The sequence below is a fragment of the Arthrobacter sp. SO3 genome (assembly GCF_020532825.1).
Lineage (GTDB): Bacteria > Actinomycetota > Actinomycetes > Actinomycetales > Micrococcaceae > Arthrobacter.
In genome coordinates, this window is the sequence record NZ_MQTS01000015.1 from 1 (window position 1) to 84,118 (window position 84,118).

74 protein-coding genes are annotated in these 84,118 nt (G+C 67.1%); 16 read left to right on the forward strand and 58 right to left on the reverse strand.

Going from position 1 to position 84,118, the window contains the following annotated elements; translation table 11 throughout:
* Positions 1 to 95: 95 nt before the first annotated feature.
* Both BJQ90_RS01410 and BJQ90_RS01415 read left to right on the forward strand, forming a co-directional pair.
* Positions 96 to 1,121 (forward strand): alpha/beta hydrolase, encoded by a 1,026-nt coding sequence (locus BJQ90_RS01410; RefSeq protein ID WP_226758529.1) that lies wholly within the window; start codon positions 96 to 98, stop codon positions 1,119 to 1,121.
* Positions 1,122 to 1,341: 220 nt separating this feature from the next.
* Positions 1,342 to 1,623, forward strand: a complete 282-nt coding sequence (locus tag BJQ90_RS01415; RefSeq protein WP_226758530.1) for a VOC family protein — start codon at positions 1,342 to 1,344, stop codon at positions 1,621 to 1,623.
* Between the two features lie 131 nt (positions 1,624 to 1,754).
* On the opposite strand, the gene BJQ90_RS01420 is transcribed toward BJQ90_RS01415, so the two are convergent.
* The 5 genes from BJQ90_RS01420 to BJQ90_RS01435 form a co-directional block, all read right to left on the reverse strand.
* Entirely contained in the window at positions 1,755 to 3,545 is a 1,791-nt protein-coding gene (locus BJQ90_RS01420) for a gamma-glutamyltransferase (protein WP_264196834.1), read from the reverse strand.
* Positions 3,546 to 3,651: 106 nt separating this feature from the next.
* The gene (locus BJQ90_RS22390) at positions 3,652 to 3,780 is read right to left on the reverse strand and encodes an MFS transporter small subunit (protein WP_264196830.1); all 129 of its coding nucleotides are present in this window, start codon (positions 3,778 to 3,780) and stop codon (positions 3,652 to 3,654) included.
* 1 nt (position 3,781) lies between these two features.
* Positions 3,782 to 5,176 carry an OFA family MFS transporter gene (locus tag BJQ90_RS01425; protein ID WP_226758531.1) on the reverse strand — a complete coding sequence of 465 codons (1,395 nt, stop codon included), beginning with the start codon at positions 5,174 to 5,176 and terminating at the stop codon, positions 3,782 to 3,784.
* A gap of 158 nt (positions 5,177 to 5,334) precedes the next feature.
* Complete coding sequence (locus tag BJQ90_RS01430) at positions 5,335 to 7,692, reverse strand: Tex family protein (protein ID WP_226758591.1); 2,358 nt, start codon at positions 7,690 to 7,692, stop codon at positions 5,335 to 5,337.
* Between the two features lie 137 nt (positions 7,693 to 7,829).
* On the reverse strand, positions 7,830 to 8,435 hold the full coding sequence (locus tag BJQ90_RS01435; RefSeq protein WP_226758532.1) for an SOUL family heme-binding protein: 606 nt from the start codon (positions 8,433 to 8,435) through the stop codon (positions 7,830 to 7,832).
* A gap of 291 nt (positions 8,436 to 8,726) precedes the next feature.
* Between BJQ90_RS01435 and BJQ90_RS01440 the strand changes: the two genes are divergently transcribed.
* Complete coding sequence (locus BJQ90_RS01440; RefSeq protein ID WP_226758533.1) at positions 8,727 to 12,383, forward strand: TM0106 family RecB-like putative nuclease; 3,657 nt, start codon at positions 8,727 to 8,729, stop codon at positions 12,381 to 12,383.
* 200 nt (positions 12,384 to 12,583) lie between these two features.
* On the opposite strand, the gene BJQ90_RS01445 is transcribed toward BJQ90_RS01440, so the two are convergent.
* From BJQ90_RS01445 to BJQ90_RS01495, 12 genes are all read right to left on the reverse strand, one after another.
* Entirely contained in the window at positions 12,584 to 13,465 is an 882-nt protein-coding gene (locus BJQ90_RS01445; protein WP_226758534.1) for a triose-phosphate isomerase family protein, read from the reverse strand.
* Positions 13,466 to 13,513: 48 nt separating this feature from the next.
* Positions 13,514 to 14,863, reverse strand: coding sequence for an MFS transporter (locus BJQ90_RS01450; protein ID WP_226758535.1), 1,350 nt, complete (start codon positions 14,861 to 14,863; stop codon positions 13,514 to 13,516).
* 66 nt (positions 14,864 to 14,929) lie between these two features.
* Positions 14,930 to 15,055: a hypothetical protein gene (locus tag BJQ90_RS22395; protein ID WP_264196831.1), complete on the reverse strand. Its 126-nt coding sequence runs from the start codon at positions 15,053 to 15,055 to the stop codon at positions 14,930 to 14,932.
* Between the two features lie 12 nt (positions 15,056 to 15,067).
* Positions 15,068 to 15,835: an SDR family NAD(P)-dependent oxidoreductase gene (locus tag BJQ90_RS01455; protein WP_226758536.1), complete on the reverse strand. Its 768-nt coding sequence runs from the start codon at positions 15,833 to 15,835 to the stop codon at positions 15,068 to 15,070.
* 34 nt (positions 15,836 to 15,869) lie between these two features.
* A complete protein-coding gene (locus tag BJQ90_RS01460) occupies positions 15,870 to 16,856 on the reverse strand; it encodes a 3-hydroxyacyl-CoA dehydrogenase family protein (RefSeq protein WP_226758537.1) in 987 nt (328 codons plus the stop codon).
* A 2-nt stretch (positions 16,857 to 16,858) separates the two neighbouring features.
* Positions 16,859 to 17,341 (reverse strand): ribose-5-phosphate isomerase, encoded by a 483-nt coding sequence (locus BJQ90_RS01465; protein ID WP_226758538.1) that lies wholly within the window; start codon positions 17,339 to 17,341, stop codon positions 16,859 to 16,861.
* On the reverse strand, positions 17,338 to 19,095 hold the full coding sequence (locus BJQ90_RS01470) for a dihydroxyacetone kinase family protein (protein WP_226758539.1): 1,758 nt from the start codon (positions 19,093 to 19,095) through the stop codon (positions 17,338 to 17,340). The genes BJQ90_RS01465 and BJQ90_RS01470 overlap by 4 nt, the downstream gene beginning before the upstream one ends.
* A 126-nt stretch (positions 19,096 to 19,221) precedes the next feature.
* Positions 19,222 to 20,226, reverse strand: coding sequence for a sugar phosphate isomerase/epimerase family protein (locus BJQ90_RS01475; RefSeq protein ID WP_226758540.1), 1,005 nt, complete (start codon positions 20,224 to 20,226; stop codon positions 19,222 to 19,224).
* A 243-nt stretch (positions 20,227 to 20,469) separates the two neighbouring features.
* A complete protein-coding gene (locus tag BJQ90_RS01480) occupies positions 20,470 to 21,180 on the reverse strand; it encodes a GntR family transcriptional regulator (protein WP_226758541.1) in 711 nt (236 codons plus the stop codon).
* Between the two features lie 305 nt (positions 21,181 to 21,485).
* The gene (locus tag BJQ90_RS01485) at positions 21,486 to 22,559 is read right to left on the reverse strand and encodes an alkene reductase (RefSeq protein WP_226758542.1); all 1,074 of its coding nucleotides are present in this window, start codon (positions 22,557 to 22,559) and stop codon (positions 21,486 to 21,488) included.
* A gap of 82 nt (positions 22,560 to 22,641) precedes the next feature.
* The gene (locus BJQ90_RS01490) at positions 22,642 to 23,697 is read right to left on the reverse strand and encodes a 2,3-butanediol dehydrogenase (protein ID WP_226758543.1); all 1,056 of its coding nucleotides are present in this window, start codon (positions 23,695 to 23,697) and stop codon (positions 22,642 to 22,644) included.
* 135 nt (positions 23,698 to 23,832) lie between these two features.
* A complete protein-coding gene (locus BJQ90_RS01495; protein ID WP_226758544.1) occupies positions 23,833 to 25,623 on the reverse strand; it encodes an NAD(P)/FAD-dependent oxidoreductase in 1,791 nt (596 codons plus the stop codon).
* 205 nt (positions 25,624 to 25,828) lie between these two features.
* Between BJQ90_RS01495 and BJQ90_RS01500 the strand changes: the two genes are divergently transcribed.
* Positions 25,829 to 27,163, forward strand: coding sequence for a GAF domain-containing protein (locus tag BJQ90_RS01500; RefSeq protein ID WP_226758592.1), 1,335 nt, complete (start codon positions 25,829 to 25,831; stop codon positions 27,161 to 27,163).
* Positions 27,164 to 27,204: 41 nt separating this feature from the next.
* On the opposite strand, the gene BJQ90_RS01505 is transcribed toward BJQ90_RS01500, so the two are convergent.
* Positions 27,205 to 27,705 carry a PKD domain-containing protein gene (locus tag BJQ90_RS01505; protein ID WP_226758545.1) on the reverse strand — a complete coding sequence of 167 codons (501 nt, stop codon included), beginning with the start codon at positions 27,703 to 27,705 and terminating at the stop codon, positions 27,205 to 27,207.
* Between the two features lie 443 nt (positions 27,706 to 28,148).
* The gene (locus BJQ90_RS01510) at positions 28,149 to 28,754 is read right to left on the reverse strand and encodes a DUF6318 family protein (RefSeq protein ID WP_264196832.1); all 606 of its coding nucleotides are present in this window, start codon (positions 28,752 to 28,754) and stop codon (positions 28,149 to 28,151) included.
* A 423-nt stretch (positions 28,755 to 29,177) separates the two neighbouring features.
* Between BJQ90_RS01510 and BJQ90_RS01515 the strand changes: the two genes are divergently transcribed.
* The 3 genes from BJQ90_RS01515 to BJQ90_RS01525 all read left to right on the forward strand — a co-directional run bounded on the left by BJQ90_RS01515 (position 29,178) and on the right by BJQ90_RS01525 (position 30,634).
* A complete protein-coding gene (locus BJQ90_RS01515; protein WP_226758546.1) occupies positions 29,178 to 29,612 on the forward strand; it encodes a pyridoxamine 5'-phosphate oxidase family protein in 435 nt (144 codons plus the stop codon).
* Between the two features lie 138 nt (positions 29,613 to 29,750).
* Positions 29,751 to 30,182, forward strand: coding sequence for a very short patch repair endonuclease (locus BJQ90_RS01520; protein ID WP_226758547.1), 432 nt, complete (start codon positions 29,751 to 29,753; stop codon positions 30,180 to 30,182).
* Positions 30,183 to 30,343: 161 nt separating this feature from the next.
* Positions 30,344 to 30,634 (forward strand): hypothetical protein, encoded by a 291-nt coding sequence (locus BJQ90_RS01525; RefSeq protein WP_226758548.1) that lies wholly within the window; start codon positions 30,344 to 30,346, stop codon positions 30,632 to 30,634.
* A 20-nt stretch (positions 30,635 to 30,654) separates the two neighbouring features.
* Here the strand turns inward: BJQ90_RS01525 and BJQ90_RS01530 are convergent, their stop codons facing one another.
* From BJQ90_RS01530 to BJQ90_RS01590, 13 genes are all read right to left on the reverse strand, one after another.
* On the reverse strand, positions 30,655 to 31,923 hold the full coding sequence (locus BJQ90_RS01530) for a 5-methylcytosine restriction system specificity protein McrC (protein WP_413463624.1): 1,269 nt from the start codon (positions 31,921 to 31,923) through the stop codon (positions 30,655 to 30,657).
* A complete protein-coding gene (locus BJQ90_RS01535) occupies positions 31,910 to 34,141 on the reverse strand; it encodes an McrB family protein (protein ID WP_226758549.1) in 2,232 nt (743 codons plus the stop codon). The genes BJQ90_RS01530 and BJQ90_RS01535 overlap by 14 nt, the downstream gene beginning before the upstream one ends.
* 92 nt (positions 34,142 to 34,233) lie before the next feature.
* Entirely contained in the window at positions 34,234 to 34,512 is a 279-nt protein-coding gene (locus BJQ90_RS01540) for a hypothetical protein (RefSeq protein ID WP_226758550.1), read from the reverse strand.
* 78 nt (positions 34,513 to 34,590) lie between these two features.
* Positions 34,591 to 35,064 (reverse strand): acyl-CoA thioesterase, encoded by a 474-nt coding sequence (locus BJQ90_RS01545; protein ID WP_226758594.1) that lies wholly within the window; start codon positions 35,062 to 35,064, stop codon positions 34,591 to 34,593.
* Between the two features lie 50 nt (positions 35,065 to 35,114).
* Complete coding sequence (locus BJQ90_RS01550; protein ID WP_413463621.1) at positions 35,115 to 37,199, reverse strand: ABC transporter ATP-binding protein; 2,085 nt, start codon at positions 37,197 to 37,199, stop codon at positions 35,115 to 35,117.
* Positions 37,196 to 38,929 carry an ABC transporter ATP-binding protein gene (locus tag BJQ90_RS01555; protein WP_226758551.1) on the reverse strand — a complete coding sequence of 578 codons (1,734 nt, stop codon included), beginning with the start codon at positions 38,927 to 38,929 and terminating at the stop codon, positions 37,196 to 37,198. The genes BJQ90_RS01550 and BJQ90_RS01555 overlap by 4 nt, the downstream gene beginning before the upstream one ends.
* A 289-nt stretch (positions 38,930 to 39,218) precedes the next feature.
* A complete protein-coding gene (locus tag BJQ90_RS01560; protein ID WP_226758552.1) occupies positions 39,219 to 40,949 on the reverse strand; it encodes an MFS transporter in 1,731 nt (576 codons plus the stop codon).
* Positions 40,950 to 40,959: 10 nt separating this feature from the next.
* Entirely contained in the window at positions 40,960 to 41,439 is a 480-nt protein-coding gene (locus BJQ90_RS01565) for a MarR family winged helix-turn-helix transcriptional regulator (RefSeq protein WP_226758553.1), read from the reverse strand.
* A 158-nt stretch (positions 41,440 to 41,597) separates the two neighbouring features.
* Entirely contained in the window at positions 41,598 to 43,286 is a 1,689-nt protein-coding gene (locus BJQ90_RS01570; RefSeq protein WP_226758554.1) for a thiamine pyrophosphate-binding protein, read from the reverse strand.
* Entirely contained in the window at positions 43,283 to 44,389 is a 1,107-nt protein-coding gene (gene speB, locus BJQ90_RS01575) for an agmatinase (protein ID WP_226758555.1), read from the reverse strand. Before speB ends, BJQ90_RS01570 begins: the two co-directional genes overlap by 4 nt.
* 117 nt (positions 44,390 to 44,506) lie before the next feature.
* Positions 44,507 to 44,848, reverse strand: a complete 342-nt coding sequence (locus tag BJQ90_RS01580; RefSeq protein ID WP_226758556.1) for a P-II family nitrogen regulator — start codon at positions 44,846 to 44,848, stop codon at positions 44,507 to 44,509.
* Positions 44,845 to 46,242, reverse strand: a complete 1,398-nt coding sequence (locus BJQ90_RS01585) for an ammonium transporter (protein WP_413463622.1) — start codon at positions 46,240 to 46,242, stop codon at positions 44,845 to 44,847. The genes BJQ90_RS01580 and BJQ90_RS01585 overlap by 4 nt, the downstream gene beginning before the upstream one ends.
* Positions 46,243 to 46,489: 247 nt before the next feature.
* Positions 46,490 to 47,065 carry a helix-turn-helix domain-containing protein gene (locus tag BJQ90_RS01590; RefSeq protein WP_226758558.1) on the reverse strand — a complete coding sequence of 192 codons (576 nt, stop codon included), beginning with the start codon at positions 47,063 to 47,065 and terminating at the stop codon, positions 46,490 to 46,492.
* A gap of 310 nt (positions 47,066 to 47,375) precedes the next feature.
* Between BJQ90_RS01590 and BJQ90_RS01595 the strand changes: the two genes are divergently transcribed.
* The gene (locus BJQ90_RS01595; protein WP_226758559.1) at positions 47,376 to 48,899 is read left to right on the forward strand and encodes a sodium:solute symporter; all 1,524 of its coding nucleotides are present in this window, start codon (positions 47,376 to 47,378) and stop codon (positions 48,897 to 48,899) included.
* A 160-nt stretch (positions 48,900 to 49,059) separates the two neighbouring features.
* On the opposite strand, the gene BJQ90_RS01600 is transcribed toward BJQ90_RS01595, so the two are convergent.
* Entirely contained in the window at positions 49,060 to 49,296 is a 237-nt protein-coding gene (locus tag BJQ90_RS01600; RefSeq protein WP_226758560.1) for a hypothetical protein, read from the reverse strand.
* A 263-nt stretch (positions 49,297 to 49,559) separates the two neighbouring features.
* Between BJQ90_RS01600 and BJQ90_RS01605 the strand changes: the two genes are divergently transcribed.
* Both BJQ90_RS01605 and BJQ90_RS01610 read left to right on the forward strand, forming a co-directional pair.
* Positions 49,560 to 50,780 (forward strand): VIT1/CCC1 transporter family protein, encoded by a 1,221-nt coding sequence (locus tag BJQ90_RS01605; protein WP_226758561.1) that lies wholly within the window; start codon positions 49,560 to 49,562, stop codon positions 50,778 to 50,780.
* Positions 50,780 to 51,706: a matrixin family metalloprotease gene (locus tag BJQ90_RS01610; RefSeq protein ID WP_226758562.1), complete on the forward strand. Its 927-nt coding sequence runs from the start codon at positions 50,780 to 50,782 to the stop codon at positions 51,704 to 51,706. The genes BJQ90_RS01605 and BJQ90_RS01610 overlap by 1 nt, the downstream gene beginning before the upstream one ends.
* A gap of 4 nt (positions 51,707 to 51,710) precedes the next feature.
* Here the strand turns inward: BJQ90_RS01610 and BJQ90_RS01615 are convergent, their stop codons facing one another.
* The 5 genes from BJQ90_RS01615 to BJQ90_RS01635 form a co-directional block, all read right to left on the reverse strand.
* Complete coding sequence (locus BJQ90_RS01615) at positions 51,711 to 52,844, reverse strand: LOG family protein (RefSeq protein WP_226758563.1); 1,134 nt, start codon at positions 52,842 to 52,844, stop codon at positions 51,711 to 51,713.
* A gap of 149 nt (positions 52,845 to 52,993) precedes the next feature.
* Entirely contained in the window at positions 52,994 to 53,767 is a 774-nt protein-coding gene (locus BJQ90_RS01620; RefSeq protein WP_226758564.1) for an SDR family NAD(P)-dependent oxidoreductase, read from the reverse strand.
* Between the two features lie 27 nt (positions 53,768 to 53,794).
* Positions 53,795 to 55,183: an MFS transporter gene (locus BJQ90_RS01625; protein WP_413463623.1), complete on the reverse strand. Its 1,389-nt coding sequence runs from the start codon at positions 55,181 to 55,183 to the stop codon at positions 53,795 to 53,797.
* Positions 55,184 to 55,377: 194 nt separating this feature from the next.
* The gene (locus BJQ90_RS01630) at positions 55,378 to 56,085 is read right to left on the reverse strand and encodes a FadR/GntR family transcriptional regulator (RefSeq protein WP_226758565.1); all 708 of its coding nucleotides are present in this window, start codon (positions 56,083 to 56,085) and stop codon (positions 55,378 to 55,380) included.
* Between the two features lie 118 nt (positions 56,086 to 56,203).
* On the reverse strand, positions 56,204 to 56,692 hold the full coding sequence (locus tag BJQ90_RS01635; protein ID WP_226758566.1) for a polyketide cyclase / dehydrase and lipid transport: 489 nt from the start codon (positions 56,690 to 56,692) through the stop codon (positions 56,204 to 56,206).
* A gap of 53 nt (positions 56,693 to 56,745) precedes the next feature.
* On the opposite strand from BJQ90_RS01635, the gene BJQ90_RS01640 reads away from it, so the two are divergent.
* From BJQ90_RS01640 to iolB, 3 genes are all read left to right on the forward strand, one after another.
* Positions 56,746 to 57,555 (forward strand): gamma-glutamyl-gamma-aminobutyrate hydrolase family protein, encoded by an 810-nt coding sequence (locus tag BJQ90_RS01640; protein ID WP_226758567.1) that lies wholly within the window; start codon positions 56,746 to 56,748, stop codon positions 57,553 to 57,555.
* A gap of 131 nt (positions 57,556 to 57,686) precedes the next feature.
* Positions 57,687 to 58,427 carry a GntR family transcriptional regulator gene (locus tag BJQ90_RS01645; RefSeq protein ID WP_226758597.1) on the forward strand — a complete coding sequence of 247 codons (741 nt, stop codon included), beginning with the start codon at positions 57,687 to 57,689 and terminating at the stop codon, positions 58,425 to 58,427.
* Positions 58,428 to 58,552: 125 nt separating this feature from the next.
* Complete coding sequence (gene iolB, locus BJQ90_RS01650) at positions 58,553 to 59,449, forward strand: 5-deoxy-glucuronate isomerase (protein ID WP_226758568.1); 897 nt, start codon at positions 58,553 to 58,555, stop codon at positions 59,447 to 59,449.
* A gap of 98 nt (positions 59,450 to 59,547) precedes the next feature.
* On the opposite strand, the gene BJQ90_RS01655 is transcribed toward iolB, so the two are convergent.
* The 7 genes from BJQ90_RS01655 to BJQ90_RS01685 form a co-directional block, all read right to left on the reverse strand.
* Entirely contained in the window at positions 59,548 to 60,582 is a 1,035-nt protein-coding gene (locus BJQ90_RS01655) for a Gfo/Idh/MocA family oxidoreductase (protein WP_226758569.1), read from the reverse strand.
* On the reverse strand, positions 60,579 to 61,373 hold the full coding sequence (locus BJQ90_RS01660) for a TIM barrel protein (protein WP_226758570.1): 795 nt from the start codon (positions 61,371 to 61,373) through the stop codon (positions 60,579 to 60,581). The genes BJQ90_RS01655 and BJQ90_RS01660 overlap by 4 nt, the downstream gene beginning before the upstream one ends.
* The gene (locus BJQ90_RS01665; RefSeq protein ID WP_226758571.1) at positions 61,373 to 62,506 is read right to left on the reverse strand and encodes a Gfo/Idh/MocA family oxidoreductase; all 1,134 of its coding nucleotides are present in this window, start codon (positions 62,504 to 62,506) and stop codon (positions 61,373 to 61,375) included. The genes BJQ90_RS01660 and BJQ90_RS01665 overlap by 1 nt, the downstream gene beginning before the upstream one ends.
* Positions 62,507 to 62,539: 33 nt before the next feature.
* Positions 62,540 to 63,454: an ATP-binding cassette domain-containing protein gene (locus tag BJQ90_RS01670; protein ID WP_226758572.1), complete on the reverse strand. Its 915-nt coding sequence runs from the start codon at positions 63,452 to 63,454 to the stop codon at positions 62,540 to 62,542.
* Positions 63,455 to 63,470: 16 nt separating this feature from the next.
* A complete protein-coding gene (locus BJQ90_RS01675; protein WP_226758573.1) occupies positions 63,471 to 64,520 on the reverse strand; it encodes an ABC transporter permease in 1,050 nt (349 codons plus the stop codon).
* 52 nt (positions 64,521 to 64,572) lie between these two features.
* Positions 64,573 to 65,568: a substrate-binding domain-containing protein gene (locus tag BJQ90_RS01680; protein WP_226758574.1), complete on the reverse strand. Its 996-nt coding sequence runs from the start codon at positions 65,566 to 65,568 to the stop codon at positions 64,573 to 64,575.
* Positions 65,569 to 65,867: 299 nt separating this feature from the next.
* Positions 65,868 to 67,112, reverse strand: a complete 1,245-nt coding sequence (locus tag BJQ90_RS01685; RefSeq protein WP_226758575.1) for an MFS transporter — start codon at positions 67,110 to 67,112, stop codon at positions 65,868 to 65,870.
* A gap of 172 nt (positions 67,113 to 67,284) precedes the next feature.
* Here BJQ90_RS01685 and BJQ90_RS01690 point away from each other — a divergent pair, with 172 nt between their 5' ends.
* Positions 67,285 to 67,734 carry a MarR family winged helix-turn-helix transcriptional regulator gene (locus BJQ90_RS01690; RefSeq protein ID WP_226758576.1) on the forward strand — a complete coding sequence of 150 codons (450 nt, stop codon included), beginning with the start codon at positions 67,285 to 67,287 and terminating at the stop codon, positions 67,732 to 67,734.
* A 78-nt stretch (positions 67,735 to 67,812) separates the two neighbouring features.
* Here BJQ90_RS01690 and BJQ90_RS01695 read toward each other — a convergent pair whose 3' ends face one another.
* The 9 genes from BJQ90_RS01695 to BJQ90_RS01735 all read right to left on the reverse strand — a co-directional run bounded on the left by BJQ90_RS01695 (position 67,813) and on the right by BJQ90_RS01735 (position 78,358).
* Positions 67,813 to 69,264, reverse strand: a complete 1,452-nt coding sequence (locus tag BJQ90_RS01695) for a sugar porter family MFS transporter (protein ID WP_319004586.1) — start codon at positions 69,262 to 69,264, stop codon at positions 67,813 to 67,815.
* Positions 69,265 to 69,274: 10 nt separating this feature from the next.
* Positions 69,275 to 70,147, reverse strand: a complete 873-nt coding sequence (locus tag BJQ90_RS01700) for a sugar phosphate isomerase/epimerase family protein (RefSeq protein ID WP_226758577.1) — start codon at positions 70,145 to 70,147, stop codon at positions 69,275 to 69,277.
* An 85-nt stretch (positions 70,148 to 70,232) separates the two neighbouring features.
* Positions 70,233 to 71,246: a Gfo/Idh/MocA family protein gene (locus BJQ90_RS01705; protein WP_226758578.1), complete on the reverse strand. Its 1,014-nt coding sequence runs from the start codon at positions 71,244 to 71,246 to the stop codon at positions 70,233 to 70,235.
* A gap of 27 nt (positions 71,247 to 71,273) precedes the next feature.
* A complete protein-coding gene (locus BJQ90_RS01710; protein ID WP_226758579.1) occupies positions 71,274 to 72,185 on the reverse strand; it encodes a sugar phosphate isomerase/epimerase family protein in 912 nt (303 codons plus the stop codon).
* Positions 72,186 to 72,216: 31 nt separating this feature from the next.
* Positions 72,217 to 73,728: a CoA-acylating methylmalonate-semialdehyde dehydrogenase gene (locus BJQ90_RS01715; protein ID WP_226758580.1), complete on the reverse strand. Its 1,512-nt coding sequence runs from the start codon at positions 73,726 to 73,728 to the stop codon at positions 72,217 to 72,219.
* Between the two features lie 48 nt (positions 73,729 to 73,776).
* The gene (gene iolD / locus BJQ90_RS01720; protein ID WP_226758581.1) at positions 73,777 to 75,705 is read right to left on the reverse strand and encodes a 3D-(3,5/4)-trihydroxycyclohexane-1,2-dione acylhydrolase (decyclizing); all 1,929 of its coding nucleotides are present in this window, start codon (positions 75,703 to 75,705) and stop codon (positions 73,777 to 73,779) included.
* Positions 75,706 to 75,744: 39 nt separating this feature from the next.
* Entirely contained in the window at positions 75,745 to 76,695 is a 951-nt protein-coding gene (locus tag BJQ90_RS01725; protein ID WP_226758582.1) for a deoxyribose-phosphate aldolase, read from the reverse strand.
* On the reverse strand, positions 76,692 to 77,693 hold the full coding sequence (gene iolC, locus BJQ90_RS01730) for a 5-dehydro-2-deoxygluconokinase (RefSeq protein ID WP_226758583.1): 1,002 nt from the start codon (positions 77,691 to 77,693) through the stop codon (positions 76,692 to 76,694). Before iolC ends, BJQ90_RS01725 begins: the two co-directional genes overlap by 4 nt.
* Positions 77,694 to 77,953: 260 nt before the next feature.
* Complete coding sequence (locus BJQ90_RS01735; RefSeq protein WP_226758584.1) at positions 77,954 to 78,358, reverse strand: tautomerase family protein; 405 nt, start codon at positions 78,356 to 78,358, stop codon at positions 77,954 to 77,956.
* A gap of 287 nt (positions 78,359 to 78,645) precedes the next feature.
* Between BJQ90_RS01735 and BJQ90_RS01740 the strand changes: the two genes are divergently transcribed.
* Positions 78,646 to 78,987: an ArsR/SmtB family transcription factor gene (locus BJQ90_RS01740; protein WP_226758599.1), complete on the forward strand. Its 342-nt coding sequence runs from the start codon at positions 78,646 to 78,648 to the stop codon at positions 78,985 to 78,987.
* Positions 78,984 to 79,466 (forward strand): SRPBCC family protein, encoded by a 483-nt coding sequence (locus BJQ90_RS01745; protein WP_226758585.1) that lies wholly within the window; start codon positions 78,984 to 78,986, stop codon positions 79,464 to 79,466. Before BJQ90_RS01740 ends, BJQ90_RS01745 begins: the two co-directional genes overlap by 4 nt.
* A 183-nt stretch (positions 79,467 to 79,649) precedes the next feature.
* Here the strand turns inward: BJQ90_RS01745 and sucD are convergent, their stop codons facing one another.
* The 4 genes from sucD to BJQ90_RS01765 all read right to left on the reverse strand — a co-directional run bounded on the left by sucD (position 79,650) and on the right by BJQ90_RS01765 (position 84,028).
* On the reverse strand, positions 79,650 to 80,552 hold the full coding sequence (gene sucD, locus BJQ90_RS01750; protein ID WP_226758586.1) for a succinate--CoA ligase subunit alpha: 903 nt from the start codon (positions 80,550 to 80,552) through the stop codon (positions 79,650 to 79,652).
* A gap of 12 nt (positions 80,553 to 80,564) precedes the next feature.
* A complete protein-coding gene (gene sucC / locus BJQ90_RS01755) occupies positions 80,565 to 81,734 on the reverse strand; it encodes an ADP-forming succinate--CoA ligase subunit beta (RefSeq protein ID WP_226758587.1) in 1,170 nt (389 codons plus the stop codon).
* 224 nt (positions 81,735 to 81,958) lie between these two features.
* Positions 81,959 to 82,666 (reverse strand): hypothetical protein, encoded by a 708-nt coding sequence (locus BJQ90_RS01760; protein ID WP_226758588.1) that lies wholly within the window; start codon positions 82,664 to 82,666, stop codon positions 81,959 to 81,961.
* Between the two features lie 60 nt (positions 82,667 to 82,726).
* A complete protein-coding gene (locus BJQ90_RS01765; protein WP_226758589.1) occupies positions 82,727 to 84,028 on the reverse strand; it encodes a glycosyltransferase in 1,302 nt (433 codons plus the stop codon).
* Between the last annotated feature and the right edge of the window lie 90 nt (positions 84,029 to 84,118).

Sequence of the window (84,118 nt, forward strand, 5' to 3'; positions counted from 1 at the left end):
CAACAACGGCGCACCTCCGCGCGACATATGATCACGAGTGCCGTCCTGCACGGAGCAGAATCCAGTTATCTCGATTATGGAGATATCATCGAGCTGTGAGAAGCGCGATGCCGGAGGAGCCTGGCAACCATGAACCCGGAAGCCTTGGGCCGGCAGTCCTGAGATGGAGTGGCGTCCTCACTGCGGCGGCGCTGATCGTGGTCCCGCTCTGGATGTTGTTGGGCAACAGCGCAGTCCTCGGCGGCCACCCGGCGTTGCCGGCCCTGTTGTTGACCGCCGGCGCACTGGCGCTTGTCTGGTTGTTCATCCTGGCCAAGCACTCGACCCTGCTCAGGCGCTGGAGCCTCAACCTCCACCGGAGTTCGAACAATAACCGGAGGCCGCAGCGCAGTGTGACGCGCTGGCAACTGGTCCGCGGCCTTGCGGGCCGGATTGTTGTGCTCGGTCTCGTCGCTGGCCTGGCATGGCTCAACCCCTTCCCCTACCAGCCCGGCGGCGCCGACGGCCAGACCACCGGGACCGCCACCGAGGACGCCACCTCGATCACGCTCGCCCCGGAAGGGAAAGCCACGGCGGGTCTCGTCTTCTACCCCGGGGCGCGGGTAGACGCGCGCGCCTACCGGGACATCCTGGGACCGCTCGTGAACGCGGGCCATCTGGTCGTCATCCTGAAAGCACCACTTGGCATACCGCTGCTGGACACCAGCCAGGCCCGCGGAGCCATGGACGGCCACCCCGATGTCACGGCATGGGCTGTCGGGGGCCACTCACTGGGAGGAGTGAGCGCATCTTCCTTCGCGAAGTCGAACCCCGACGTCACCGGGCTTCTGCTCTTTGCTTCTTACCCCGCGGACAGCCTGGCGGATAGCGGTAATCTCTCGGTGCTGTCCATCTCAGGCTCGAATGATGGCCTCACCACCCCGGACAAGATCGCTGCGTCGAAGTTGCTGCTCCCTCCGACCGCCAGCTTCGCAACTGTGCAAGGCGGGGTGCACGCGTTCTTCGGAGACTATGGTGAGCAACCCGGGGACGGCAACCCGGACGTCCCCCGCGACCAGGCCCAGCAGCAGATCGCTGCGGAATCAGTCCGCTTCATGGACCGGCTCCGCAGCGCCGGCTGACGGGCAGGCCGTCGCCCAAGGACACCCTCAGGGCGCCCGGATTCTGCCACGCTGGAAGCATCCAAAATCGCTCTGCGAACGAGGCGGCACAGCATGCTCAGCCGCTTCTACGTCAATCCCATCCTGCCTGCCCAGGACGCGACGGCGACGGCGACCGCGCCCGAGGTTCTATCCTGACGTTCTCGGCCTCGATCTGCTCACCGGCCCGACGGACGACCCTATGGTATTCGGCGCGGCCGACGGCTCAAGGATTGCCCTGAGTGAAATGCCGGACCGCATCCCACCGCCCTATCCCGTGATCAGCTTCATGGTCACCGGCATCGAGGAAGTCGTGGAAGCGCTCAAATCCCGGGACGCCACGTTCCAGCCGCCGGCGCCGGCCAGCTTCGCCGGAGCGCAGGGGACGGCCGTCGGGGACGTCATGGACTTCGGCCAGGCCAAATCCGCGTTCCTGAAAGACACGGAAGGCAATCTGATCGCGCTCAACAAATTCGTCGGCTGAGTGGCCCAGACCAACGCGGCGGCGTCCCAGCTGCACCGCCGGACCGACGCCCGGCCGACGCCGGGCCGACGCCTCCGCCGGCAGTGTGGAGGGCAGACGGAGGGCAGGGTGGATCTCCGCAACCTCCCCCGCTAACGCCCCGCGGCGTATCCCTGCGCACCGCGGGGATTTGCCGCCGCCTGCAGGACTCCCGTCGCCGGATCCCGCACCACCGCAGACAAGCGTCCCAGCGTCCAACCGCCTGCCCTGGTGACGACGTGACCGCGGCGCTCGAGGCCCGCAATGACGTCCTCCCCCAGCCGGTCCTCCACTACCGCCCCGCCGGGCTCCCAGGTGCGCGGCCAGAACGAACCTGGCATCGACGTCGTATGGAACGTGGGGGCGTCGACGGCCTGCTGCGGCGTGTAGCCGCCGACGATCGTGCGCAGAAGGTACGGCAGCTGCCATTGATCCTGTTGGTCGCCGCCCGGCGAACCCAACGCGGTCACGGCCTTGCCGTCCCGCAGCACGAGGGTGGGTGTCAGGGTGGTGCGGGGCCGCTTCCCTGGGGTCAGGGTGGACGGTGTCCCCGGTTCTAGCCAGGTCATCTGCAGCCGGGTGCCGAGACAGAAGCCAAGCTCCAGGATAGCGGGCGAGGACTGCAGCCAGCCGCCCGACGGCGTGGCCGAAACCATGTTGCCCCAGCGGTCCACGACGTCGATGTGGCAGGTGTCGCCGCGGGTTTCCCCACTCGGCGCCACGGTGGGCTCCCCCACCCCGAGGCCGCCGGCTCCCGCTCCCGCTCCGGCTCCCGGGCCCGCAAGAGCCGGCGGCGTGTAGTGGGTGCGCAGCGGCGGCACGTACGGCTCACGGCCGGGAACCGTACCGGGACGGAAGTCGTGCGAGGCCCGCTCGCCGATCAGCGCTCGGCGGCCGGCGCAGTAGTCGGCGGAGAGCAGATACTCCAGCGGCACATCGGTGTCTCCGTAGTACCCCTCCCGGTCCGCGAGCGCCAGCTTCTGGGCCTCCAGGATGGTGTGCGCCCCGAGCTCGGTGGACGGGTCGAGGTACCGGTCATCGAACCCCTCGAGAATGGCGAGCGTCTGAAGCAGCGCCGGGCCCTGACCCCATGGCCCCGTCTTGGCGATCGTGTGTCCCCGGAACTCCACCGTGGCTGCCGGCTCGTACCCGGCCTGGAATCCCGCGAGGTCCTCCAGTGCCAGGACCCCGCGGTGGTCCGTGCCGGAGGAATGCCGGTGCGGGGTCTGGACGGACTCCACCATGGCCTTGGCCACGAAACCCTCGCGCCATTCCCGGCGCGCGGCATCAATCCGGGTAACGCGGGTGCCGTTCCCCGCCTGCTCAACCGGACCGGCTGTCCCGGCGTCGACCAGGCGTTGCAGCGTCCGGGCATATGCAGGGTTCCGGACCAGCTCCCCTTCGGCCGGAACCCGGCCGCCGGGCATCCAGAGGTCGGCCGAGGTCGGCCAGTGCGTCTGGAACAGTTCAGCCACGGCGGCAATTGTCGTCCCGACCCTGCCCAGCATCGGGTGCCCGTCCCGGGCGTAGCCGATCGCGAATTCCAGCACCTCGCGCAGTTCCCACGTCCCGTGGTCGCGCAACAGCAGGAGCCAGGCGTCGACGGCGGCGGGCACCGCGGCGGCCAGGGCACCCGAGCCCGGCACCAGTTCGAGGCCTTCGGCGAGATAGTGCTCCGGAGTGGCTCCGGCCGGGGCCGGGCCCTGGCCCATCAGCACGACGGGTTTGCCGGGTTCCTCCGCGGTGGCGAAGACGCCGGTCATGTCCCCGCCCGGACCGTTCAGGTGCGGCTCCACTAAATGCAGCACGAAAGCTCCGGCCGTTGCGGCGTCGAACGCGTTACCGCAGCGTTCCAGCACCGCCTGGGCAGCCGCCGTCGCGAGCCAGTGCGTGGAGGCGCTCATCCCAAAGGTGCCCTGCAGCGTGGGGCGGGTGGTGAACGCGTCCGGGCGGGTGAACGCCACCGGGCCGGCCTGCGCGGAAACCACGATCTTTTCAGCGGTCACGGGCTCAGCCAAACAGGGCCGCCACCCGGGTGAGGGTTTCGTATACGCCGTATCCCAGCGGAACCCCGACGAGCGCCCAGGCGATCACCAGTTTCCCGGTCGACGGATTGACCGATGTCTGTGCAGTGCTCATTTTAGGCCTCCAGGGCGGATTCTTCGGACCGAACACGGTCCGGGCGGGGTTCGTGGAACCTAGCATCGACCGGGTTGACCAGCAGGTTGGCCACAAAGCCGATCACCAGCAGCCCCACCATGGTCAGCAGGGCCGGCTGGTAGGACGCAGCGGTCAGCTGGCCCGGCTTGCCCTGGGCATCCAGGAATGCGTTGACGATCAGCGGCCCGGCGATGCCAGCAGCGGACCAGGCCGTCAGGAGCCGGCCGTGGATGGCTCCGACCTGGAAGGTGCCGAAGAGGTCGCGCAGGTAGGCGGGGGCGGTCGAGAAGCCGCCGCCGTAGAAGGAGATGATGATGAACGCGAGCGCCACGTAGAGGAACGTGCTGGTGGAGCCGGCCAGTGCCAGCACGGCGTAGAGCACGGCGCCGACGCCGAGGTACATCATGTAGATGCGCTTGCGGCCGGTGACATCCGAGGTGGCAGACCAGGCGAAGCGGCCGGACATGTTGCCGATCGAGAGCAGACCGACGAAGCCGGCGGCGACGGCGGCGCTGACCAGGGACACGCCGTCGGACTGGCGGAAGAAGTCCTGGATCATCGGCGCGGCCTGTTCGAGGATGCCGATGCCAGCGGTGACGTTGCAGAACAGGGCGACCCAGACAAGCCAGAACTGCCTGGTCTTGACGGCGTTCTTGGCGGAGACGTTGTCGGTAGTGACGAGGGTGGCGGCCTTGACCTTGGAGGGGTCGAAGCCCGCCGGCTTCCAGCCATCGGCCGGGACCTTGATGGTGAACGCGCCAAACATCATGTAGGCGAGGTACAAGACTGCGAGGGTCAGGAAGAGCTTGCCGACGGAGTCGCCGCTGGCGATCCAGCCCTTGGCGCCGGAGTTGGGGTCGTACATTTTCAGCAGCGCGGTGGAGACCGGGCTGGCGATCAGGGCGCCGCCGCCGAAGCCCATGATGGCCATACCGGTCGCGAGGCCCGGGCGGTCGGGGAACCATTTGATCAGGGTGGAGACCGGCGAGATGTAGCCGATGCCCAGGCCAATGCCGCCGATGAAGCCGTACCCCAGGTAGACGAGCCAGAGTTGGCTGCTGAAGATGCCGAGCGAACCGATCAAGAAGCCGCTGGCCCAGAACACCGCCGAGGTGAACATCGCCTTGCGCGGGCCGTTCTTGTCCACCCATGTGCCCATGATGGCGGCCGAGAGGCCCAGCATCACGATGGCGATCGAGAAGATCACGCCGATCTCAGTCAGGCTGGCGCCGAAGTGCTTCACCAGCGCCGTCTTGTAGACACTCGTCGCATACGCCTGGCCGATGCACAGGTGCACGGCGAGCGCTGCGGGCGGCACCAGCCACCGGTTGAATCCCGGTGGGGCGATCGTTCGTTCGCGGTCCAGCCAGCCCATAGTTGCTCCCCTTGCTTGTCAAAGACGTCGGTGTCCCGGCGGCATAGAGGCGAACGGCCCCCAATACGGGCCGTTGCCTTCGGCAATCATGGTGCAGATCATCAGCAAACGTACTACTCGTGCGCCGAGTGGTAGGTATTCCGCGATGAGCGGTCGGGCTACTTTCCGAGTCCGGCTTTCCGCAGGGCCTCGGCCATCGCGGTGTTGGACGGCGGCGGGACTGGCGTGGACTTCTGCGGCTGCCTGGCCGGAGCCTGCCGCGCGGGGGCGGGAGCCCGCCGCCCGGGAGCCGGGGTCTGCCGCTCGGGGGCCGCACGTCCGCCGGCGGCGGCCGGTTCGTCGTCGAGCCGCAGCGTCAGCGAGATCCGCTTCCGTTCCGGATCGGCCTCCAGCACCTTGACCCGCACCACCTGGCCGGATTTGACCACTTCACGCGGATCGGACACGAAGCGGTTGGCCAGTGCGGAGACGTGCACCAGACCATCCTGGTGCACGCCGACATCGACAAACGCGCCGAACGCCGCGACGTTGGTGACGGTCCCTTCCAGCACCATCCCGGGCCTGAGCTCCGAGATCTTCTCGATGCCCTCCGAGAACGTCGCCGCCGTGAAGGCCGGACGCGGGTCCCGGCCGGGCTTCTCCAGCTCGGCGATGATGTCCAGCACCGTGGGCAGGCCGAAGGAGCCGTCGACGAAGTCCTGCGGGTTCAAGGTCGCGTAGCTCCCCGCGGCCGGCCCCTTCCCCCCGGCTGCGGCTTTGATTTTCCGCGCCACCGGGTACGCCTCCGGGTGCACGCTGGAGGCATCCAGCGGCTCCGCTCCCCCGGTGATCCGCAGGAAGCCGGCGCACTGTTCGAACGCCTTGGCACCGAGCCGCGGCACCTTCTTCAGCTCGCTGCGTTTGCGGAACGGGCCGTGCTCGTTCCGGTAGGCGACGATGTTCTCGCTCAGCAGCGGCCCGACGCCGGCGACCCGGCTCAGCAGCGCCGGGGAGGCGGTGTTGACGTCCACGCCGACAGCGTTCACGCAGTCCTCGACGACGGCATCGAGGCTGCGGTCCAGCTTGGCGGCGGTGACGTCGTGCTGGTACTGCCCGACGCCGATCGACTTCGGCTCGATTTTCACCAGCTCCGCGAGCGGGTCCTGCAGCCGCCGTGCGATGGACACCGCCCCGCGCAGGGACACGTCCATGCCGGGCAGCTCCGCAGCGGCCAGCGCCGAAGCCGAATAAACCGAGGCGCCGGCCTCCGACACCACGATCTTCTGCGGTTTGGCATTCTGGCTTGCCGGGTCCGCGCCCGCGAGCTGCTTGAGCAACTCCGCGGCGAGCTTGTCCGTCTCCCTCGAGGCGGTGCCGTTGCCGATGGCCACGAGTTCGACGGCGTGCTTCCGGGCCAGGCTCACGAGCGTCCGCAGCGCGTCGTCCCATTTCCGGGCCGGGGCGTGCGGGTAGATCGTGTCGGTCGCAACGACCTTGCCGGTGCCGTCCACGACCGCGATCTTCACCCCGGTGCGCAGCCCGGGGTCCAGGCCCAGGGTGGCGCGGTTCCCGGCCGGCGCTGCCAGCAGCACGTCGCGCAGGTTGGCGGCGAAGACCCGCACGGCTTCGTCCTCGGCGGCGGCGAACATTCGGCTTCGCAGGTCGGCCGTGAGCCGGGCGAGCACCCGGGAGCGCCAGGCGAGCTGGGCGGTCTGCACCAGCCAGGCGTCGGCGGGCCGGCCGCGGTCGGCAACGCCGAGGAACCGGGCCACGGCGGCTTCGTAGCGGCCGCGCGCGGCGGTGAGGGCGGCGTCGTCGGTCGGTTCGGCCTCGGCGAGGTCGAGCTCCAGGACCCCGTCCTTTTCGCCGCGCAACAGCGCCAGGACGCGGTGCGAGGGCATCGCCGACGGTTGCTGGGAGAACTCGAAATAGTCCTTGAATTTCTGTCCCTCGGCGTCCTTGCCCTTCTTCACGCGGGACACCATCCGGCCCTGTGTCCAGAGCCGCTCCCGCAGCGTGGCGGCCAGGTCGGCGTCCTGGGCGACGCGTTCCACCAGGATGGAGCGGGCGCCGGCGAGGGCCGCGGCGGCGTCGTCAATGGAGTGCTCGGCGCTGAGGTATCGGGCGGCTTCGCGTTCGGGATGCAGCTCGGGCCGCTTCAGCAGGGCATCGGCGAGCGGTTCCAGCCCGGCCTCGCGGGCGATCTGCGCTTTGGTCCGCCGCTTGGTCTTGAACGGCAGGTAGATGTCCTCCAGCCGCGACTTGGTGTCGGCGCCGACGACGGCGGCCTGCAGTTCCGCGGTCAGTGCACCCTGCGCGGCGATTGCTTCGAGGATGGTCCGTCGGCGGTCCTCGAGCTCGCGCAGGTAGCGCAGCCGCTCCTCCAGGTCGCGAAGCTGGGTGTCATCGAGCGTCCCGGTGGCTTCTTTGCGGTACCGGGCGATGAACGGCACCGTGGACCCGGCGTCGAGCAGGTCCACGGCGGCTTTCACTTGCCAGGTCTGGACGCCGAGTTCGCCGGCGATCTGCGCGGCGATGCCGGACTCCTGGGTCTGCGGGACCCGGGACTGCGGGGCCTGGGACTTGGCGGAAGGAGTCCGGGGCGGCGGTGCGGAAGCTGAACTGGCGGGGCGCTGCGGGAGTTGGGTCACCGTGCCATTTTGCCTTACCGGGGTCAGGGGCCGGGCGCACCCGAGGGTGGAGCAGGCTCCTGGACGTCCTGGACAACCTCATTGCGGCGCAGGAACCACGGTTTGAACGGCGGATCAAAACGGGCGAATCGTGGCGGACCCGCGGGTTTTAGCCCGGCCAGCACCAGTGCCGCCTGGAGGCCCTCGTTGCGCCGTTCGAAGGCAGCTTCCGAGCCGCTGCCCGAGAACTGCAGAACAGCCGCCAGGGACCCGGGGATGGTCCGGATCTTGACCTGGGGGTCCGCCGGGACCGGGGCCGTCTTCGCCGTCAACCCTGCGGGGAGCACAAAGGCGACCACAAAATCAGCGGTCCCTTCGCTTCCCGGCAGCGGGCCGCTCTGGAGCACCGGGGCAGTCATCGCCAGCTTCTGCGGCGGACCCAACTCCTGGATCACCGGGGCCGTCATTGCTAGCTTCTGACGGGCGTTGTTGCTGCCGCTGATGTAGTTGAACAGGTGCCGGAAGGCAGCATTCCCCGCGCGGTCAAACGTCGCGTTGACCTGTATTTCGGCCACAACATACGCGGGATAGTGGCGCAGCTCGAAGTGCGCGAAGCGCTGGACCAGCTCATAGGGTTGCTGTTCGGTCATAGTCCTCAGACCCTACGCCGATCCGGCGACGGGAACCAGCGGTATCCTGCCCGGTTCCTGGTTCCTGGTTCCTGCTTCCTGCTTCCTGGTTCCTGCTTCCTGCTTCCTGGTTCCTGGTTCCTGGTTCCTGGTTACTGGTTCCTGGTTCCTGGTTACTGGTTCCTGGTTCCTGGTTCCTGCTTGATTGTCAGAGCGCTTTGATAGTTTGAAGAACAGAGGGTCAGGCTGCGCTGCCGGCAAGTCTTTGGCTGCAGGCCGATACATGCGCAGCGAATCGACATCGGGGGCACAGTGTTTTTTCTTGAACCGGAAGTAGCGGGGACAGCGCAGGACCTGGTGTTCTCCGCGAGCGACCTCGTCACGGCCGCGAGCTGCGAGTACCAACTGCTGCGCAAGCTCGACGAGAAGCTTGGCCGCTCGCCCAAGGCGTCCTTCGACGACGATGAGATGCTCAAGCATGCAGCCGTGCTGGGCGACCGCCACGAGCACAAGGTCCTCGACGGTTTCGTCGAGGAGTTCGGACACTGGGATCCGGCCTCCGGGCGCGGCGTGTACGACGTCGCGCCGGCACAAACCATGGACCGCGCCACCCTGCTGGCCAAGCACCGGGAATCCCTGGACGCCCTGCGCTCCGGCGCCGACGTTGTGTTCCAGGCCGCTTTCTTCGACGGCCAGTTCCACGGCCGCTCCGACTTCCTGGTCCGGCAGGCCGACGGCAGCTACGCGGTGTTCGACACCAAACTGGCCCGCCACGCGAAGGTCACCGCGCTGCTCCAGCTTGGCGCCTATGGCGATCAGCTGCTCAAGGCCGGGATAGCACCGGCCCCGGCGGTGACCCTGGTCCTCGGCGCCACCGTCCCGCTCCCGGGTGGGGGCTTCGACTACGTCCGCAGCCATCACAACCTTTCCGAGATCCTGCCGGTCTTCCGCGAGCGCCGGGACCGGTTCCTGGCCCTGATTTCCTCGCATCTGGCGCAGCCCGGCACCGTGCAGTGGGGTGCGCCGGGACTCAGCGCCTGCGGCCGCTGCGATTACTGCCAGGAGCAGGTGGTAGCCACCGACGACCTGCTCCTGGTGGCGCGGATGAACTCGGCGCAGCGCAAGGCACTCCACGGACTGAACATCTTCACGGTCAAGGAGCTCGCGGAGGCCCCGCTCCCCGGGGCGAACGGCGCACTGCTGCGCCTGCAGGACCAGGCCAGGATGCAGAGCGGGGTCGGCGCTTCCGACGGCGGCGTCCGCTACCTCAAGGACGGAACGGAACACAGCATCAGCTACCGGGTGATCCCGGAAAACACGCTGGCCGAACTGCCACCGCCCAGCCAAGGCGACATCTTCTTCGACTTCGAGGGCGATCCCCTGTGGCAGGAAAGCGCCACCGGAATCTGGGGTCTGGAATACCTGTTCGGCGTCATCGAAGCTCCGACGGGCCCCGGCGTGCCCGGAGTGTTCCGGCCGTTCTGGGCGCACAGCCGGGAAGCGGAGAAGCAGGCCTTCCTCGGTTTTCTCGACTACGTGCAGAAACGCCGGCAGGACTATCCGGACATGCACGTCTACCACTACGCGGCCTATGAGAAGACAGCGCTCCGGAAGCTCTCCGTGTTGCACGTGGCCGGCGAGGACGTCGTCGACGAGTGGCTGCGCGAGGGGCTCCTGGTGGATCTATACCAGACGGTCCGCAACAGCATCCGGATCTCCGAGAATTCCTACAGCATCAAGAAACTTGAGCCGCTCTACATGGGGACGAATCTCCGCTCCGGGGATGTGAAAGACGCCGGCGCCTCGGTGGTGGCCTATGCCCACTACTGCGATGCGCGCGACGACGGCCGGGCTGAGGAAGCGGTCAGCATTCTCGCCGGGATCTCCGACTACAACGAATACGACTGCCTCTCCACGCTGGTGCTCCGGAACTGGCTCCTTGGGCTGGCGCGGGAGCGCGGGATCCAGCCGGCCGGGGATGGCGTCGGGTCCACGGTCCCATCCGGCGTCGCGTCCACCGTCCCGTCCATGGCCGGCGGCGGGCGCGCGGGCACCGCGCTGGATGCCGGGCCGGGTGCCGCTGATTTGGACCCGCTGGAAGTGGCGCTGGCCGGGCTGGCGGATGCCGCCGTCGGGCTGTCCGAGGACGACCGGAAGGCGGTTTCCATGCTGGCGGCGGCGGTCAGCTATCACCGCCGGGAGCGCAAGGCGTTCTGGTGGGCGCACTTCGACCGGTGCGAAGCCGGTCCTGACACGCATCACCAGCAGGACCGCAACGTTTTCCTCGTCGAGGACGCGGAGGTGCTCGAGGACTGGTGGAAGGACGGGGCAAAACTTCCGGAGCGGAAGGTGAAGCTGATCGGCACCGTCAGCCCGGGCTCCGATCTCCGCGAGGGCAGCACCTGGTTCCGCATGTATGAGCCGCCGCTTCCGGCCGGGCTGGAGGGCACGGGTATCAACGGGACCGGACGCAACGGCTGGTTCGGGACCGAGGTTCTGGAGCTGGGCCACGAGGACGGCAAGGACACCGTCATCATCCGGGACAAGCTCCGCAAGACTATCGAACCCTACAGCCAGGTCCCCGTCGCCCTGACCGAAGACCAACCCATCCAGACCAAAAGCCTTGAGGACGCGCTGGCGGCCCTGGCGTCCGACGTCGCCGCGGCATTGCGGTCCGGACCGGCGGCCTTCCCGCGCCATCCGGCCCTGGATCTTGTCCGCCGTGTTCCGCCGCGGCTGAGCTCCGGGGCGGAACTGCCTGCGCCCGGGGAGGGCCCGGACCGGTTCATTGACGCGATCACGGAGGCCGTCGCAACCCTGGACCGCTCCTACGTGGCAGTCCAGGGGCCGCCCGGGACCGGCAAGACCCATGTGGGATCCCATGTCATCGCCCGGCTGGTGGCCCGGGGCTGGAAGGTCGGCGTCGTCGGCCAGTCCCATGCGGTGGTGGAGAACCTGCTGAAGACGGCCGTGACCAAAGCCGGGGTCGATCCGGCTCTTGTCGCCAAGGACGTGAAACATGCGGAGCCCCTCCCCTGGGAGCAGCGCTCGGCGAAGGATGTGGCGCGCCTGCTCAGTTCGCCCGGCGGGGCGCTGATCGGCGGGACGGCGTGGACCATGACGGGTGCCAACGTCCCGGCCGGATCGCTGGACCTGCTGGTGATCGACGAGGCCGGCCAGTTCTCCCTGGCCAACACCCTCGCCGTGGCGCAGGCCAGCAGCCGGTTGCTGCTGCTCGGCGATCCCCAGCAGCTGCCGCAGGTCAGCCAGGGCTCGCACCCCGAACCCGTGGATGAGTCAGCCCTGGGCTGGGTTTCCGCCGGTCATGCCACCCTTCCGCCGGAACTCGGCTATTTCCTGGCCGACTCGTGGCGGATGACCTCGGAGCTGTGCCGGGCCGTCTCGGACCTCTCCTACGAGGGCAAACTGCGCTCAGCGCCCGCCGCGGACCTGCGGCGGCTCGAGGGAGTTCCGGCCGGGATCGAGACCGTCATGGTGGAGCACAGCGGCAACATCACGTCGTCGGCCGAAGAAGCCGCCGAGGTCGTCCGCCAGGTGCGGCGCCACCTGGGCCTGAGCTGGCACTCGGAGCAGGGCACCCGGCCGCTCGACGCCGCCGACATCCTGGTGGTCGCGGCCTACAACGCCCAGGTCAACGTCATCCGCGACGCGTTGGATGGCGCTTCCCTGGCTGGCGTCCGGGTGGGAACCGTGGACAAGTTCCAGGGGCAGGAAGCCGCCGTGGTGATCGTGTCCATGGCCTGTTCAGCGGTGGCCGAGGCGCCGCGCGGCATGGACTTCCTGCTCTCCCGCAACCGGATCAACGTGGCGGTATCCCGCGGTCAGTGGCGCGCCGTCGTGGTCCGGGCACCCGAGCTGACCAACTTCCTCCCCACCCATCCCGAGGGCCTGGAACAGCTGGGCGGATTCATCGGACTGTGCCAGCGCTCTGTGGCTGCCGGCCGGTAAGACATGCCCAGTCGTTGCCCCCGCACCGACGGGACATGCCCATTCTTGGAGCGCACCAGCCAGGGACATGCCCATTCTTGGACGCGGAGAGTGGACATAATGGCATTGTGTCCACTGGTGGCCGCCGCGACGGGGCATGTCCCGCGGTGACGGTCCGTGCAGCGGGGCATGTCCAGTGGTGACGGTGCCCGCGGCCGGTCCTAGTTGCGGCGGGCGGCGCTGGCGGGAGCCGACCCTGCCGCGACTGCCACGGGAATGTCCACCCCGGGGATAGCCGTCCCGGCGCTGTCCGCCCCGGCGATGTCCCCGGCCAGCAGGAGTGCTTCATCCAGGACGGCCCCGAAGTTCGCCGGGTTGTGGGCGAAGCGGCCCAGGAAGAGGCCGGAGACGCCGTCGAGCGTGGGCAGAAGTCCAGGCTTGGCCGAGCCGCCGTAGATGACGGGCAGGTCCCCCAGCCCGGAGGCGGCGAACTGTCCCCGGAGCTGCCGGACGGCGTCGGACACCAATCCGGCGTCGGCAGGCTCCGCGGCACCGATGGCCCAGACCGGTTCGTACGCGATGACGAGCCGCGCGGCGAGGTCCCAGTCGCCGTCGACGGCCGAGCGGATCTGGCCGTACACAAATGCAGCGGCGGCAGCGGGCCCGCCGCGGTCGGACTCTCCGACGCACAGCAGCGGGGTGAGCCCGGCGTCGGCCGCCGCCCTGACTTTGCGCGCGATCATGGCATCGTCTTCGCCGAAGTGGCGCCGGCGTTCGGCGTGGCCGATTTCCACGAGCCGGACCCCAAGCTCCGCGAGCATGGACGGAGCCACCTCCCCGGTCCACGGACCGTCGGCCCAGCCGCAGTTCTGGGCGCCGAGCAACAGCGGCGAACCGGCGAGCAGCCCGGCGGCGGCGGGCAGGACGGGAAACGACGGAATGACAAACGGGACAACCCGCCCGGCCTCGAGGGCCGGGCGGGTGTCCACTTCCTGGCGCAGCCGCTCCAGCCAGTCCAGGCTGTCCTGGTAGCCCAGGTACATCTTGGTGCTGACCCCGACGAGGATGCTGCCGGTGGGGGTCGGGCTGGGGTGCTGCTGCATTTGTTGGTGCTTTCTACTGGGTCCAGGTGGGCCGGTCTGGACAGCCGGTTACTGCTCCAGCAGCTCGTCTGCCTTGTTCTTGAACCGCTTGGTGGCGAACATCATCGCCGCGGCCAGGAAGGGCAGGACACCCAGCGCGTAGACACCCATGGTTCCCGTGTCGGAGGCCGTCATCTGGTTGACCGAGGTCCGCAGGATCGGGGCGACAAAGCCGCCCAGGTTGCCGAGGGAGTTGATCAGGCCGATGCCCGCGGCGGCGGCCGTTCCGGTGAGGAACGCCGTCGGGTAGGACCAGGCGATGGGGCCGATGGACAGGAAGCTGCACACCGCGAGGGTGATGAAGATGATGCCGAGCGCCGGAATGTGGTTGGCGCCGGCCCACGCGGAGCCGAAGATGCACAGCCCGGTGGAGATGAACAGCCCGGTGCCCCAGATGCGGCGGCGGACCACGGTGTTGGCGGCCTTGCCGATGAAGTAGCAGGCGAAGATCCCGAAGAACCACGGGATCGCGGCCATCAGGCCGACGGCGAAGCCGACCTTCTGGCCGGTCAGCTGCGCCACCTGCTGCGGCAGGTAGAACGTCACACCGTAGACGGCAATCTGGAGGCAGAAGTAGATGACGGTGAAGTACCAGACCTTGCCGTTCTTCATGGCGGCGAGCACGCCGCGCGGGCCGGACTCTTCCTTGACGGTGTCCTCCAGCGCCATGACCTCCAGGAGTGCGCTCTTCTCCTCCTTGTTCAGGAACTTGGCGTCCTGCGGGCTGTTGATCAGGAAGAAGAACGCTGCAATGCCGGCGAGGACGGCCAACATGCCCTCGACGAAGAACATGGCCTGCCAGCCCTGGACACCGGGAACCTGGTCGCCGATGTTGATCAGCCAGCCGGAGAGCGGCGCGCCCAGCATCTGGGAGAACGGCTGCGCCAGGTAGAAGATGGCGAACATCTTGACGCGGACCTTGTTGGGGAACCACGCGGCGAGGAACATGATGACGCCCGGGAACAAGCCGGCCTCGGTGACACCCAGCAGGAAGCGCAGGATGATGAACGACGTCTCGCCCTGGACGAACGCGAAGCACGCGGAGACGATGCCCCAGGTGATGGCGATGCGGGCCAGCCAGATCTTGGCGCCGAACTTCGTCAGGAGCAGGTTGCTCGGGATTTCGAATAGGGCGTAGCCGATGAAGAAGATCCCGGCACCCAGGGCGTAGGCGCCGGCAGTGATGCCCTTGTCCACGCCGAGGGCGGCTTCGGCGAAGCCCACGTTGGTGCGGTCCAGGAAGGCCACCACGTACAGGATGACCAGCATGGGCATAAGCCGGCGGGACGCCTTGGAGATCGCCGATTTCAGGACCGGGGTCTCCAGAAGGTCCCTGGTGGACGTTGATACAACGGACATCAAAACTCCTCGTCGAGCAGATTAGTTGAGTGAATCAGGTGGGTGGAGCGGTCAAAACGATGTTCTCTAGCGGGACAAGGCGATGATCATGACCCCGGCCAAGCAGGCCAGGATCCCGACGGCGAGGTAGATCTTCCGTCCCCTGCTCCACGACGCGAATCCGGAGGTTGCGGGCTTACTCGGTTGTGCCACGGTGCTTCTTCCTTAGTGCATGTAGAGTCCGCCATCCACATTCAGCGTCTGGCCGGAGATGTACCCGGCGTCCTCGCTGATGAGGAAGGCGATGGCGGCCGCGATGTCCCGGGTGGAGCCCACCCGGTTCACGACGAGGTCTTTGGTGAGGTCATCCTTGCGTTCCTGGCTCAGGGTGCCGCCCATGATGTCGGTATCGATGGGGCCTGGAGAGATGGCGTTGACGGTGATGTCGTATTCGCCGAGTTCGCGGGCGGTGGCACGGGTCAGTCCGATCACGCCGGCCTTGGCGACGGAGTACGGGGTCTTGGAGTAGGTCCCGCCGCCGCGCTGGGCGGAGACGGAGGAGATGTTGACGATGCGGCCGATCCGGTTCTTAACCATGGACTCGGCGACCCGGCGGGTGGCGTAGTGGACGCCGTTGAGGTTGATGCCGAGGACCCGGTCCCACTCGGCCGCGTCGAGTTCCAGGTACGGGACCGGGGAGCTGACGCCGGCCACATTGGCCAGGGCCACGATTTGCGGCAGTTCGGCCTCGATCGCGTCGATGGCTGCGCGGACGGACGCTTCGTCGCCGACGTTGGCGCCGGCGCCGAACGCCTTGACACCATGCTCCGCCGCCAGTTCCTTGGCCGCGGCCTTGCACCGGGCGTCGTCGAGGTCGATGATTCCGACGTTCCAGCCCTCTGCCGCCAGATAGTTCGCCGTCGCGCGGCCGATGCCGCGCTCGGAAACGGCGCCGGTGATGATCGCGGTGCGTTCGGTGGGGAAATTACTCATGAAACTGCTCCTGAAGGTGTGAAAGTGGCGGGGCTCAGTTGATGGGGGCGGGGCCAAGCTCATCGATGAGCTTCTGCATGGCCACGTACGCCTTGTTCCGGTAGGCGATGAGCTCGGGCGTGCGCTCGGCGGGGACGTTGAGGAAGCCGGCACCGGTCTTGGTGCCCAGCTTCCCGGCGTCCACCAGCTCACTGAGGATCTTCGGCGTCGCAAAGCGCTCCGGGAATTCCGTCTGCAGCGACTTGTAGCAGAAGTTGTAGACGTCCAGCCCGGCCATATCGGCGATGGCGAACGGTCCAAAGAACGGCAGCCGGAAGCCGAACGTGGTGCGGACCAGGGTGTCGATATCCTCCGCCGTCGCGATCTCCTGCTCCACCAGCTGGGCGGCCTCGTGGAACAGGGCGTACTGGAGGCGGTTGAGGACGAAGCCGGTGACGTCTTTGACGACGGCGGTCTGCTTGCCGGCGGCGTGGACCAGGTCGCGGACTGCGCCGATCGTGGCTGCCGAGGTGCCGGCGTGAGGGATGATCTCCACGCCGGGGATGAACGGCGAGGGGTTGGAGAAGTGCACGCCCAGGAACCGCTCCGGGTTGGTGACGGGCTCGGAAAGCTCAGCGATGGAGATCGTGGAGGTGTTGGACCCGATGATGGCGTCCGGGCGGGCGGCGGCGCTGATCCGCGCCAGCGTCTGGTGCTTGATCGCGATGATCTCGGGGACGGCTTCCTCGATGAAGTCGGCGTCAGCCACTGCTTCCTCGATGTCCCGGGCGGCCCAGAGGTTCTCTTTCAGGACGGCAGTGGAGCCGGCCGGGAACAGCCCGGCGGCGACGAATTCGTCGGATTCGGCCAGCAGCCGCTCGTAGTTCTTTTGCGCCACTTCGGCCGACACATCGGCCAGGGCCACCCGGGCGCCGCCGAGCGCCAGGACCTGGGCGATCCCGCCGCCCATGTAGCCGGAGCCGACGACGGCGATCCTGCGGGCGGCGTTAAGGGCGGCTGCGGTGTTTGCTGATTCGGTCATGGTCAGACTGCCTTCGTGTAGTCGGGCTCGTAGGAGCAGATGGCGTCCACCTTGGCGGCGGAGGAAGAGGTTTCGTCGAAGCGGTGGCCGAGCCATTCGCCGACGAGTTTCTTGGCGAGTTCCAGGCCGATGACGCGCTGTCCGAGCGTGAGGACCTGGGCGTTGTTGCTGAGCACGGACCGTTCCACCGAGTAGCTGTCGTGCGCGGTGACGGCGCGGATGCCGGGGACTTTGTTGGCCGCGATGGCGACGCCCAGGCCGGTGCCGCAGATCAGCAGGGCCCGGTCGGCGCCGCCCTCGGCCACTATCCGGGCGGCCTCGACGGCGACGTGCGGGTACGCAGTGGAGTCATTGGCGCCGACCCCGATGTCCTGCACGGACGCGACGCGGGGATCCGCTTCGAGCAGTGCCTTGAGGGCGTTCTTGTATTCGACGCCGGCTTCGTCGTTTCCGACGACCACGCGCCAGCCTGCTGCTGTGCTCATGCCTGTACTCCTTGCTGGGCCGGTTCGGGGTGAGCGAGCCGGCTGTCGGTGTGTGCAGAAATCCTTGCTGCGATGAGGGCGAACGAAATCGCTCCCGGGTCGGGGTGGCCGAGGCTCTTTTCTGCGAGCGGCCGGGCGCGTCCCTTGAGGGGCCGGAGCTTCGCAGTGTCGTCGGCAGCGGCCCGGGCGACGGTGGCGGCTGCGGCGAGCGCTTCGGCGACGGACGCGCCGCCGTCGAACGCCGTGAGGAACGTGTCCCGGAAGGGTAGCAGGGCGTCCACCATGGTTTTGTCCCCCGGCTCAGCCTTGCCAAGTTCAGTGATCGCACCGACGAAGGCGGTGATCACGGCCGCTGCGTCCTCGCCGCTGTAGCTGTCACGGTTTCCCAGCGAAAGCCCCGCAGCGATGACCGCGGATCCCCAGAGGGCGCCGGAGGTTCCGCCGGCGCGTTCGCTCCAGGCCTCCCCGGCGGAGGTCAGGACGCGCGCGGCGGAGGCGCCGCCGTCGTCCGCGGCCGCCTGCTCGGCGGCTGCGACCGCCGCGTCCACGCCGCGGCGCATCCCGATGCCGTGGTCGCCGTCGCCGGCGATGGCGTCCAGCCGGCCCAGCTCGGCCTCGTGCTCGACGACGACGTCCCGCACCTGACGGAGGATGGCGGCGGCCCGCCGTCCGAGCTCTGCCGCGGCCGTGCTGGGGGGTTCGACGTCGGAAGTCACTTCCGCGTCCGCCGCGGCCAGCTGACGCGCGGCACGCGGTGCCATGCTGCCCTTGCGGAACGCGGGGGTGTCGGCCGGGGCCGCCCAGTACTGCTCAAGTTCGTCGTCCAGCCAGAGCAGGGTCAGGGAGAGTCCGGACATGTCCAGGCTGGTGACGAGTTCGCCGCATTCCGGTTCCACCACGGTCAGTCCAGCCGTGAGGAGAAGCTTTTCGATTTTCCCGAAGAGCAGGAACAGCTCGTCGTACTTGACCGTGCCGAGGCCGTTGACGATCGCCACGACGCGGCTGCCGGCGTCGTGGGGTTTGTCGGCGAGGAGTCTGGTGACCAGCAGTTCGGCGAGTTCGGAGGCGGTGGGCATCGGGTGCTCGGAGATGCCCGGTTCGCCGTGGATCCCGAGACCCAGGGACATCTGTCCCGCGGGGACGGAAAACAGCGGGGCGTCGGCGCCCGGCAGGGTGCATCCGTCGAACGCCACGCCGAGGGAACGGGTGCGGTAGTTCGTCCGGATGGCGAGGCGTTCGACGTCGTCCAGGTCCAGCCCGGCCTCGGCGGCGGCGCCGGCGATTTTGAAGACCGTCAGATCCCCGGCGATCCCGCGGCGCTTTTCGATCTGGTCGAGCGGGGCACTGGCGATGTCGTCCGTGACGAGGACGGTGCGGGTTTCGATGCCTTCGGCGTTGAGGCGGAGCTGGGCCTGGCCGAAGTGCAGGACGTCCCCCGCGTAGTTGCCGTAGCTCAGCAGCACGCCTCCCCCGGAGCTGGCGGCCCGGGCCACCCGGTAGACCTGGCCGGCGGCGGGCGAAGCGAACATGTTGCCGCAGGCGGAGGCCGCGGCAAGTCCGGGTCCCACGAGTCCGGCGAAGGCCGGATAGTGGCCGGACCCGCCGCCGACCACCAGGGCCACCTGCCCGGCCGGAACCTCGGTGGAGCGGACGACGCCGCCGTCCACGCGGGCTACGTACCCGCGGTTGGCTGCCACAAAGCCGTCCAACGCTTCATCCGCAAAGTCAGCGGGGTTGTCGAAGATCTGGGTCATGGTTCCTCATTGAATCCGTGTTGGAGGAGTATTTCTGGGGTGCAGCTGGGGTGTGGTGCGGCCGCCCCCAAATGGCTAGACGGCCGCACCAGGCGCTGGTGCCAGGCGCTGGTGCCAGGCGCCGGGTCAGACGCCGGCGAGTGCCGCGGCGGCCGGCTTCTGCCGGCCTTGTGCGACCTGGCTCTGGCCGAGGGCATAGCCGTCGGTCTTGGGCAGGATCCGGCGGCGGAGGTAGTCCTGGTTGCTGGCCGTGACGCTGAGTCCGTCGCCGCCGTAGTGCTCGGTGCACAGGATGCCCTGGAAACCGACGGACAGGGCGATCCGGAAGGCCTCGCGGTAGTTGATCAGGCCGCTTTCCATCGGTGCGGGCATCGCGACATAGCTGTCACGGGCCACGTCCTCATCGCGGATGTAGTTCTTCATGTGCCAGTAGTTGGAGTACGGGAGGGTCTTGGCGACCATCTCGCGCCAGTCCTCGATCGGGCGGTGCACCCGGATCAGGTTGCCGAGATCGGGGTTCAGGCCGACGTTGTCCAGTCCGATGTCCTGGACGAGCTGGACGGACGAATCCGCGGTGCCCAGGTAGGTGTCCTCGTACATTTCGAGCGAGAGCAGGATGCCGGACTCCGCGGCGTGCCGGCCCAGTTCGCGGAGTCGGGTGACGGCCTTGCCCCAGGTTTCCTTGTCCCCCACCGGGTCCTTGTGTCCCTCGACGGTCCAGAACCAGAGCTGTTTCTGCTGTTCGGGGGTGATCGCCTGGTGCAGTCCGAAGGAGACCACTTCGCAGCCGAGCTCGGCGGCGGCGTCGATCGTGCGGTGGCTGTAGGCCAGGTTCTCTTCCCAGTTCCGCTCCTCGATCACGCTGCGGCGGATCGCGGAGATGACGGGGATGCCGATGCCGACATTGCCAGCGGTCTGCTTGAACTCGGCGAGGCGGGCGGGGCTCAGGTCTCCGGGACGGACCCAGCTGTCGGTGAGGTCCGCATTGGCGAAACCTGCATCCTTGACCTCGGTGAGGACCTCGGCCCAGGCCGCGGCGGGAGCGTCATTGATCCGAGTTCCGACGGCGTCGATGCCGGGGAACTGCAGCAGCGCTGCGGTGATCGGCCAGTTTTCGGCTGTGTACGCCATGGGGTTCACTCCTTCGTGGAATCCTGTTTCCTATAGGATTTACTATCTGCAGAGTGTTGTCAAGATCACATCCGGGGTTTTCGGCAGTAATCGAAGATCCTATAGGGGATCATCCGGCCGCGGTAGTGTTCCCCCTGAGAATCTCGAAGGGGCTCTTCTCTGGGACTGCGGCGGACCTTGGGCCGGGACCTCTGCCCCGAACCTCGGGTTCGGGCTTGGGTCAGCCGGATACTAGGGCGCTGGTCAGCCTGCCGGAGCGTCGGCGATGGCGCGGCCACGCACCTTCTTCACGTGGTCTGCCATCGCAGCTGCGGCCATCTCCGGGTCACCCGTGGCGAATGCGTCCAGGACGGACTGGTGCTCTGCGATGGCATACTCGGCGTCGGTGATCCCCACTCCCCCGAAGAGCCGGAAGCGCTGGACCTGTCCCCCGAGGGCGGCGTAGGCGGCGACCATGAACTGGTTGCCGGTCTGTTCCGCAATCAGCCGGTGGAACCTCTCATCCGCTTCCAGATAGTCGCGGTATTCGGCAAACGACGGACCCCGCGGCGCTGTCTTGAGATCGGCGACGGCCCGGTCCAGCTCGGCGAGGTGCTCTGACGTCACCCGGGCGCACGCGAGGCGGGCGTTAACGGGTTCGATTGCCAGGCGCGCCTCCATGAGCTCGGCAAAGTCTTCCCGGGTGAAGACCGGCGCGACCCGGTAGCCCTTGAGTGCCACGCGGCGCACCATGCCGGTGTGCTCCAGGCGTGCGAGCGCTTCCCGGACCGGCGTCGGCGACACATCGAGTTCCCTGGCGGTGCCGTCGATGCTCACCACGGCCCCGGGTTCGAGCCGGCCGTCCATGAGTGACGCTAAAAGTTCTTCGTACACGTGATCAGCGAGGACCTGGCGGCTGATGGTACGGCCTTTGGTGCGGACCTCAGCACGGTTGCCTGGCGGAGCTGGTTGCATGATCAAATCCTATAGGACCGGCCAAAGCAGGAGTCTTCCGGAGACGCGCTCGCGACCTGCTCATCCCTGCCGCCCCCACCCGCGGGACATGCTCATTCCTGGCTCACCCGCCCGGGGGACATGCTCATTCCTGGCTCACATACCCGCGGGACATGCTCATTGTTAAAAGCGAACAGTGGACAGAATGGCAATCTGTCCACTGTTCGCGCCCGCAGGGGGACATGTCCAGCCGCGCGGGTGGTGGGGGTGCTGCGGGAGGTTCCGGGTCCCCGGTGCCTGGTGGCGGCAGAGTTACCGCCGGGAACCTAGTTCTGGTAGGCCGGGTAGTCCGTGTAGCCCTCGGCGCCGTCGGTGTAAAACGTGGACGGATCCGGCTGGTTGACCGGAAGTCCCTCACTCCAGCGGCGGACCAGGTCCGGGTTGGCGATGGCCGGGCGTCCCACGACGACGGCGTCAGCGTGGCCATCTGCGACCAGTGCCTTGGCTTCCTCACGGGTGGTGATGACGCCGAAGCCCGAGTTCAGCAGGAAGGTTCCGCCGAAGCGGGTGCGCAGATCCCGCACCAACTCGCTGGTGGCGGGTTCCTTGTGCAGGACGCTCAGGTAGGCAAGCTGCAGGGGCGCCAGGGCGTCCACCAGGATGCCGTAGGTTTCCCGGACGTCGGCTGCGTCGAGCTCCAGGGCTCCCTGGACATTGTGTTCCGGGGAGATCCGGATACCGACGCGGTCGGCGCCAATGGCATCCACCACGGCCCGGGTCACTTCGATGACGAAGCGGGCACGGTTCTCCGGCGAGCCGCCGTAGATGTCGTCGCGCTGGTTGGCGGACGGGGCGAGGAATTCGTGCAGCAGGTAACCGTTGGCGGAGTGCAGCTCGACGCCGTCGAACCCGGCACCGATCGCATTGCGGGACGCGGTCACGAACTCCTGGACGATGCCCGGCAGTTCGTCCGTGGTCAGGGCCCGCGGAACGGGGAACGCCTGCTTGCCCTCGTAGGTGCGGGTTTCGCCGTCGATCGCGATGGCGCTGGGAGCGACCACTTCGTACCCGCCGGTGGTGTCTTCGTGGGTGACGCGGCCGGCGTGCATGACCTGGGCGAAGATCCGGCCGCCCTCGGCGTGCACGGCGGAGGTGACGTTGGCCCAGCCCGTGAGCTGTTCCTCGGTCACCAGGCCGGGCTGGCCCGGGAACCCCCGGCCGGCCCGGCTGGGATACGTGCCCTCACTGACGATCAGTCCGAGCGAAGCACGCTGGCGGTAGTGCTCGACAACGAGCGGGCCGGGAACGCCTTCCCTGCCGGAGCGGACGCGGGTCAGCGGCGCCATCACGAGTCGGTTGGGCAGTTCCAGCTCGCCGAGAGTCATCGGGGAAAACAGCATGCGCAGTTCCTTTCACAAGGGATTGGGTTCTCTGGCGGCAACTGCGCGGCGCCTGCAACTATTCCTGATGAGACTCGGATCACTACGGGTGGACGATGATTTTCACGGCGGTGTCGTTGTGGTTGATCAGGGTGTCGAAGCCCTTGTCCACCAGGTCATCCAGGGCGATTCTTCCGGTGATGAAGGGCTTCAGATCGACTTTCCCTTCCTGGACGAGCTTGATCGCGGCCGGATGATCGCCGCAGTAGGCGATGGTGCCGCGGAGGTCGATTTCCTTCAGGACGACTTTTTGCATGTCGACGGTGGCCGGATGTCCCCAGATCGAGACGTTGACCACGACGCCGGCCGGTTTCACGACGTCGAGCATGGTGTCCAGCACGGCATTCACGCCGGCACATTCAAAGGCTGCATCTGCCCCCAAGCCCGCGGTCAGTTCCAGCACCCGCGCCTTGACGTCATCGGAGCTCGGGTCCAGCACATGGTCCGCGACTCCCGAGGACACCGCTTTGTCCTTCCGGGCCGTCGACAGCTCGGTGACGATCGTGGTGACGCCGAGGCCCTTGAGGACGGCCGCGGTCAGCAGACCAATGGGGCCGGCACCGCCGACGACGGCGACGTCCCCGGCTTTGACGTCGCTCCGGCCGACGGCGTGATAGGCCACGGCGAGGGGTTCGATGAGGGCGGCTTCGTCCAGCGGGATGTCGCCGACGGGGTGGACCCACCGGGTGTCGACGACGACCTTCTCGCTCAGGCCTCCGCCGCCGCCCGCCAAGCCGATGAAGCCGAGTTTGGTGCACAGGTTGTAGTGGCCGCTGAGGCACGGGCCGCATTCGTTGCAGACGATATAGGGTTCCACCACCACGCTGTCTCCGACGGCGAGCCCGGTCACACCCTCCCCCAGTTCCTCGATGGTGCCGGAAAATTCGTGCCCCAGGGTGACCGGGGCTTCCTCGTGGGAAATCGGGTGGGGGTGGCCGGGCGGCGGGGTGAAGATCGGCCCTTCCAGGAATTCATGGAGGTCAGTCCCGCAGATCCCGCACCAGGCGACGGCGATCTTCACTGCTCCGGGGCGCAGCTCCGGCTCTGGAATGTCTTCGATCCGGAGGACCTCACGGGCATGGAATCGTGCTGCTTTCATGGTGTTTGTCCTTCGCATTATGGGCCGTGGATGCGCCCGGTCGGGCGCATCCACGGCATGTCGTTGGATTATCACAACGGTGGCCGTCACCCCCAGTGTGGTTCCCGGGAGGGTGATTGTCACGGCCCGTCCGGCTCAGCGAGTGTGGTGCGTGGGCTGACGTTCGAAGACCGGCGTCGGCAGCCCCTCCATCCTGGCCTTGAGCTGCAGCGCCAGATAGTTGGAGTAATGGCGGCTCTGGTGCAGATTGCCGCCGTGGATCCACAGGTTGTCCACGTTGGTGGGCTTCCACATGTTGCGCAGTTCCCCTTCCCACGGCCCCGGATCCTTGGGAGTGTCGGAGCCAAAGCCCCAGCACTTCCCGACGGCGTCTGCCACCTCGGGTGAGACCAGATCGGCCAGCCAGCCGTTCATGGACCCGTAGCCGGTGGCGTAGATGATGGCGTCCGCCTCCAGCTCCGCCCCGTTGGCCATCACGACGGCGTTCCCGGTGATCTTGCCGACCTCGCCGTTGGCGAGCTTGACCCGGCCGTCGATGATCAGCTGCGAGGCGCCGACGTCGATGTAATAGCCGGAGCCGCGCCGCAGGTACTTGAGGAACAGCCCGGAGCCGTCAACGCCGAAGTCCAGGTCAAAGCCGGCGGCCTCCAGCTGGGAGTAGAACTCGGCATCCCGCTCGGCCATCTCCGCATAGACCGGGATCTGGGCTTCGGGCAGAATCCGGTACGGCAGCGAGGCGAACAGCAGATCGGCCTTCTCCGTGGTGACGCCGTTGGCGAGCGCCTTCTCGGAGTAGAGACCGCCGAGGGCCAGGTCCATGAGGGATTCGCTCCGGGCGATATGCGTGGAGGACCGCTGGACCATGGTGACGTCCGCGCCGTGTTCCCAGAGGTCCGCGCAGATATCGTGGGCCGAGTTGTTGGAGCCGATGACCACGGCCTTCTTCCCGGTCCAGTCCCCTCCGCCCGGGTGCTTGGACGAGTGGTACTGCTCCCCGAGGAAGGACTCGGCGCCGTCAAACGTGGGGACGCTGGGGTACCCCGAGACGCCCAGGGCGAAGACGAGCTGCTTGGGACGCAAGGTGACCGGTTCGCCGTCGCGCACCACCTCAACGACCCACTCCTGCGAGGATTCGTCGAAGCGGGCGTTGGTGCATTCGGTCTTGGACCAGTAATTCAGTTCCATGATCCGCGTGTAGTTCTCCAGCCAGTCGCCGATCTTGTCCTTCGCCGCGAAAACCGGCCAGTCGTCGGGGAACTTGATGTAGGGCAGGTGGTCGTACCAGACCGGATCGTGCAGGTGGAGGGACTTGTAGCGGTTCCGCCAGGAGTCACCCGGACGGTCGTTCTTTTCGATGATGATGGTGGGCACGCCGAGCCGGCGCAGCCGCGCCCCCAACCCGATTCCGCCCTGGCCGCCGCCGATGATGACGGTGTAGGGCTGGTCTTCGTAGCCGAGCCGGGCTTCCTGCTCTTCCTTCAGTTCCAGCCACGACTTGCGGCCCTTGGTGATCTCGTGGGCGACGCCTTTCTCCCGGTTGACGCCCTTCTTTTCCTCGAAGCCCTTGAGCTCCTGCATGGTGGTGAGCAGGGTCCAGCATTTGCCGTTCCGAAGGCGCAGATGAGCGTAACCCCGGGCCTGGGCGGTTTCGAAATTCACCCAGGCCTCGGCGTTGGCGGCGTCCCCGGTGGCGTCCTCGGCGAGGGTCCAGTTGCTGGGCTGCACGTCATCCAGGGTCGCATCCAGCATGCGCCGGATGTCCTCTTTGCCTTCCAGCGTCTTGAGGTTCCACGTGAAGGAGACGAAGTCGCGCCAGTACGAATCGTCGTCGAATAGTTCAAGCACGTCGTCGGTGTTGCGGCTGCGCAGCGCCTCATCGAACTGCGCCAGCCACTCCTCGACCACGCCGTTTGGAGTCTCAGGCATGTTTCCTCTTTCCTTTGCCAACTGTGGGCCGGTCCCGTCGCATGGCATCTGGGCCACGCAGTGACCTGCCTCACAAGTAAAAGTCTCCGGGGGTTACAATCGGGTTACACAGAGCTCTCCGGCCCTTGGCCCGCGCTTACCGCCGGGCGGGGGCTGGCGTAGCTGGCCGGGTGCGACGATTCGAGGGCGAGTTGGGACTATGAGCATGCGGCCGGGCAGTCGATCCCTCACGCAGCTCTCGGACCTGAGGTTTTCTGCGCCGGCGGAGTACGCACGGGCCCTCCGGAAGGCGCACGAGGCCACAGTTTCGGGCACACCAAGTCCGCACTTGTCGCCGTCCCTCGTCAAGTCCTGGCAGCGCTCCCTGGCTTTAGGCATCAATCCGGACCAGCACCGCCCGGTGCACCGGCACGAAGTCTCCGAGGCGCGCTCGCTCAGTGCCGGCCACAGGCTGGCCGCCGTGATGCCCGCGCTCTCGCAATTGCTGGCCGATGAGACCGCAACCGGGCGCCACCTGCTGATCGTGACCGATCATCAGGGCGAAGTGCTGTGGCGCGTCGGCAGCAAGCAGGCCCTGAAACTCGCTGACTCGCTGGAGTTCGTGGAGGGCGCCGACTGGTCCGAATCCGGGGTCGGTACCAACGCTATTAGCGAGGCACTGGTGACGGGAGCCCCGGCGCAGCTGTTCTCCGCCGAACACCTCGTGCGGACGCACCACGATTGGGCCTGCACGGCGTCCCCGATCCGGGACCCATTGACGGGCGAAGTCGTTGGCGTCCTGGACGTTTCCGGCCCATACGAATCAGTCACGCCAGACAGCCTTCGCCTGGTGCGCTGTGGCGTGCGGCTGGCTGAGGAGCTGTTGAAGTCCGTGCCCCCTCCCGTCGGCGCCGGCGGCAGGACCGGGAGCACCGGAGGGTTCGCTGGTGGGCGTTCCGACGCCGGTGCCCGGTCGCAGCTGGTGCTGCAGTTGCTGGGGGATGCGCCAGCTGCGGCGCTCGACGGCGGCGCCCGCCGCCCGCTGACGCTGCGCCGCGCCGAGATTCTGGCCCTGCTGGCCTCCCGTACCCAGGGATGGAGCGCCGATGAACTGGCCTACGAGATCCATGGCGACGCGGGCACCGCTGCAGCCATCCGGACCGAGATGCACCGGGTACGCAGCATCCTGGGCAATGTGGTGGAAGCCAACCCCTACCGCTTCTCCTCCGCCGTCAGGGTGGTGACGGATGCCTCTATCGTGGCCGGCCACCTGCGCGACGGCCGGGTGGCGGAGGCCTTTGCGGCCTACCCGGCCAAGCTCCTCAACCGTTCAAGCAACCTCGCCATCGGGTTCATGCGCGATGAGCTGAATGAAGCCGTCGGTGCCAGCGTCCGGACCAGCGGTGACGCCCGGTTGATGCTGCAGTGGTGCACCAGCGACATGGGCTCCTCGGATACGGCTGCCGCAGCGACTGCAGCCGCACTCCTGGGACCCCACGACCCACGCTGTCAGCTGGTGAGCGCGCGGATGGAACGGGTCGACCGGGAGCTGCGAGCCTGAGCGCCGTGCCATTAGCGACGCGACACGTGTTGGTCCCGAGGCTAGGGAGCAGGCGGCACGACGCCGGGGCACCCTTGGCCTTGCGGGTTGCGGAGGCAGTCGTCAGCGTAGTTTCGGGTGATGGAGCGCCAGACGCTTACGGTCTGCGGCGGTGAACTGAACTGCCCCTGGCCCGGGATGGGCAACGGCGGGCCGCCGTTGACGGAGTATGTCCCCCGGAAATGTGTCGTCAGTACCACCGGGAAGTCTCCGGTCTGGGTGTAGATGTGGCTGGTGGCTGTCTTTTCGCCCCAGCGCTCCTGCGGGAGGGATCCACCGGCCGCGGTCTGCGGCCCCAGCGAGGTTCCATCGCCGTAATTCCAGGTGTACTGGACGGGCCTGGCCACGACGTGCACTTTCTGCGCCAGTAGGGTGATGTCGAATTGCTGCTCCGCCGCGGCCGCGAAGAAGTTGGTCTCGGCGCCGCGCAGAGTGTGTGGGCTCGGCTGGGCCGTGACGGATCCTGCAGCGATGGGCAGCCTCTGGAACTCCGTTTGGATCATGGCGGCGATCCTGGGCAGCAAATCCTCTGGCTTGGGATCGAAAAGACACGTGGGCCCGGAGTGAAAGCTCCACGTTGGATTCGGCACGCCTGCCGGGGCCTTCAGCCACACGACCGGAATTCCGTCCTTGCCGTCGGGGCCGTTCTTGCAGTCTACGAGGACGGCCAGGCACTTTGTGTCGAAGTCACCGCCGCCCAAATGGCACTGCAGCTCGTACTTGTATTGGTAGGGGTCGGAAGCTACGGTCCCGGGCTCAGCCCAGATGAAACGGCCTGTGTCTGCGTCAATCGTCCATCCACCGACATCAACCGTATCTTCGCCCCAGTCACCGGTTATAGGTGGCGTGTCGCTGCCGCCAAGCGCGGGCAACGGCTGTCCTGCCAGGACCATGGTTATTGCCGCCGCCCAAATTACTCGGAACCACCAAGATGACTTCACTTTGGCTAGCCGACTATTGGCTGGATGTTGTTTACATACCAGGAACCATCGCGGAAAACCGCAAGCATGAGATTGCCCGTATCTTCAGGCTTTTTGTCAGCTTGGTGCAGTGTTCCATCCGCGTTGTAATAGGAGATGGAAACTTGCGAAACTTGAATTGCGACCTGGTAGTTCCCATCCGGCGCCACTTTGAACGTCGTACTGACCGATGGCGTTTCAGTCCTGCCGCCAACCAGCCACCGACCACCCTCATGCCAACCGGTGATGACTGTTTTCGCGCGATCACATGCTCGACAAGCGGGACTCGTGACTTCCGAAAGCCGCGACACGTCGCCCGTTTCATAGGCGTAGTTCAATTGGCTGAACCAGTACCGCGCAAATGCCTCTAACCCTTCCTTCGTCTCGGCCTTCGCAGCGTCCGGCAGAACGGGGACCGGCACGTTCTCCGCCCTGCCCGAGGCATCGGCCGGCTTGTAACTGGCCGTTGGCGAAGGGGTGGCGGTAGGTGTCGGCGACGCCGTCGGACTCAAGGACGCGGATGCGGCCGTTGCGCCCGGCGTTGTTCCCCCACCGGTGCAGGCGGTGACCGGAAACAGGGACAGAGCGACCATGGCTGCGCAAATGCGTCTGCGGCGGACGAAAGTTGGAGTGCGAGATGTCATGGTCAGCTATTCCCCCCGATAGAAATCAAGACGCCTGAAGCCAAACAATGACTTAAGGGTAACTGACATCACATTTTGGACATCCAAGTTATCCACAGGCGCTCGATTGACCACCCGGGCGTCCCACTTCCCAAACCACGTGGGCGGCGGGTCCGCCTCACTGAAGGCGCGGATCAGCCTGCACCGCGGCCGGCAACGCCAGAGAATCCAGAGCAGCTGATTCAAGGCGAACGGCATCAGCCTACGGACGAGGTCTGACAATTCGCCGCGGCCTAACCGCTTCGCCGCAAATACTCCCCCTCACACCGACTCAGATCGACTTTCCCGTCCCAGCCTCTGGCATTTTTCTACCTAGGCCAGAACAATGAACCCATGATGTTCGAACATGCAGACGAGAACCCCATCCTCATCCTCGATGACGATCAGAGCTGGAAGCTGATTGAAGGCACCAAGCACGGCAGACTCGTGGTCATCGTGGGCGGCGAACCCGATATCTTCCCGGTGAACTATGCCGTGAGCGGCAGGAAGCTTTACCTCCGGACTGCCCCCGGCAACAAACTCGCTGAACTGACCATCAATTCCAAGGTGTTATTCGAAACGGACGGCATTCTCTCTGACGAAGCCTGGTCGATCGTCCTGCGGGGCACGGCCCGGGTGCTGGAACAGTCTGCAGATATCGCAGCGGCAGAGGCCCTGGGTCTCAAGCCGTGGGTGCCCACCCTGAAGGACTTCTACGTCGAGATCGCGCCCACCTCCGTCAGCGGGCGCCACTTCCAATTCGGCGAGCACCCTGAGCGGGAGATCTAGCAGCCGTTCGACGGCGGCAATCGGAGGCTACCGCCGGCTGACCGGTTATCGGGCCGACGCCGCCGTCCGCGCCGGCCTCCGCCATCGGGCCATCGGCTGACCACCGCCGGGTCCCGGACGGCCGCCTAGACTTAATCCATGGCGGACAAGCTGACACCCGAGCGGCGCAGCTGGAACATGTCACGCATCCGCGGGAAGAACACCAAGCCCGAACTGCTGGTCCGAAAGTTGCTCCACGCCAAGGGCTACCGCTACCGGCTGCACGGCACCGCCAGCGGGGGACGGCTCCCCGGCAACCCGGATCTGGTCTTTGCCGGCCGCCACAAAGTCATCTTCGTCAACGGCTGCTTCTGGCATTTCCATGACTGCAGGGTCGGGCAGCACGCGCCCAAGGCCAATGCGGAGTTCTGGGAAACCAAGCGCACCCGGACGCGGAACCGCGACGCCGAACAACGCCGTCAGCTTGAGCGCTCAGGCTGGGAAGTCCTCACCGTCTGGGAGTGCGAACTCAAGGATCTCTCGGCGCTGGAAAAGCAGCTGGATGAGTTCCTGCGGGGAACAGCGGCCTAGCCGGTCTCCTCGCAGCTTCCGGAAGTCGTTCTCGCGACATCAAGAAAATACCTCGGAGCTACCAGGACAGACCGGTTTGTCTCGGGTAATATCCGAATCTGGGGACAAGGACCCTACCGGGTCCGCACTTACCGTTTTAATTCACCACGGGAGAGCGCCAGATGCCGCACTTGCTGAAGTCCACCGCGTCGCTGAACACAGTTCGGACACCGAAGTCCTCCCAGGATTCCTGGGCCCAGGATTGCCGACGGTCCACAGACGGCGAGCATGACCTTGGCCCGCTGCGTCGGCAGGTGTCCGCGATCATTGACGCGATTCTCGCCGACACCACGCCCGACGAAGCCCCCGTGCGGGAGAAGCTGCGCTGGCATGTCGCCAACAACCCAGGCCAGCCGGAAAAGGCCCTCCTGAGCCACCTGTTGTCCGTTTCGGTGGAACAGCACGCCAGCTGACTGCGGCTCCAGGGAGCGCGTCAGCGGTTGATGGTCGCCTGACGCACAACTTCGCCCCAGGACTGTTGCGCGAGATCCGCCACAGAGGCCAGGATTTCCGCTGGCGGCTTCGACAGGTCCAGCGGGAACTCCACCACGTCGATGTCAGTGTTGAGGATCCGGCGCAGTTTGATCTCGCCCGCGCCAGGATATACCAGCCATGCCGTCGGAACCCGCAACGAGGTGCAATACGCGAGCATCCGGTAGTGGTCCCCCGACAGTGACGCCCCGGTGTCGGCCGCGGCCTGGTACTTCGCGTCGTAAACCATCACCGGCCTGCCTCCCAGCAGATGGACCGCTCCTGGCTGCACCACGATCCGGTCCGAATCGCGGACGGCCTCATTGAGCAGGGCGTTGTAGCGCAGCCGCATCTCCCCCGGGTATGCCGCCATGGCCTCGCGGAGTGCCGTCCCGACGAAGTCCTCGAACACCGTGGACATGTCCACCACAAACGACGCCGACTGCTGCGTGCCGTCGCCGGCCTCCGCCGAAGCATGGCGCAGGATCAGCTCGGCGAGCCGCAGTGCCGCCTGGTAACGGGTGTTCATCCGGCTGGCGCGCCACACCGGCAGGGGTGCGCCGGACTGCAGCCTGGTCACTGCCGCGAGCTTGCCCTTGAGCTGGCGGAGCCGGCTCAGCATTTCCGGCCGCACCTCCGGGACTTGGGACATCCGTTCCAGCGCCGCCCGCAGGATGCGGTTCTCCGCAATGTCTTCGGTGAACTCGTCATAAGAAACTTCGAGGGGCACCAGCATGCCGGGCCGTCGTGAAATCTGGTCCGAGATCCGAATCCGGCCTTTGACAGTCCGGAGGGATTCCTCCACATTCAGGTAGCCCTGCAGCACGCCGCGGCTGAGCGCCCGGTCCGCAAGCTGGGCCAGCGACTCGGCCAGTGCGCTCCACAGGTCCGCTTCCTCGACAGCGGCCACGCAATCCTCCCGGAAGCCCTGGTCCCCGGCGTAGCCGAGCAGGAACAGGAGCCGGTCCAGGCCAAGCCGTTCCTTGGGCCGTACCTCGAGCTGCACCGACGGGGTGCGCACCGAGCCGACCTTCCCGACAGGCTCGATCCGGAACAAACCCATGCCCATAGGCGAGGCATTCGCCAGGCCGCTGCCATTGACGTACGCCGCGCTGGCAGGGTCAAGCCGTTCAACGACGCCCCGGGACAGCTCGTCGAGGACTATCCGGCGGACCGGCTTGGAGCCCGGCGCCGTGCGGCTGGCCGGCCCCGGCCTGCTAGACGCGCGCAAGGCGGTCAAGCAGCTGGTCCAGCCCGAACCGCTCCTCCAGCTGCGCGCGGTTCAGCTGGCCGTGGTAATGCTCCTCCAGCAGCGGCATCAGCTCGTACTTCCAGATCCGGTGCAGGCCCTTGGGCGTCTGCGCGGACGGCTTCATGAAGTAGGACGGACCGATCATCAGGTCCCGGTCCCATTCATCGATGGCATCGTTGAGCGCGTCCATCAGCAGGGCCGGCGTCGTGTCCAGCTCCCGGGCCTGCAGGAACCGCAGCAGCGATCCCTTCACCGGTTCTGTCTTGGGGTGGAGCTCGATGAAGGAGAAGCGGCGGCGGATGGCCGCATCCATCATCGCGATGGACCGGTCCGCGGTGTTCATGGTGCCGATGATGTAGAGGTTGTCCGGCAGTGTGAAGGGCTCGTTGGGGCTGTACTGCAGGTAGATCCGGTCGTCGCGGTATTCAAGCAGGAAATACAGCTCGCCGAAGACCTTTGCAAGGTTGGCCCGGTTCATCTCATCGATGATCAGGAAGTACGGCTTGCTCTCGTTCCCCGGTTTGGCGGCCTCTTCGGCGATCCGGCGCAGCGGCCCCGCCACGAGTTTGAAGGACACCTGGCCTTCCTCCGTCTTGTCCGGACGGAAGCCCTCGAAGAAATCCTCATAAGCGTACGAGGGGTGGAACTGCACCAGCTTGACCCGTTCGTCGGTGGTGTCCCCGGCGAGCTGCGCGGCCAGGTGCTTGGCCAGGTACGTCTTGCCGGTACCGGGCGGGCCGTAGAGCACCAGCTGGCGGTTCTCCTCCAGCAGTTCGGCGATTTCCTGCAGCGGCTCAAGGTCCATGTGCATCGACGCGGCGAATTCCGGCGTCAACGGGCGGAACCCCTCACAGACAGGTTCGACGACGGCGGCCGGCTCGGTTCCTTCGTCCGTCTCGGCTTCCGCTTCGGCGGGAAGGAGGGCCTCCAGGGCCTGGATGACGCGCGTGATGTCCACGACGATGCCGGAGGTGGCCAGCTGGCGCTGCACGTGGCGGGGCAGTTCGGTCATGCTGTGGGTTTCGTCGAACCAGCGGACCTTCCGGCGCAGCCGGCGGTTGGCCTCGTGGTGTTCGGGCTCGCCGAGGACCACCCCCACCCGGACAGTGCCGGCGCTCTGGTACAGGGCCAGGTCGCCGGGCTTCATCACGGTCAGGAAGGCGAAGACTGCGGTCTTCGTGTCCTCGCGCTCCACGTAGCCGAGGTGCTTGTAGTCCTCATCCACGGCGTGCTGGACCAGCCCGGCGGTGACGCCGGGATCCAGCAGGCGGAGGTGCTCGACGTCGAGAGTCACCCGCTCTTCGGATTGCCAGCTGCCGAGGAGTTCGGCGTTGTCGTGGTGGGTGCGCAGCAGCCAGGCCCGCCGCCCGGGGTCGCCCACCTTGCGCCACTGGCTGACCAGCTGCCGGGAGTACCAGTCGATCCGCTGGCCGGCCTGTTCGTCGAGGTGCAGCCGGATGCGGTGGATGTCGGCGGAAATGTCCTCGTCGCTGTCGCCCTTCGCGCCGCCCACGAGGGAGGCAAAGGCGTCACGGATTTCCTGGCGCTCGACGTCGGCCACGACGGGCTCGAAATAGCTGGGCCAGACCAGGAACTCGATGCTGCGGCGGATGGCCGGCTGGTCACCGGGCGTGCCGGCAACGAGCTGGTGGAAGGCCAGCGGATCCTTGACCGCTGCGGCGACGGCGCCGGCCGGACGCCGGGCGACGTGCTGCACGAACCGGCAAAGCCACTTCAGGTGGTCCCAGATGGTCCAGTTGAACTCCGCGGTGCGGTCGCGGATGACGCCGTGGTCCGTCATGCCCGCGAACAGTTCATCCGGCAGTTCCAGCGGCGGCTCCAGCCAGGAGGCGGCTTCGGCGACGCGCGCGCGTTTGACCTTGAGGGATTTCACCTCGTGCGCCAAAGGCAGTGACTGCAGGAAGAGCAGCTCGACGGCCAGCTGCTTGGCACCCCGGGAGGCGTCCTGGAGGTTTTGCCGCAAGTTTGTCATCATGGGAGCTTTGGGGTCCGGGACCCCGCGCTCGAGCCGGTCGAGCAGCTCCGCGGCAGCGGGCACCGACCAGGTTTTGGTGCGTCCGTCCAGGGCCGACGCTTTACCGTGCAGCCCTGGCCCCAAGACAAACCACGCCGCGTCCTCAATCTCCTTGGAGATGCCGAGGGCGCGGTGCATGGCAGGCTTTTTGGTTGGGGTCATGCCTTCAATTTACAGGCTTAAGCTGGGCGCCCGCATCATGGGACGTCCCATCGTTACTTGCCGGTAGCTCCGCGCGGAGACGGACCCGCCCGCTACTTGGCCGCCGGGGTCCGCTTGACGCCGAACGTGAAGTAGCTGCCCGGGCCGATGAAGTTGAGCAGGCACGCCAGCCGCCAGAACATCTTGCTGCCGCGGATCTGTTCAGCCGGGCGGTGGGAGATGTCGCGCTGGGCTGCGAACAGGAGCGAGAGCTGGACGATGGCGGCGGTAACCGTGCCGAACTTCGCCATCGGCGAGAGTTCCTTCCAGGTCTTTTTCCGGGCGTTCCTCCTGCGCTCGTGCGCCATGATCTGTGCTCGTTTGTTCACCATGATTAGTACTCCTTGGCTTCCGGACTGACTGCCCGCGGGTTTGTCATTCTAGGGACGAATGGTGGACCGAGGTAGAGGCTATCGGACCGGGTGCGCGGGGTCCGGGTGCGCGGGTTCCGTGGCCGGGGCTGGGCGGACGGCCACGTACGGAGCCAGCCTGTCCTTCTGTTCCGGCGTCAGCCGGAGCACCCGCCCGGTAGCCTCGTCCACGAACGCCAGATGGCTGGTGGCCCGGACGCAGTCCTCGCGGGTGACGGGGTCCTGGACCAGATAGTGGATGTCGAAGCTGGCACCCTTCACGGCGCCGATCCACAGCTGGACCAGTGCCGGGACGTTGCGGTACTCGAGGGTCCGGACATAGCGGATCTTGTGCTCCACGATCAGCGCCAGGGTCCCCTCCGGGACCACGTTGAAGAGCGATACCGGCGGCTCAACCCCCGGCAGCCCCGGCCCGCGCGGCGGCCCGAAGGCCGCGATGCGGGCTTCCTCGAGAATCCGCACGAGCTGGACGTTGTTGATGTGGCCGTACGCGTCCATGTCGCCCCAGCGCATCGGGATCTGCACCTCGATGCGCTGGTGCTCTCCGGCGCGGCCGGCGGCGCTCAACTGTGCACCGCCGTCGCGTCGTTTGCCGTGTTTTCCGAAAAGGCCGTCTCCGCGTCTTCGCCGGCGAACTGGGACATGTACAGGCGGTAGTAGGCCCCCTTGAGGTCCAGCAGCTGGGCGTGGGCGCCCTGCTCCACGATCCGGCCGGCCTCCATCACCAGGATGGTGTCGGCGTCGCGGATGGTGGAGAGGCGGTGGGCGATCACGAAGCTCGTGCGGTCGGTGCGCAGTGCGGCCATGGCCTTCTGGACGAGCACCTCGGTGCGGGTGTCCACCGAGCTGGTGGCTTCGTCCAGAATCAGCAGCGAGGGGTTCGCCACGAAGGCCCGGGCAATGGTGATCAGCTGCTTCTCGCCCGCGCTGACGTTGTTGCCTTCCTCGTCGATGATGGTGTTGTAGCCGTCCGGGAGTGCGCGGACGAAGCGGTCCACGAAGGTGGCCTTCGCCGCCTCCATCACCTGGTCCTCGGTGGCGTCCAGCTTGCCGTAGCGGATGTTGTCATAGATGGTCCCGCCGAAGAGCCAGGCGTCCTGCAGCACCATGCCCACCTTGGCCCGCAGTTCCGCCCGGCTCAGGTGGGTGATGTCAACGCCGTCCAGGGTGATGCTGCCGCCCTGGAGTTCATAGAAGCGCATCACAAGGTTCACCAGGGTGGTCTTGCCGGCACCGGTGGGGCCGACGATCGCCACGGTGTGACCCGGTTCCGCAGTGAAGGACAGGTCCTCGATCAGCGGCTTGTCCGGGGTGTAGCTGAAGGTCACGTGCCGGAACTCGACGTGGCCGTCGGTCTTGGCCGGCAGCTGCTCCGTGGCGGTCTCGGCGTCCTGTTCCTCGGCGTCGAGGAACTCGAAGACCCGCTCCGCGGAGGCGACGCCGGACTGCAGCATGTTGGCCATGCCCGCCATCTGCCCCAGCGGCTGGGTGAACTCACGCGAGTACTGGATGAACGCGGTGGCGTCCCCCAGGCTCATCCCGCCGGAGGCAACCCGGAGGCCGCCGACGACGGCGATCCCGACGTAGCTGAGGTAGGAGACAAACTGCATGACCGGCATGATCATGCCGGAGACGAACTGCGCCCCGAAGCTGGCCTGGTAGAGGGCTTCGTTCCGTTCGTCGAAGCGGGCCAGCATGTCGGCGTCGCGGCCGAAGACGCGGACAAGGTCGTGGCCGGAGAACGATTCCTCGATCTGGCCGTTGAGCTCGCCGGTGTTCTTCCACTGGGCGGCGAAGAGCTTCTGGCTGCGGGAGCCGATGATGCCGGCGGCCACGGCCGAGAGCGGCAGCGCGACCAGCGCAATCAGGGCCAGCTGCCAGGACACGATGAACATCATGATGACGATGCCGATCACTGTCAGCGCCGAGTTCACCAGCTGCGCGAACGCCTGCTGCAGTGCCTGCTGGATGTTGTCCACGTCGTTCGTGACCCGGGACAGGATGTCACCGCGCTGGCGCGTGTCGAAGTAGTTCAGCGGGAGCCGGTTCAGCTTCGTCTCGGTGTCATCGCGCAGCCGGCGGACCACCCGCATGACCAGGACGTTCAGGACATAGCCCTGCAGCCAGAGGAAGATGTTCGCGACGAAGTACATCACCAGCACCACGCTGATCAGGAACGCGAGCTGCTGGAAATCGACGCCGGCACCGGGGACGACGTTCATCTTGGCCAGCATGTCGGCGAAGTTGTCCTGGCCCTGGGCGCGCAGGCCCTCGACGAACTGCTCCTTCGTGCCCCCGGCGGGCAGCTGCTTGCCAACCACTCCGCCGAAGATCACGTCCATCGCCTGGCCGAGGATCCGGGGCGCCACAACGTTAAGGACGACGGCGACCGTTACCATCGCGAGCACGGCGATGATGCCGGTCCGCTCGGGCTTGAGCAGGCCCATCAACCGTTTCGCGGAGGGCCAGAAGTGCTGGGCCTTCTTCGCGGGCAGGTTGCCGAACATGCCCCCGTCGGCCTCGCCGGGCGTGAATTCCTCTTCGTAGAAGTCGTCGCCCGGCCCGGCGCCGGAGGACCCGGCGGCTGAGGACCCTGCGCCGGATTCGGGGCCCGCGGGCTCGAGTTCGACCTTTTCGTTGGTGCTCATGCCACGGCCTCCGCGGTCAGCTGGGATTCGACAATTTCCTGGTAGGTACTGGAACTCTGCAAGAGTTCCTCATGTGTGCCGCGGTCCACGATCCGTCCGTTGTCGAGCACCAGGATCTGGTCGGCGTCGGCGATGGTGGAGACGCGCTGGCCGACAATGATGACGGTGGCGTCGGCGGTCTTCGACTTGAGGGCGCGGCGGAGCCTGGCGTCTGTCGCGACGTCGAGGGCGGAGAAGGAGTCATCGAACAGGAAGACCTTGGGTTCGGTGACGAGGGCCCGGGCGATGCAGAGGCGCTGGCGTTGGCCGCCCGAGACGTTGGTGCCGCCCTGGGATATCCGTGCGCCAAGTCCGTCCTTCTTCTCGCGCACAAAGTCGGCTGCCTGGGCCACGGTCAGGGCGTCCCAGAGCTGCTCGTCCGTGGCCTCGGGCCTGCCGAAGCGCAGGTTGTGCTCGATGGTTCCGGAGAACAGGTAGGGCCGCTGCGGCACCATGGCTACGCGCTGCGTGATCTCCGAGCGGTCCAGCTGGGTGAGGGGGACGCCGTCGAGCAGCACCTCCCCCGAGTCCGCGTCGTAGAGGCGGGGCAGCAGCGAGAGCAGGCTGGTCTTGCCGGCGCCGGTGGAGCCGATGATCGCCACGGTCTGGCCGGGCTCGGCGGTGAAGCTGATGCCGCTGAGGACCGGCGCTTCGGCGCCGGGATAGGCGAAGGACACGTTCCGGAACTCGACGCGGCCGGCCTTTGCAGCGGGCGCCACCGGGGTGAGGGTCTCATGGATGGAGGGTTCGACGTCGAGCACCTCGCCGATGCGGTCAGCGCAGACCGAGGCGCGGGGGATCATCATGGCCATGAACGTGCCCATCATGACGGCCATCAGGATCTGCAGCAGGTACTGCAGGAACGCCGTCAGCGAGCCGACCTGCATTTCGCCGGCGTCGACCCGCTGGCCGCCAAACCACAGCACGGCCGCGGTGGAGATGTGCAGGATCATGCCGATCGCGGGGAACATCAGCACGAACAGGGCGCCGATCTTCAGCGAAACGTCGGTGAGTTCCTTATTCGCCGCGCCGAAACGCTCGGCTTCGTGCGGTTCGCGGACAAAGGCCCGCACGACGCGAATGCCGATGATCTGCTCGCGGAGGATGCCGTTGAGCCGGTCGATCTTCTTCTGCATGGAACGGAAGAGCGGCATCAGGCGGACCACGATGTAGCCGACGACCACCACGAGCAACGGAACGGAAACCCAGACCAGCCAGGACAGGTTAAGGTCCTCGCGGAGGGCCATGAAGATGCCGCCAATGCACATGATGGGTGTGGCCACCATGAAGTTCAGGCCCATCAGCATGAGCATCTGCACCTGCTGGACGTCGTTGGTGCCGCGCGTGATCAGGGTGGGGGCGCCGAAGACGTTGACGTCCTTCGCGGAGAAGCTCGAGACCTGGCGGAACACCCCGCGGCGCAGGTCGCGGCCGAACGCCATGGCGGCCTTGGACCCGAAGTAGACCCCGGCGATCGCGGTGGCAACCTGGACCAGGGCAACGCCGAGCATCACGCCTCCGGTGCGCCAGATGTAGTCCGTGTCGCCGCGGGAGACGCCCTCGTCAATGATCTGGGCATTCAGGCTGGGAAGATACAGCGCCGCGATGGTGGAGGCGAGCTGGAAGAAAACCACCGCACCGATGTATGGCAGATACGGCTTCGAGAAGCGCCGTATGAGGGTGACAAGCATGCCCACGAGTCCTTAGGAAATAGCGAAGTGGATGAGGCTGGAGAAGAATCCGGCGGGATACGCCTGCCGCATGCCCCCAGTCCCAGCAGAGGCGGCCGACAGCCTTAGCGATCCAACTCTACGAAACGACAGGCCCGCGCGGAACATCGGACACTGAAAATCATCCAAACGGCGTACTTTTCGCGGTCTGAAAAGACATTCTCGCGGGCTGCAACGACAATAGTGCGGCACCGCGGCCGCCCCTGTTGGTTGGGGCGGCCGCGGTGCCGATCGCGGGCAGTCTTCCTGGCTATTTGGCCCGGCGCTGGCTTTCGCGCTGCTGGCTGAGCACCTCGACAAATTCCCGGTCGAGATCGACGATGCCGGTCCCGGCCACAGGTCCGGCGGAGGCAGCCGACGCCGGCGCCGACGGCTCCGACGTTGTCCCGGCGGACGGGCCGGTGGCGCTGCCTTCGTTCCCGCCGTCGCGCTTGGCAGCGGGGGTGGCGATGTCCACGGTGCGCCGCAGCGGCTCCTCCTTGATGAAGAGGATGGCCACCAGGGCGACCAGGCCGACGATCGCGGAGACCATAAAGATCTGCGCGGTGGCGTCACCGTAGGCGGCTCGCATGATTTCGCGGACGGGCTCCGGCAGGTCCTTGAGGTCCATGCTGGACCCGGATCCGCCCCCGGCGGGAATCCCGGCGGCGGCAAGGCCCTCGGTGGCGAGTTCCTTGACCCGGTTGCCCATGATGGCGCCCAGCACGGAGACGCCGATGGCGCCGCCGACCGACCGGAAGAACGCGACCGAGGCGCTGGCGGTTCCGATGTCGCTGGCCCGCACGGTGTTCTGCACCGCCAGGACGAGGTTCTGCATCAGCAGGCCCAGGCCGAGGCCGAGGACCGCGGTGTAGATGCCGGTCTGCCAGAGTTCGGTGGTGTGATCGATGGTTCCGGTCAGTCCGAGGCCGCTGATCAGCAGGATTGAGCCCGCGACCAGGTACCGCTTCCACTTCCCGGTCCGGCTGATCAGCTGTCCGGAGACCACCGAACCGATCAGGTTGCCGGCGATCATCGGCAGTGTCAGGAGACCCGCTTCGGTGGGCGATGCGCCGCGTGCCACCTGGAAGTACTGGCCGAGGAACGCGGAGGAACCGAACATCCCGACGCCGACGGCGATCGAGGCAAGGATGGCGAGGGCGGTGGTGCGCTGCGAGATGATCTTCAGCGGAATGATCGGCTGCGAGACCTTGGATTCGACCAGGACCAGCAGGGCCAGCAGGGCAATGCCGCCTCCCACCATGGCCGCGGTCTGCCAGGACCACCAGTCGTAGTAGTCGGGGTTGCCGGCGAAGGACACCCAGATCAGCAGCAGGCTCACGCCGGAGGTCAGCAGGATGGAGCCGAGCCAGTCGATCTTGGCAGGGCGCCGGACGTGCGGCAGCTTGAGGGTGACCTGCAGCAGGATGAGCGCGACAATGGCCAGCGGAACGCAGACGAAGAAGGTCCAGCGCCAGCCCAGCGGGCTGTCCACGATGAAGCCGCCGAGCAGCGGGCCGCCGGCGGTCCCCACGGCCATCACGGCACCCATGTAACCGGAGTACTTGCCGCGGTCGCGGGGCGGGATGATGGAGCCGATGATGGCCATGGCCAGCGCGGTGAGGCCGCCCATGGCGATGCCCTGGATCACGCGGGCGGTCAGCAGCAGCGGGATCGTCTCGGACAGGCCGGCCATGACGGACCCGGCGACGAAGATCACGATGCTGAGCTGGACCAGAACCTTCTTGTTGAAGAGGTCCGCGAGCTTGCCCCAGATGGGGGTGGTCGCCGCGTTGGCCAGCAGGGCCGCGGTGATGACCCAGGCGAAGTCGGTCTGGGTTCCGTTGAGCTCGGACATGATCGTGGGGAGCGCGTTCGCGACGATCGTGCTGCTAATGATCGCGGTGAAGAACGCGGCCAGCAGGCCGGTCAGGGCTTCCATAATCTGGCGGTGAGTCATCGCCACCGTTGGTGCCGGGGGCATTTCTGTGGTTGCTGCCATGGGGCGCTCCTTAAACAATTTCGGTCGTATTAGTGGATCCGGCCGTCGTTGCCCGGGCTGAGGTCCTCAGGGACTCAGCAAGTTTCTGCAAGGTTTTCGTTGTCTCTTCGACGTCCTGCTCACTCCAGTCCTGCAGGAAGCCCAGGAGTGTGGCGGCACGCTGGTCCTCGATGGAGCGGAGTTTCCCGATCCCCGAGTCGGAGAGCGCGATCAGCTGCGCCCGCCCGTCCAGGGGGTCGGGCCGGCGGACGACGTAGCCCTGCTCCTCCAGCTCGGCAATGTGCCGGCTAAGGACGGGCGCGCTGACCCCGAGCCGATCCGCGAGCTGGGTGGCGCGGGATTCGCCCTCCCCCACGAAGCGCAGGACGCCCTGGAGCGCCACGCCGGTGTCCTCCCCGCGAAGCTTGACGGCGGCGACGCAGCGCACAGCGCGCTGCAGATCGAAGATCTGGTGGACGAGTTTGGCTGCGGTGTCCGGCTCAACTGCCATGAGGGCTCCCTCTTTGCTTGCCTAAGGCAACAATATAGCAGGAAATTAGTTACTTTGGGAAACTAACCCTATTTCCGGGCTTAAATGCCGAGCGCGGACCGGCAGCAGTGCTGCCAGTCCGCGCTCGCTTGTCCTCGCGGGGATGGGGAGGTTATTGCTCAGGGCTCCACGTGGGTGGGGGCGAACATCCTCAGCAGGGTTTCGACGACGACGACGTTCGGACCGTCGCCGGCGAAACCGGCCCTGAGCGCGTCCCCGACGCCCTCAGGAGCAACCCGGACCGCCGGAACACCGAAGGCCTCGGCGAGCTTGACGAAATCAGGACGGGCGAGTTCCGTGGCGGTGGCCTTGCCGAAGGCGCCGACCATGTATTCGCGCAGGATGCCGTAACCGCCGTCGTCCACAATCAGCCAGGTGACCGGGACGTTGTGCTGCTTGGCCGTGGCCAGTTCGGAGATGGAGTACATCGCCGAGCCGTCGCCGGAGACGGCAAGCACCCTGGCCGAAGCGCCGGACTTGCCGGTGGTTTCCAGGCCGACGGCGCCACCGATCGCCGCCGGGAAACCGAAGCCGAGTCCGCCGGCGCCCTGCGCAGAGTGGAACTGGCCCTCGCGGGCGTCCCAGCAGCTCCAGGCCCAGTACGCGGAAATGGTCATGTCCCAGAAGGTCTGCATGCCGGAGGGCACGGCCTCCCGGATGTCCGCCATGAACTTCAGTTCCTTGCCCAGGTCCTGGGATTCCAGCCGGGCCTTGACCTTCGCGAGGGTGTCCTTCACCAGGGTCTCGGGTGGGGTGCCGTGCCAGTCCGCGCGCTTTCCGCGCGGTTCCGTCACGGCGGCGTCAAGGGCCGTGTCGAGCGCGGCCTCCAGGGCGGCGAGCGCCTGGCCGGCGTCGGCCCGGATGCCCAGGCCGGGGCTGTTGGATTCCAGCACGCGCGGTTCGGCATCGATCTGGATGATCCTGCCGCGCGGGGCAAAGGTGAAGTAGTTGGACGTGACTTCGCCCAGCGAGGAGCCGACAACGATCAGCACATCGGCGTCCTCAAGCAGCTCCGTCATGTACTGGTCCTCGATCCAGGACTGCAGCGAAAGCTCGTGGTTCCACGGGAACGCACCGTTCCCGCCGGGGGTGCAGATCACCGGGGCCCGCAGTCTCTCGGCGATGGAGAGCAACGACTTTTCGGCCCGGCCGCGGCGGGTGCCGCCGCCGGCGATGATGGCGGGACGTTCCGCCGCCGCGAGCCATTTGACGGCCTCGCGGACCAGTTCCACACGGGGCGGATTGTCCGCGGCTTCGGCGAGGGCGTCCTCCACCGGCGGCACCATGATCGGATCCAGCAGCACGTTCTGCGGGATTTCCAGCCAGACGGGGCCCTGCGGCGAGGAGATCGCCTCGGTCCAGGCGTCCTGAATGGCGGAGGGGATGCCGGAGGCGTGCTGGATCAGCCGCTGGCTCTTGGTGACGTTCGCGGCCGAGGCCTTCTGGTCATCGAGCTGGTGCAGCATGCCCTTGCGGCGGGCACCGAGTCCTTCCAGCGGGATCTGGCTCGCGACGACCACCATGGGAACACCGGTGGCATAGGCCTCCTGCAGGCCGGCCAGGGAGGTCAGCGCGCCGGGGCCGGTGGAGAGGAACAGGACACCGACCTCGCCGGTGGCCCGGGAGTAACCGTCCGCGGCGAAGGCCGAGTTGTTCTCCACCCGCGAGGAGACAAAATGCAGGTTTCCGCGGCCCATGGCGTCGAAGAGACCCAGCGCATGCTGGCCCGGGATGCCGAACACGGTTTTGGCGCCGAGCGCTTCGAGGGTTTCGACGACGAGGTCGCCGCCGTTGCGCACACCGGTCACCGGGTGGCTCCGCCCTCGGCACCCCGGCCCGCCGGGGCCGCGAAACCAGCCGGAGCCGCGAAGCCGGCCGGGCGGCGGGATTCCCGGCCGAGGGCCTGGGCCGCGTACCCGTTGGGCGTGCCGAAACGGTCGCCGTCAACCGCTCGGTCCGCCATCAGGGTGACGAGCTCATAAGCCACGTGGCTGGCGGCGACGCCGGTAATGTCCGCGTGGTCGTACGCGGGGGCGACCTCGACGACGTCGGCCCCGACCAGGTTCATGCCGCGGAAGCCGCGGATGATTTCCAGCAGCTCCCGGCTGGTAATGCCGCCCGCTTCCGGGGTTCCGGTGCCGGGCGCGTGGGCGGGATCCAGCACGTCGATGTCGACGGAGATGTAGAGCGGGCGGTTGCCGATCCGGTCGCGGACCTTGGCGACGGTTTCCAGCACGCCCTGGTAGTAGACGTCGGCGGAGGTGACGATGCCGAAGCCGAAGCGGTGGTCGTCGTCGAGGTCCTTCTTGCCGTAAAGCGGGCCGCGGGTGCCGATATGGCTGATGGCCTCGGTGTCCAGAATGCCTTCCTCGACGGCGCGGCGGAACGGGGTGCCGTGGGTGTATTCGGCGCCGAAGTAGGTGTCCCAGGTGTCCAGGTGCGCGTCGAAGTGGAGCATGGCAATGGGCTGGCCGGCGCGTTCGGCGGCGGCGCGCAGCAGCGGCAGGGCGATGGTGTGGTCCCCGCCGAGGGTCAGCAGCTTGCTGCCTGAGGCGGTCAGGTCCAGGGCGTTCTGCTGGATGGTCTCGATCGCTTCATGGATGTTGAAGGGGTTGACCGCCATGTCGCCGGCATCGGCCACCTGGATGTTTTCGAAGGGGCTGACGTCCCACGCCGGGTTGTACGGGCGCAGCAGCCGGCTGGCCTCGCGGATGTGGTTGGACCCGAAGCGGGCGCCGGGCCGGTACGAGACGCCCGAATCGAACGGCACGCCGACGACCGTGACGTCGGCCTTGGCGACCTGGTCCAGCCGCGGCAGGCGCGCGTAGGTGGCGGCTCCCGCGTAGCGCGGAATGCGGGATGAATCGATGGGGCCAAGGTTGCCATTGGCCTCGATGCGCAGCTCTTCCAAAAGAAAGCCTCTCCTTCGAGGATTGACCGACGGGTGTGACAGCCATCATACACTAGAAGTTTTTAATTGCGCATCAATTGTTTACCAGTTGACCTCCCTGGCCCCACCGATGGATCCTCAGGCGATTGCGGAGGCGCCCCGCTCCCCTGTCCGCACGCGGACGGCGTCGCGCACCTCGAAGGTCCAGATCTTGCCGTCCCCGAAGCTGCCCGTGCGGGCCGCCGTCATGATGGCGTCCATCACGCCGTCGAGCACATCCTCGTTGACCAGCACCTCAACCCTGACTTTGGGCAGGAGGGCCGAGGTGTACTCGGCGCCCCGGTACACCTCCACGTGACCGCGCTGCCGGCCGTAGCCACTGGCCGGGCTGACGGTCAGACCGTTGACGCCCAGTTCCTCCAGGGCCGTGCTGACGGCGTCGACGCGTTCCGGCCGCACGATCGCGGTGACGAGCTTCACGTGGAAACCTTGCCGCGGCTGCGCCCGCCCTCCGACTGGCTCTCGGCGGGCACTGCGTCAGCATCGGCCTTGCCGTGCGGATCCCCCGGGTGAAAGCTGCCGCCAACCATCAGGAGTTCGTAGGCTGTCTCGGCATGCTCGGTCACGTCAATGCCGTTGAGTTCGTCGGCTTCGGAGACCCTCATGCCCATGGTCTTGTGGATGATGAAGGCGATCAGCGTGGTCATCAGGCCACTCCACAGGGTGATGATGAGCGCGGTGAGCAGCTGCGGCCAGAACTGGGCCATGCCGCCGCCGTAGAACAGGCCGCCCTCCGTCTTGGCCGAGGGGAGGGCGAAGAAGCCCAGGGACAGGGTGCCCCACAGGCCGCCGACGAAGTGGACAGCCACCACGTCCAGGGAGTCATCCAGTCCGATCTTGAATTTCAGTCCCACAGCGAGCGCGCAGACCGCGCCCGCCACAACGCCGATCGCGATGGCGCCGATGGGGTCGACAAATCCGCAGGCCGGGGTCACGGCCACGAGTCCGGCCACTGCACCCGAGGCGGCACCCAGGGAGGTCGCGTGCCCGTCGCGGAGCCGTTCGATGAGCAGCCAGCCAAGCAGCGCCGCACTCGTTGCGAGCAGCGTGTTGGTCCAGGCCAGGGCCGCCGTGGCGTCGGCCGCCAGTTCGGAGCCGGCGTTGAACCCGAACCAGCCGAACCACAGCAGCCCCGCCCCGAGCATCACGAATGGCAGGTTGTGCGGGCGGATGTTCGGGTCCTTCATAAAGCCGAGCCGCTTGCCAAGGACCACCGCGAGCATCAGGCCGGCAATGCCGGCATTCATGTGCACCACCGTTCCGCCGGCGAAGTCGAGGGCCGAGATCTTGCTCCCGATGATGCCGTCGGCCCCAAAGATGCCGCCGCCCCAGACCCAGTGGGCAATGGGGGCGTAAACGAGGGTGACCCACAAGGCAGCGAAGAGCAGCCAGGGTCCGAACCGGACGCGTTCAGCGACGGCACCACTGATCAGTGCCACGGTAATAATGGCAAAGGTGGCCTGGAACCCGATGAACACCATGTCCGGCAGGCCGGCGGCCTTAGTGCCGATAGTGCCGGTCAGCCCGCTTAGGCCGAAATTGGCGAAGGGGTCGCCGACCAATCCGTTGAGTGAGTCAGGCCCGAACGCCATGCCGTAGCCCCACAGGGCCCAGACGACTCCCACAACGCCCATGGCGCCGAAGCTCATCATCATGATGTTCAGGACGGATTTCATCCGGACGAGGCCGCCGTAGAAGAAGGCCAGACCGGGAGTCATCAGGAGAACCAGCGCGGATGCCGCCAGCATCCATGCCGTCGCACCCGGGTCGAGGACCTGGGGATCAACTTCCATTGCTACTGCAAGCACAGCCATGTTCATTGTGGGAGCCTTCCTTGAGTGCCGGCGCTCCAAGGGCGCCGGATCGGCGAGACCATTACTGATGTCGGCACAATTGCCCGTCCCTCCCCCGTAACTGACGCTATCGGGGGCGTGTTTCAAGCGGGCTGTGCCGATATTGCGGCCACGTAACAAGGGAAGCGCCAAAGCTAAATCGGTGTTTCGGGCACGTTAACAGCATGTGACGTACATCTCACAAGGCTCGCGGCCCGGCTAGTGGACCCTAGCGGCTCGCGGCGGGGACCAGCACCCAGAGGACCTCGACGGCATCGTCCGTCGGATTCACCCAGGTGTGCGGCTCGCGGCCCGGGAACGTGACGGTGTCCCCCGAATGCAGCACGAATTCCTCGTTCGTGAGGATCAGCCGGATGCTGCCGTTGACGACGTGCAGCACGTCGACGTCGCAGTCCACCGCGTACAGTTCCGATTCCCCCCGCCCCCGTGGCTCGATCACGGCCTGGATGATCTGCACCCGGCGCTCGGAGCGCGCGGTCAGCAGCCGCTCCACGATCCCTTCGCCGCCGAGCGAAATCCGCGGGCCCTCGTTCTTCTTGGTGAGATGCGTTTCCGGTGCGGCAAAAAGATCGCCGATCGAGATGGAGAGCACCTGGCAGAGCGTCACGAGGGACGCGACCGAGGGTGAGGTGAGGTCGCGCTCGACCCGGCTGAGGAACCCCTTGGTGAGCCCGGTGGCATCGGCAACCTGCTCGATAGTGAGCCGCTGCGACTGCCGGGCGGCGCGGATCCGGGAACCGATGGCAACGGGAACGTTGCTCGGTTCAACTGGTAGAGCCTTCATTTAGGAACCTTTCACGGCCGGCCGCTCGGCCCCATCATTGGAGCAATACTAGCGGGACGGCATCCCCGGCGGCCGGAACCACCTGCGACGCGTCATACGCCTTGACTGTTACGCGGATCACATCTACTCTTTGGCAACAAGTGTTGCCTATGGGGCAATAGCTGCCGCCGAACCGCGGTGGTGTTGCCCGGCCAGGGGACACTTTCCGCAGGCACCCGTCACCGTACCCGTCAAGAAGCACCCGATCGCTGCCGCCCTGTGGCGTGCCGGCCGGTTCGGCCCTGCTTCGAACAGCTCCGAGGAGCCCTTAATGGACGCAAGTTTCGTCAACATCGCCATTGTGGTGGTGTACCTGGTCGCCATGCTGGCGTTTGGCTGGTGGGGCAAGTCCCGCACCAAGAACAACAGCGACTTCCTGGTAGCCGGCCGCCGCCTCGGCCCGTTCCTCTATACCGGAACCATGGCCGCCGTCGTGCTCGGTGGCGCCTCCACCGTCGGCGGCGTCGGCCTCGGCTACAAATTCGGCATCTCCGGCATGTGGCTCGTAGTCGCGATCGGCGCCGGCGTGCTGCTGCTCAGCCTGCTCTTCGCCGGCACCATCCAGAAACTCAGGATCTACACGGTCTCCCAGATGCTGAGCCTGCGCTACGGCAGCCACGCCACCCAGACCTCGGGCATCGTTATGCTCGCCTACACGCTGATGCTCTGCGCCACGTCCACCGGCGCCTACGCCACCATCTTCGTGGTGCTCTTCGGCTGGGACCGCGCCCTTGCCATCGCCATCGGCGGCGCGATCGTCCTGGTCTATTCCACCATCGGCGGCATGTGGTCCATCACCCTGGCCGACCAGGTCCAGTTCGTCATCAAGACGGTCGGGATCTTCTTCCTGATGCTCCCGCTGACGCTCAACGCTGCCGGCGGCTTCGAGGGGATCCGCGCCCGCGTGGACGCCAGTTTCTTCCAGATTGACGGCATCGGCATCCAGACGATCATCACCTACTTCGTCGTCTACACCCTGGGCCTGCTGATCGGCCAGGACATCTGGCAGCGCGTTTTCACCGCCAAGACGCCCACGGTCGCACGCTGGGGCGGCGCCACAGCCGGCATCTACTGCATCCTTTACGGTGCCGCCGGCGCCCTGATCGGCCTCGGCGCCCGCGTCGCCCTGCCGGACATCGACGTCAAGGCCCTCGGCAAGGACGTTGTCTACGCCGAGGTCGCCACCAACCTGCTGCCGATCGGCATCGGCGGCCTGGTGCTCGCCGCGGCCGTCGCCGCCATGATGTCCACGGCCTCGGGCGCCCTGATCGCTGCCGCCACGGTGGCCCGCGCCGACGTCCTGCCGTTCGTTGCCGGCTGGTTCGGCAAGACCATCAACACCGACGACACGGACAACCCGGAGCACGACGTCAGGGCCAACCGCATGTGGGTCCTGGGCCTCGGCATTGTGGCGATCGTGATCGCCATCATCACCAAGGACGTCGTCGCGGCCCTGACCATCGCCTACGACATCCTCGTCGGCGGCCTCCTGGTTGCCATCCTCGGCGGCCTGGTCTGGAAGCGCGGCACCGGCATCGCCGCGGCTGCCTCCATGGCCGTGGGCTCGGTCATCACACTGGGCACCATGATCGTCCTGGAGATCAACGCGGAGGTCCCGCTGGACGGCATCTACGCCAACGAACCGATCTACTACGGCCTGCTGGCCTCCGCGATCGTCTACATTGCGGTGTCGCTGCTGACCAGGCCGACGGATCCCGCGGTCATGGTCAACTGGCACCGGCGGGTGGCCGGCGTTGCGGCCGAGGAAGAACAGGTCCCCGTCCTGACGCACTAGGGCCTGCACGCACCAGTTCCGGACGGACCAGGCTCCGGACCGCGAGGGTGCGGTCCCACGAACGTCCTGACGCTCCAAGGTCCGGACCGCGGCTTAAAGTTCGACGGCGGCGCCCCCTTTCCGGGGGCGCCGCCGACGGACGTTCAAGCCGCCGGGGGCATCATTCGTTTTCCTCCGGCTCAAGGAATTCCTGCCCTTCCAGGGGCACCACCGGCGTCTCGTCGCCCAGGAAGTCCTCCTCCTCGAGGGGAACGAGCCGATCGGCCTCCTCCAGCAGCTCGTCCTCCTCGCTCTCCTCGCCATCGCCCACGGGCGCGTCCTCGGCGAAGTCGTAAGCGGGGTCGGACTCGAGGGAATCCCGGGCCGGCTGGATTGGACTTGAGCCGATGTTGTCCATGATGCAACCTCCGTGTGACTGGGGTGGCGGCAAGGGCCCCGGAGGGCCCGCCCTGGGTTTCATTCGAACACCGGGAACCCGGACGGTCAAGGGCTCCCGTCGAGCCCGATCCCGACAGCCTCGAAAGGCCCTGCGGCTCCGGCCCTTTTACGGTCCGCCTAAACTCTGCACTAAGGATCGCCAGCCGAAAATCCGCGGAAATACGGGGTACGCTGGATACGCAATGGGGCCGAACCATGCCCTTTTCAAGCCCAGGAGCTTCCGTGTCCCAGCACGCCACATCTGACCCGTTCAACCCAGAACCCCACCACGAATCCCGCCACGAGGTGCCCGCAGGCCCCGCAGCACCGCCCGCCGCGGCTCCGCCCGCCGCAGCGCAGGGAGACGCAGCGCCGGGGGCTGCAAAGCCCAGCCCCGCGGACATCAAGCGGTGGCGGCAATACCTCGCCGACGAACGGGCCGAAGCCTCCGTCTACCGTGACCTGGCCCAAAACCGCCGGGGCGAGGAACGCCAGATCCTGCTTGCCCTGGCTGAAGCCGAAGGCCGCCACGAGGCGCACTGGCTCCAGCTGCTCGGCGAGCATGCCGGCCGGCCCCGCCCCGCCTCGCTCCGCAGCCAGCTGCTGGGCTTCCTGGCCCGCCACTTCGGCTCGGTCTTTGTCCTGGCCCTCGCCCAACGGGCCGAAAGCCGTTCGCCGTACGCCAACGACCCCTCGGCCACCCCGGCCATGGTCGCCGACGAACAGATCCACGAGGAAGTCGTCCGCGGGCTCGCGACCCGGGGCCGCAACCGGCTGGCCGGCACCTTCCGCGCGGCCGTCTTCGGTGCCAACGACGGGCTGGTCAGCAACCTTTCCCTCGTCATGGGCATGGCCGCATCCGGCGTGGGCAGTTCCGTGGTCCTGCTCAGCGGTGTCGCCGGGCTCCTGGCCGGGGCGCTGTCCATGGGGGCCGGCGAGTTCATTTCCGTACGCTCGCAGCGCGAACTCCTGGCCGCGACCCGCCCCACCCAGATCACCCTGGCCGCCGCACCCTCGCTGGACATCGAGCACAACGAACTCCTGCTGGTCTACCTGGCCCGCGGCATGTCGCGGGAGGCTGCCGAACACCGTGTCGCGGAACGGATGGGCCTGCTCGACTGCGACTGCGACCCCAGCCTTTCGCTGCAGCCGGAGCTGCCGGAGGCCCGCGACGAGCACGAAGCCGTCGGCACCGCCTGGAGCGCGGCGGCGTCGAGCTTCTGCTTCTTCGCCTCCGGCGCGATCGTGCCGATTCTGCCCTTCGTCCTGGGCATGACCGGCGTTGCGGCCCTCGCGGTGTCCGCCGTTCTGGTGGGCCTGGCACTGCTGTTCACCGGCGGCGTCGTCGGTCTCCTCTCCGGCACCTCGCCCACCTCCCGCGGCCTCCGGCAGCTGGCCATCGGCATGGGCGCCGCCGGTGTGACGTATCTGCTGGGCATGGCCTTCGGCGCCGTGGTTTCTTAGTGGACGGTCCTGAGTTCCGGGACCGGACACCGCGGCACAGCCGTTCCCGCACCACGTGGCGGATCATCCGGGGCCTCGCCACCGCAGCCCTGATTGCCGGCGCCGCGTTCCTGGCCGCCGGCGTCATCTACGGGGATCCGCGTTTCGCCGGGCTCTTCGAAGTCAGCCGGGGAACCGGGCCGGGCAGGTCGATGGCGGGGCAGGCAGGCCAGCCGGGCCAGTCCGGGCAGCCGGCGGCGGCTGAAGCCGTGCGGACCGACACTCCCCCGCCCGGGCTGGAGGAGCAGGACGCGCCGCTGGGCCGCCCGCAGAAACCGGCCGTTCCCAGCAGCTCGTACAAGTTCCTGGCCGTGAACGACGACGGCACGCCGGTGGGCTACTCGCCCTGCCGGCCGCTGCATTTTGTGGTGAACGCGGCACTCGCACCGGAGGGCGCCGAACGCCTGGTTGACGACGCGATCAGGACCGTGTCCCGGGCGACCGGCATCAGATTCGTCAACGACGGTCCCACCGCCGAGCAGCCATCCCAGTCCCGTGTCCCCTACCAGCAGGACCTCTACGGCGAACGCTGGGCGCCGCTGCTGATCGCGTGGACCACCCCGGAGCAGGCCCCGCAGCTCAAGGGCCCGGTGATCGGCACCGGCGGCAGCACCCACTTCAGCTTCGGCGCCGGACCCAAAAGCTTTGTCACCGGCAGCCTGGAACTCGACGCTCCGCAGATCGCCGAGGACCTCGACCGGCGGGATGGAGCCGCGTATGCCACTGCGGTGATCCTGCACGAACTCGGCCATGTCATGGGGCTGGAGCATGTGGACGACCCCACGCAGCTGATGTACCCCGAGATCGGCGCCCCGGACGGCCTGGCCGCCGGCGATCTGAACGGCCTGTACGAGCTGGGCAAGGCGCAGTGCCGCAAGGACCTGTGAGCGCCTAACGGTCCAGGACGGCGAGCGCCTCCTCCACGGTGTCCACCAGGAAGATCCGGCTCTCCATCCCCCGCCCCGCGGCGAGGCTCTGCAACAGGGGCCAGGCCGGGTAGCGCCGCAGCCAGTGTTCCTGTCCCACCAGCACCATCGGCATGATGGTTTCCGGGGTGCCGTAGTAGTTCTCGCAGGCATCCTGGAAAATCTCCTGCACGGTGCCTCCGGATCCCGGCAGGAAGACAATGCCGCCGTTGCACAGCTCCAGCAGGATGGCCTCGCGGATGGCGTTCGCGAAGTACTTGGCAATGTGGGTGGCGAAGAAGTTCGGCGGCTCGTGCCCGTAGAACCAGGTGGGGATCCCCAGTGACGGGGTGCCCTCCGGATGGCGCTCGACGACGGCGGCGGCAGTACGCGTCCACGCCGAAACGGAAGGCCGGAAACCGGGAACCGCGGCGAGGTCGTCCAGTGCCCGTCGGAAATCCTGTTCCTTGGCGTGGCTCAGGTAGGCGCCGAGGTTGGCGGCCTCCATGGTGCCGGGACCGCCGCCGGTGGCAACCACCCGGCCGTCCCGGGCCAGCAGCCGCCCCAGCAGCGCGGCCTCCTCGAAAACGCCGGAACCGCGCCGCGCCGCATGCCCGCCCATCACGCCCACCATGGTCCGGCCCACGCAGAGTTCGGAGCGGGTCAGCTCCTCGAGGGCGTCGCCGATTGAGTGGTCGTGCAGGGCCGCGGCCAGGGTCGCGTCCAGGCGGTGGCGCTGTCCCGGCTGGATGCTCCACTGGTACACCCTGGCGTCCAGGGTGTCCTCGTAGCGTGATTCGCCGATCCCCTCGTAGAGCTCCTGCGGGGTGTACAGCCGTGAGCGGTACGGATTGAACGGCACCGCCTCAAGCTTGGGGAAGATGAGGGCGCCACGGCCGCGCAGCGCATCCTCCACGCCGTCGTCAAAAGTGCACCCGAGGAAGATCCCGCCCTGCGCGTTCATGGCCTCGAGCTGTGCGGTGCGTCCGCGCAGGTCCAGCGACTGGGCATGCCAGCCCTGCATGGTCCTGGCCCCGGCCTCGACCAGCCGGTCGAAGCTGTCCAGGCTTTCGACCTCCAGCGTTCGCGGGCTCGGGTGCAGGCTGCGGGCGGCGTTCATAGTGCCAGCCTAATGGGGGTGTAGCCGTAGCTCCCTTCAACGCATCGGCTCCGCCGCGGCAGGCACAGGGGGAACCAACACGGAGGTGCCCCCGCCGAAACCGGCGGAGGCACCTGCGTCGAGGTCCGGATCTTGAGGTCCGGACCGCGTCAGGAAACCTGGAGGCCGCCGTTGATGTCATAGGTGGCGGCGGTAATGTAGCCGGCATCCTGTCCCAGCAGGAAGGCGATCAGGGCCGCCACGTCCTCGCGGGTGCCGACCCGGCCCATCATGATGCCCTCGGACATCTGGGCCTTGCGCTCGTCGCTCAGCGCACCGCCCATGATGTCCGTGTCGATCGGACCGGGTGCGATGGCGTTGACAGTCACGCCGAATTCGCCCACTTCCCGGGCCAGGGCCCTGGTGAACCCGATGATACCGGCCTTGGAGGCGCTGTAGGCAACCTTGGAGTAGGTGCCGCCGCCACGCTGGGCGGAGATGGAGGAGATGCTCACAATCCGCCCGAGCTTGCGCTCGATCATTCCCTTGAGCACCCGCTGGGAGACGATGAAGGTCCCCCGCATGTTGATGGCGAAAACCTTGTCCCACTCCTCGACGGTCGTTTCCATGAACGGCGTCGGGGAGCTGATGCCCGCCAGGTTGGCCAGGGCAACAATCGGCGGCAGCGAATCTTCAATCTCGGTGACCGCCCGGTCAACGGACGCCGCATCGGAGACATCCGCCCCGACGCCGATGGCCTTGACCGCGCGGTTGGAGCCGATCTCGGCGGCGGCAGCTTTGGCGTCCTCGGCGTTGATGTCCAGGATGGCGATGGACCATCCCTCGCTGGCCATCCGGTCGGCGGCGGCGCGGCCGATGCCTCGAGCCGATGCAGCGCCGGTCAGGACAACCGTGCGTTCGGTGGGGAAAGTGGTTGCGCTCATTTTGTGTTTCCTTTGGGGATGTCGGGGTCAGGAGATCTTGGCGGCGGCCGTGGAGCCGGTGGTCGCTGCGGCGGCCGCGGCCACTGCGGGATCCAGCGCGGCATCGCCTTCGGGGCGTTTGCGGGCGTAGAGGTAGGTTGCCACCGCGGTAATGCACAGGCACAGGGACAGGAACAGCAGGCCGCTTTGGTTGCTGCCCGTGGCGTCGTTCAGGAGTCCGACGGCGTAGGGGGCAACGAAACCGCCCAGGTTGCCCAGTGAGTTGATCATGGCCAGGCCGGCGGCAGCGGCGGCCCCCGTCAGGGCAGCGGAAGGCATGGACAGGAACGGTGCGATGGCGCCGTAGATGCCCATGGCCGAGGCCGTCAGCCCGATCATGGCCAGAATGGGGTTGACGGGCAGCAGGTATCCTGCGGCCAGCAGGCCCATACCGGCCAGCAGCATGCTGACGGCGGTGTGCCAGGCGCGCTTTCCGGTCCGGTCCGCACGCTTGCTCCAGAAGTAGACGAAGACGGCGGCCACGGTGTACGGGATGCAGACGATGAACCCGATCTGGGGGGTGGTGAACTTGCCGAGGGCGGCGACGATCGTGGGCATCCACAGTCCCAGCCCATAGATGCCGCAGACCAGTCCGAAGTAGAGGGCGGAGTAGACCAGGGTGCGCTTGTCCTTGAGGCCGGCCAGGAAGTTGTGGTTGCCGGCGCCGGACTTGGCGGCCAGTTCGGCTTCCATGGTGCCCGCAAGCCATTCCCGCTCGTCAGTGTCGAGCCATGTGGCATCCCGCGGGCGGTCGGTCATGAGGATGGGGGTGAGCAGGCCCAGGAGGATGGCCGGGATGCCCTCGATGATGTACAGCCACTGCCAGCCCTGGAGGCCCATGACGCCGTCCATCTGCAGGAGCAGCCCGGACACCGGGGCACCCAGGGCGTTGGACACCGGCTGGGCCAGAATGAAGATGCCGAGCACGGTCACACGCTGCGCGGCGGGGAACCAGAGAGTCAGGTAGAAGAGGATTGCCGGGAAGAACCCCGCCTCGGCCGCCCCCAGCAGGAAGCGGACGATATAGTACGTGGATTCGCCGTTCACCAGGCACATGGCCGTGGCGAAGATGCCCCAGGTAATGAGGATGCGGGCCAGCCACTTGCGTGCGCCGAACCGGTACATGCCTGCATTGCTCGGGATCTCAAGGAGCGCGTAGCCGAGGAAGAAGATGCCGGCGCCCAGCCCGTACGCGGCGGCGTTCAGGCCGATGTCCTCGCTCATGGTGAGTTTGGCGAAGCCGACGTTGTTGCGGTCAAGGTAGGCGACAAAGTAGAGCAGGACGATCAGCGGCATAACGCGGCGGCGGACCTTGCGGAGCGTGCGCTCGCCAAGCTCGCCGAGTCCGGCGGACTTTTGGGAGAGGGAAGTCATCATCGACCTTCTGTTTAACGGGGTCCGCACCGGCGGTGGTGGCGGAGCTCCGTGGGGAGGGTGGGGAGGCTCAGTCCTGGCGCAACGGCTCGAAAGCAACTGAGTCAGATGTCAGACATCTGATGGAAGAGCATGAGGAAGAGCATAAAAGAGTGACGTGGGTTACGTCAACCCCCGGCGGGTGTGCGCATGTTGGGTCAGGACGCCGCGTTGTGCACGTAGCGCTCGTAGTCCCGGTACGTCTGGTCCATGTGTTCGTCCATGCTGCGCCGGGCCAGTTCGGCGTCACCGCTCAGGATCCCGTCCAGGACCTTCTGGTGGTACTCGATGGCGTGCAGCTGGATTTCCTCGACGGCTGACGTTTCGCGCCGCTTCACGTACAGGAGCTGCCCCAGCTGGGCGAACAGCGCCCGCACAAACGGATTGCCCGAGGCTTTCAGCACGGCGTCGTGGAAGCCGATGTCCGCCGCCACAAAGGCATCCAGGTCGCCGGAATCATGGAAGCGTTTCATGTCCGCGATGCACTCGCGCATCTGCTGGGCATGTTCGGGGGTGTGACGTTTGGCCGCCAGCGCGGCGGCCCCGGTTTCCACCATGCGGCGCATCTCAATCAGGCCCGCGCCCACCTGCTCCGCCCCGCTGCCGTGCGAGGCGGCCTTGAAGATCGCATCAAGGCCGGTCCAGTTGTCGGACGGGTTGACGAAGGTTCCGCGGCCGGCTTTCACGTAGAGGATGTTCTGCGCGCGCAGGGCCTTCAGCGCTTCGCGCACCGTCAGGCGGCTGACATCGTAGGCCTTGGCGATGTCGGCCTCAGGGGGAATGGCCTGGTGGGGCTGCAGTTTGCCGTCCAGGATGTCGGCGAGCAGGCCGTCGACGAGGTCGTCAACGAGTGTCCTGCGGCCCATCGCGGCTCCCACCTTCAGTCCTGCCTTTTGCTCCCGGTGCCATCCACATTACAGAAGCCGCCGGACGCGGCGGGAGCCACCGCCCGGCGGCACGGCCCGTATGGGCACTGCCCAGGCGTCAGGAAGCCCCGGGGGTGCCGGCTTCGCGTTGCCCGGGGGCGGCAACGTAGGCGTCAAGCTTGGCGAGGGTCTGCTCGATGCTGGCCGGGTGGCGGCGGAGGTAGCCGGCCAGGCGCAGCAGGATCCTGGCGCGCACCTGCCTGGCGTCCCACTGTTCCGTGACGAGGGTGCCGGGGTTGCCGGCGTCGTCGGTGGCGGGCTCCAGCAGGTACCGCCAGATGTGGCCGCCGAAGTGCCGCCAGGCGATCCGCCGGCCCTCCTCGAACTCGCACACCGTGTTGAGGATCTTGTAGTCCAGTTTCATGTTCATGTCCATGCCGAACTTCGCACCCAGGGCGAGCCGTTCGGGGCCGCGCGGCTGGGCGCCCTTCACGGTGTCCGAGCCGTCGATCACGCTGTGCAACGCGGGGTTGGACAGCACTTCGAAGATGGCTTCCGGAGCTGCCGCGATGAAGCGGCTGCGGGACACGAGATATCTGTTGGTCATCCGCTAAGCCTAGACCTGCGTTGTGGGACAGAGGATCTGTTGCACAATAAATCATGCAGACTCCGCCCCTACCCCGCAGCGGCCGGCCCCGCATCGGCGTTCCCGTCCGGCTCAGCAGTTCCACGGACCCGGATCCGCGGGTGGCGGAGGCCAACGCGCTCTTCGACTACATCGTGGAACTAGTGCGCGACGGCGGCGGCGAACCGGTGCTGCTGACCGCGCCGGAGGAGCCGCTCGAGACGCTCGACGGCGTCGTCCTTCCGGGCGGCGGCGACCTGGACCCCCGGCGCTACGGCGAGGTGCCCGGTGACGCCTGCTACGACGTCAGCCACGCCCAGGACGAACTGGACATGTCCATTGCCCAGCGGTCGATCGGCGCGGGACTCCCGGTGCTCGGCGTCTGCCGGGGGCACCAGCTGCTCAATGTGCTCTATGGCGGGACGCTGATCCAGGACATGGATCCGGGGACCGTGGCCCACCGGGAACCGGAGCCGGTGGACGGGGCCGGGCCGTGGGCCTGGCACGAGGTCGAGGTGCAGGGCGGGAGCAAGGTTGCCGGGCTGTACCGCGGAGAAACAGGCAGCGGAACAGCCGGCGGCACCGGCCATGGCAGCGGAGGCAACGGCACGGCCCGCGTCACGGTGAGGATTGCCTCCGGCCACCATCAGGCCGTGGGCCGGGTCGCCGCCGGACTTAAGGTGACAGCCGTGGCCGCGGACGGGACCGTCGAGGCGCTGGAGGACCCGGAACGCTGGGTGGCGTCCGTGCAGTGGCATCCCGAGGCCGTAGAACTCCCGGCCGAGGAGCGGCTGGCCCCGTTCCGCGCCTTCGTTGAGGTGTGTCGCAGATCTCCCCTGGCCTGAAACGCCCTGCTATCATGGACTTAGGCAGTATGTCCTATCAAGCGAACATATGCCGAGGAACGTGACCGGCGGCCCAACCTGGGCCCAGGTCCGGGGCACAAGGGAGCGCTTCAACAGTGGCTATTCAAAAAGTGGCGAATCAACTCAAACTCAACGTCGACCGGTCCTCCCCGGTCCCGCTCTACCACCAGGTGGTCCAGGGCATTGAAGCCGCGATCCACGGCGGGATCCTTCCGCCAGGGAGCCGGCTCGACAACGAGATCGACCTGGCCGCCCAGCTGAACCTCTCCCGCCCCACCATGCGCAAAGCCATGGACGAACTGGTCCGCTCGGGCCTGCTGGTGCGCAAGCGCGGCGTCGGCACCCAGGTGGTCTCCAGCCAGGTCCGGCGCCCCCTGGAACTCTCCAGCCTGTACGACGACCTCAGCAACAACGGGAGCAAGCCCACCACGGAGGTGCTGAGCTTCTCCCACGATGAGGCCGACCCAGCCACCCGACAGGCACTGGAGCTCCCCGACGGCGCCAAGGTCTACCACTTCACCCGGCTCCGGAAGGTCGGCGGCAAACCGCTGGCGCTGATGGAGAACTGGGTCCGCGATGACATCACCCCCCTCGACGAGGCGCTCCTGGGCTCACAAGGCCTGTACGGAATCCTCCGCAACGGCGGCGTAAATTTCCGGCTCGCCTCACAGCGGATCGGCGCCATGATCGCCAACGACTACCAGGCCACCCTGCTGGAAACCACTCCCGGCTCGGCCCTCGTGACCATGGAGCGCACCGCCGTGGACGATACCGGGCGCCAGGTGGAGACCGGACACCATGTCTACCGCGCGGATTCCTACAGCTTCGAAATGACGCTCGTCCAAAGGTAGGCGGCACCGCGCCAGCTGGCCGTTCAGCGCTGCGCGCCCCGCCGTCGCGAACACCCCGCCGCGAGCACCCCTCCCCGTCAACTACCCGCGCCTTCCTCCGGCGCGACAACGAAAGGGCTGAACTCATGGCCAACTGGGTCTATCCGCTCGGCACCGCCGCCCAAGGCAGCTGGGACATCTCGCTGGGACCGTTAGATTCCGCCGTGCCGGTGGAAGGCTGGGCCCACACCGGGCTGAAGGTCGCCACGCTGGGCGCCGGGGCCGCCGTCGAACTCCCCGCGGCGGACGAGGAACGCATCGTGGTCCCGCTCAACGGGTCCTTCACGGTGTCCGTCGACGGCGAGGACTACCGGCTGGCCGGCCGGGCGGACGTCTTCAGCGGCCCCAGCGACGTCCTGTATACGGGAACCGGGAGGGCCCTGAGCATCAGTTCGGCCGGCGGCGGTCGCGTCGCCGTGGCCACGGCCCCGGCCAAGGCCTCCTACCCGACTCGCCTCATCACGGCCGCGGAGACCCCGGTGGAACTGCGCGGGGCCGGCAACTGCTCCCGCCAGGTCCACAACTTCGGCACCCCCGCCGCGCTGGAGGCAGACCGCTTCATCGTCTGCGAGGTCCTCACCCCGGCCGGCAACTGGTCCTCCTATCCCCCGCACAAGCACGACCAGGAGAAGGACGGCGAAACCAGCCTCGAGGAGATCTACTACTTTGAAACCCGGGTGACGCCCGGCGCTCCGGCACGGCCGGGGGCGGACGACGCGATCGGCTACCAGCGCGTATACGCCTCGGACGAACGGCCCATCGATGTCGCGGCGGAGGTGCGGACCGGCGACGTCGTCCTGGTGCCGTACGGCTGGCACGGGCCGGCGATGGCGGCTCCGGGCTATGACCTGTACTACCTCAATGTGATGGCCGGCCCCGGCCCGGTCCGCGAGTGGCTCATCAGCGACGACCCGCACCACGGCTGGATCCGCCAGACGTGGGAAGGCCAGGACCTCGATCCGCGGCTGCCCTTCGGCGCCTGAGACGCCGCTACCCACTACAGACAAAAAGAACCCCGGAGCCCTTGGGCTCCGGGGTTCTTGCGCTCCACCCGGCGACGGAACCGGATGGGGCGGTCCGTTCAGCCGGCCACGGCCTGGACCACGCGGACCGGCACGCCGGTCGCGAGGGATTCCTGGGCGGCGTCCGCGACCCGGGAGGCGGCCACCGCATCCTCCGGGGTGCAGGGGTTGTCCCGGCGGCCCAGGATCAACTCGACGAAAGCCGCCATCTCGGAGCGGTAGGCCGCCTCGAAGCGCTCGGCGAAGGTCCGGTGCGGCTTTCCGGCCGGGAACGAGACCCCGGCTTCGGCCGAGGCCAGCGCCGATTTGTCGTCCAGGCCAACCATGAGCGAACGGCGGGAACCCTGGATTTCCAGCCGCACGTCGTGGCCCGCCCCGTTGTACCGGGTGGCCGAGACCGTTCCCACAGTGCCGTCGTCGAAGGTCACCAGCGCGAGGGCGGTGTCCACATCGCCGGCTTCCCCGATGGCCGGGTCCCCGTTGTTGGAGCCCCTGGCGTACACCTCGACGATTTCCCGGCCGGTGAGCCAGCGCAGGATGTCGAAGTCGTGGACCGAGCAGTCCCGGAACAGTCCCCCGGAGCTGGCCAGGAACTCGACCGGCGGCGGGGCCATGTCGCAGGTGACGGCGCGCAGCGAGTGGATCCAGCCCAGTTCCCCGGCCTGGTAGGCGCGCCGGGCCTCCTGGTAGCCGGCGTCGAAGCGGCGCTGGTGGCCGATCTGGACCACGCCAAGCCGGTCCCGGATGTACTCGAGGACGGGCAGGGCGTCGGCCATGTTCAGGGCTACGGGCTTCTCGCAGAAGACCGGGATTCCGGCGTCCACTCCGGCCTTGATCAGCTCCGGATGGGTGCCGGTTCCGGTGGCGATGACGAGTCCGTCCAGCCCGGAAGCGAGGAGCGTCTCCACGGAGGGCAGGAACTCGGCACCGAGCCCGGCGGCAACGGTCCGCGCGTGCTCTTCGGCGACGTCCGTGAGCCGGAGCCGGACGTTGATGCCCTGCGGGTTCAGGACGCCGTTGAGCCCGGCGATGTTGTTGGCGTGCATCACGCCGATCCGCCCCACCCCGACCAGTCCGAGGATTACGTCTTTCATGCGTCTGCTCCTATGTGTAGTGCCGGCACGGTGAATGCCGCCCGGAAAGCCTCCAGGGCAGCGTCGCTGTCACCGCTGGCCCAGGCTTCCATGCCCACGGTCCCGTCGTAGCCTGCCCCGGCGAGTGCCCTCGCGACGGCAGCGTAGTTGATTTCACCGGTTCCGGGTTCGCAGCGGCCCGGAACATCCGCCACCTGGATCTCACCGATGTGGGGCAGTGCGGCCCGCACCAGTTCAATGAGGTTCCCCTCCCCCAGCTGGGCGTGATACAGGTCCAGCATGAGTTTCACCCTGGGGTGGCCGGCGGCCGCCACGAGCGCGAGGGTGTCCTTGGCTCGGGCCAGCGGGATGCCGGGGTGGTCGAGGATGGTGTTGAGGTTCTCGAGGCAGAACGTCACCCCGTATTTCTCGCCGAGCCGGCCGAGCCGCTCGAGGGTCCGGGCCCCGGTGATCCACATCAGCCCGCTGGACCGGTAGACGGGACGGGCCGCGTGGCCGTCGATGAGTTCGGCCGGGTGCACCACCATCCGGCTCACGCCTAGCTCCAAGGCGATGGGGATCAGCGACTCGGCCGTCCGCACCACCTCATCGGCCGATTCGGGGTCCACCAGGCTGCCGGCGGTGTATCCCGTCATGGACGAGAACACGGCCCCGGTGGCCTTGAGGGCTCCGATGTCTTTGGTCCTGGAGTCCCAGAGTTCGACGTCGAACCCGGCCTCGTGGATCCGGCGCACCCGCTCCGTGAACGGGAGGCCGGTGAAGACCATCTCCGCGCAGACGGCCAGGCGCATCAGAGGACTGCCGTCTCGTTGACCGCAGCTGTGTTGACGGCCCCTGTGTTGACGGCACCTGCGTTGACGGCAACCGGGGTGCCGCGCTTGACCGACTCGATGCAGGCCAGCGCCACGGCCAATGCGCGCCGGGCGTCGGCAGCGCCGGGCGTGAGCGAGTAGGCGGCCGACGGGGGCGTGGTGCCGTCGCGCCGTGCGCGCACGGCGTCGGCAAAGTCGACGAGTTCATCGGTGTAGGCCTGGCGGAACAGCTCGATGTTCAGCCGCGGGGTGTCGGCCGACATCCCTTCGGCGGTGAACCGGCGCGCGGCGGTTTCCGTGGCGCGGCCGGCCTGGACCATGCCCTTGGAGCCGAAGACTTCCCCGCGGATGTCGTAGCCGTAGAGGGCGCTGAAATTTGCCTCGGCCACCGCGATGGAACCGTTGCTGTAGCGGATGGTCACGACTGCCGTGTCCAGGAAGCCCTGGTCGCGCAGTCCGGGTTCCACGAGCGCGTCGGCAACGGCGTAGACGTCCACCGGTTCGGCGCCTTCGTTGAACCAGTTCAGCGTGTCGAAGTCGTGAATCAGGGTTTCCAGGAAGACGGTCCACGCCGGGACCCTGGCTGCGTGCGGGATGCGTCCCGTGCCGGGATCCCGGGTCAGCGACCGCAGCAGTTGCGGTGTTCCGACGGTTCCGGCGGCGAGATCCTTCTTGGCGGCCTGGAAGTCCGCCGCGTACCGGCGGTTGAAGCCGATCTGGAAATGCACTCCTGCTGCCTCCACGGCGGCCAGGGCGGCGTCGAGCTCGTCGAGCCCCTGCCCGGCCGGCTTCTCGCAGAACACATGCTTCCCGGCGGCGGCGGCCTGGGCGATCAGCGCGGAGTGGAAGCGCGCCGGGCTGGCAATGATGACGGCGTCGATTTCCGGGTCGGCGAGGATGTCGCCCGCGTCGGCGGTCACCTTGCCGGCTCCCAGGGCGGTTGCCAGCGCGCCAGCGGATTCCACGTTGGGGTCAGCGATGGCCGCGAGCTCGGCGCCCGGGACCCGGCGGGCGATGCTTTCGGCGTGGAAAGCACCCATCCAGCCCGAGCCGATGAGCCCGATCCGCACGGGCAGGACGGCGTCGGAAGGGTTGTGGTTCAGGTAAGCCAAAGGCTTGTCCTTTCTAGATTCAGACCGCAGTTATTAGTAAGTCTTGCCGGTGGTCTGGGCCACCTCGGCCACCTCGCCCTGGACTTCCTTGACGACGTCGCCGTGCCCGCCGAGTTGTTCGAGTTCGTGGGCGAGTTCGGCGAGTTCGGCGCCGCCGGCCATTTGGGCCGTCAGTTCGTCGAGGGTGATGTCCTTTTTGTCGTAGTAGCCGATGGACTTGCCGCGTTTGAGCAGCAGGAACCGGTCGCCGACGGGGAAGGCGTGGTGCGGGTTGTGGGTGATGAAGATGACGCCGAGGCCGCGGTCGCGGGCCTGCAGGATGTAGCGGAGCACCACGCCGGACTGCTTCACGCCCAGGGCGGCGGTGGGCTCGTCCAGGATCAGGACCTTCGCGCCGAAGTACACGGCCCGGGCGATTGCGACGCACTGGCGTTCACCGCCGGAGAGCTGGCCGATGGGCTGTTCCACGTCGCGCAGGTCGATGCCCATCGCGGCGAGTTCCTGGAGCGTGATCTCCTTCATCTTCTCGACGTCCATGCTCTTGAACGGGCCGAAGCCGGAGGTCAGTTCCGAGCCGAGGAAGAAGTTCCGCCAGATCGGCATCAGGGGCACCACCGCGAGGTCCTGGTAGACCGTGGCGATGCCGGCGTCCAGCGCGTCGCGGGGTGAGGTGAATTTGCGTTCCTCGCCCATGACCTTCAGGATCCCGGCGTCGTGCTGGTGCAGGCCGGCGATGATCTTGATCAGGGTGGATTTGCCGGCGCCGTTGTCGCCCAGGACGCAGGTGACGCGGCCGTTGTCCACGGCCATCGTGACATCACTCAGGGCGATGATGTTGCCGTAGTGCTTGGCGACCCCGTCGAGGGAGAGCAGGTGCACGGGGGTATGGGTGAGGGGGTCTTTTTCGTTCTGCAGCAGCGTTTGCTGGTCGATTTCTTTGGCGTTCATGTTCTTCGGGGCCCCTTTACTTCAGTTCCGCGCGGCGCTTGACGATGAGGTTGACGATGGTGGCCAGCAGCAGCATCAGGCCCAGGAAGAACTTGAACCAGTCCGGGTTCCACTGGGCGTAGACGATGCCCTTGTTGGCCATGCCGAAGATGAACGCGCCGATCGCGCCGCCGATCGCCGAGCCGTAGCCGCCGGTGAGCAGGCAGCCGCCGATGACCGCGGCGATGATGTAGAGGAATTCGTTGCCGACGCCTTCACCGGACTGCACGGTGTCGAAAGCGAAGAGGTTGTGCATGCCCAGGATCCAGCCGCAGAACCCCACGGCCATGAACAGGCCGATCTTGGTGGCCTTGACCGGCACGCCCACGGCGCGGGCGGCGTTGGCGTCCCCGCCGACGGCGAAGATCCAGTTCCCCACCCGGGTCCGCATCAGCACCCAGGTGGCCACAGCGACGAGCGCGAACCAGATGAACACGGTGATCTTGACTTCGACGCCGCCGATGCTGACCGAGGAGGCGAACACCGCCCGGGCCGAGGCGAAGCCGTCCATGGCCGCGATGGACGGTGAGGACACCGAGCCGCCGATCAACCGGGTCAGGCCCAGGTTCAGGCCGGTCAGCATCAGGAACGTCGCCAGTGTGACGATGAAGGAGGGCAGCTTGGTCTTCATCAGGATCCAGCCGTTGATGAAGCCGATGGACAAGGAGACCACCAGGGCCAGGGCCACTCCGACCCAGACGTTCGTGCTGAAGTACCAGCTGAACATCGACGCGGTCAGGGCCGAGGAGATCACGGCGACACCGGTGGAGAGGTCGAACTCCCCGCCGATCATCAGCAGGGACACCCCCACCGCCATGATCCCGATCGTGGAGGAACCGTAGAGGATGGTCGCCAGGGCGTTGGGCTGGGTGAACGTCGGGGACACCAACGCGAAGAAGACGAACAGGACGATGGCGCCCACCAGGGCACCGACCTCGGGACGTCCGAGGAGTTTCTGGAACAGACTGCGCTTGGCGACTCGTTCATCGGGCGCCGCCGGCTTTGGCTTGGTCTGGGTGATGGTCATGATGATTCTCCTTGCTGCCGGGCCGGCGTGAACCGGCCCGGCCAGCGGACTGTTAGCGGATGCCCTGCTGGGCGAACTTCAGGACATCAGCCGCGTTGCTCTTGTCGACGATGCTCGGGCCGGTGAGGACCGACTGGCCGCCGCCCAGCTTGAAGCCGCCGCGCTTGTTCTGCCAGAGCGCGTCAATGGACATGTAGCCCTGCAGCCACGGCTGCTGGTCCACGGTGAAAAGAACAGCGCCGTCGACGATCTTCTGCGCGAGATCCGCGTTCAGGTCGAAGCTTGCAACCTTGGCTGAGCTGCCGGCGTCCGTGACGGACTTGAGGAGCGTGAGGGTGATGGGGGCACCCAGGCCGATGATCACGTCGGCGTCCTTGGTAGCCTGGAGCTTGGCGGTGGCGGTGGACTGCACGGCGGTCATGTCCTTGCCGTCGACGTAAAGGATTTCCGCCCCGGGCACCTTGGCCTTGACGCCTGCACAACGGGCTTCAAGGCCGACGTGGCCTTGCTCCTGGATCACGCAGACCGGGTGCTTGTAGCCCTCTGCCGCGAGCCTGGCGCCCACGGCCTGGCCTGCGAGCTGCTCGTTGGAACCGAAGTGGGTGAACGCTCCCAACTGCGTCGAAACACTCTCACCGGCGTTGAGGCTTACGACGGGGATGCCGGCGTCGGTGGCCTTCTTCAGTGCGTCTTTGAGGGCTTCGGGCTTGGCGAGCGTGACCGCGATGCCGTCGACCTTCTGGTCGATGGCCTGCTGGATCAGCTGGGCCTGCCGGCCGGCTTCGGGATCGGACGTGTACAGCAGCTCAACGTTGTCCTTCGCAGACGCCTCCTCGGCGCCCTTGCGGACGATGTCCCAGAAGGTGTCGCCCGCCGCGGCGTGGGTAATGAGGGCGACCTTGATGCGGGCGGTCGAAGCGGCCTGGCCGCCGCCGGCGGCGTTGCCGGAGTCTGCGGGCTTGCCGCCGGTGCTTGAACATGCACTCAGTGCCAGCATCGGGACAACCGCTGCTACCAGGGTTGCCTTGCGCCAGGAAAATTTAGCCACCGTGAATCTCCTTTGATCTCAGCTCCGGGCTGCTACCTTGCAGCCGCCGGAATAATGCCTACCTCGATCATGGTGACTTAGCTCACGCATGTCAATACTTTGTCCTGACATTAGGATGTAATCACGTAACTAATCAGGTTGTACGCGTAAAGAATCGTCGGATTGACGGCGGTTCCGCGCCCCGCGGCACAGCCGAAAACGACGACGGCGGCAGGCCCAGGGCCGCCGTCGTCGTCGCTGTTGTTGTCGTCGCTGTTGTCGCTGTCATCGCCGCCGTGGCCGCGCCGCGACCGGGGCCGCTAGGCCCGCTGGAGATCCACACTCTCCCGCTCGCCGTCCGCGCGGCCGGCGTCGGTTCCGGAGGCGACGCCGGGGCGCGGGGCCCGTCCGGTGCCGTGCCGCTTCGCAGCGGCTGCCGCAAAGACCATAACGCCCAGGCCCAGCAGCGTGATTCCGGCGCCGGCCCAGATGGGCGAGGTGTAGCCGAGCCCGGCGGTGATGGTCACGCCGCCCATCCACGCGCCCAGGGCGTTGCCCACATTGAAGGCGCCGATGTTGGCGCCGGACGCCAGGGTGGGCGCCGTCGTGGCGTACTTCATGACGCGCATCTGCAGCCCGGGGACCGTGGCGAAGCCGAAGCCGCCCAGCAGCACCATGGAGGCGATGGTCATCGGCTGGCTGCCGGCGGTGAGCGCGAAGGCCACCAGGACAACCACCAGGGCGGCGAGCGCCACCAGCAGGGTACGGTCCACGTTCCGGTCTGCCGCTTTGCCGCCCACGGTGTTCCCGATGAAAAGGCCCACGCCGAACAGGATGAGCAGCCACGGCACGGTGGAGGCCGAGAACCCGGTGACCTCGGTGAGCGTGAAGGCGATGTAGGTGAAGGCGCCGAACATGCCGCCGTAGCCGAGGATGGTGACCAGGATGGAGAGCCAGACCTGTCCGGAACGGAAGGCGCGGAGCTCCCCGCGGAGCCCGCCCGCGGCCGCCTCTCCCGCACCGGTTTTCGGCACCAGCGTGAGAATGCCGACCAGCGCGAGCACACCGATGCCCGTGATCGCCCAGAAGGTGGACCGCCAGCCGGCGGCCTGGCCCAGCATCGTGCCGAACGGCACGCCCAGCACGTTGGCGGCCGTGAGCCCGGTGAACATGATCGCGATTGCCCCGGCCTTTTTGGTGGGGGCGACCATACTGGCCGCAACGACTGCGCCGATGCCGAAGAAGGCGCCGTGCGCGAGCGCCGCGATGATGCGGCCGGTCATCATCAGCGCGTAGCCGGGTGCGATGGCGGAGACCAGATTGCCGGCAATAAACAGCACCATCAGCACGGCGAGCACCGGTTTGCGCTCGAAGCGCGTCACGGCGGCGGTCAGGAGCAGGGCCCCGACGACGACGGCGAGCGCGTAGCCGGAGATGAGCCAGCCCGCCGTGGCCTCACTGACCTGGAAGTCCGCGGCCACTTCGGGCAGCAGGCCCATGATGACGAACTCCGTGAGTCCGATCCCGAAGCCGCCGAGGGCGAGTGCTATCAGGCCAATAGGCATGGAGGTGCTCCTTCAAAACTGTACGGAAAGAAATGCGAAGCGTAAGCTATTAGTTGCAGACGCGTTATTTATTGTTGCACAAGCAACTATGCCGCGCAAGCAACTAAATCGTGGACTGCCGGTGTTCCTGGATATTTGGGGGGCGGGCAGGCTGATCTGAAGGGAAGAACTGATGGGCATCAAGGACGACGCCGTCGAGGTCCGGGCGCAAGGCTGGCGGACCCTGGCGGCCCTGCACGGGCTGATCGAGGCCGAGCTGGAGCGCGCATTGCAGGCGGTGGCGCAGCTGTCCGTCGTGGAGTACACCGTGCTGGACGCGCTGAGCCGCCAGGACGGCTGGCATATGCGGATGCAGCAACTGGCCCGCGCCACCGCGTTGAGCGCCAGCGCCACCACGCGCCTGGTCAACCGCCTCGAGGACCGGGGGCTGCTGACCCGGATCCTGTGCGCCGATGACCGCCGGGGAATCTACACCGAGCTGACGGCGAGCGGCATCAAGCTGCTGGAGGAGGCCCGGCCCAGCCATGACGCCACACTGGAGCGGGCGCTGGCCGAGGCACGGGAGGTTCCGGAGCTGGCGCCCCTGGTGGACGCGCTCCCGACGCTGCACGCGCACGTCTAGCGACGCCGCCCGGCTTCCGGGCACGGACAAAGCCCTGCCCCGCGTTGGATCGCGGGGCAGGGCTTTGTGTTGGAAAGCCTACGCGGTGACGGGCTGCTTGGCGGCCGCGCTCTTGAAGTAGTGCTCCAGGTCTTCCAGGCTCTTGTCCTTGGTTTCCGGGACCACCCGTTTCACCCAGACGATCGCTGCCAGCTGCATCGCCACGAAGATGAAGAACGTCATGGAGACGCCGATCCAGGCGACCATTTGCGGGAAGAAGAATCCGATCAGGAAGTTGATCATCCACAGCACGAACACGCAGATGCCCATGCCGATCCCGCGGACGTGCAGCGGGAAAATTTCGGACATCGTCAGCCACGTCACTGTGCCGATGCAGGACTGCATGGACGCCAGGAACGTCACCATGAACAGCAGCACCAGACAGCCCCGGAGGGTGCTTGCCGGGATCAGCATCGAAATCAGGCCAATGGCCAGCAGCGAGGATGACGTACCGGCGAGGCCGGCCACCAGCATGGATTTTCGGCGCACCCGGGTCATCAGGGACATGCCGACAATGACGGCGGCCACGGAGGTGACCCCGTTGACCACGTTGGCGAGCAGGGCGCCCTTATCCCCGAAGCCGGAGCTGGAGAGGATCGAGGTGCCGTAGTACATGATGGCGTTGACCCCGCTGATCTGGTTGATGACCGCCATGCCCAGGCCCACCACAAAGATCCTGCGGATCCACGGCACGGTGAGGTCGCGGAAGGTTCCGAGCCTGGATTGATAGTCTTCCCGGGCAGCCTGCCGCACTTCATCGAATTCCGTGGAGACGTCGGCCGGGGCGCGGGTCTTGCGCAGGACCTCGAGCACCTCGCCGAAGCGTCCGGCCGAGGCCAGCCAGCGGGGGCTTTCGGGCAGGACCAGCATTCCGAACCAGAGCAGGACGGCGGGCAGGGTTGCGATGACCAGCATCCAGCGCCACACGTGGGAGGCCTCGGGGAAGGCGTTACCCAGGACGGCATTGAACGTAAACGCCAGGAACTGGCCGGTGACGATCATGAGTTCGTTCTGCGTGACGATCCGCCCGCGCTGGGCTGCCGGCGACATTTCCGCGAGGTACACGGGCACGATCACCGAGGCCCCGCCGACTGCCAGGCCCAGGACGGTCCGGGCCGCGACCAGCAACTCCGTCGTGGGGGCAAGGGAACAGGCGATGGTGGCGACGGCGAAGATGAGGGCCAGCGCCATGATCGTCTTGCGGCGGCCGAACCGGTCGGAGAGCCGGCCGGCAGTGATGGCACCGAAGGCCGCGCCGAACAGCAGGGTCGATGTGACCAGGCCCTCGGTCAGCGGCGTCAGCCCAAGGTCACGCTGCATGAACGGCAGTGCCCCGTTGATGACACCGGTGTCGTAGCCGAAGAGCAGGCCGCCGAAGGTCGAGAACAGCGCGACCCGCCGCATGAACCCCTTGGGATTCGCGAGGGCACCGGCGGGGCCGCCCCCGGTGCGGGCCGAAGGACTGGTGAGTGTGGTTTCTACTCTCTGCATAGGGCGGCCGCTACCGGGCTTTTTCGATGTAGGTGTTCATCATGTCCAGCTGGTAGCGGGAGACCTCGGCGGCGTCGTCGTCCTCGGCGAAAACGCTGGAGACCATGACGGTGTCCTCGCGGTCGAGGAAGCCGATTTCCTGGAGACCGCCGAAGAACTCGTCCCAGTTGACGTCGCCGTCGCCGATTTTCAGGTGCTGGTGCACCCGGACCGGGTTGCCGGGCGGGTTGGTGATGTAACGCAGCCCGTGGGATGCGTGGTGGTCCATGGTGTCGGCGACGTGGACCAGGCGGAGCTTGTCCCCCGCGGCGCGCATGATGTCCAGCGGCGCGTTCTGCATGTGGAAACTGTGGGAGGCGACGTAGACCAGGCCGACGTTCTTGGAGTTCAGGCCGCGGATCACCCGGATCGCGGCCAGGCCCTCCTCGACGAAGTCATCCGGGTGCGGGTCGATCAGCAGGTCGATGCCTTCGCGTTCGATGATCGGCAGCAGTTCCTCCATGGAGCGGTAGAACGCGCGCTCGGATTCCTCGGCTTTTTCCGGGCGTCCGCTGAATTCGGTGTTCATGGTGCTGACGCCGAGGTCCACGGCGATCTGGATGGCACGTTTCCAGTACCGGACGGCCGCCTCGCGGGCATCCTCATCCGGGCCGGACCAGCGCAGCACCGGCAGGACTGAGGCGATTTCGATCCCGGCGTCCTTGCTGGCCGCCTTGAGCTGGCCCACCAGTTCGTCATCGGCCTTCGGGTGATTGTAGAACGGGATGAGATCGGCGTGCGGGGTCATCTGCATGTACTTGTAGCCGAGGTCCGCCACCACCCGGGGAAACTCAAGCAGGCTGTGCGAGTGGTGGAAGGGCGTTGGATCAAGCGCGATTTTCACGAGGAACACTCCATGGTGGATCAGTCAGGCTGTGCGTGGGACCGGAGGGAACGGAAAGGAGGCCGTGGCCCCCTTCCCGTTCTTCCTAGCGGTAGAGGTCGGGCTTGGCGTTCAGCTTCACGGTGACCTTTTGACCGTTCTTCTGCGCCTCGACGCCTGCCTCGCAGCAGGCGGCGGTGGCGTACCCGTCCCAGGCGGTCGGGCCGCCGATTTCACCGCGCAGGGCGGCGTCGACCCAGGACTGGATTTCGACGTCGTAGGCGGCGCCGAAGCGCTCCTCGAAGCCGGGGGTGACGTTGCCGCCCCAGTGTCCGTTGCTGCGGGTGTAGGGGCCCTTGTCCCCGCCGATGCTGACGATGCCGTCCTCGAAGGAGGCCTGGGTGGCCACTTCGTAGCCGAACTTGGCGTTGACGTAGATCTCGACGTCGGCCAGGACGCCGGATTCGGTTTCGAGCAGAACGTGCTGCGGGTCGTGCTGGCCGGCGGGGGCGTTCCGGGTGGCCTTGCCGAGGCGGACCTGGACGGAGGTGATTTCCTCGCCGGTGAAGTAGCGGATCGCGTCGAATTCGTGCACCACGGAGTCGTTGATCAGCATCTCGTTGGTAAAGCCCGGCGGGGTGGTCGGGTTGCGGTGCTGGTGGTGCAGCATGAGCAGCTCGCCGAGCTCGGAGTCGCGGATGATCTTGCCGAGGGCGGCGTATTCGGCGTCGAAGCGGCGCATGAAGCCGACCTGGATGCGCTGGTGGCCGAGCTTTTCCTCGGCCTGGACGATTTTCCAGGCCGACCCGGCATCCGGCGTGAGCGGCTTCTCGCAGAGGATCGGGATGTCCTTGGCGATTGCCTTGAGCAGGATCTCCTCGTGCAGGAAGCCGGGGGTGGCGATCAGGACGGCGTTGACGTCGCCGTTGTTGAGGGCCTCGTCGGCATCGGCGAGGGCGACGGCGCCCGGGATGCCTTCGATAGCGGCCTGGGCGCGGGCGAGGTCGACGTCGACGACGGCGGCAACTTCCGCACCGTGGATGCGGGTGTTGAGCCGCTGGATGTGGTCTGCGCCCATACGGCCGGCGCCAATGACAGCTACGCGGAGGGTCTTGGTCATGGTCTTGTCCTCAGTTCTAGTTGACGTCTAGTTGACGGCGGTGCGGGAGCCGCAGGAGAGCAGGTAGTTGCGGGTGCGCTTGGCGATCGGCATCGGGACGTCGAACGCGACGGGGTACATGTCCTGTTCCACAATGCCAAAGATCGGCCGGTTCAGCGCCTCGACGGCCTCGATGACGGCGCGCAGGTCCGGCAGCCCGTTCGGCGGTTCGGTCATCACGCCGGCCAGGTTGGCGGCGGCCCAGGTCATGTTCTCCGCATTGACCTTCCTGAGGATGTCCGGGTTGATCTGCTTGAGGTGCAGGTAGCCGATCCGGTCCGGGTAGTTCTTGATCAGCTCCAGGCTGGAGGCACCGCAGTATTCGGCGTGGCCGGTGTCCAGGCACAGGTTGAGGTACTTGCCGTCCGTGGCGGCGAGCAGGGTCTCGATGTCCTCCTGCGCACCGACATGCGAATCGGCGTGCGAGTGGAACTGCTGCTTCAAACCAAAGTCCTCCAGCAGGGTCTTGCCGAGGCGGTTGTGCCCGGCAAAGAGGTCGGCCCAGGCCTTCTCGGTGAGCTGGCCGCTTTCCACCGCTTCGCCGGTGACGTCGTCGCGCCACATCGCGGGGATGACCACGATGTGTTCGCCGCCCATCGCGGCGGTGAGTTCGGCGACCTTGCGGGCCGGTTCCCAGGCGGATTCCCACTGGTCCAGGCCGCGGTGGAAGGCGGTGAACACGGTGCCGGCCGAGATCTTCAGATCGCGGGCCTTGAGCTCCTCGGCGAGCCGGGCGGGGTCGGTGGGCAGGTAGCCGTAGGGGCCCAGCTCGATCCACTTGTAGCCGGATTCGGCCACCTCGTCCAGGAAGCGTTCCCAGGGGGTCTGCTTGGGGTCATCGGCAAACCAGACGCCCCAGGAGTCCGGCGCGGTGCCGATGATCAGCTTGTTCTCAGTCATGACAGCGTTGTCTTTCTTGTTCGGGCCGGGATTAGTTGGACGGGAAGTTGTAGGAGGCGCCGGAGGCGTGCGTCGGCTCCGGCCAGCGGGAGGTGACCACCTTGCCGCGGGTGTAGAAGGAGACGCCTTCGGGGCCGTAGATGTGCTTGTCGCCGAAGAGCGAGGCCTTCCAGCCGCCGAAGGAGTGGTGTGCCACCGGCACGGGCAGCGGCACGTTGATGCCGATCATCCCCACGGTGACGGAGCGCTGGAACTTGCGGGCGTTGGCGCCGGAGGAGGTGAAAATGGCGGTGCCGTTGCCGTAGGGGTTGGCGTTGATCAGGGCGATGCCGGCGTCGAGGTCCTCAACCCGGACCACCACGAGGACAGGTCCGAAGATTTCCTCGCTGTAAGCGGTCATTTCGGTCTTAACGTGGTCCAGGACGGTGGGGCCGACCCAGAAGCCGTCCTCGTGGCCGGGGACGACGAGGTCGCGGCCGTCCACCACCATGGCGGCGCCGGCGGTTTCGGCTTCGGTGACGATCCGGACAATGCGTTCCTTGGAGGCCGGGGTGATGACCGGGCCCATTTCGGCGTCGGGCGCGGTGCCGTTGTTGACCTTGACGGCGAGGGCGCGTTCCCGGACCTTGTCGACCAGCACGTCCGCGGCGTCACCGACGGCGACGGCGACCGAGATGGCCATGCAGCGCTCCCCGGCGGAGCCGAAGGCGGCGGCGGCGAGGTGGTCGGCGGCGTTGTCGAGGTCGGCGTCGGGCATGACGATGGCGTGGTTCTTCGCGCCGCCGAGGGCCTGGACGCGCTTGCCGTGGGCGGTGGCGGTCTCGTGGACGTACTTGGCGATCGGGGTGGAGCCGACGAAGGAGATGCCGTCGACGTCCGGGTGGGTCAGGAGGCCTTCGACGGTTTCCTTGTCGCCGTGCAGGACCTGGAAGACGCCGTCGGGCAGTCCCGCGTCCTTCCACAGCTTGGCCAGCAGCATCGAGGCGGAGGGATCACGTTCGGAGGGCTTGAGGATGAAAGCGTTCCCGGTGGCGATCGCCATCGGCGCCATCCACAGCGGCACCATGACTGGGAAGTTGAACGGCGTGATGCCGGCGACGACGCCGAGCGGCTCGCGGAAGGAGAACACGTCGATCCCGGTGGAGACCTGATCCGAGTAGTCGCCCTTGAGCAGGGTGGGGATGCCGCAGGCGAACTCGATGACCTCCAGGCCCCGGCCGATTTCGCCCTTGGCGTCGGAGAGGACCTTGCCGTGCTCGGCGGTGATCAGCTCGGCGAGGTCGTCCACATGGGCCGCGACGAGCTCACGGAACTTGAACAATACGGCGGTGCGCTTGGCGAGGGAGAAGTCGCCCCAGCTGTCGGCCGCGGCGCGGGCGGCGGCGACGGTGGCGTCCAGGTCCGCCCGGTTGGCCAGCCGCAGCTCTGCGGTGACGGCGCCGGTGGCCGGGTTGTAGACGGGCTGGGTGCGGTCCCCGGCGCCTGCGGTTTCGGCGCCGTTGATGAAGTGGTGGATGGTCTTGGTGGTGGTGAGGGTGGTCATCAGAATGTCCTTGGGGGTTTGGATGCTGGGTGGCTCAGGGGGCCGGGGTCAGCCGAGCAGCTTGCGCTGGTGGCTCTTGTGGTCGATGTAGGTCTGGAAGGCCTGCTTGGTGGAGTCGAGCTCGGAGACCTGGGAGACCGGGACGTCCCACCAGGACTCGGAGCTGGGGGCGTCCAGCAGCGGGTCGGATTCGACGTGGATGAGGATCGGGCCGCCGCGCTCGGGGGCCGCCTTGGCGTCCCGGACGGCCTGTTCGAGTTCGGCGATGACCTTCTCCCCCGGTTCGATCCGGATCACTTTCACGCCGAGGCTTTCGGCGTTCAGGGCCAGGTCCACCGGGAGCCGGTCGCCGTCGTCGAAGCTGTGGTGCTCCTCGTCCAGGGCCCGGTACTGGGTGCCGAAGCGCTGGGAGCCGAGGGACTCGGAGAGCGAGCCGATCGAGGCGTAGCCGTGGTTCTGGATCAGGACCACGATCAGTTTGATCCGTTCGGCGACGGCGGTGACGAGTTCGGTGTGCATCATGAGGTAGGAACCGTCGCCCACCATCACGACGACGTCGCGCTGCGCGCCGCCCTTCGCGGCTTCGGCCAGCGCCGCGCGCTTGACGCCGAGGCCGCCGGGGATTTCGTAGCCCATGCAGGAGTAGGCGTATTCGACGTGGTAGCCGAACGGGTCCCGGACGCGCCACATCTTGTGCAGGTCGCCCGGGAGGGAACCGGCGGCGCAGATGACCACGTCCGCCGCGTCCATGGCCCGGTGCGTGGCGCCGATGATCTCGTTCTGGGCCGGCAGCGGGGTGAAGCGGGTGTTGAAGGCCTCGTCGACGGTGGCGTCCCAGCGGGTCTTCTCGGCAGCGATCTGCTGCTCCAGGTCCGCGCCGATCCGGTAGCCGCCCAGGGCCTGGTTGAGCTTGACCAGCGCCTTGCGGGCGTCGGCGACGATCGGAAGCGAGGTGCCGTGCTTGTAGGCGTCGATCGCGGCGACGTTGATGTTGATGAACAACACGCCCGGGTTCTGGAACGCGGTCCGGGATGCGGTGGTGAAGTCCTCGTAGCGGGTGCCGATGCCGATGATCAGGTCCGCGTCGGCGGCGATGGCGTTGGCCGCCGTCGTGCCGGTGGAGCCGATGGCGCCGAGGGAGAACTTGTGGTCCCAGGGCAGGACGCCGACGCCGGCCTGGGTGTTGCCCACCGGGATGCCGGTCAGGTCGACGAACTTCGCGAGTTCCTCGTTGGCGTAGGCGTAGAGGACGCCGCCGCCGGCGATGATGAGCGGGCGCTTGGCGGCGCGGATGGCCTCGGCGGCGCGGCGGATGTCCTCGTCGTCGGCGTCGGGGCGGCGGATCCGCCATTCGCGTTCGGCGAGGAATTCCTCGGGCACGTCGAACGCCTCGGCCTGCACGTCCTGGGGCAGCGAGATGGTGACGGCGCCGGTCTCGGCCGGGTCGGTGAGCACGCGGAGCCCGTGGTGGAACGCGGAGAACAGCTGCTCGGGCCGGGTCACCCGGTCGAAGAACTTGGACAGCGGACGGAAGGCGTCGTTGACCGTGATGTCGTAGCCGTGGGGCTGTTCGAGTTGCTGCAGGACGGGGTCCGCGGCGCGGGTGGCGAAGGTGTCGCTGGGCAGCAGGAGCACGGGCAGCCGGTTGGTGGTGGCCAGGGCCGCGCCGGTGAGCAGGTTCGAGGAGCCCGGGCCGATCGAGGTGCTGATCGCGAAGGTCTGCCGGCGGCGGGTGTGGCGGGCGTAGCCGACGGCCTGGTGCGCCTGGGCCTGTTCGTTGCGGCCCTGGTAATACGGCATGATCGTCGGATCGAGCTGCTGGTACTGCTTGAGGGCCTGGCCGACGCCGGCAACATTGCCGTGGCCGAAGATCCCGAAGGTGCCTGGGATCAGCCGCTCGCGGTAGTCCTGGCCGCCGATCGAATCGACGGTGTACTGCTTGGACAGGTATTCGACGACGGCCTGGGCGACCGTCATTCTGCGTGTTCCTGGGGCAGTTCTCGTTGCCATGGGAAGTTACTCCGATGCTTCTGCGGTGCGGGTGGATTCGGTGTGGTGCAGCAGTGTCGCCGCGGTCGCCACGGCGCCGGCGACGTCGCCGTCGTGCGGGTAGAGCAGGGTCCGGCCGACGGTCAGTCCCTGGACGCCGGGCAGCGCGAGGGCTGCCTCCCAGCTCGCAAAGACGTCGTCCTGGCTGCTGTCCGGGTCGCCGCCGAGGAGCACGGTGGGCATCGTGGTGGCCGCCATGACGCGTTCCATTTCGGCCACGACCGGGAGTTTCATCCAGGTGTAGGCGCTGGTGGAGCCCAGGCCCTCGGCGATCGCGACGGACTTGATGACCGCGTTGGTCGAGAGGTCGTTGCGGATCCTGCCGTTTTCCCGGACGGAGAGGAAGGGTTCCACCATGGCGATGAGCTTGCGTTCGGCGAGGGAGTCGATGGCTTTGGCGGTGGCTTCCAGGGTGGCCACGGTGTCCGGGTCGCTGAGGCAGATGCGGGTGAGCATCTTGCCGCCGTCGGCGCCCAGCGCTTCCAGGGCCGCGGCCGTGTGGCCGGTGAAGCGGTCATCGAGCTCGTTGACGAGGCCGGAGAGGCCGCCGCGGTTCATCGAGCCGAAGATGAGCTTGCCGTCCAGCGCCCCGAGCAGCAGCAGGTCGTCCATGATGTCCGGGGAGGCGAGGACGCCGTCCACGTCCGGGTTGGCGAGCGCGATCCGGAGCCGGTCCAGGAGCTGGCGGCGGTCGGCCATGGCCACGGGGTCGTTGCCGACCGCGAGGGCACCGCGGGCCGGGTGGTCGGCAGCGACAATGAAGTTTTGTTTGCCGGCTTTGGGGCCGGGGTGGCGGCGGCGCGCCTTCGCGGCGCGGGCGATCGCGTCCGGGTCTTCGAGCCGGATGGTGCTCAGGTGCTCGTAACGGCGGGGATCATCGTCCACCGCGGCGGAGGCGGAGGCGGGATTGAGGCTCACAGGGTTGCTCCTTCGGTGGAGTAGGTTCCGGGTACCAGCCGGCCCCGTTCGGCGAGCAGCGTGGTGACCTCGTCCGGCGTCGGCATGGCGTCGGCGCAGGAGAGCCGGGACGCGACCAGCGCGCCGGCGGCGTTGGCGAAGTCGAGGACCTGGGCGAGCGGCCAGCCGGAGAGCAGCCCGTGGCAGAAGGCCCCGCCGAAGGAGTCTCCGGCGCCGAGGCCGTTGACGGTTTCCACCGGGACGGGAGCGGACACGACGCGTTCGGTGCGGGTCTTCGCCATCACGCCTTCGGGGCCGAGCTTCACGACGGCGATTTCGACGCCGGCCGCGAGCAGCCGGTCCGCCTGCTCGTCCGGGGTGCCTTCGCCGACGGCGACGGCGCATTCCTTGTCGTTGCCGATCGCCACGGTGACGTGCGGGAGGATTTTGGCGACCTGTTCCCGGGCTTCTTCTTCGGAGGCCCAGAACATCGGCCGGTAGTCGAGGTCCAGGATGGTGTACTGGCCCGGCTTCAGCCCGGTGCGGGGCCGGGCCTCGTGGGCTTTGAGGTGCGCGGTGCGGCTGGGTGCCTGGCAGAGGCCGGTGACGGTGGACCAGAAGATGCCGGCGTCGCGGATGGCGTCCAGGTCCAGTTCCTCGGCCTTGATCTGCAGGTCGGGTGCCGTGGGGAAGCGTCCGTAGAAGTAGAGCGGGAAGTCCTCCGGCGGCTTGATCGCGCAGAACGTGACGGCGGTGGGCCATTCCTTGACGGCGGTGACAAAGGAGTCGTCGACGTTGAACTTGCGCAGTTCGCGGTGCAGGTATTTGCCGAAGGCGTCGTCGCCGGTGCGGGTGATGACGGCGGTGCGGCGGCCATGGCGGGCAGCGGCCACGGCGACGTTGGACGGGGAGCCGCCCAGGTATTTTCCGAAGGACGTGACATCCTCCAGATCCACCCCGATGTCGTTCGGGTAGATATCAACGCTGATGCGCCCGATCGTGAGCAGTTCGTGGGTCACGGTGATCGTGGACCTTTCTGGTGTGAACTCTGTACCTTTACACAGCCTGAGCTTCGGAGCTTGGCGGGCTGGCGTGAGCCGGGCCACATCCACTACTTTGCCTTAGAATCCATGTACTGTCAAAGGTTTGTACTGACATATTTACAACGTGACACAGAGTGCCGAATTGGCCCCGCCACGTGGCCGCCCCGATGGGGGGCCAGGGCGGCTTTCGGCGAGGTCCGGCGACGCTTCCGGCGAGGTCCGGCCGGACCCTGCGGCTAGTTGCCGGGGACGCCGAGTTCGCCGGTGACGTACTGGGCCCGGCCAAAACCGAAGGACCAGTCGCCCGCCGAGTTCTCGACATACCCGATAAACACGTCCTCGCCGGCAATCCCCGCAGCCTCCAGATTGGCGGCGACCGCAGCAAAGAGCGACTGCTTCGCCTCCTGGCTGCGCCCGGCCTGGGTGAAGATCTGGATCATCACCACGTCCGGGGTCCGCTCAAATCCGAGGCCGGCGTCCTGGGCGATGATCTGGCCCTGCGGATGCTCGGTCAGGACGTGGAAGTAGTCGCGCTCCGGAATGCCGTATTCGGCCAGGACGGCTTCGTGGATGCTTTGGCTGAGCGCCCGGAGCTGTTCGGGACTCCGGCCCTGATTGACATCGATTCGCACGAGAGGCACTCGCTGCTCCTTCAGTAGTTTGTCCTGACATACTAACAAGCTGCACGAAGACGGCGCAAGCACCACCCCCACCAAACCAACGCGGGGTCACATCGCGCCCATCCCGAGGGGGCGGATGGGCGATAAGTGACCCCGCGTTGGGCTATTGCGCAGGCCCGCAGCCGGGAGTAGCGTTAACAACCTAAAGGTTGATCAATGTATCGGTTGATTAGTTCATTGGTCAGCAGCTGGATAACCGAATCCGCGACGAGGAGGTGGGCCACCCAGTGGAAGAACGCGACGACGGCATGCTCGACGCGGCGTTTCTCGCCCTGGCCGACCCGGTCCGTCGCCGCATCATCTCCCGGCTCAGCCGGGGTCCGGCCACCGTGAATGAACTGGCGGAACCTTTCGCGATCACCAAGCAGGCGGTCTCGAAACACATCCAGGTCCTCGAGCAGGCCCAGCTGGTCACGCGCACCCGTGATGCCCAGCGCCGGCCCGTCCACCTGAACCCCGCACGGCTGGAGGCGCTCACCGCATGGATCGACCAGTACCGGCTGGTCCGCGAGGGGCAGTTCCGCAGCCTTGATGCTGTGCTCCACTCAAACGCCGCGGCACGCGGCACGCAGGCAAAGGACTCATCATGACCAACGCCCTGAAACTCAGTGTCCCGGAGGGGCTGCCCTTCATCGACTTTGAGCGAGAGTTCGATTTCCCCGTCTCCGAGGTCTTCCGGGCCCACAAGGAACCCGAACTCATCGCCCAGTGGCTCGGGCCACGGAGGATGACGATGGACCTCGACCACTACGATTTCCGCACCGGCGGCAGCTACCGCTACACCCACATCGCGCCGGACGGCGCCCGCTACGGCTTCAACGGCCTCTTCCACACCGTCCGGGAAAACGATTTCGCCATCCAGACCTTCGAGTTCGACGGCTACCCTGACGTGGTCAGCATCGAATTCCTGACCTTCGAGGATCTTGGCGGCGGCCGCACCAGGCTCACGGCACACGCGGTCTATCCCAGCATGGAGGCGCGCGACGGTATGGCCCAGTCCGGCATGGAGGGCGGGGTGTCCGAAGGGTACGAGCGGCTCGAGGAACTCCTCGCCGGCGCGAAAGTTTGACCCGCCGCGCACGCGGACGGCGGCGCAGGCGGCCAGCAAAGTACGACGGCGGCAGGTCCCCCTCCCCGAAGAGGGGGACCTGCCGCCGTCGTACTTAAACAGCAACGCGGGGTCACTTCGGGTCCATCCCAAGGTGTGGGACGGGCCGGAAGTGACCCCGCGTTGTTTGGTGGTGCTGGGAGCCTAGAGGGTGGCGAAGACTTCGCGCAGAAGCTTGGCGGTCTCGGACGGCGTCTTGCCGACCTTGACGCCGGCGGCCTCAAGAGCTTCTTTCTTGGCCTGGGCGGTGCCCGCGGAACCCGAGACAATGGCGCCTGCGTGGCCCATGGTCTTGCCTTCCGGAGCGGTGAAACCGGCCACGTAGCCAACAACCGGCTTCGTGACGTGTGCCTTGATGTAGTCAGCGGCACGTTCTTCGGCGTCGCCGCCGATTTCGCCGATCATAACGATCGCCTTGGTCTCGGGGTCAGCTTCGAAGGCTTCGAGAGCATCGATGTGGGTGGTGCCGATGACCGGGTCGCCGCCGATGCCGATGGCGGTGGAGAAGCCCAGGTCGCGCAGTTCGTACATCATCTGGTAGGTCAGGGTGCCTGACTTGGAGACGAGGCCGATCGGGCCCTTGCCCGTGATGTTGGCCGGGGTGATGCCGACGAGGGCCTCACCCGGGGTGATGATGCCGGGGCAGTTCGGTCCAATGATGCGGGTGACCTGCTTTCCGTTGGCGTCGACCTTGGACTGCGCCAGTGCCCAGAACTCGGCGGAGTCCTGGACCGGCACGCCTTCGGTGATGACGACGACCAAGCCAATGCCGGCCTCGATGGCCTCAACGACGGCGTCCTTGGTGAAGGCCGGCGGCACGAAGACGATGGAGACGTCAGCGCCGGTTTCGGCCATGGCTTCCTTGACGGTGCCGAAGACGGTGATCTCCTTGTCGCCGTGCAGGACCGTGGTGCCGGCCTTGCGGGCGTTGACGCCGCCAACAACGTTGGTGCCGGCCTTCAGCATCAGGGCGGTGTGCTTGGTGCCTTCGCCGCCGGTGATGCCCTGGACGATGACCTTGGAGTCCTTGTTCAGATAAATAGACATAGTCGGGTCCCTTTACTTCGCTGCGTTGGCGAGCTCGGCGGCCTTGTCGGCGCCCTCGTCCATGGTGGCGGCCAGAGTAACCAGCGGGTGGTTGGCCTCGGCCAGGATGCGGCGGCCTTCCTCAACGTTGTTGCCGTCGAGGCGGACTACCAGCGGCTTGTTCGCGGAGTGGCCCAGCTCGGCCAGTGCACCGACGATGCCCTTGGCAACGGCGTCACAGGCGGTGATGCCGCCGAAGACGTTGACGAAGACGGACTTGACCTGCGGGTCGCCCAGGATGACGTCGAGGCCTGCTGCCATGACCTCGGCGGACGCTCCACCGCCGATGTCCAGGAAGTTGGCGGGCTTGACGTTGCCGTGGTTTTCGCCGGCGTAGGCAACAACGTCGAGGGTGGACATGACCAGGCCTGCACCGTTACCGATGATGCCGACGGAGCCGTCCAGCTTGACGTAGTTGAGGTCCTGCGCCTTGGCCTTGGCCTCGAGCGGGTCAGCAGCGTCCTTGTCTTCAAGGGTGGCGTGCTTGGGGTGCCGGAAGTCGGCGTTCTCGTCCAGGGAGACCTTGCCGTCGAGGGCAACGATGTCACCGGCGCCGGTCAGGACCAGCGGGTTGACCTCCACGAGGGTAGCGTCTTCCTTCTTGAAAACGTCCCACAGCTTCAGGATTACGCTGGCGACCTTGCCGCGCAGTTCCTCGGCGAAGCCCGCCGCGGCAACGATTTCGTCGGCCTTGGCCTGGTCGATGCCGACGGCCGGGTCGATTGCGATCTTGGCAAGGGCCTCGGGACGCTCAACGGCGAGCTGCTCGATTTCCATGCCGCCTTCAACCGAGCACATGGCCAGGTAGTTGCGGTTGGCCCGGTCCAGAAGGACGGAGAAGTAGTATTCCTCGGCGATGTCCGCGCCCTGGGCGATCATTACGCGGTGGACGGTGTGACCCTTGATGTCCATGCCGAGGATGTTGGTGGAGTGTTCAAAAGCCTCGTCGGCGGTCTTGGCGACCTTGACGCCGCCGGCCTTGCCGCGGCCTCCGGCCTTGACCTGTGCCTTGACGACAGTTACGCCGCCAATTTTCTCGGCAGCTGCCTTTGCTTCTTCAGGGGTGTGCGCCACGATGCCAGCAAGCACGGGTACACCGTGCGCCTCGAACATATCGCGCGCCTGGTATTCAAACAGGTCCACGGTTTAGTGTCCTTCTACGTCGAAGTAGTTTCTGTACAGCCGGACCCCACGTTATCGCGGTTACCGGGCTGCGGAATAAACGCACCTTGCGACTAGCTTGGAAACGAGCCACACGGCGCAATGCTCCTTTCGGAACTCTAGTCCTTTCTGGGGACCGGCCCGTTCCAGAGTACCCGTTATGTGAGTAAGGACACTATTCTATGGAGCGTAGAAAAACCGCTAGATTACGGGGTTTTTGGGGCCTCTGCAGCAGGCTGGGAGGCCCGTTTTCCAGCGTCGGAGATCAGTTCGTAATGGTCCCGCGAGACAAAGAAAGCGACGCCGGCGGAGACGTTTCCGCAGGCGACCCCGCCGTTGTAGGCCGAGCAGCGCAAGCCGTTACGCTCCAGGTTCTGGCCCTCGTCGAGGACCGGCAGTAGCGATATCGGGCCGGTCCGGCTCCCCTTGGACCCGGATTCCGCTTCCTGCTCTGTGACACCGGAGCGGCATTCGCCATAGCGGGCGGTGTCCGGTGTGAGCAGCGCCGCACCGCCAAGGTAGCCCAGACCGGTGCCGCCGCAGTCGTCCGCGATGTCCTTCGCCGCCGGCGGGGGGTAGGCCGCGAGTTCGCAGTGCGCCACGGGGACGGTCGCCAGCTTGTTGTTGGCGGAGTCCGAATAGCCGTTCTGCTCATAGGGCAGGTTCACGTGCTCGCCTCTGGCCGAGGTCAGGGAGCAGACCACGTTCCGGTCCGCGGTGACAAAGCTGAGCAGGTCTTGGCCCACCGCGTACTTCGCGGGGTCGACGACGGGCGCCAGGCTGAGCTGCTCGAGGGCAGGCAACGGTGCGGGTGGAACATAGTCCGGGTCCTTCTGCGTGATGGTGCACGCCGTGGACGCCAGCAGGAGGAAGGCGGCCAGGATCCCCAGAAGTGTCCGTCGCATGGGCTCCATTATGCCTGCAGGGACGCACTCGGTGCCCCGCCGGCGCCGACGGCCGTGCGACGGCCAGCCTCAGGCTCCGGTGACCGGTGTCCCACCGGAGGCGACGGCGGCTTTGATGACCTCGACGGCGGCGCCGACGCTGTCCTCCGCCTCGAACTGTCCGCCCATCGCCTGCGCCCGTGCACGCCAGGACGGATCGCCCAGCACGGTGTCGACGGCGGAACGGATGGCTGCGGCGCTGGGCCTCTCGGTCTTGAGGTTCACGCCGACGCCGGCGTACGCCACCCGGGCATTGACATCATTCTTGCCCTCGTTGAGTCCCGCCGTCACGAGCGGAACCCCGTGCGAAAGGCTCAGCAGCACCCCGCCGAACCCGCCGTTCGTGACGAAAACGTCGGTGAAGGGGAAGACCCGGGCGAAGTCGATGTAGTCCTCGACAACAACGTTGGGCTGCGGATACCTGCGCCTCAGTTCTTCGGTGCCCGCACCGCCGGTCGCCACGATGATGAGGGCATCCGTACCCTTCAGCGCCTCAATGGTGGGGACCATCAGCTTGGCCGGGTCCCTGTTGTCAACCGTTCCCTGGCTGACGACGACGGTCCGGCGGTAGGTCCCGGCCGCCGTCGGCCACCGGACGTCCGGTCGTTCGGCAGCGGCGGCTCCTGCGCTGGCGGCGCTGCCGGCTTCGGCTCCTGGCCGGTGTGGCAGCAGGGCGCCGACATAGTGGACTTTCGGATTGACGTTCCGCCGCGGGAAGTCCAGCGACGCGGTGCCCGTCTGGATGACCGCATCCGACCACCGGTAGGGCTCATCGGTGATGGGTTTTCCCCGCTCGGCGGGCAGTCCGTAGTTCTGCAGTTGCCGGACGTAGCTGATGCGGGCCGGTCTGGTGACGAACTGGTCCGAGACCAGCCGGGCACCGGCATGGAGGATCCTGTGGGCAGGGGTCCGCGCCGGGGCGAACCCGAAGAACATGGGGGGCACCAGCGGATCGCTTTCCATGTTCCCGATGGGGACGACGCTGACCACCGGCTTGCCCAGCACAACGGCCACGAGCCGCTGGATAAACATGGTGTTGTCGAGGACGACGACGTCGAACGGGAACCGCCGCTGCACGTCCCGGATGTCTTCGAAGAAATTGGTGACGTTGCCGGCGAAGATCCGTTCGCCGTCGAACCGGATGGCCATCGGCCCCTTGAGCTTGGCGCGTTGCGGGTAGAGCTCGTTGAGGTTGTCCCCAGTGTGCTCGATCGCGCGGTCGAAGGGGTAGTACGGGATGCCCAGCTCGCCCACTTTCCCGGCGAGGGTGCGGCCGGTATACCAGCCGACGTCGTGGCCCTCGTCCTGCAGGCGGACGCCAATGCCGGTCATGGGATTGAAGTGTTGTGTTCCGTCAACTTTAAGTCGGCCATTTCAGCGCTAAGAATCAGGCCACCGCGGCACGTTTCCAGGCCATTCCAG

Coding starts and splice junctions, on each gene's coding strand:
- BJQ90_RS01525 (WP_226758548.1), top strand. CDS start 30,344: ATGCCGCACTTGCTGAAGTCCACCGCGTCGCTGAACACAGTTCGGACA.
- BJQ90_RS01505 (WP_226758545.1), bottom strand. CDS start 27,705: ATGATCCAAACGGAGTTCCAGAGGCTGCCCATCGCTGCAGGATCCGTC.
- BJQ90_RS01635 (WP_226758566.1), bottom strand. CDS start 56,692: ATGACCAACAGATATCTCGTGTCCCGCAGCCGCTTCATCGCGGCAGCT.
- iolD (WP_226758581.1), bottom strand. CDS start 75,705: ATGACGGTCGCCCAGGCCGTCGTCGAATACCTGTCCAAGCAGTACACC.
- BJQ90_RS01660 (WP_226758570.1), bottom strand. CDS start 61,373: ATGCGCCTGGCCGTCTGCGCGGAGATGGTCTTCACCGGCCTCCCGTTC.
- BJQ90_RS01420 (WP_264196834.1), bottom strand. CDS start 3,545: ATGAGCGCCTCCACGCACTGGCTCGCGACGGCGGCTGCCCAGGCGGTG.
- BJQ90_RS01540 (WP_226758550.1), bottom strand. CDS start 34,512: ATGGTGAACAAACGAGCACAGATCATGGCGCACGAGCGCAGGAGGAAC.
- BJQ90_RS01550 (WP_413463621.1), bottom strand. CDS start 37,199: ATGAGCACCAACGAAAAGGTCGAACTCGAGCCCGCGGGCCCCGAATCC.
- BJQ90_RS01425 (WP_226758531.1), bottom strand. CDS start 5,176: ATGGGCTGGCTGGACCGCGAACGAACGATCGCCCCACCGGGATTCAAC.
- BJQ90_RS01520 (WP_226758547.1), top strand. CDS start 29,751: ATGGCGGACAAGCTGACACCCGAGCGGCGCAGCTGGAACATGTCACGC.
- BJQ90_RS01455 (WP_226758536.1), bottom strand. CDS start 15,835: ATGAGTAATTTCCCCACCGAACGCACCGCGATCATCACCGGCGCCGTT.
- BJQ90_RS01480 (WP_226758541.1), bottom strand. CDS start 21,180: ATGCAACCAGCTCCGCCAGGCAACCGTGCTGAGGTCCGCACCAAAGGC.
- BJQ90_RS01685 (WP_226758575.1), bottom strand. CDS start 67,112: ATGCCTATTGGCCTGATAGCACTCGCCCTCGGCGGCTTCGGGATCGGA.
- BJQ90_RS01630 (WP_226758565.1), bottom strand. CDS start 56,085: ATGGGCCGCAGGACACTCGTTGACGACCTCGTCGACGGCCTGCTCGCC.
- BJQ90_RS01760 (WP_226758588.1), bottom strand. CDS start 82,666: ATGGAGCCCATGCGACGGACACTTCTGGGGATCCTGGCCGCCTTCCTC.
- BJQ90_RS01565 (WP_226758553.1), bottom strand. CDS start 41,439: ATGGCAGTTGAGCCGGACACCGCAGCCAAACTCGTCCACCAGATCTTC.
- BJQ90_RS01555 (WP_226758551.1), bottom strand. CDS start 38,929: ATGCTTGTCACCCTCATACGGCGCTTCTCGAAGCCGTATCTGCCATAC.
- BJQ90_RS01450 (WP_226758535.1), bottom strand. CDS start 14,863: ATGTCCGTTGTATCAACGTCCACCAGGGACCTTCTGGAGACCCCGGTC.
- BJQ90_RS01590 (WP_226758558.1), bottom strand. CDS start 47,065: ATGAAGGCTCTACCAGTTGAACCGAGCAACGTTCCCGTTGCCATCGGT.
- BJQ90_RS01475 (WP_226758540.1), bottom strand. CDS start 20,226: ATGGCGTACACAGCCGAAAACTGGCCGATCACCGCAGCGCTGCTGCAG.
- BJQ90_RS01640 (WP_226758567.1), top strand. CDS start 56,746: ATGCAGACTCCGCCCCTACCCCGCAGCGGCCGGCCCCGCATCGGCGTT.
- BJQ90_RS01690 (WP_226758576.1), top strand. CDS start 67,285: ATGGGCATCAAGGACGACGCCGTCGAGGTCCGGGCGCAAGGCTGGCGG.
- BJQ90_RS22390 (WP_264196830.1), bottom strand. CDS start 3,780: ATGAGCACTGCACAGACATCGGTCAATCCGTCGACCGGGAAACTGGTG.
- BJQ90_RS01745 (WP_226758585.1), top strand. CDS start 78,984: ATGACCAACGCCCTGAAACTCAGTGTCCCGGAGGGGCTGCCCTTCATC.
- BJQ90_RS01625 (WP_413463623.1), bottom strand. CDS start 55,183: ATGATGACTTCCCTCTCCCAAAAGTCCGCCGGACTCGGCGAGCTTGGC.
- BJQ90_RS01560 (WP_226758552.1), bottom strand. CDS start 40,949: ATGGCAGCAACCACAGAAATGCCCCCGGCACCAACGGTGGCGATGACT.
- BJQ90_RS01465 (WP_226758538.1), bottom strand. CDS start 17,341: ATGAGCACAGCAGCAGGCTGGCGCGTGGTCGTCGGAAACGACGAAGCC.
- BJQ90_RS01655 (WP_226758569.1), bottom strand. CDS start 60,582: ATGAAAGACGTAATCCTCGGACTGGTCGGGGTGGGGCGGATCGGCGTG.
- BJQ90_RS01510 (WP_264196832.1), bottom strand. CDS start 28,754: ATGGTCGCTCTGTCCCTGTTTCCGGTCACCGCCTGCACCGGTGGGGGA.
- BJQ90_RS01445 (WP_226758534.1), bottom strand. CDS start 13,465: ATGCAGCAGCACCCCAGCCCGACCCCCACCGGCAGCATCCTCGTCGGG.
- iolB (WP_226758568.1), top strand. CDS start 58,553: ATGGCCAACTGGGTCTATCCGCTCGGCACCGCCGCCCAAGGCAGCTGG.
- BJQ90_RS01695 (WP_319004586.1), bottom strand. CDS start 69,264: ATGCAGAGAGTAGAAACCACACTCACCAGTCCTTCGGCCCGCACCGGG.
- BJQ90_RS01615 (WP_226758563.1), bottom strand. CDS start 52,844: ATGAACGCCGCCCGCAGCCTGCACCCGAGCCCGCGAACGCTGGAGGTC.
- BJQ90_RS01460 (WP_226758537.1), bottom strand. CDS start 16,856: ATGACCGAATCAGCAAACACCGCAGCCGCCCTTAACGCCGCCCGCAGG.
- BJQ90_RS01705 (WP_226758578.1), bottom strand. CDS start 71,246: ATGACCAAGACCCTCCGCGTAGCTGTCATTGGCGCCGGCCGTATGGGC.
- BJQ90_RS01710 (WP_226758579.1), bottom strand. CDS start 72,185: ATGACTGAGAACAAGCTGATCATCGGCACCGCGCCGGACTCCTGGGGC.
- BJQ90_RS01415 (WP_226758530.1), top strand. CDS start 1,342: ATGGTATTCGGCGCGGCCGACGGCTCAAGGATTGCCCTGAGTGAAATG.
- BJQ90_RS01545 (WP_226758594.1), bottom strand. CDS start 35,064: ATGCGCTGGGGCGACATGGACGCGTACGGCCACATCAACAACGTCCAG.
- BJQ90_RS01715 (WP_226758580.1), bottom strand. CDS start 73,728: ATGACCACCCTCACCACCACCAAGACCATCCACCACTTCATCAACGGC.
- BJQ90_RS01670 (WP_226758572.1), bottom strand. CDS start 63,454: ATGAACGCCAAAGAAATCGACCAGCAAACGCTGCTGCAGAACGAAAAA.
- BJQ90_RS01515 (WP_226758546.1), top strand. CDS start 29,178: ATGATGTTCGAACATGCAGACGAGAACCCCATCCTCATCCTCGATGAC.
- BJQ90_RS01485 (WP_226758542.1), bottom strand. CDS start 22,559: ATGCTGTTTTCCCCGATGACTCTCGGCGAGCTGGAACTGCCCAACCGA.
- BJQ90_RS01500 (WP_226758592.1), top strand. CDS start 25,829: ATGCGGCCGGGCAGTCGATCCCTCACGCAGCTCTCGGACCTGAGGTTT.
- BJQ90_RS01585 (WP_413463622.1), bottom strand. CDS start 46,242: ATGGCTGTGCTTGCAGTAGCAATGGAAGTTGATCCCCAGGTCCTCGAC.
- BJQ90_RS01765 (WP_226758589.1), bottom strand. CDS start 84,028: ATGACCGGCATTGGCGTCCGCCTGCAGGACGAGGGCCACGACGTCGGC.
- BJQ90_RS01490 (WP_226758543.1), bottom strand. CDS start 23,697: ATGAAAGCAGCACGATTCCATGCCCGTGAGGTCCTCCGGATCGAAGAC.
- BJQ90_RS01600 (WP_226758560.1), bottom strand. CDS start 49,296: ATGGACAACATCGGCTCAAGTCCAATCCAGCCGGCCCGGGATTCCCTC.
- BJQ90_RS01740 (WP_226758599.1), top strand. CDS start 78,646: ATGCTCGACGCGGCGTTTCTCGCCCTGGCCGACCCGGTCCGTCGCCGC.
- BJQ90_RS01675 (WP_226758573.1), bottom strand. CDS start 64,520: ATGACCATCACCCAGACCAAGCCAAAGCCGGCGGCGCCCGATGAACGA.
- BJQ90_RS01620 (WP_226758564.1), bottom strand. CDS start 53,767: ATGAGCGCAACCACTTTCCCCACCGAACGCACGGTTGTCCTGACCGGC.
- BJQ90_RS01470 (WP_226758539.1), bottom strand. CDS start 19,095: ATGACCCAGATCTTCGACAACCCCGCTGACTTTGCGGATGAAGCGTTG.
- sucD (WP_226758586.1), bottom strand. CDS start 80,552: ATGTCTATTTATCTGAACAAGGACTCCAAGGTCATCGTCCAGGGCATC.
- BJQ90_RS01495 (WP_226758544.1), bottom strand. CDS start 25,623: ATGCCTGAGACTCCAAACGGCGTGGTCGAGGAGTGGCTGGCGCAGTTC.
- BJQ90_RS01535 (WP_226758549.1), bottom strand. CDS start 34,141: ATGACCCCAACCAAAAAGCCTGCCATGCACCGCGCCCTCGGCATCTCC.
- BJQ90_RS01595 (WP_226758559.1), top strand. CDS start 47,376: ATGGACGCAAGTTTCGTCAACATCGCCATTGTGGTGGTGTACCTGGTC.
- BJQ90_RS01435 (WP_226758532.1), bottom strand. CDS start 8,435: ATGACCGAACAGCAACCCTATGAGCTGGTCCAGCGCTTCGCGCACTTC.